Annotated in this window: 119 protein-coding genes, 1 tRNA gene and 1 pseudogene (1 of these 121 only partly in view); 50 read left to right on the top strand and 71 right to left on the bottom strand. The window is 61.4% G+C overall.

Annotated elements, in window-relative coordinates:
• Positions 1-245 precede the first annotated feature (245 nt).
• Positions 246-833: a cell wall hydrolase gene (locus tag QRN36_RS15230; RefSeq protein WP_371265946.1), complete on the bottom strand. Its 588-nt coding sequence runs from the start codon at positions 831-833 to the stop codon at positions 246-248.
• Positions 834-1,159: 326 nt separating this feature from the next.
• On the opposite strand from QRN36_RS15230, the gene QRN36_RS15235 reads away from it, so the two are divergent.
• Positions 1,160-1,840, top strand: a complete 681-nt coding sequence (locus tag QRN36_RS15235; RefSeq protein ID WP_285424819.1) for a murein L,D-transpeptidase catalytic domain family protein — start codon at positions 1,160-1,162, stop codon at positions 1,838-1,840.
• On the opposite strand, the gene QRN36_RS15240 is transcribed toward QRN36_RS15235, so the two are convergent.
• Entirely contained in the window at positions 1,831-3,171 is a 1,341-nt protein-coding gene (locus QRN36_RS15240; RefSeq protein ID WP_285424820.1) for a dicarboxylate/amino acid:cation symporter, read from the bottom strand. The genes QRN36_RS15235 and QRN36_RS15240 overlap by 10 nt on opposite strands.
• A 128-nt stretch (positions 3,172-3,299) precedes the next feature.
• On the bottom strand, positions 3,300-4,355 hold the full coding sequence (locus QRN36_RS15245; RefSeq protein WP_285424821.1) for a tartrate dehydrogenase: 1,056 nt from the start codon (positions 4,353-4,355) through the stop codon (positions 3,300-3,302).
• Between the two features lie 136 nt (positions 4,356-4,491).
• On the opposite strand from QRN36_RS15245, the gene QRN36_RS15250 reads away from it, so the two are divergent.
• The 3 genes from QRN36_RS15250 (at position 4,492) to QRN36_RS15260 (ending at position 7,428) form a co-directional block, all read left to right on the top strand.
• Positions 4,492-5,415 (top strand): LysR family transcriptional regulator, encoded by a 924-nt coding sequence (locus tag QRN36_RS15250; RefSeq protein WP_285424822.1) that lies wholly within the window; start codon positions 4,492-4,494, stop codon positions 5,413-5,415.
• A gap of 93 nt (positions 5,416-5,508) precedes the next feature.
• Positions 5,509-5,934, top strand: coding sequence for a DUF305 domain-containing protein (locus QRN36_RS15255; RefSeq protein ID WP_285424823.1), 426 nt, complete (start codon positions 5,509-5,511; stop codon positions 5,932-5,934).
• Positions 5,935-5,970: 36 nt separating this feature from the next.
• Positions 5,971-7,428, top strand: a complete 1,458-nt coding sequence (locus tag QRN36_RS15260; protein ID WP_285424824.1) for a YncE family protein — start codon at positions 5,971-5,973, stop codon at positions 7,426-7,428.
• Positions 7,429-7,458: 30 nt separating this feature from the next.
• Here the strand turns inward: QRN36_RS15260 and QRN36_RS15265 are convergent, their stop codons facing one another.
• Positions 7,459-8,613: an ABC transporter ATP-binding protein gene (locus QRN36_RS15265; RefSeq protein WP_285424825.1), complete on the bottom strand. Its 1,155-nt coding sequence runs from the start codon at positions 8,611-8,613 to the stop codon at positions 7,459-7,461.
• A gap of 223 nt (positions 8,614-8,836) precedes the next feature.
• Between QRN36_RS15265 and QRN36_RS15270 the strand changes: the two genes are divergently transcribed.
• The 6 genes from QRN36_RS15270 to QRN36_RS15295 all read left to right on the top strand — a co-directional run bounded on the left by QRN36_RS15270 (position 8,837) and on the right by QRN36_RS15295 (position 14,944).
• Entirely contained in the window at positions 8,837-9,868 is a 1,032-nt protein-coding gene (locus tag QRN36_RS15270) for a zinc-binding dehydrogenase (RefSeq protein WP_285424826.1), read from the top strand.
• An 83-nt stretch (positions 9,869-9,951) separates the two neighbouring features.
• Entirely contained in the window at positions 9,952-11,286 is a 1,335-nt protein-coding gene (locus tag QRN36_RS15275; RefSeq protein WP_285424827.1) for a sugar ABC transporter substrate-binding protein, read from the top strand.
• Positions 11,287-11,413: 127 nt separating this feature from the next.
• A complete protein-coding gene (locus QRN36_RS15280) occupies positions 11,414-12,319 on the top strand; it encodes a carbohydrate ABC transporter permease (RefSeq protein WP_285424828.1) in 906 nt (301 codons plus the stop codon).
• A 1-nt stretch (position 12,320) separates the two neighbouring features.
• Positions 12,321-13,196 carry a carbohydrate ABC transporter permease gene (locus QRN36_RS15285; protein ID WP_218147167.1) on the top strand — a complete coding sequence of 292 codons (876 nt, stop codon included), beginning with the start codon at positions 12,321-12,323 and terminating at the stop codon, positions 13,194-13,196.
• A gap of 36 nt (positions 13,197-13,232) precedes the next feature.
• Positions 13,233-14,213: a sugar-binding transcriptional regulator gene (locus QRN36_RS15290; RefSeq protein WP_285424829.1), complete on the top strand. Its 981-nt coding sequence runs from the start codon at positions 13,233-13,235 to the stop codon at positions 14,211-14,213.
• An 11-nt stretch (positions 14,214-14,224) separates the two neighbouring features.
• Complete coding sequence (locus tag QRN36_RS15295) at positions 14,225-14,944, top strand: SDR family oxidoreductase (RefSeq protein WP_285424830.1); 720 nt, start codon at positions 14,225-14,227, stop codon at positions 14,942-14,944.
• Here QRN36_RS15295 and QRN36_RS15300 read toward each other — a convergent pair.
• Positions 14,931-16,451 carry an FGGY-family carbohydrate kinase gene (locus QRN36_RS15300; protein WP_285424831.1) on the bottom strand — a complete coding sequence of 507 codons (1,521 nt, stop codon included), beginning with the start codon at positions 16,449-16,451 and terminating at the stop codon, positions 14,931-14,933. The two genes, QRN36_RS15295 and QRN36_RS15300, sit on opposite strands and share 14 nt — an antisense overlap.
• A gap of 206 nt (positions 16,452-16,657) precedes the next feature.
• On the opposite strand from QRN36_RS15300, the gene QRN36_RS15305 reads away from it, so the two are divergent.
• Together QRN36_RS15305 and sodC are read left to right on the top strand one after the other, a co-directional pair.
• On the top strand, positions 16,658-17,071 hold the full coding sequence (locus QRN36_RS15305) for a PaaI family thioesterase (protein WP_285424832.1): 414 nt from the start codon (positions 16,658-16,660) through the stop codon (positions 17,069-17,071).
• Between the two features lie 117 nt (positions 17,072-17,188).
• Positions 17,189-17,707: a superoxide dismutase [Cu-Zn] SodC gene (sodC, locus tag QRN36_RS15310; RefSeq protein WP_285424833.1), complete on the top strand. Its 519-nt coding sequence runs from the start codon at positions 17,189-17,191 to the stop codon at positions 17,705-17,707.
• A gap of 60 nt (positions 17,708-17,767) precedes the next feature.
• On the opposite strand, the gene QRN36_RS15315 is transcribed toward sodC, so the two are convergent.
• From QRN36_RS15315 to QRN36_RS15340, 6 genes are all read right to left on the bottom strand, one after another.
• On the bottom strand, positions 17,768-20,218 hold the full coding sequence (locus QRN36_RS15315) for a TonB-dependent receptor (protein WP_285424834.1): 2,451 nt from the start codon (positions 20,216-20,218) through the stop codon (positions 17,768-17,770).
• Between the two features lie 104 nt (positions 20,219-20,322).
• Positions 20,323-21,285 (bottom strand): FecR domain-containing protein, encoded by a 963-nt coding sequence (locus QRN36_RS15320; protein ID WP_285424835.1) that lies wholly within the window; start codon positions 21,283-21,285, stop codon positions 20,323-20,325.
• Positions 21,282-21,818 (bottom strand): sigma-70 family RNA polymerase sigma factor, encoded by a 537-nt coding sequence (locus tag QRN36_RS15325; RefSeq protein ID WP_285424836.1) that lies wholly within the window; start codon positions 21,816-21,818, stop codon positions 21,282-21,284. Before QRN36_RS15325 ends, QRN36_RS15320 begins: the two co-directional genes overlap by 4 nt.
• A gap of 287 nt (positions 21,819-22,105) precedes the next feature.
• Positions 22,106-22,792, bottom strand: a complete 687-nt coding sequence (locus QRN36_RS15330; RefSeq protein ID WP_285424966.1) for a dienelactone hydrolase family protein — start codon at positions 22,790-22,792, stop codon at positions 22,106-22,108.
• Between the two features lie 156 nt (positions 22,793-22,948).
• Entirely contained in the window at positions 22,949-23,737 is a 789-nt protein-coding gene (locus tag QRN36_RS15335; protein ID WP_285424837.1) for an SDR family oxidoreductase, read from the bottom strand.
• 95 nt (positions 23,738-23,832) lie between these two features.
• Positions 23,833-24,360 carry a beta-carotene hydroxylase gene (locus QRN36_RS15340; protein ID WP_285424967.1) on the bottom strand — a complete coding sequence of 176 codons (528 nt, stop codon included), beginning with the start codon at positions 24,358-24,360 and terminating at the stop codon, positions 23,833-23,835.
• 262 nt (positions 24,361-24,622) lie between these two features.
• Here QRN36_RS15340 and ppnN point away from each other — a divergent pair, with 262 nt between their 5' ends.
• From ppnN to QRN36_RS15365, 5 genes are all read left to right on the top strand, one after another.
• Positions 24,623-25,996, top strand: a complete 1,374-nt coding sequence (gene ppnN / locus QRN36_RS15345) for a nucleotide 5'-monophosphate nucleosidase PpnN (protein ID WP_093459011.1) — start codon at positions 24,623-24,625, stop codon at positions 25,994-25,996.
• 132 nt (positions 25,997-26,128) lie between these two features.
• Complete coding sequence (locus QRN36_RS15350) at positions 26,129-26,722, top strand: GNAT family N-acetyltransferase (RefSeq protein ID WP_285424838.1); 594 nt, start codon at positions 26,129-26,131, stop codon at positions 26,720-26,722.
• An 82-nt stretch (positions 26,723-26,804) separates the two neighbouring features.
• Positions 26,805-31,565, top strand: a complete 4,761-nt coding sequence (locus QRN36_RS15355) for an AvrE-family type 3 secretion system effector (RefSeq protein WP_285424839.1) — start codon at positions 26,805-26,807, stop codon at positions 31,563-31,565.
• A gap of 61 nt (positions 31,566-31,626) precedes the next feature.
• Complete coding sequence (locus QRN36_RS15360; protein ID WP_285424840.1) at positions 31,627-32,058, top strand: type III secretion system chaperone; 432 nt, start codon at positions 31,627-31,629, stop codon at positions 32,056-32,058.
• Between the two features lie 173 nt (positions 32,059-32,231).
• Positions 32,232-32,672 carry a CBS domain-containing protein gene (locus QRN36_RS15365; RefSeq protein ID WP_285424841.1) on the top strand — a complete coding sequence of 147 codons (441 nt, stop codon included), beginning with the start codon at positions 32,232-32,234 and terminating at the stop codon, positions 32,670-32,672.
• Positions 32,673-32,733: 61 nt separating this feature from the next.
• Here QRN36_RS15365 and QRN36_RS27600 read toward each other — a convergent pair whose 3' ends face one another.
• The 3 genes and pseudogenes from QRN36_RS27600 to QRN36_RS15375 all read right to left on the bottom strand — a co-directional run bounded on the left by QRN36_RS27600 (position 32,734) and on the right by QRN36_RS15375 (position 35,526).
• Complete coding sequence (locus tag QRN36_RS27600) at positions 32,734-33,579, bottom strand: methyl-accepting chemotaxis protein (RefSeq protein ID WP_373568758.1); 846 nt, start codon at positions 33,577-33,579, stop codon at positions 32,734-32,736.
• A gap of 27 nt (positions 33,580-33,606) precedes the next feature.
• Positions 33,607-34,827, bottom strand: a pseudogene (locus tag QRN36_RS27605) (cache domain-containing protein); the annotation flags it as partial.
• Between the two features lie 18 nt (positions 34,828-34,845).
• Positions 34,846-35,526, bottom strand: a complete 681-nt coding sequence (locus QRN36_RS15375; RefSeq protein WP_371265948.1) for a hypothetical protein — start codon at positions 35,524-35,526, stop codon at positions 34,846-34,848.
• Between the two features lie 270 nt (positions 35,527-35,796).
• Between QRN36_RS15375 and QRN36_RS15380 the strand changes: the two genes are divergently transcribed.
• Complete coding sequence (locus QRN36_RS15380; protein ID WP_285424969.1) at positions 35,797-36,954, top strand: murein transglycosylase A; 1,158 nt, start codon at positions 35,797-35,799, stop codon at positions 36,952-36,954.
• A gap of 4 nt (positions 36,955-36,958) precedes the next feature.
• Positions 36,959-37,564 carry a GNAT family N-acetyltransferase gene (locus QRN36_RS15385; RefSeq protein ID WP_285424843.1) on the top strand — a complete coding sequence of 202 codons (606 nt, stop codon included), beginning with the start codon at positions 36,959-36,961 and terminating at the stop codon, positions 37,562-37,564.
• Positions 37,565-37,593: 29 nt separating this feature from the next.
• Here QRN36_RS15385 and QRN36_RS15390 read toward each other — a convergent pair whose 3' ends face one another.
• The gene (locus QRN36_RS15390; RefSeq protein ID WP_093460054.1) at positions 37,594-37,794 is read right to left on the bottom strand and encodes a DUF2934 domain-containing protein; all 201 of its coding nucleotides are present in this window, start codon (positions 37,792-37,794) and stop codon (positions 37,594-37,596) included.
• A 207-nt stretch (positions 37,795-38,001) separates the two neighbouring features.
• Positions 38,002-38,331, bottom strand: a complete 330-nt coding sequence (locus QRN36_RS15395; protein ID WP_285424844.1) for a hypothetical protein — start codon at positions 38,329-38,331, stop codon at positions 38,002-38,004.
• Positions 38,332-38,504: 173 nt separating this feature from the next.
• Between QRN36_RS15395 and pseH the strand changes: the two genes are divergently transcribed.
• Complete coding sequence (gene pseH / locus QRN36_RS15400; RefSeq protein WP_285424845.1) at positions 38,505-39,065, top strand: UDP-4-amino-4,6-dideoxy-N-acetyl-beta-L-altrosamine N-acetyltransferase; 561 nt, start codon at positions 38,505-38,507, stop codon at positions 39,063-39,065.
• A 90-nt stretch (positions 39,066-39,155) separates the two neighbouring features.
• Here the strand turns inward: pseH and QRN36_RS15405 are convergent, their stop codons facing one another.
• The 6 genes from QRN36_RS15405 to QRN36_RS15430 all read right to left on the bottom strand — a co-directional run bounded on the left by QRN36_RS15405 (position 39,156) and on the right by QRN36_RS15430 (position 42,508).
• The gene (locus tag QRN36_RS15405) at positions 39,156-39,374 is read right to left on the bottom strand and encodes a hypothetical protein (RefSeq protein ID WP_093459021.1); all 219 of its coding nucleotides are present in this window, start codon (positions 39,372-39,374) and stop codon (positions 39,156-39,158) included.
• 138 nt (positions 39,375-39,512) lie between these two features.
• On the bottom strand, positions 39,513-39,731 hold the full coding sequence (locus QRN36_RS15410) for a hypothetical protein (protein ID WP_285424846.1): 219 nt from the start codon (positions 39,729-39,731) through the stop codon (positions 39,513-39,515).
• Positions 39,732-39,863: 132 nt separating this feature from the next.
• Positions 39,864-40,298, bottom strand: coding sequence for a hypothetical protein (locus tag QRN36_RS15415; protein WP_285424847.1), 435 nt, complete (start codon positions 40,296-40,298; stop codon positions 39,864-39,866).
• Between the two features lie 210 nt (positions 40,299-40,508).
• Positions 40,509-41,096 carry a DUF308 domain-containing protein gene (locus tag QRN36_RS15420; protein WP_285424848.1) on the bottom strand — a complete coding sequence of 196 codons (588 nt, stop codon included), beginning with the start codon at positions 41,094-41,096 and terminating at the stop codon, positions 40,509-40,511.
• Positions 41,097-41,154: 58 nt separating this feature from the next.
• Positions 41,155-41,793 carry a flagellar hook assembly protein FlgD gene (locus QRN36_RS15425; RefSeq protein ID WP_285424849.1) on the bottom strand — a complete coding sequence of 213 codons (639 nt, stop codon included), beginning with the start codon at positions 41,791-41,793 and terminating at the stop codon, positions 41,155-41,157.
• A gap of 133 nt (positions 41,794-41,926) precedes the next feature.
• Positions 41,927-42,508, bottom strand: a complete 582-nt coding sequence (locus tag QRN36_RS15430; protein ID WP_285424850.1) for a TetR/AcrR family transcriptional regulator — start codon at positions 42,506-42,508, stop codon at positions 41,927-41,929.
• A gap of 250 nt (positions 42,509-42,758) precedes the next feature.
• Between QRN36_RS15430 and QRN36_RS15435 the strand changes: the two genes are divergently transcribed.
• Positions 42,759-43,382, top strand: a complete 624-nt coding sequence (locus tag QRN36_RS15435) for a chorismate mutase (protein WP_285424851.1) — start codon at positions 42,759-42,761, stop codon at positions 43,380-43,382.
• A 104-nt stretch (positions 43,383-43,486) separates the two neighbouring features.
• On the opposite strand, the gene QRN36_RS15440 is transcribed toward QRN36_RS15435, so the two are convergent.
• From QRN36_RS15440 to thrS, 11 genes are all read right to left on the bottom strand, one after another.
• Positions 43,487-44,014 carry a GAF domain-containing protein gene (locus tag QRN36_RS15440; RefSeq protein WP_285424852.1) on the bottom strand — a complete coding sequence of 176 codons (528 nt, stop codon included), beginning with the start codon at positions 44,012-44,014 and terminating at the stop codon, positions 43,487-43,489.
• 166 nt (positions 44,015-44,180) lie between these two features.
• Positions 44,181-44,357 (bottom strand): hypothetical protein, encoded by a 177-nt coding sequence (locus QRN36_RS15445; protein ID WP_285424853.1) that lies wholly within the window; start codon positions 44,355-44,357, stop codon positions 44,181-44,183.
• A gap of 191 nt (positions 44,358-44,548) precedes the next feature.
• Positions 44,549-44,625 (bottom strand) — tRNA-Pro (locus QRN36_RS15450).
• A 90-nt stretch (positions 44,626-44,715) separates the two neighbouring features.
• A complete protein-coding gene (locus QRN36_RS15455) occupies positions 44,716-45,072 on the bottom strand; it encodes a MerR family transcriptional regulator (RefSeq protein WP_093459042.1) in 357 nt (118 codons plus the stop codon).
• Positions 45,053-45,355 (bottom strand): integration host factor subunit alpha, encoded by a 303-nt coding sequence (ihfA, locus tag QRN36_RS15460; protein ID WP_002553164.1) that lies wholly within the window; start codon positions 45,353-45,355, stop codon positions 45,053-45,055. Before ihfA ends, QRN36_RS15455 begins: the two co-directional genes overlap by 20 nt.
• Before the next feature lie 3 nt (positions 45,356-45,358).
• Entirely contained in the window at positions 45,359-47,737 is a 2,379-nt protein-coding gene (pheT, locus tag QRN36_RS15465; RefSeq protein ID WP_285424854.1) for a phenylalanine--tRNA ligase subunit beta, read from the bottom strand.
• Positions 47,738-47,769: 32 nt separating this feature from the next.
• Complete coding sequence (gene pheS, locus QRN36_RS15470) at positions 47,770-48,786, bottom strand: phenylalanine--tRNA ligase subunit alpha (protein ID WP_285424855.1); 1,017 nt, start codon at positions 48,784-48,786, stop codon at positions 47,770-47,772.
• Positions 48,787-48,890: 104 nt separating this feature from the next.
• Positions 48,891-49,247 carry a 50S ribosomal protein L20 gene (gene rplT, locus QRN36_RS15475; protein WP_007905879.1) on the bottom strand — a complete coding sequence of 119 codons (357 nt, stop codon included), beginning with the start codon at positions 49,245-49,247 and terminating at the stop codon, positions 48,891-48,893.
• A 28-nt stretch (positions 49,248-49,275) separates the two neighbouring features.
• Positions 49,276-49,470, bottom strand: a complete 195-nt coding sequence (gene rpmI / locus QRN36_RS15480; protein ID WP_002553160.1) for a 50S ribosomal protein L35 — start codon at positions 49,468-49,470, stop codon at positions 49,276-49,278.
• A 60-nt stretch (positions 49,471-49,530) separates the two neighbouring features.
• Positions 49,531-50,082 (bottom strand): translation initiation factor IF-3, encoded by a 552-nt coding sequence (gene infC / locus QRN36_RS15485; RefSeq protein WP_177182079.1) that lies wholly within the window; start codon positions 50,080-50,082, stop codon positions 49,531-49,533.
• A complete protein-coding gene (gene thrS, locus QRN36_RS15490) occupies positions 50,082-52,004 on the bottom strand; it encodes a threonine--tRNA ligase (protein ID WP_093459046.1) in 1,923 nt (640 codons plus the stop codon). The genes infC and thrS overlap by 1 nt, the downstream gene beginning before the upstream one ends.
• Positions 52,005-52,400: 396 nt before the next feature.
• On the opposite strand from thrS, the gene QRN36_RS15495 reads away from it, so the two are divergent.
• A complete protein-coding gene (locus QRN36_RS15495) occupies positions 52,401-52,715 on the top strand; it encodes a hypothetical protein (protein WP_285424856.1) in 315 nt (104 codons plus the stop codon).
• A gap of 297 nt (positions 52,716-53,012) precedes the next feature.
• Positions 53,013-53,225: a cold-shock protein gene (locus tag QRN36_RS15500; RefSeq protein ID WP_003179963.1), complete on the top strand. Its 213-nt coding sequence runs from the start codon at positions 53,013-53,015 to the stop codon at positions 53,223-53,225.
• A gap of 59 nt (positions 53,226-53,284) precedes the next feature.
• Here the strand turns inward: QRN36_RS15500 and QRN36_RS15505 are convergent, their stop codons facing one another.
• Together QRN36_RS15505 and QRN36_RS15510 are read right to left on the bottom strand one after the other, a co-directional pair.
• On the bottom strand, positions 53,285-53,611 hold the full coding sequence (locus tag QRN36_RS15505) for an I78 family peptidase inhibitor (RefSeq protein WP_285424857.1): 327 nt from the start codon (positions 53,609-53,611) through the stop codon (positions 53,285-53,287).
• Between the two features lie 183 nt (positions 53,612-53,794).
• Positions 53,795-54,100, bottom strand: a complete 306-nt coding sequence (locus tag QRN36_RS15510) for a hypothetical protein (RefSeq protein WP_285424858.1) — start codon at positions 54,098-54,100, stop codon at positions 53,795-53,797.
• 165 nt (positions 54,101-54,265) lie between these two features.
• Here QRN36_RS15510 and QRN36_RS15515 point away from each other — a divergent pair, with 165 nt between their 5' ends.
• Positions 54,266-54,463, top strand: coding sequence for a hypothetical protein (locus QRN36_RS15515; protein WP_285424859.1), 198 nt, complete (start codon positions 54,266-54,268; stop codon positions 54,461-54,463).
• 6 nt (positions 54,464-54,469) lie between these two features.
• On the opposite strand, the gene QRN36_RS15520 is transcribed toward QRN36_RS15515, so the two are convergent.
• The 8 genes from QRN36_RS15520 to QRN36_RS15555 all read right to left on the bottom strand — a co-directional run bounded on the left by QRN36_RS15520 (position 54,470) and on the right by QRN36_RS15555 (position 62,531).
• A complete protein-coding gene (locus QRN36_RS15520; RefSeq protein ID WP_285424860.1) occupies positions 54,470-55,498 on the bottom strand; it encodes a nucleoside hydrolase in 1,029 nt (342 codons plus the stop codon).
• Positions 55,499-55,533: 35 nt separating this feature from the next.
• On the bottom strand, positions 55,534-55,938 hold the full coding sequence (gene rbsD, locus QRN36_RS15525; protein ID WP_285424861.1) for a D-ribose pyranase: 405 nt from the start codon (positions 55,936-55,938) through the stop codon (positions 55,534-55,536).
• Positions 55,939-55,949: 11 nt separating this feature from the next.
• Complete coding sequence (rbsK, locus tag QRN36_RS15530; protein ID WP_285424862.1) at positions 55,950-56,867, bottom strand: ribokinase; 918 nt, start codon at positions 56,865-56,867, stop codon at positions 55,950-55,952.
• A gap of 36 nt (positions 56,868-56,903) precedes the next feature.
• A complete protein-coding gene (locus QRN36_RS15535; protein ID WP_285424863.1) occupies positions 56,904-57,926 on the bottom strand; it encodes a LacI family DNA-binding transcriptional regulator in 1,023 nt (340 codons plus the stop codon).
• 1 nt (position 57,927) lies between these two features.
• Entirely contained in the window at positions 57,928-58,923 is a 996-nt protein-coding gene (locus QRN36_RS15540; protein ID WP_285424864.1) for an ABC transporter permease, read from the bottom strand.
• Positions 58,923-60,473: a sugar ABC transporter ATP-binding protein gene (locus QRN36_RS15545; RefSeq protein ID WP_285424865.1), complete on the bottom strand. Its 1,551-nt coding sequence runs from the start codon at positions 60,471-60,473 to the stop codon at positions 58,923-58,925. Before QRN36_RS15545 ends, QRN36_RS15540 begins: the two co-directional genes overlap by 1 nt.
• A 65-nt stretch (positions 60,474-60,538) precedes the next feature.
• Positions 60,539-61,498, bottom strand: coding sequence for a sugar ABC transporter substrate-binding protein (locus tag QRN36_RS15550; RefSeq protein WP_285424866.1), 960 nt, complete (start codon positions 61,496-61,498; stop codon positions 60,539-60,541).
• Between the two features lie 304 nt (positions 61,499-61,802).
• Positions 61,803-62,531: an SDR family oxidoreductase gene (locus QRN36_RS15555; RefSeq protein ID WP_285424867.1), complete on the bottom strand. Its 729-nt coding sequence runs from the start codon at positions 62,529-62,531 to the stop codon at positions 61,803-61,805.
• 112 nt (positions 62,532-62,643) lie between these two features.
• Between QRN36_RS15555 and QRN36_RS15560 the strand changes: the two genes are divergently transcribed.
• Positions 62,644-63,543: a LysR family transcriptional regulator gene (locus QRN36_RS15560; protein ID WP_285424868.1), complete on the top strand. Its 900-nt coding sequence runs from the start codon at positions 62,644-62,646 to the stop codon at positions 63,541-63,543.
• On the opposite strand, the gene QRN36_RS15565 is transcribed toward QRN36_RS15560, so the two are convergent.
• On the bottom strand, positions 63,538-63,825 hold the full coding sequence (locus QRN36_RS15565) for a DUF6388 family protein (protein WP_285424869.1): 288 nt from the start codon (positions 63,823-63,825) through the stop codon (positions 63,538-63,540). The two genes, QRN36_RS15560 and QRN36_RS15565, sit on opposite strands and share 6 nt — an antisense overlap.
• 200 nt (positions 63,826-64,025) lie before the next feature.
• Here QRN36_RS15565 and QRN36_RS15570 point away from each other — a divergent pair, with 200 nt between their 5' ends.
• The 3 genes from QRN36_RS15570 (at position 64,026) to QRN36_RS15580 (ending at position 65,994) form a co-directional block, all read left to right on the top strand.
• Positions 64,026-64,451 (top strand): Rrf2 family transcriptional regulator, encoded by a 426-nt coding sequence (locus QRN36_RS15570; protein WP_285424870.1) that lies wholly within the window; start codon positions 64,026-64,028, stop codon positions 64,449-64,451.
• A 62-nt stretch (positions 64,452-64,513) separates the two neighbouring features.
• Entirely contained in the window at positions 64,514-65,260 is a 747-nt protein-coding gene (locus QRN36_RS15575) for a glucose 1-dehydrogenase (protein WP_285424871.1), read from the top strand.
• 71 nt (positions 65,261-65,331) lie between these two features.
• Positions 65,332-65,994, top strand: coding sequence for a glutathione S-transferase family protein (locus QRN36_RS15580; protein ID WP_285424872.1), 663 nt, complete (start codon positions 65,332-65,334; stop codon positions 65,992-65,994).
• A 42-nt stretch (positions 65,995-66,036) separates the two neighbouring features.
• On the opposite strand, the gene QRN36_RS15585 is transcribed toward QRN36_RS15580, so the two are convergent.
• The 3 genes from QRN36_RS15585 to QRN36_RS15595 all read right to left on the bottom strand — a co-directional run bounded on the left by QRN36_RS15585 (position 66,037) and on the right by QRN36_RS15595 (position 70,661).
• The gene (locus QRN36_RS15585; RefSeq protein ID WP_285424873.1) at positions 66,037-68,388 is read right to left on the bottom strand and encodes an FdhF/YdeP family oxidoreductase; all 2,352 of its coding nucleotides are present in this window, start codon (positions 68,386-68,388) and stop codon (positions 66,037-66,039) included.
• Positions 68,389-68,431: 43 nt separating this feature from the next.
• Entirely contained in the window at positions 68,432-69,532 is a 1,101-nt protein-coding gene (locus tag QRN36_RS15590; protein WP_285424874.1) for a catalase family protein, read from the bottom strand.
• 271 nt (positions 69,533-69,803) lie between these two features.
• Positions 69,804-70,661, bottom strand: a complete 858-nt coding sequence (locus QRN36_RS15595) for an SDR family oxidoreductase (RefSeq protein ID WP_285424875.1) — start codon at positions 70,659-70,661, stop codon at positions 69,804-69,806.
• A 280-nt stretch (positions 70,662-70,941) separates the two neighbouring features.
• Here QRN36_RS15595 and QRN36_RS15600 point away from each other — a divergent pair, with 280 nt between their 5' ends.
• Together QRN36_RS15600 and QRN36_RS15605 are read left to right on the top strand one after the other, a co-directional pair.
• A complete protein-coding gene (locus tag QRN36_RS15600) occupies positions 70,942-71,757 on the top strand; it encodes an alpha/beta fold hydrolase (protein WP_285424876.1) in 816 nt (271 codons plus the stop codon).
• Positions 71,747-72,916: a PAS domain-containing sensor histidine kinase gene (locus QRN36_RS15605; protein ID WP_285424877.1), complete on the top strand. Its 1,170-nt coding sequence runs from the start codon at positions 71,747-71,749 to the stop codon at positions 72,914-72,916. Before QRN36_RS15600 ends, QRN36_RS15605 begins: the two co-directional genes overlap by 11 nt.
• Positions 72,917-72,943: 27 nt before the next feature.
• On the opposite strand, the gene QRN36_RS15610 is transcribed toward QRN36_RS15605, so the two are convergent.
• The 7 genes from QRN36_RS15610 to QRN36_RS15640 form a co-directional block, all read right to left on the bottom strand.
• The gene (locus QRN36_RS15610; protein WP_285424878.1) at positions 72,944-73,204 is read right to left on the bottom strand and encodes a DUF1652 domain-containing protein; all 261 of its coding nucleotides are present in this window, start codon (positions 73,202-73,204) and stop codon (positions 72,944-72,946) included.
• 90 nt (positions 73,205-73,294) lie between these two features.
• Positions 73,295-74,077 (bottom strand): precorrin-6A synthase (deacetylating), encoded by a 783-nt coding sequence (cobF, locus tag QRN36_RS15615; protein WP_285424879.1) that lies wholly within the window; start codon positions 74,075-74,077, stop codon positions 73,295-73,297.
• 130 nt (positions 74,078-74,207) lie between these two features.
• On the bottom strand, positions 74,208-76,496 hold the full coding sequence (metE, locus tag QRN36_RS15620; protein ID WP_285424880.1) for a 5-methyltetrahydropteroyltriglutamate--homocysteine S-methyltransferase: 2,289 nt from the start codon (positions 76,494-76,496) through the stop codon (positions 74,208-74,210).
• Positions 76,497-76,620: 124 nt separating this feature from the next.
• Positions 76,621-77,118 (bottom strand): GNAT family N-acetyltransferase, encoded by a 498-nt coding sequence (locus tag QRN36_RS15625; protein ID WP_285424881.1) that lies wholly within the window; start codon positions 77,116-77,118, stop codon positions 76,621-76,623.
• 121 nt (positions 77,119-77,239) lie between these two features.
• Positions 77,240-79,447, bottom strand: a complete 2,208-nt coding sequence (locus QRN36_RS15630; RefSeq protein WP_285424882.1) for an OsmC domain/YcaO domain-containing protein — start codon at positions 79,445-79,447, stop codon at positions 77,240-77,242.
• Between the two features lie 129 nt (positions 79,448-79,576).
• On the bottom strand, positions 79,577-82,153 hold the full coding sequence (locus QRN36_RS15635; protein ID WP_285424883.1) for a PAS domain-containing protein: 2,577 nt from the start codon (positions 82,151-82,153) through the stop codon (positions 79,577-79,579).
• Positions 82,154-82,340: 187 nt separating this feature from the next.
• On the bottom strand, positions 82,341-82,565 hold the full coding sequence (locus QRN36_RS15640; RefSeq protein WP_093459074.1) for a YgdI/YgdR family lipoprotein: 225 nt from the start codon (positions 82,563-82,565) through the stop codon (positions 82,341-82,343).
• 247 nt (positions 82,566-82,812) lie between these two features.
• On the opposite strand from QRN36_RS15640, the gene QRN36_RS15645 reads away from it, so the two are divergent.
• Positions 82,813-83,013, top strand: coding sequence for a DUF1654 domain-containing protein (locus QRN36_RS15645; protein WP_093459075.1), 201 nt, complete (start codon positions 82,813-82,815; stop codon positions 83,011-83,013).
• 87 nt (positions 83,014-83,100) lie between these two features.
• Positions 83,101-84,171 (top strand): endonuclease/exonuclease/phosphatase family protein, encoded by a 1,071-nt coding sequence (locus tag QRN36_RS15650; protein ID WP_285424884.1) that lies wholly within the window; start codon positions 83,101-83,103, stop codon positions 84,169-84,171.
• Between the two features lie 75 nt (positions 84,172-84,246).
• Here QRN36_RS15650 and QRN36_RS15655 read toward each other — a convergent pair whose 3' ends face one another.
• Complete coding sequence (locus QRN36_RS15655; protein ID WP_285424885.1) at positions 84,247-84,576, bottom strand: hypothetical protein; 330 nt, start codon at positions 84,574-84,576, stop codon at positions 84,247-84,249.
• A 479-nt stretch (positions 84,577-85,055) separates the two neighbouring features.
• Here QRN36_RS15655 and QRN36_RS15660 point away from each other — a divergent pair, with 479 nt between their 5' ends.
• Together QRN36_RS15660 and QRN36_RS15665 are read left to right on the top strand one after the other, a co-directional pair.
• The gene (locus tag QRN36_RS15660; protein ID WP_285424886.1) at positions 85,056-85,280 is read left to right on the top strand and encodes a DUF6555 family protein; all 225 of its coding nucleotides are present in this window, start codon (positions 85,056-85,058) and stop codon (positions 85,278-85,280) included.
• Positions 85,281-85,363: 83 nt separating this feature from the next.
• The gene (locus QRN36_RS15665; protein ID WP_285424887.1) at positions 85,364-85,618 is read left to right on the top strand and encodes a hypothetical protein; all 255 of its coding nucleotides are present in this window, start codon (positions 85,364-85,366) and stop codon (positions 85,616-85,618) included.
• Between the two features lie 201 nt (positions 85,619-85,819).
• Here QRN36_RS15665 and map read toward each other — a convergent pair whose 3' ends face one another.
• The 3 genes from map to QRN36_RS15680 form a co-directional block, all read right to left on the bottom strand.
• Positions 85,820-86,605, bottom strand: a complete 786-nt coding sequence (gene map / locus QRN36_RS15670; protein ID WP_373568755.1) for a type I methionyl aminopeptidase — start codon at positions 86,603-86,605, stop codon at positions 85,820-85,822.
• Positions 86,602-86,856 (bottom strand): ParD-like family protein, encoded by a 255-nt coding sequence (locus tag QRN36_RS15675; protein ID WP_285424971.1) that lies wholly within the window; start codon positions 86,854-86,856, stop codon positions 86,602-86,604. The genes map and QRN36_RS15675 overlap by 4 nt, the downstream gene beginning before the upstream one ends.
• Positions 86,857-86,929: 73 nt before the next feature.
• On the bottom strand, positions 86,930-87,280 hold the full coding sequence (locus tag QRN36_RS15680; protein ID WP_285424888.1) for a helix-turn-helix domain-containing protein: 351 nt from the start codon (positions 87,278-87,280) through the stop codon (positions 86,930-86,932).
• Positions 87,281-87,471: 191 nt separating this feature from the next.
• Here QRN36_RS15680 and QRN36_RS15685 point away from each other — a divergent pair, with 191 nt between their 5' ends.
• Positions 87,472-87,624: a hypothetical protein gene (locus QRN36_RS15685; protein ID WP_285424889.1), complete on the top strand. Its 153-nt coding sequence runs from the start codon at positions 87,472-87,474 to the stop codon at positions 87,622-87,624.
• A 49-nt stretch (positions 87,625-87,673) separates the two neighbouring features.
• Here QRN36_RS15685 and QRN36_RS15690 read toward each other — a convergent pair whose 3' ends face one another.
• On the bottom strand, positions 87,674-87,886 hold the full coding sequence (locus QRN36_RS15690; RefSeq protein ID WP_285424890.1) for a hypothetical protein: 213 nt from the start codon (positions 87,884-87,886) through the stop codon (positions 87,674-87,676).
• Between the two features lie 229 nt (positions 87,887-88,115).
• Between QRN36_RS15690 and QRN36_RS15695 the strand changes: the two genes are divergently transcribed.
• Positions 88,116-88,313, top strand: coding sequence for a hypothetical protein (locus tag QRN36_RS15695; protein WP_285424891.1), 198 nt, complete (start codon positions 88,116-88,118; stop codon positions 88,311-88,313).
• Here the strand turns inward: QRN36_RS15695 and QRN36_RS15700 are convergent.
• The 4 genes from QRN36_RS15700 to QRN36_RS15715 all read right to left on the bottom strand — a co-directional run bounded on the left by QRN36_RS15700 (position 88,310) and on the right by QRN36_RS15715 (position 90,724).
• Positions 88,310-89,341, bottom strand: a complete 1,032-nt coding sequence (locus QRN36_RS15700; protein ID WP_285424892.1) for an Ldh family oxidoreductase — start codon at positions 89,339-89,341, stop codon at positions 88,310-88,312. The genes QRN36_RS15695 and QRN36_RS15700 overlap by 4 nt on opposite strands.
• Before the next feature lie 243 nt (positions 89,342-89,584).
• Positions 89,585-90,013, bottom strand: a complete 429-nt coding sequence (locus QRN36_RS15705; protein ID WP_285424893.1) for a GNAT family N-acetyltransferase — start codon at positions 90,011-90,013, stop codon at positions 89,585-89,587.
• Between the two features lie 116 nt (positions 90,014-90,129).
• Positions 90,130-90,396, bottom strand: a complete 267-nt coding sequence (locus QRN36_RS15710) for a PepSY domain-containing protein (protein ID WP_285424894.1) — start codon at positions 90,394-90,396, stop codon at positions 90,130-90,132.
• A 139-nt stretch (positions 90,397-90,535) separates the two neighbouring features.
• Positions 90,536-90,724 (bottom strand): hypothetical protein, encoded by a 189-nt coding sequence (locus QRN36_RS15715; RefSeq protein WP_093459087.1) that lies wholly within the window; start codon positions 90,722-90,724, stop codon positions 90,536-90,538.
• Positions 90,725-90,979: 255 nt separating this feature from the next.
• Between QRN36_RS15715 and QRN36_RS15720 the strand changes: the two genes are divergently transcribed.
• A complete protein-coding gene (locus tag QRN36_RS15720; protein WP_285424896.1) occupies positions 90,980-92,797 on the top strand; it encodes a monovalent cation:proton antiporter-2 (CPA2) family protein in 1,818 nt (605 codons plus the stop codon).
• Between the two features lie 14 nt (positions 92,798-92,811).
• Here QRN36_RS15720 and QRN36_RS15725 read toward each other — a convergent pair whose 3' ends face one another.
• A complete protein-coding gene (locus QRN36_RS15725) occupies positions 92,812-93,717 on the bottom strand; it encodes a LysR family transcriptional regulator (protein WP_285424897.1) in 906 nt (301 codons plus the stop codon).
• Between the two features lie 112 nt (positions 93,718-93,829).
• Between QRN36_RS15725 and QRN36_RS15730 the strand changes: the two genes are divergently transcribed.
• On the top strand, positions 93,830-94,696 hold the full coding sequence (locus QRN36_RS15730; protein ID WP_285424898.1) for an NmrA family NAD(P)-binding protein: 867 nt from the start codon (positions 93,830-93,832) through the stop codon (positions 94,694-94,696).
• Positions 94,697-94,702: 6 nt separating this feature from the next.
• Here the strand turns inward: QRN36_RS15730 and QRN36_RS15735 are convergent, their stop codons facing one another.
• From QRN36_RS15735 to moaB, 3 genes are all read right to left on the bottom strand, one after another.
• A complete protein-coding gene (locus tag QRN36_RS15735; protein ID WP_285424899.1) occupies positions 94,703-95,629 on the bottom strand; it encodes a glycosyltransferase family 2 protein in 927 nt (308 codons plus the stop codon).
• Positions 95,630-95,720: 91 nt separating this feature from the next.
• Complete coding sequence (glp, locus tag QRN36_RS15740) at positions 95,721-96,935, bottom strand: gephyrin-like molybdotransferase Glp (RefSeq protein WP_285424900.1); 1,215 nt, start codon at positions 96,933-96,935, stop codon at positions 95,721-95,723.
• A 6-nt stretch (positions 96,936-96,941) separates the two neighbouring features.
• Positions 96,942-97,481, bottom strand: a complete 540-nt coding sequence (gene moaB / locus QRN36_RS15745) for a molybdenum cofactor biosynthesis protein B (RefSeq protein WP_093459092.1) — start codon at positions 97,479-97,481, stop codon at positions 96,942-96,944.
• Positions 97,482-97,559: 78 nt separating this feature from the next.
• On the opposite strand from moaB, the gene mobA reads away from it, so the two are divergent.
• Entirely contained in the window at positions 97,560-98,153 is a 594-nt protein-coding gene (gene mobA / locus QRN36_RS15750) for a molybdenum cofactor guanylyltransferase MobA (protein WP_285424901.1), read from the top strand.
• Between the two features lie 89 nt (positions 98,154-98,242).
• Positions 98,243-98,467 (top strand): YgdI/YgdR family lipoprotein, encoded by a 225-nt coding sequence (locus QRN36_RS15755; protein ID WP_093459094.1) that lies wholly within the window; start codon positions 98,243-98,245, stop codon positions 98,465-98,467.
• Between the two features lie 62 nt (positions 98,468-98,529).
• Here QRN36_RS15755 and QRN36_RS15760 read toward each other — a convergent pair whose 3' ends face one another.
• Entirely contained in the window at positions 98,530-99,420 is an 891-nt protein-coding gene (locus tag QRN36_RS15760; protein ID WP_285424902.1) for a pseudouridine synthase, read from the bottom strand.
• Here QRN36_RS15760 and QRN36_RS15765 point away from each other — a divergent pair.
• Positions 99,419-99,628, top strand: a complete 210-nt coding sequence (locus QRN36_RS15765; protein WP_285424903.1) for a hypothetical protein — start codon at positions 99,419-99,421, stop codon at positions 99,626-99,628. The genes QRN36_RS15760 and QRN36_RS15765 overlap by 2 nt on opposite strands.
• A gap of 256 nt (positions 99,629-99,884) precedes the next feature.
• Complete coding sequence (locus tag QRN36_RS15770) at positions 99,885-100,151, top strand: hypothetical protein (RefSeq protein WP_093459096.1); 267 nt, start codon at positions 99,885-99,887, stop codon at positions 100,149-100,151.
• A gap of 39 nt (positions 100,152-100,190) precedes the next feature.
• On the opposite strand, the gene QRN36_RS15775 is transcribed toward QRN36_RS15770, so the two are convergent.
• From QRN36_RS15775 to QRN36_RS15785, 3 genes are all read right to left on the bottom strand, one after another.
• On the bottom strand, positions 100,191-100,433 hold the full coding sequence (locus QRN36_RS15775; RefSeq protein ID WP_285424904.1) for a glutaredoxin family protein: 243 nt from the start codon (positions 100,431-100,433) through the stop codon (positions 100,191-100,193).
• A 45-nt stretch (positions 100,434-100,478) separates the two neighbouring features.
• The gene (locus QRN36_RS15780) at positions 100,479-101,564 is read right to left on the bottom strand and encodes an acyltransferase (RefSeq protein ID WP_285424905.1); all 1,086 of its coding nucleotides are present in this window, start codon (positions 101,562-101,564) and stop codon (positions 100,479-100,481) included.
• Between the two features lie 146 nt (positions 101,565-101,710).
• Positions 101,711-102,919, bottom strand: a complete 1,209-nt coding sequence (locus QRN36_RS15785; RefSeq protein WP_285424906.1) for an ammonium transporter — start codon at positions 102,917-102,919, stop codon at positions 101,711-101,713.
• 355 nt (positions 102,920-103,274) lie between these two features.
• On the opposite strand from QRN36_RS15785, the gene QRN36_RS15790 reads away from it, so the two are divergent.
• The 8 genes from QRN36_RS15790 to QRN36_RS15825 all read left to right on the top strand — a co-directional run.
• Positions 103,275-103,589: a YqjD family protein gene (locus QRN36_RS15790; protein WP_093459100.1), complete on the top strand. Its 315-nt coding sequence runs from the start codon at positions 103,275-103,277 to the stop codon at positions 103,587-103,589.
• 5 nt (positions 103,590-103,594) lie between these two features.
• A complete protein-coding gene (locus QRN36_RS15795) occupies positions 103,595-103,981 on the top strand; it encodes a phage holin family protein (RefSeq protein ID WP_285424907.1) in 387 nt (128 codons plus the stop codon).
• Complete coding sequence (locus QRN36_RS15800; RefSeq protein ID WP_285424908.1) at positions 103,978-104,319, top strand: hypothetical protein; 342 nt, start codon at positions 103,978-103,980, stop codon at positions 104,317-104,319. The genes QRN36_RS15795 and QRN36_RS15800 overlap by 4 nt, the downstream gene beginning before the upstream one ends.
• Before the next feature lie 122 nt (positions 104,320-104,441).
• Positions 104,442-105,605 carry an EAL domain-containing protein gene (locus QRN36_RS15805; protein WP_285424910.1) on the top strand — a complete coding sequence of 388 codons (1,164 nt, stop codon included), beginning with the start codon at positions 104,442-104,444 and terminating at the stop codon, positions 105,603-105,605.
• Between the two features lie 86 nt (positions 105,606-105,691).
• Positions 105,692-107,023, top strand: coding sequence for a deoxyguanosinetriphosphate triphosphohydrolase (locus QRN36_RS15810; protein WP_093459104.1), 1,332 nt, complete (start codon positions 105,692-105,694; stop codon positions 107,021-107,023).
• 282 nt (positions 107,024-107,305) lie between these two features.
• A complete protein-coding gene (locus QRN36_RS15815) occupies positions 107,306-107,704 on the top strand; it encodes a response regulator (RefSeq protein ID WP_285424911.1) in 399 nt (132 codons plus the stop codon).
• Positions 107,705-108,019: 315 nt separating this feature from the next.
• Positions 108,020-108,646, top strand: a complete 627-nt coding sequence (locus QRN36_RS15820; protein WP_093459106.1) for a response regulator transcription factor — start codon at positions 108,020-108,022, stop codon at positions 108,644-108,646.
• An 8-nt stretch (positions 108,647-108,654) separates the two neighbouring features.
• Positions 108,655-110,472 carry the 5' end (the start) of a transporter substrate-binding domain-containing protein gene (locus tag QRN36_RS15825; RefSeq protein WP_373568756.1) on the top strand. Its footprint extends 1,854 nt past the window's final position, so 1,818 of the gene's 3,672 nt are visible here — the first part of the coding sequence; the start codon lies at positions 108,655-108,657; its stop codon lies off the right edge, out of view.

Raw genomic sequence — 110,472 nt, forward strand, 5'->3', positions numbered from 1 at the left:
GCCGCGATACCCGTCCGCGCCGCACAACCGTTGTAGGAGTGTGGCTTGCCCGCGATCGGCTGCGCAGCAGTCGTAAGACCAGTCACCTCGGTAAACCAGACACACCGCATGCACCGGACTTGCTGCCGGTTCCCGACAGATCGTCCGAGTGCGGCCCAGGGCAAGCTCACTCCTAAAGGCCTTGCTCCCGTTCGAACCAGCCCAGAGACAAGCTCACGCCTACAGCCTCGTGGCCCGCCTGACCGTCACTTGGCCTTGCCATCTCTGGGTTTGTAGAACTGGAACTTGCCGGTTTCGGCGGTCTTGATGTACTCGGACGCCCACGCCGGTTTGACGTTGCGGTCGTGAAAATACATCGCGCCGCGGGTCCGGTCGGTGAGTTGCTGATTGAGCGCCTTGCGGGCGATTTCTTTCGACGCGGCGTAGCGGTCGTCTTCCTGCACCTGATCGGAACGCCCATCGCACCACCATGAAAACTGGCAGGCCTTTTTCTCCACGCCCTGCTTCACCACGCCGCACACGGTGTCGGGATAGCCCTCATGGCCCAGGCGATTGAGGACCACGTTGGCGACCGCTTCCATGTCTGCATCGCTGCCGCCCTTGGCCTCCCAGTAAATGGTCCGCGACAGACACGTGAGGGCGTCATCCACGGACGCCACGCCGGCCGGATCGACGGCCTGAGCTTCGGATTTGGTGATGATCTGGCTTTGCGGCACCGCCGGCGTCGGGCCGTCCTTTTCGGCGGCTTTTTCTTCCAGCACCTGTGCTTTGCTGACCACCGCTTCTGGCGCAGGCGCTGCGTCGTCGGCGAGTGTCCCGGCCGCGAACAGCATCGCGATCAGGCCTGTAGAAAGGGAAATGAGGCGCATCGTCGAACCTTCTGCATGAGGCCGATCGATCCTGCACCCGGGTCACGTCTGTGCGGCCACGGAGGGCGCGCAGCCAGCGGTGAATCGGAACATCGCAAGCTGTCGTCGACACGATTGTTATGGGGACCATTCGCAAGCGCATGTCACATCGGATGCGCTCGCCGACAGCAGCATAGTGGCGTTTTGGTTTTATGCAATCCCCTCCGCGCTCACGACCAAAAGCACTTGCCAGGCCGCCTTGCCGTTGCCGATATTGGCGACCAACCTGCGTCCCCCACATGAGATCATCGATGCCGATCACGCGTCTGTCATCACTGGCCCTGCTGTTCGCGAGCGCCTTTTGCCGCGCCGACGATGCGCCATCCCTGCACGCCGCGCTGGCCCATGCGGCGCCCACGGCCAATCCCCAAGTGATCGAGCTGGCGCTGCAGGCCACGCGGTGTCATCAGACGCAGACCGGTACGCACCCCACGCGCCTGGCGGTGATCGATTATTCGTTGCCCTCCACCGAAGAGCGCTTGTGGGTCTTCGATCTGGCGCAGCGTCGTTTGCTGTTTCACGAACGGGTTGCACACGGGCGCAACAGCGGCGAGAACATGGCCACGCGTTTTTCCAACGAACCCTCGAGTCTGGCGTCGAGCATCGGCCTGTACAGCACACGCGAACCCTACGTCGGCCGCAATGGCTACTCGTTGCGCATGGACGGCCTGGAAGCGGGTTTCAATGATCGGGCGTTCGAGCGCGACGTGGTGATCCACGGGGCGGACTACGTGAGCACTGCGTTCGCCCGCGAAAACGGGCGAATCGGCAGGAGCCATGGTTGCCCTGCCGTTCCGAACAGCGTTGCCCGTCCTCTGATCGACGTCATGAAGGACGGTCAACTGGTGTTCATCTACTATCCCGACGCGCAGTGGCTGAAGACATCGACACTGCTCCACTGCGCGCCCGGCCGGGCGACCGCTCAGCCCTGAGACACCCGCGTCAGGGACGGCACGATCTGCGCCTTGGTCGGCGACTCGGGGTTTTTTAACGCCGGTTCAATGCTCGGTTCAGGATCGCCGTTGAGCGCCCGGTGCATCTTCTCGGTGTCCAGCGCCCCGACCCACCGGGCGATCGCCATGGTCCCGACGCCGTTACCGATCGTGTTGGTGATCGCCCGTGCCTCGGACATGAAGCGGTCCACGCCCAGCAGCAGAACCATGCCCGCAACCGGAATGGTGCCCAGCGATGCCAGCGTCGCCGCAAGGATGATGAACCCCGATCCCGTTACACCCGCCGAGCCTTTGGAGGTGAACATCAGCACCGCCAACACGATCAACTGATCGGTCAGGGTCAGCGGTGTGTTGGTCGCCTGGGCAATGAAGATCGCCGCAATGGTGTAGTAAATCGCCTGGCCGTCCGGGTTGAAGGTCAGGCCCGAGGGAATGATCATTCCGGCCACCGGCTTGGACACGCCGGCTTTTTCCATCTTGGAAATCATCTGCGGCAGCACCGATTCAGACGAGCTGGTGCCGAGCACGGTGAACAGCTCCTCCTTGATGAAGCGCAGGAATTTCCACAGGCTGAAGCCGCTGTAGCGACAGATCGGCCCGAGCACGACGATCACGAACAACGCGCAGGTCAAGTACACGCACGCCATCAGCTTGCCCAGCGAAAACAGCGAGCCGAACCCGTATTTGCCGATGGTGAAGGCGATGGCGCCGAAGGCCCCGATGGGGGCCAGGCGCATGACCATGTTGACGATGCGAAACATCCCCTGCATGAGGCTGTCCAGCGCGTCGACGAAGACTTTGCCGCGCGGACCGACCTGCGCCAGCGCCACACCGAGCAGGATTGAAAACAACAGGATCTGCAGCACGTTGCCCTTGGCGAAGGCATCGACGATGGTGTCGGGAATGATGTTCATGATGAAGTCCATGAACGAGCTGTGCTTGGCCGCCGTGGTGTAAGTGGCCAGGCTGGAAGTGTCGAGCGTCGCGGCATCGATGTTCATGCCGGCACCGGGTTTGAAGACATCGACCACCACCAGCCCCACGACCAGTGCCAGGGTCGACACCACCTCGAAATACAGCAGCGCGCGCAGCCCCACGCGCCCCAGTTCCTTCATGTTTTCCATACGCGCGATGCCCGACACCACGGTGAGGAAAATCACTGGTGCGAGGAGCATTTTGATCAGCTTGATGAACGCATCGCCCAGCGGTTTAAGGGCAGTTGCGGTGTCCGGCACGAACACCCCGACGATGGCGCCGAGAATGACCGCGATGAGGACTTGAACGTAGAGCTTGGACAGGATGCTTTTCATGACAGGGCCCTGATTTCTTATTGTTGTCAGGAGGTGCCGCAGGGTCGGGATCGCGTACACACGCCCGCCCGCGGCGATTTGCCGTGCTGTAACGGTTGGCGGCCCGAGACGCTCAGGCCGCCGGGCACTCAGCGATTGATCAGCGCCAGCACCGCATCGGTGATCTGCCGCGTGGTCGCCGTGCCGCCCAGATCGGGCGTATGCACGCCGCTTTCGGTGACGGCCTCGATCGCCGACATCAGTTGCTTGGCTGCGGCAGGCTGACCCAGATGTTCGAGCATCAGTGCAGCGGTCCAGAACGTCGCAACCGGGTTGGCGACGCCTTTGCCGGTGATGTCGAATGCGGAGCCGTGGATGGGCTCGAACATCGACGGAAATGTGCGCGATGGATTGAGATTGGCGGTCGGTGCAATGCCCAGGCTGCCAGACAACGCGGCGGCCAGGTCGGACAGGATGTCGGCATGCAGGTTGGTGGCGACGATCACATCCAGCGTGCCGGGTTTGAGCACCATGCGCGTGGTCACGGCGTCCACCAGTTCCTTGTCGATTTTCACGTCCGGAAAGTCCTTGGCGACTTCGTAGAAAATCTCGTCCCACAGCACCATGCCGTGGCGCTGGGCATTGGATTTGGTCACCATGGTCAGGTGTTTGCGCGGGCGGCTCTGCGCCAGCTCGAAGGCAAAACGATGGATGCGTTCGACGCCGGCACGGGTGAACACCGACACCTCGGTGGCCACCTCTTCAGGCAGGCCTCGGTGCACGCGGCCGCCGTTGCCGGAATATTCGCCTTCGGAGTTTTCGCGCACCACCACCCAATCTATCTGCTCACCGTTGTGCAGCGGGCTCTTCACACCCGGCAGCACGCGCGCCGGACGCACATTGGCGTACTGGTCGAAGCCCTGACAGATCGGCAGGCGCAGGCCCCACAGGGAAATATGGTCCGGCACGTTCAACGCGCCCACCGCGCCGAAGAAAATCGCGTCGAAACGCTTCAGTTCTTCCAGGCCGCCTTCGGGAATGTAATAGCCGTTTTTCAGGTAGTTGTCGGAGTTCCAGTCGAAGTGTTTGAAGTCCAGCTCGAAGCCGGACTTCTTCGACAGGGCTTGCAGCACTTCTACACCGGCGGCTATAACTTCCACGCCAATGCCGTCACCGGGAATCGCTGCGATTTTGTATGCGGTCATGATCCACTCCACTCTCAAACGTTTTTGTTATGCCGCCTGAACCGGGCTGTTCAAACGGGGTGTGAGCGGAGTATATGTAGTGAAACCAACGCAGTGAGTGACTCAGAATCACTACATCCATAACTTTGAGTTACGAATGAATCAGACCCTGGATCTGCAGTTTTTCTACCTTCTCGCCAAGCAGGGCAGCCTGGCCGCGACGGCGCGGGAACTGGGCGTGACGCCGCCAGCGGTGAGCAAGCGTCTGAGTGCGCTGGAAGCCCGACTGGGCATCCGCCTGGTCAACCGCACCACGCGCTCGATGAGCCTGACGGCCGAAGGCGAGCTGTATTTTTCCCATGCCGCGCGCATCCTCACGCAGATCGAAGAGGTCGAGCAGCTGGTCAGCAGCAGCCGCGCCACACCCAAGGGGCTGATTCGAGTCAACGCTTCGCTGGGCTTCGGGCGGCGCTACATCGGACCGGCGCTGGCGGCGTTCTTTGCGCGCTATCCGGAGGTCGAGATTCAGCTGGAAATCAGCGATCACCCGCTGGACCTGAGCGCCCACGGTTTCGACTTGGGCATTCGCTTCGGCACGCTGCCGGATGCGGCCTTTCATGCGCGCAAGATCGCCTCCAACCGTCGCTTGCTGTGTGCTTCTCCGCTGTACCTGGAAAAACACGGCGTGCCCACGCGCCTGGCCGATCTGCAGGACCACAACTGCATTTTCCTGCGTCAGAACGAAACCCCGTACGGGGTGTGGAGCTTCACCAATGGCGGCAAGACCCACAACGTCAAGGTGCGCGGCGCGCTGGGCTGCAATGACGGCGAAGTGGCGCTCAACTGGGCACTGGAAGGATTCGGCATTCTGCTGCGCGCTGAATGGGACATTGCCCGTTACGTGCGCAGCGGCCGCCTGCGCCTGGTGCTGGAGGACCAGACACCGACCCGCGCCGATGTCTATGCGGTCTATCCGCAGCAGCTTCATCTGTCGGCAAGGGTGCGCAGCCTGATCGATTTTCTGGTGGAACGCTTCAAACACATCGACCACTTGGGAGAAGCCGCTTCGGAGATCGACTGAAGCATCATCAAGAGCGTTCCTTCAACTCCCATGGAATAAACCCCCGCCCCCGTCGTCTCCCCTGTGAACGCTTTCAGCCAGGAGGAAACGCACATGCCACGTACCACTCGCCATTCGCTGCGCTGCGGGCTCGCCCTGCTGTTCATGGGCGCGATGTCTGTCGCCATGGCTCACGATGGCCACGAACACGCGGATGCCGCAGATCCGCTCAGCGCCGAGGCGCCCTTCGTCAGCGAAAACAATGCCGCCATGGACAGGATGATGGCGGGCATGGACGTCAAGCCCAGCGGCGACATCGACCACGACTTCGTCGCAATGATGACCGCTCACCATCAGGGCGCCATCGACATGGCCCTGACCATGCTCAAGTACGGCCACAACGAACAGCTCAAGCGCATCGCCCAGGAAATCATCGTCGATCAGCAGCAGGAGATCGCCGCGATGGCCCTGGCCGTCGGCCAGCCCCTGCCCGCTTCGGTGGCCTCCCCGACCCAGTCGCCCGCCGCCACCCAACCCTGATCATTCATCCCGGACTTCAAAAAGAAGGAATACCCCATGAGTCTTCCACGCTTGCCCCTGGCACTGCTGACCTGTGCCCTGTTGACTGCTTCGATGTCCAGCTTCGCCGGGCAGATTCCCGGCAAGGCCTCGGCCAAAGACATTCCGGTCTCTCACAGCGACCGCGTCTACGCCGCCGAGCAATTCTCCAACACGGTATCGGTGACCGACCCGGTCGATAACAGGCTGTTGGGCGTGATCAGTCTGGGCGACCCGCAGCCCGGCAACCTCAGCCCGCTGTACAAAGGCGAGGTGCTGGTGCATGGATTGGGCTTCTCGCCAGACCACAAGACCCTGGCGGTGGTGTCGATCGGAACCAACTCAGTGTCCTTCATCGACACCGAAACCAATACCGTCAAGCACAAGACCTACGTCGGCCGAGCGCCCCACGAAGCGTTTTTCACGCCAGACGGCAAAGAGGTGTGGGTGACGGTGCGCGGTGAAGACTACGTGTCAGTGATCGATGCCAAGACCTTCGAGGAAAAAACCCGCATCAAGACACCCGCTGGTCCCGGCATGCAGATCTTCTCGCCGGACGGCAAATACGGCTATGTCTGCTCCTCGTTCAACCCGGAGACCGTCGTGGTGTCGGTCGCCGACCACAAGATTGTCGGGCATGTACAGCAGGTCAGCCCGTTCTGCCCGAACATTGCGGCATCCGCCGATGGCAAGCAGGTCTGGTTCACCCTCAAGGACGTCGGCAAGGCGCAGGTCTTCGACGCCACGCCACCGTTCAAGCTGATCAAGACACTGGACATCGGCCCGATCGCCAACCACGTCAACCTGGTCAACAACGCCAACGGCTCGTTCGCCTACATCACCGTGGGCGGGCTGAATGAAGTGCAGGTGTACCGCACCGACACCTTCGAGGAGGTCGCGACGATTCCAGTGGGCAATCTGCCTCACGGCGTATGGCCCTCCGGCGATGGCAGCCGCGTTTACGTCGGGCTGGAAAACGCCGATGCGTTTGCGGTCATCGACACCCTGAGCAACAAGGTCATCGCCACCATCCCGATCGGGCAGGCGCCGCAGGCGATCGCCTACGTGCCCAACGCCGTGGAGAAAGGGCCCGGCACCGACAACCTCAAGCCATTGGGCGTGGCCGGGCAAGCGGTGCATCTGAGCCTGAATGCCGTCAACAAAACCGCGGACAAGGCGCCTACCAGCGTCACGCTGTTCAATCAGGGCCTGACCCAAGTGCTGCAGGCGGCAGTGACCGGGCTTGAACCCAAACAGCCTTACACCCTGGCGCTGGCTGACAAGGCCGACGGCAGCGGCACGCTGGAGCCGTTGTCGGCCTTCATGACCAACCCGGCAGGTTCGGCCATCGTCAACGCTATTGGTCCGATCCGTCAGATCGTACAGAGCGATGCTCAGGATCAGCGCCGCTACCTGGTCGTCGTGGGGGGCAAACCGGATCAGCTCGGCACGCTGGTACAGGTTCAGGGGCAGTAATCGGCCTTGTCGCCACCGCCCCGAATCGGTTCAACGGGCGGCGGCGACCGGTCCGGGCAGGGGCGGCTGTTCTTCCGCAGGCCGGGCGGTGTAATGCAATTGATGAGGCAGCGCCTGGCCTTGGGCATCGAACAGATGGCAGCGAACGCCCGAGACCCCGATCGCCAGTGACTGCCCGGCCTTGACCGAAGACATGCCCGCGCCCTTGACCATCAGGTCACTGCCGTCGGCCGTCTGGGCATGAGTGAAGGTTTCCCCGCCCAGATGCTCGACCACCAGCGCTTTGACCGGAATCTGCGCATCGCCCAGCCCGCGCTCCGACAGATGTTCGGGGCGCAGGCCCAGGGTCAGCGCATCGCCCGCCTTGACCCCTTCGCCCTGCACCGGCACGCGCAACTGCGCGCCACCGGGCAGCACCACCTCGACGCCATCTGCACTGACCGCCGTCGCCGACACCTGCAGGAAACTCATCTGCGGCGAGCCAATGAAGCCTGCGACGAACAGGTTGCGTGGATGGTGGTACAACTCCAGCGGCGAGCCGACCTGCTCGATGCAGCCCTTGTTGAGCACGACAATCTTGTCCGCCAGCGTCATCGCTTCGACCTGATCGTGGGTCACGTACACCATGGTCGCCTGCAGGTCGGCGTGCAGCCGGGCGATCTCGATGCGCATCTGCACCCGCAGTGACGCGTCGAGGTTGGACAGCGGCTCGTCGAACAGAAAGACTTCCGGCTCGTGAACGATGGCACGCCCGATGGCGACGCGCTGGCGCTGTCCGCCCGACAGCGCCTTGGGCTTGCGCTCGAGCAAGGGATCGAGCTGCAGGATGCGCGCGGCGTTGCGCACCTTGGCCTCGATCTGGTCCTTGGGGGTTTTCTGCATCTTCAGGCCGAAGGCGATGTTGTCGTAGACCGACATGTGCGGATAGAGCGCATAAGACTGGAAGACCATCGCCACGCCCCGGTCGGCAGGCTCGAGAAAGGTCACGTCTCGCGCACCGATCCGGATCTGCCCCTGCGTGATGCTTTCAAGACCGGCAATGCACCGCAGCAAAGTCGATTTGCCACACCCCGAAGGCCCGACGAAGACCACGAATTCGCGGCTTTCGATGCTCAGGTGGATGTCATGCAACACCTTGATGTCGCCGTAGGCTTTCTCGACGCCACTTAAACTGAGCTCAGTCAAAATCGTGTCCTCTGAAATTATTGTTGTTGTTTCAGACCTGCAACGTGCTGCGATGTGTAGGAGCGCGCTTGCCCGCGAAAGCGGCAGACCCGATGCATTCGTGTGTGGCGACCCGGGCAAGCGCGCCCCTGCGGGAATGTCTCGTGTACACACTTGACAGCGAAATATTTCGTCCTACGATCATTTGTAATTCTAAAAATACAAATGTCAAGGAGCGCACCGAATGCGGGCTGCATACATCCATGGCATCCGCGACATCCGCATCGGCGACAAGCCGGTGCCGGTGCCGGCTGGCGACGAAGTGTTGCTGCGGGTCAGCGCTGTCGGGGTCTGCGGCAGTGATCTGCATTACTACAAGGAAGGCGCCATCGGTCATGCGCGCATCACCGAGCCTTTCATCGCCGGGCACGAATTTGCCGCCCATGTGGTCGAGGACCATCCCGGTCTGCAGCTCAAGGCCGGGCAACTGGTGGCCGTGGACCCGGCCAGGCCGTGCGGTCAGTGCGAGTGGTGCCAGCGCGGTCACGTGAATCTCTGCCCCCACGTGCAGTTCCTCGGTTCGCCGCCTCACACCCACGGCGCCATGACCGAATACATCGTGGTCTCGCCCAGTCAGATCTACCCCGTTCCCGATCACTTCACGCCGGTGCAGGCGGTCATGCTCGAACCCCTCGGCGTGGCGATTCATGCGATGGACCTTGCCGGCACGAAGAAGCTGTTCGAAACGGTGGCGATCATCGGCTGCGGCCCGATCGGCCTGTGCCTGCTGCAACTGGCGAAGATGATGTGCAAAAAGGCCGTCTACGCCATCGACCCGATCAACTACCGCACCGAGAAAGCCCGCCAGCTGGGCGCCGACGAGGTCGCCTCCGACCACGCCGCGATTGCCGAATGGACCCATGGCCGAGGCGTGGATCTGGTGCTGGAAGCGACCAACTCCCCCGAAGGTTTTCAGATCGCGGCGCAGTCTGCGCGCATCGGCGGCCGAGTGGTGCTGGTGGGCATTCCCGATGGCGATCAGTACGCGCCATTGAGCGCATCGCTGCTGCGCCGCAAAGGCTTGGACATTCGCCTGTCGCGGCGCATGGGCCACGTCTACGACCGGGCCATCGCCCTGGTCGCGCAGGGTCAGGTGGACGTCGACTGTCTGGTGACTCATCGCTTCGACCTGCAACAGGCGACTGACGCCTTTCGTTATCCGTCCGCTTTTCTCGACGGCGCGCTGAAGACCATCATCCTGCCCAACCCGGAATGAAACACCGCAATCGCTGAGCAATCGCTGACGCGCGTGAGCGCAGACAACGTCATCCTCACCAACAACAATAAAGAGGTCGCGTAATGAAGAAGCTGGTATGGAATGCCCTCGCCCTGTCGGTCGCACTGGGTGCAGGCGCGGCTCAGGCCTGGACCCTGGAAGAGGCCGCCGCGCCCTACAAGGGCACCGAGATCAAGGCGATTTTCCTCGACCGCCCCGGTTATGCCGCGGCGATCAAGCTGCTGCCGGAGTTCGAGAAGAAGACCGGCATCAAGGTTGCCTACGAAACCGTCCCCTACGAGAACAGCCGCGAGCGCCAGGTGCTGAGTTTCACCTCCGGTGAACAGCTCGACGTGGTCCTGACGGACGTGGTGTGGATCGGCGAGTTCGCCGGTAACGGCTGGCTGGAACCGGTCACCACGTTCACCAAGGATGCCAGGCTGGCGGACCCGGAGCTGAAGCTCGACGGCTTCTTCCCGATCCTGCTGGAGTCATTCGGCAGTTGGGACAAGCAGACCTACGGGCTGCCGTTCGATAACTACTCAGGCCTGCTGTTCTACAACAAGTGCATGCTCAAGGACGCCGGGTTCGACAAACCGCCGGCGACCTGGGACGAGTTGCTGAAGGTCTACGCGCCCAAACTCACCGACAAGTCCAAGGACCGCTACGCCTATGCCCTGCAGTCCAGGCGGGGCGAGACTCAGTCGGCGGACAGCTTCATGCGCTTCCTCTGGCCGTTCGGCGGCTCGCTGCTGGATGCCGGTTTCAAATCGAACCTCAACTCCAAGGCGTCTCAGCAAGGGCTGCAGTTCCGTCAGGACCTGATGAAGTTCATGCCACCGGGCATCGTCGATTATGACCACAACGAAGCGGTCAACGCCCTGGCTCAGGGCAAGGTGGCGATGATCACCGAGTGGTCGGCGTTCTACAGCACGCTGGCCGATCCCGGAAAATCCAAGATCACCGACTGCCTGGCGGTGGCGACAGAGCCCAAAGGGCCGGCGGGCCTCAAGCCTGCACTGGGCGGGTTCTCCCTCGGCGTCAACGCGCACTCCGACGACAAACAGAAAGCGGCGGCGTGGCTGTTCATTCAGTGGGTCACCTCCGAGGCAATGGCCAGGCCTTACCTGGATGCAGGCGGCGTCAGTGGCCGGATGTCGGTGTACAAGGACGCGGACGTGCAGAAGAAATACCCGTTCGTGCAGCCGATGGTGACCTCCTGGGAAGGCGGCGTTCCGGACTACCGCCCACGCTTCCCGCAATGGCCTGAAATCTCCGAAGTGGTCGGCGAGAACGGCACGGCGATCATGCTTGGCAAAACCAGTGTTCAGGACGGGGCCAAGGCCATCGGCACGAAAATGGAGGACATCCTGAAGAAAGCGGGCTACTACGACGGCAAGGCGAAACTGCTGAAATAACCGACACGACGCGCTCCTGATTCTGGCCGCAGGCCGCGGGAGCTTCCGGGGTGGCGCGAGACAAGGTGCAGCGCCATCCCGGCAGCTGCAACGCCTTCGGCAGAAACAGGCCTTCTGAGAATGTGCTATGTCCAATAACAAAAAACCGGTGTTCCCGACGCTCTGGAACAACACTCGCGCCGCCTTCTCGTTTTTGGCGCCCGCGACCGTCGCGCTGGCGTTGATCGGGATTTTTCCGACCGTGTTCGCGCTGGTCAATTCGTTTCGCCAGTACAACCTGGCCCGTCCCAAAGACGCCACGCCCTTCATCGGCTTCGACAATTACCTCAGCGTGCTCAACGATGCCTCGTTCTGGGCCGCGCTGGGTCGCACCGGTCTGTTTCTGTTGACCGTGGTGCCGATTCAAATGGCGCTCGGCCTGATCATCGCTTTGATGCTGCACAAGCCGGGGCTGTCAGGCTTCAAGCTGTTGGCGCGGATGAGCCTGGTGATCCCGCTGGCGACCGCGCCTGCGGTGGCCGGTCTGATCGGCCGGCTGATCTTCAACCGCGACTTCGGGGTGGCCAACGCGTTGCTCGCGATGCTCAACGCCGGACCCGTGGAATGGCTGGGCGACACCACCAATGCGTTCATCGCAGTGGCGCTGATGGACATCTGGCAATGGACACCGTTCTGCGCGCTGGTGCTGCTGGCCGGCCTGACCATGGTGCCCAACGAAATCGAAGAGGCCGCGCGCCTCGAAACCCGCAGTCGCTGGCAGATCGTGCGTTACGTGCAACTGCCCTTCCTGCTGCCCAGCGCCACGGTCATCCTGATCCTGCGCACCGCCGACATCCTGAAAATGTTCGACACCGTGTTCACCATGACCCGCGGCGGCCCGGGCGCGGCGACCGAGCTGGTCAGCGTGTACATCCAGCGCATCGGCTTTCGGGTGTTCGATCAGGGCGTGGCCTCGGCGCAGGCGATCCTGCTGCTGATTCTGACCATTGTGCTGGCGCGCCTCTACATCAAATTCGTCTACCGGGAGATCTGAGATGGCCACCGTTCCCGCTGCCAAAATTCCGCTCGCGGCGAGTGCGCCGAGCCACGTGCGACCCCGCATGAAGGTCAACGCCTGGCACCTGGTCGGGCTGCTGGCGATCTTCCTGTTCGCGGTGTTTCCGTTCTACTGGATGGTCGCCACCAGCCTCAAGACCCAGGCTGAGGCACTCGCTTCGCCGCCGATCTGGGCCTTCACGCCGCATCTGGATAACTACGTAAAAGTGTTGTTCGAGCGCGACGTGCTGCACAGCCTTGGTAATTCGCTGATCGTCGCGGTCTGCACCACCGTGCTTGCAGTGGGCCTCGGCACACCGGCCGCCTACGCGCTGGCGCGGTTCGAATTCAGGGGCAAGGAAGATCTGTGGTTCTGGTTCATCACCAACCGTATGCTCAGCCCGATCGTGGTCGCACTGCCGATCTTTCTCATGGCGCGCAATCTGGGTCTGATCGACACGCATCTGGTGCTGATCCTGATTTACCTCACCTTCAACCTGCCGATCGTGGTGTGGATCTGCACCGATCAGTTTCGCGGCGTGCCGAAGGATCTGGACGAGGCCGCGCGATTGTCCGGGGCGTCACGTTTCACCATTTTCTGGCGCATCGCCCTGCCCCTGGCGATGCCGGGCGTTGCGGTGTCAGCGATTTTCTCGTTCATCTTCTCCTGGAACGAACTGCTCTACGCGCTGGTGCTCACGCGCAATGTCGCACGCACCGCACCGGTCACGGCGACCAGCTTCATGAGCGGCTACGACTTGCCGTGGGGCGAGATCATGGCCACCGGTACGCTCATCGTGTTCCCGGTGATCATTTTCGCGTTGATGGTTTCCAGGCATCTGGTACAAGGTCTGACCATGGGCGCCGTGAAATAAGCGCCCCGCTTCCCAGGCCATGCCAAGGACACTGCCGTGCAGAATCGCTCTCCGGAATTGACCGCCGACACCGAAACGGTGAACGCGGAAGATCAACTGAACATTCGTATCGCCTGGTACTACTACGTCAACAACATGACCCAGCAACAGATCGCCGACCGCATGGGCATCACACGGGTGCGGGTGAACAAGGCGCTGGCGACCTGCCGTGAAACCGGCGTGGTGCAGATCCGTATCAATTCACCGCTGGCCTCATGCGTCGAACTTGAGGAGCGGATTCAGGAACGATTCGGCCTGCAGCGGGTGACGGTGGTGCCGTCGCCAGACGATCCGTCGAACATCTTCCGCGTGCTGGGCGTCGGGGTTGCACCGACGCTGGAGACGTACCTGGTTGACGGTTGCATCATCGCCGTCGGCTGGGGTCGCACGCTGCGGCAGGCCGTGCGCGAGCTGCAAGGTCGGTCGCTGCCGAACATGACGGTGCTGTCCTTGCTTGGCGGCCTGCATTACGGCTCGGCGAACAACACCGTCGAGATCGCCTCCAGCCTCGCCGGCCTGTTCGGCGGCTCCTATTACTACCTCGCCGCGCCGGTGTTCGCGCCTTCCGAGCAATACCGCAACATGATCCTCGAAGAGGCCTCGGTGCAGGACGTGCTGGGCAAGGCGCGCCAGGCTGACCTGGCGTTGCTCACCGTCGGGGATCTGAGCGAGCGCTCGCTGATGCTGGAGCTCGGACTGGTCAATCCTGAAGACGCCCGTTCACTGCGCGCGGCGGGTGCGGTGGGTGATCTGCTCGGGCGCTGGCTCGACCGTGACGGCATTGAGGTCAACCATCCGCTCAATCGGCGGGCCATCTCGCTGGACCTGGAAGACCTGCGCAAAGTGCGCAAGGTCGTGCTGGTGTCCGGAGGCCCCTACAAGGCCGAGATCATTCGTGCGGTGCTGCTGCGCAATGTCGTCCATGAGCTGGTGATCGATGAAAGCGCCGCCCGGCAACTGCTTGAACAGGACAACTGACCCGGAGCACCATGGCCATCCACGACTTCAGCGGCAAACGCATTCTGGTGACCGGCGCCGGCAAAGGCATCGGCCGTGAAACCGTGCAATGGCTCAGCCGCTGCGGCGCCGAGGTGATTGCACTGGGTCGCAACGCGGCGGACCTTGCCTATTGCGATCAGACCCTGGTGGTGGACCTGGCCGACGTCGCGGCGACCCGGGCCGCCGTGACCGGCGCGCTGCCCATCGATCTGCTGGTCAACTGTGCCGGCGTGGTCGAGCTTGAGTCGTTTCTCGAGACGTCCGTGCAGACGTTCGATCACCTGATGGCCGTGAACACGCGTGCGCCGATGGTGGTGGCGCAAGTGGTCGCGCGGGACTTGATCGGCCGTGGCGTGCCCGGCGCCATCGTCAACGTCTCGAGCCTCGCTGCCGCCGTGGGTACGCGTGATCATCTGGCGTACTGCGCCTCCAAGGCGGCGCTGGATGCGATGACCCGGGTGATGGCCGTAGAGCTGGGGCCCCATGGGATTCGGGTCAACAGCATCAATCCGGTGGTGACGCTCACGCCGATGGCCGACAAGGCCTGGAGCGATCCGGCCAAGGCGGCGTCGATGCTGTCGCGCATCCCGCTGGGCCGTTTCGTTCAACCCGGCGAGATCGCCGCGACCATCGCCTTCTTGCTCAGCGACGATGCCGGGATGATCAACGGCGTGACCTTGACGGTCGACGGCGGTTTCAGCGCCGGTTGAGCCTGGCCAGACGCGGATACAGATCGCGCAGCCGAGGATAGAGTTCGCTGTACAGCGCCAGCAGTTCCTGATGAAACCCGCGCAGCGCAGGATTGGGCAGAAACTGCTCGCCGTGCTGGGTCATCACCTGCGCCGCGCTGGCGAAGTCCGCGTACCAACCGGCGCCCACCGCGGCGGCAATCCCGGCGCCCAGGCTGGACGCTTCCTGGGTCGCGGCACGCAACACCGGTCGGTCCGTGATGTCGGCCATGATCTGGCACCACAGACGGCTTGCCGCGCCGCCGCCGATGGCGACAAACGTGTTCACCGGCTGGCCCGTGGCCTGAACCATCTGCCGGGTCGCCACGGCCTGTTCCAGCGCGATGCCTTCCAGCACTGCCCGATAGATCTGCGCCCGGCCGTGATCCGGCGACAGGCCCAACAGACACCCGCGTGCATCCTGATCCCAATAGGGGTTCATCACACCGTTCCAGTACGGCAACAGAATCAGTCCCTCACTCCCCGGCGCCACGCGCGACGCCTCGATTTCCAGCCGGATCAGGCTGTCCGGGTGCGCCACCACGTCGATTTCGAAGAACTGCTGGAGCAGGCTGTTGATCAGCAGCGTGCCCGAGCGCAGCGACGTTTCCAGCACGTAGCCCTGCCGATCGATGGCGCACAGGGTGCGAAAGGCTGCGTCGACCATCGGCGTCTCTGCGTACACGCCGGAAACGATGGCCGTGCCCAGATTCAGGTACGCCGTACCGGGGCTGACGACGCCGATCCCCAGGCCGCCGGCCTGCCCGTCACCGCCACCGGCCACCACCCTTGTGCCGACGGGCAGACCGGTCAGCGCCGCTGCCTGCGCAGTGACCTCACCCAGCACCGAGCCTGGCGCCGACGCCTTGGGAAAACACTCGCTGCTCAACGGCATCGGCAGCGCCTGAAGCACGTCGTCAGCCCACGCGTGCCGGTGAATGTCGAAGGCACCGAAGGGGTCGGCGCTGGCCCAACTGGTGACGAATTGCCCGGTGAGCTTGCGCACCAGCCAGGCATGGGGCTCGTACACGTGACGAATGCGGCTGAACAGCTCGGGTTCGGCATCGGCCATCCACGCCAGGCTGTAAATCGCCGGCGCCCAGTCATGGGGCTTGCCGGTGATCGCATGCAGCCGCTCATGGCCGACACGCTCGCAAAGTGCCGCGACTTCATCTTTGCGGCGCTCATCGAGCCAGAGAATCGCGGGCCGTAACAGCCTGTCGTCGGCATCGGTGACCGCCACGGTCTCGCGTTGATTGACCACCGAAACCGCTGAAATCACCTTGCCCTCGAGCATCGGCATCAAGGCGTTCAAGGCCTGCTGCATCGCCCGCCACCACACTTCGGGGTCCTGTTCATAGGCGTTCGGCGCAGGCCGCGACAGGCACAACGGCGCCCGCGCCTGCGCCACCAACAGCCCGCGCACGTCCCAGGCAATGGCCTTGCACGTGGTCGTACTCAGATCGATTCCGATCACCAGCTTCTGCATGTGCACCCCGCTCCCTCGCCCGCTGCCCCCGCGGATCGAAGGGCAAGACTAGCTGAGGAATGATCGTCATGTCGCCGCGACACCCATGATCGCCGGTTGACAGTCGCTGCAGTCCGGATGGCATCCTGCGAAGACCGAGCAATGCGCCGGATTGACAAGCGGGGCTGTGCTCGCCGAGTCTGTCGGACCCGTTGCAGGAGAGCACGATGGCGAGCAAAGAAGAAATCGCGGCGTTCATCGCCCGGGAGTTTCCGCAAACCCGGATTGTCGTGGACAAGGTCGGCGATCAGCGGGCCACGGTGTCGCAGACGGTGGGTGAAGCGGATCTGCGTCCCGGCGGCACGGTGTCCGGGCCGACCCTGATGGCCGTGGCGGATGTCGCGCTGTACGTGGCGGTGCTGGGCGTGATCGGCATCGTGCCGCTGACCGTCACCACCAGCCTGACGATCAATTTTCTGCGCAAGCCGCAGGCGGGTCGGCGGATCATTGCTGAATGCCAGTTGATGAAAGTCGGTAAAACCCTGGCCATCGGCGAGGTCTCGCTGTACTCCGAAGGCCTGCCGGACGCGGTCGCGCATGTCGTCGGCACCTACGCCATTCCGCCCCTGCACGTGCGCTGAAGCGCACCCGCCGCGAACCTCCGGCGCAGTGGGCACTCAAAACCCACGCAGCCTCCGAACGCTGCGGGCCGTCCAGCCTGGCTGGACACCGACACCCACACCTTCGATGGAACGCTTATGAAACGCTATCTCTGGCTCGGCCTTCTGGGCACACTTTCTCTGGGCGCGCAGGCGGCCACTCTCGATGTCCCGATCAATCTGGTGAGCGCTGACGGCGCGCCTCAGCCGATCGGTCAGATCACCATCAGTGAAACGGCGTACGGTCTGGAATTCACGCCGAAACTCACCTCGCTGCCTGCGGGCGTGCACGGTTTCCATGTTCACGAAAACGGCAGCTGCGACGCTGGCACCAAAGACGGCAAGAAAGGCGCGGCGCTGGCGGCAGGCGGGCATTTCGATCCGGCCAAGACCGGCAAGCATCTGGGCCCTTACGCCAACGGCCACCTGGGCGACCTGCCCGCTGTCTACGTCACGGCTGACGGCAATGCGACTTACCCGGTGCTCGCGCCGCGCCTGAAGAAGATCTCCGAGATCAAGGGCCACGCGCTGATGATCCACGCAGGCGGCGACAACCACTCCGACATGCCCATGCCTTTGGGCGGTGGCGGTGATCGGGTCGCCTGCGGCGTGATCTGATCCTTGTCGGTTGCACCAGACCGGTCATGCCCGCCAGGTACGACCGGTTTTTTTTTTGCGTCAGAACGTCCAGCGGGCGTTGACGACTGCGTTGCGCGGCTCGCCATAACTGCCGGAATTGAATGTGCCCAGACCGTCGTAATACTTCTTGTCGAACAGGTTGTTGACGTTCAGCCCCACGCTCAGGTGTTCGTCCACCTTGTAATTCGCCAACAGGCCCACCACGCCGTAGGGCCGCTGATGGGCCTTGGTGTTGAAGTCTTCGTTGACCGCGTAGATATCGCTCTGCCAGGTCATGTTGCCGCCCACCGTGAGTTTGCTCAGCTCGCCCGGCAACCGATAGGCGGTGCCCAGCTTGAACAGGTTCATCGGCTGGTTGGTTTCCACCCGGTTGTCGTCCTTGTCATGGGACTCGCGGTAGGTGTAGCCGCCAATGACGTTCCAGCCTGGCAGAATCTCACCGGAAATCTCGGTCTCGATGCCGCGCGTGGTGGTGCCACTGATGGCCCGGTAGATTTCCTGTGCGCCGCTGTCGTCCACCAGTTGCGGGGTGTTTTTCTGTTTCACTTCGAACAGCGCGACGCTGGCGTTGAGCGCGCCATCGAAGAATTCGCCTTTGAGGCCGATCTCGTAGTTATCGCCTTCGAGCGGCTCGAGCGATGTACCGCTGGCCGTTTTATAGAAGGTCTGCGGCAGGAAGATGTTGGTGTAACTGGCGTAGACCGAGTAAGTGTCGTTGAGGTCGTAGATCACACCGGCGTAGGGCGTCACGACACCGGTCTTTTTGGTGCGATCGCGAGCGGTGGCTTGGCCGGTGAAATCGTCGCTGCTGTCGTCGCGCTCGTTCCAGTTGCTGACCCGGGTACCCAGAATGATCGACAGCGAGTCGGTGGGTTTCAGACGCAGTGCGCCGTAAACGCCGTTCTGGCTCAGGCGCGTGAGGTTTTCCTCGATCTTGCGCAACTGCGGCTTGCCACCGGGGTTGCCGTCGTACTCGTAGATGTTGTCGACCGAAGGCGTGGCACGCTCGTAGGTCGGGTAGTTGAGGTGGGTGTAGGCCACGTTGCCGCCGAACACCAGCTCATGTTCACGCCCGCCCAGCTGGAACGGCCCGGTGACGTAGAGATCGGCATTGTCCTGGGTCTGATAGCTGTCCAGCCGGTTGACGAACATCGACACGCCTGCACCGGTTTCGAAATCCGGCGCGCCGGAACTGGCCGAGCCGACCACGCCATGGCGGTAAGCGTACTGATGACTGTACGCGGCCTTGAGGGTCCAGTCGTTGGCCAGCTTGTGCTCGAGCACCGTGCTGAAATTGTAGTGGGTGTTGTCCAGGTAACTCCACTTCGCGCCGGGGTTGAACGAGCGGGAGAAATGGGTCGCCGTACCATTGCTGTTGAACAGCGGAATGTGGCCAAAGCTGACGCCGTCCGAGTCGTTGTTCTGATAGTCCAGGCTGAACCGCAGCAGGGTGTCCTCGCTCAGGTCCACATCGACCGCGCCGTACATCACGCGTTTTTCCGTGCTGTACCAGTCGACAAACGAGCGAGACGTTTCGTAGGCGCTGACCAGTCGCCCGCGAATGTTGCCGCTGTTGGTCAAGGGCCCGGACACATCCGCCTCGGCGCGGTACTTGTCCCACGCACCCGCCTCACCGTACACATACCCCTGGAAATCTTCGGTCGGGCGTTTGCGCACCAGGTTCAGCGTGGCCGAAGGCGTGCCTGCGCCACTGAGCAATCCGGTGGCGCCACGCACCACTTCGACGCGGTCGTAGATCGCCATATCGGCCAGGGTGCTGGTGAACTGCTGGGATTCGTTGGCGGTCTGGGAAGGAATACCGTCGTATTCGAAGTTCTGGATCTGGAAGCCGCGGGAATAAAAGGTGTAGCGATCGCTGTCGCGATGGTTGCTGGACAGCCCCGGGGTGAACTTGACGACATCGTCCAGCGACGCCAGGTGGTGATCGGTCATGACCTGACGCGGGATAACGGTGACCGACTGCGGCGTCTCGCGCAGCGACAGACCCATTTTGGTCGCGGTGCTGGTCTGGCGAGGCGTGTAGGTACCGCTGTATTCGGTGGTCTCGTCGACGCCAGTGCTGACCACACTCGTGGCGCCCAACTGCATGACCGACGACGTGTCAGCGCGGTACAGCACGTAAACGCCCTGCGCGCCGGGCGCAGCGACCAGGCCCGAGCCCGCGAGCAGCGTGGCGAACCCCTGGTCGACGCTGTAGTTGCCGTTGAGCCCGGCGCTTTGCTTGCCATCGGTCAGCCCCGCCTGAAACGACAGCACGATGCCGGACTCGTTGGCGAAACGGCCGAGCACCGCACCCAAGGGCCCCGGCGCGATGACGTAGTTCTTCTGCACGCTGGCGGCCTGCGCATACGCCCCGCCGAGAAACACTGGTTCCAGCCAGGCCAGCGAAGCCCCGAGCAAAGCAAGTTTCAGCGTGTTTTGCGGCTTGAATGCACCCAGTGGGCCGTTCGGTTTGTTCGGGGTACGCATGCGCTCTCCTGAGGCCCCGGTCGGGGGCGTTGTAAGGGTTTCTCACAAGGAGTCGCGTGAGCAGGCGCAAATCGACAATGCCACTGCGAAAAAAACGAAAAAATTTACGCCGGGGCGTTTTCCGCAATCAGACGCGTCCAGAACCCGGTGTAGCGCTCGGCCTTCACCGGCAGCGAACGGGTCACCGCGGACAGCGCCAGGTCGATGTTGTCCAGCGGAAAACTGCCGGATATCCGCAAGTGGGCCACGTCAGGCGCGCAGCCCAGATAGCCGCTGCGATACCGCTGCAACTCGCCGATCAAACGGTCCAGGCGCCAGCCGTCGATCACAAGTCGACCATTGATCCAGGCATCGGCGGAGGGGTCGAGCGGGCGCGAATCGAACAGCGCCAGCGTGTTGAAACTGACGGCCTGCCCGCTGTCGATGACGCGCTGCTCGCTGCCGGCCGCCTGCGGCCGGACCGCAACGGCGTGCTCGAATACGCTTAATTGAGTGAAGCCTTCCATTTGCCTGACGCTGAACCGGGTGCCCAGCGCCTGCATCGCGCCCTGTGCGCTGCGGACGATGAAGGGCCGAGCATCCTTGGCGGTCGACACGAAGATCTCCCCTTCCCGCACAACGATCAACCGCGTCTGAGCGGTGTAGGCGATGTCCACGGCGCTGGCGGTGTTGAGCACCAGGGTGCTGCCGTCGTCGAGTTGCCAGGTCAATCGCTCGCCGGTGCCTGTTCGCAGATCGGCAAGCAACACCGGCGCCTGACGATAGCCCGCCCAGCCCAGCGCGCCGATGCCTGCGCCCAGCATCAGGCTCTTGAGCAACGCCCGGCGCCCGGTGCCGGCCACGCTGCGTCCTGCTCGATCCAGCACTTGATAACCCAACGCGCCCTTGGCATTGCCCAACTGGCTCTGCAACAGCCCCACACGCTGCCACGCCCATTGATGCAGCGGATGCTCGTCGTGCCAGGCCTGCCACTGCCGTTGTAAGGTTGCGTCCCCTGGAGTTGCGCCCAGCCTGGCGAACCAGTGGGCAGCCAGACTCAGCGCCTCGTGTTCAGGGGACCGGCTCACTGTTCGTGCGCCAGCGCAAACAACAGGCAATGCTCGGTGGCGCGGGCGATGTATTTGGTGACCGAACTGACAGAAACGCCCATCTGCGCGGCGATCTCCTTGTAGCCCAACCCCTGCAATTGCGACAGCAGAAAAGCCTCTTTCACCCGAGGGCCAAGACCTTCGAGCATGGCGTCCAGGGCATGCAGGGTTTCCAGCAGGATCAATCGCTCTTCCGGGGAAATCGCGTAGCGCTCAGGCTGCTCGGCCAGCACCTGCAAGTAGGCTTGCTCCACGGACGTGCGACGGAAGCTGTCGACCATCACCCGCTTGGCGATGGTCACCAGAAAGTGACGCGGCTCGATCAGATCGCAAGCAACCGGCGCCTTGCGCTCGGCCACTAGCACGCGCATGAAGGTGTCCTGCGCCATGTCCGCCGCCTGATGCGAGCAGCCCAGACGGCCACGCAACCAGTTGACCAGCCAGCCGTGATGTGCACCGTACAACGCAGCGACGCCATGCGAGTCGTTGGAGCAAGAGAGAGGGACGGCCATGATGAGAATCGCGAACAAATGATAATGGTTCGCAATATAGTGTAATCGGATACATTCGGCAACGAACAGATCAGCGGTGCCTGCAGAACGGTGGGAGCGACCGGAGTGGCGCTCCTGTCACCTCCGACCAGTGTCCAGACGACACAAGCGCAGCGCCTGGGCAGCTATTTCGCGAACGCATTTCCGCCGACAGAAGCACGCGGCGACAGCGCACTCGACCCAATGTGGGCGCGAATCCGTTCGCGCAAAGCCGTCCCGTCGACGCAGATGCCGGAGAGCCCGATGGCTCAGCCCCAGAGGGTACGTCCGAAGAACGTCAGCGCTCGATCCCACGCCAGCTGCGCCCAGACTGGATCGTACTGGGTACCGGGAATACGACCGGGGCCCACGGCGGTTTCATTGGCGAAGGCATGATGCGCCAGGTAGCGATGGAACTCGATGTCCACCCCACCGTCGCTGAGTTTCTCCTCCAGTTTGTCGACGTTTTCCGCCGGGAAGAACTCATCCTGAGTGGCCCAATGCGCCTGAACCGGCACCTTGATGGCCTTGGGATCGAGGTATTCGAGCGGCGGCATGCCGTAGAACACGACGCCAGCGGTCAGTTCCGGAATGAAATTCAGCGCCAGCAGCGTCAGCGCGCCGCCCATGCAGAACCCGGTGACGCCGACGTTCTGCGAGTGCCCTTTCAGGTATTGCACCGCGCCCCGAATGTCCTGGCTTGCGGCATCGCCGAAGTCCAGATTGCTCATCAAGTGATGGGCCTCTTCCTCTTCGACGGTCATCTCGCCGCGGTACAGATCAGGCACCAGCGCCAGATAACCCGAGGCCGCGAGGCGATCGGCCACACCGCGGATCTGATCGTTCAGCCCCCACCACTCCTGAATCACCACCACCGCCGGGGCGCCCTGGGTTTTTGCCGGGCTGGCCAGGTAACCGCTGACCTCCTTCCCGTCCGGACGCTGGTAAGTGATCATCTTGCCTGCTGCCTGTGTCGTTGCCTGAGTCACGGTGCTCTCCCGAAAAGAATAATGGAATTTGTGCAGCGGCCGGAAAGCCGCTTGGGTGATCTGTTCTACTTCACTTGATGGAAGATGAAAAGCTCACTCCGGACAATTTCATGATGACCGCCATCAAAACGTGCCCGGATACCCGCCACCGTCCAGTAACAGGTTCTGGCCGGTCATGAAGCCGGCGTGGGCGCTGCAAAGAAACGCGCAAAACGCCCCGAACTCCTCTGCCGTGCCGAAGCGTTGAGCGGGCACGGCGCCCCGACGCTGTTCGAGCACCGCATCCACGCTGACGCCTTTTTTGTCAGCGGCCAGGCTGATGTTTTTCTGCAGCCGCTCGGTGTCGAAAGGCCCCGGCAGCAGATTGTTGATGGTCACGTTGTTGCCGGCCAGTTGGGGCTGCCGCGCAAGCCCCGCGATGAAACCGGTCAGGCCACTGCGCGCACCGTTGGACAGCCCCAGCGTGTCGATGGGCGCCTTCACCGCGCCGGAGGTGATGTTGATCACCCGGCCAAACCCGCGCGAGGCCATGCCGTCGACGCAGGCCTTGATCAGTTCGATGGGCGTGAGCATGTTGGCGTCCAGCGCCCTGATCCAGTCGTCGCGCTGCCAGTCACGGAAATCGCCGGGCGGCGGCCCGCCGGCATTGTTGACCAGTATGTCGACCTGCGGACACGCCGCCAGCACCTGCTCGCGAACTTGCGGCTGGCTGATATCGCCGGTGACCGTGCGCACCTCGATGCCCGGCGCCAGCCTCCGCAGTTCAGCAGCCGCGGCCTGCAGCGCCTCATCGCCGCGCGCATTGATCACCAGATTGACGCCCTCTCTGGCCAGCGCCTTGGCGCATCCCAGCCCCAGCCCTTTGCTCGCCGCGCACACGATGGCCCAACGGCCTGACAATCCAAGATCCATGAAAGACTCCCGTTCACTCGAAGTTGAAAGCACAGGGGTCAAACTTAGCATCTACGGGAACGGCCCCAGCAAGGCACCGGCGAAAAACCGCGGGATCAGCCGTTTTGCAGGTCTGACAGGATCGCTGCAGCGTGACGGTCCTGGCCGGCGGTCTGCTGCTCGGCATCGCGCATCGCGCGCAATTGCTTCTTGAGGGTGTGCATCGAGGGGGCGTAGAGAAAGCCGAACGACACGCTGTTGCGACGGCCTTTGATCGCGTGATGCATGAGGTGGGCGTGATAGAGCCGCTTGAGGTAGCGGTTGCGCGGGCGTGGACGAACGGGCCAGTGACGGTGCATGACGCCGTCATGAAACAGCACGTAAATCACACCGAAGGCCGCCACGCCCGCCCCCACCCATTGCAGGGGATCGTGGCCGCTATTGCCGAGGACGATCAGGCCGACCGCAACCAGTCCAAGCACCAGCAGGTAGATATCGTTGGTCTCGAAGGCGCCCAGATGCGCTTCATGGTGGGAGCGATGCAGACACCAGCCCCAGCCGTGCATGACGTACTTGTGCGCAAGAAAACCCACACCTTCCATGGCAATCAGGGTGCAGAGAAATACCGTGAAGTTGAAAATCATAGGGTCGCGGGGCCGGCGGGTCGGGTCGTCGACGTGCAGCATACCGGGGCGCGCCGCAAAATCAAAAGCGGCCGACCAAACGGGCCACGTCTGCCAGGCATCGGGCGCAGCACAGCTGCCCGGACGAAGATTTCTCTCAGGACGTTTGCTTTCCTGACCAACCGATGTAAAAAATGGCCCATGCGTGAACGTCCCTGGCGCTCACTGTACTAATGCCAGCGGCCGCTAACGGCCCGTCGGCATCGCTTTCAAGGAATTCAGAATGGCTCCAAGACAAGTAATCAATGCTTCGGTCAGCCCAAAAGGCAGCCTGGAGACTTTGTCGCAACGTGAAGTACAACAGCTCAGCGCCGCCGGTTCAGGCAGCACCTACAACCTTTTCCGCCAGTGCGCCCTGGCCATCCTCAACACTGGCGCCCACGTCGATAACGCAAAAACCATCCTGGAAGCCTATCAGGACTTCGAAGTGCGCATTCATCAGCAGGATCGCGGCGTGCGCCTGGAATTGCTGAACGCGCCGGCGGACGCCTTCGTCGACGGCGAAATGATCGCCAGCACCCGGGAGATGCTGTTCAGCGCCCTGCGCGACATCGTCTACACCGAGAGCGAACTGGACAGCCAGCGCATCGACCTGAGCAGCTCGCAAGGCATCACCGACTACGTCTTTCACTTGCTGCGCAACGCCCGCACCCTGCGCCCCGGCGTCGAACCGAAAATGGTCGTCTGCTGGGGCGGTCACTCGATCAATACCGAAGAATACAAATACACCAAGAAAGTCGGCCACGAACTGGGCCTGCGCAAGCTGGACATCTGCACCGGCTGCGGCCCGGGCGTGATGAAAGGCCCGATGAAAGGCGCCACCATTGCCCACGCCAAGCAGCGCATCACTGCCGGCCGCTATCTGGGCCTGACCGAGCCGGGCATCATCGCCGCCGAAGCGCCGAACCCGATCGTCAACGAACTGGTGATCCTGCCGGACATCGAGAAGCGTCTCGAAGCGTTCGTTCGCGTCGGCCACGGCATCATCATCTTCCCCGGCGGCGCGGGCACCGCCGAAGAGTTCCTGTATCTGCTGGGTATCCTGATGCACCCGGACAATCAGGGCCTGCCATTCCCGGTCATCCTCACCGGGCCCAAGAGCACCGCGCCGTATCTGGAGCAGCTGCACGCCTTTGTCAGCGCGACGCTGGGCGAAGCGGCCCACAAGCACTACACCATCATCATCGACGACCCAGCCGAAGTCGCGCGTCAGATGACCGAAGGCCTGACCGCCGTGCGCCAGTTCCGTCGCGAGCGTGCCGATGCCTTCCACTTCAACTGGCTGCTGAAGATCGAAGAAAGCTTCCAGCGCCCGTTCGACCCGACCCACGCCAACATGTCCGCCCTGCAACTGCGCCGCGGTCTGCCGCCGCACGAGCTGGCGGCCAACCTGCGTCGGGCGTTTTCCGGGATTGTCGCCGGCAACGTCAAGGACAAGGGCATCCGCCTGATCGAAGAACACGGCCCGTATGAAATCCACGGCGATGCCGAAATCATGCAGCCGCTGGACAAGCTGCTGCAGGCCTTCGTCGAGCAGCACCGGATGAAGCTGCCAGGCGGCGCGGCGTACGTGCCGTGTTACCGCGTGGTGTCGTAACGGCTGCTCCCTGAACAGGCGCGCGCCTGCCCGCGAGGACGGTCCATCAGCTGAAACAAAGGTGGCTGGTGGATTGCAATCGCGGGCAAGCGCGCCCCTACCGCTTCGCTTCCCACTGGACGATGGTGCTCCATGATTCACATTCGCCCCATGACCGCCGAGGACTTCGAGCGCTTCTGGCCGACTTTCCAGGCGGTGATCCAGGCGCAGGAAACCTACGCCTACGACCCCGACCTCACCCCTGAACAAGCCCTGCACCTGTGGCTGGAATATCCGCTGCACACGCTGATCGCCGAGGAAGATAGCGTGCTGCTCGGCAGCTATTACCTCAAGGCCAACGCTGCAGGCCCGGGCAGCCACGTGTGCAACTGCGGCTACATGGTCACCCCCGCCGCGCGCGGCCGGGGGGTGGCGCGCCTGATGTGCGAACACTCGCAACGCCTGGCACTGGACAGCGGCTTCAGCGCCATGCAGTTCAACTCGGTGGTTGCCACCAACGAGGTTGCCGTGGCGCTGTGGCAAAAGCTGGGTTTCGAGGTGGTCGGCCGCCTGCCCCGGGCTTATCGTCACGCAAAGCTCGGGCTGGTCGATTGCCTGGTGATGTACAAATGGCTCGCACCCATGCCCGAGTCGCGCAAGGCCAAGAGTCCGCTGCTGATCGGCCGCAAGAACATCGAGTCCGTGGTGTCTCGCCCTCGACGCAAGCCCTCCGACGGACCTGCCTGATCCGTTGCAGAAAATCGGGAACCACACGCCCACCTGACGCCACTCACCCTGCAAAGCACTCACTTGCAGGGATGGCGTCAGCATGGCTTTACCCCCGGTGTCCTCCGCTCGGACCTCGAACGTCAGCAGCACCTCAGTGAATCAGTCGGCCACGGAATCGGCCGGGCCGAGGCAGCGCAAAAACGTGCTGGCGCGCATGGCGAGTGCCAGCCGCTCGACGCTGCAGAAAACCCACAACTTCGCAGGCGGCCTGTTCAAGGCCAAACCCGGAGACGCCTCATCGATCCCCCGCAGCGCGTCCCCTGTCCCCACACCCACCTCGGCAGCGGCGGCAGGCAGCCTCGCACCTGCCGCGCCCTCAGGCGCGCCTGTGGCCAGTTCGTCGGAGGTTGCGCCCGAATCCCTTGAGATGACGCCTCGCCTGACCATGGCCCTGGAGAACCGCAAGCTGGTCTTCGGCGCCGCCGGCCAGAGCAATCGCACCGAGCAACTGCTCGAGGGCATTCTCAACAAACGCGACCAACGCTATCAGGGCCTCGCTCAGCTCAATCAAAGCCCGGAGCAAACCGAATACCTGCTGGTGGATGCCCAGGATCGACTGGTCCACGCCCATGCCAGCGACATTGCGCTCTCGCTGTTCAAAACCAGTGAGAACCGGGCCAACAACGCCTTCAGCGTGACCATGCCGGGCGACGCCCATCGCGCGCAGATCACCGGCGTGCACAAGGACCGGCAGAACACGGCCTGGCGGATTCACGAGGACAAGCTGTACCAACTGCGACAAGGTGAATGGCACGAAAACCCGAAAGGGGCAACGCTGAAAAGCCTGCACAACAGCGGCGACGGCAGCCTGTTCGGACTCAATGACGAGGGACGGGTGTTCGCCCTCGGTGATTTGAACAACGCGCTGAATTTCGCTCACACCGTGACGTCTCTCGGCCGTTCGCCGCAGGGACAGCTGATGGCCCTCAGCGAGGACACCCACGGCCGGCAGTTACTCGAGCTGCGCGACACATTCGGGCCGGGTCTGCACGACATGCATCACCTGATCGTGCCCACTGGCACGGGCAACGATGAGGCCATGAAGCCCAAATCGGTAGCCATCGCCGGGAACCGTGTGCTGGCGACCACCGCCTCCGGCACGTTGCTGCAGGCCGACATGCCGTCGATGGACGAGCGCCAGCAGACGATGTTCGTGGCCGGCGAACTCAGGCTCACGCCAGCGCCGCCGTCGCCTGCACTCCAGGCTGCCTTCGGCAACCACACCGTCAGTGATTTCTTCCACGACGAGAAAAACGTCCTGCACGCCAGGATCAAGGATCAGCAAGGGCTGGAGCACAGTGCGGCGTGGGACGACACGAAAGGCGACTTCGTCCCCGGCTGGAGCATGACGCCGCTGATCATGGATCGCCAGCGCGGCTTGCCGGCCCTGGCGCCTGCCGCCGACGCACAGATCCAGCTGCCGCGCGGCAAGATCGCCCGGCATGAGGGCAACCTGCTGGTGCAAGACCCGCGCACCCGGGAATGGAAGAAAACCACCGAGAAAGAAATCAAGGCACTGCAGGCCGGTCAGGATGGGTTCGCCTACCTGATCGACAAGGACGGCAAGCTCAAGCAGTTGAAAGTGGTGCCCCAGGCCGCCGCCCATGACATGGGCCGCGGGATCGATCTGGCCCTGCCGGGACGCGGCACCGAAGCCAAGGGCACGGTCATGCGCGGTGCCGAGCACCTGACGGCGGACAAACTCGCCGTGCAGAACGACCAGAATTTCATGACGCTGAGCGGCGGCGAGCTGCGCCTGCACGACCAGAATGGCGAACGCACGCTACTGCCGCAGCCACCCGGCGAGCGAGACATTCAGGCCATCAGCACCGGCGGCAAGCACTGGTTCGCCCTGCGCGACGGCGTGCTGTTCCAGCTGGACGGCGACCGCGCCAGTGCCCGAAAAATGCGGCCGGAGGGCGCCTGGCAAGCCGTCGCAGGGCCAGACACGACGCCGGCGGCGACCCTAGAGGATCTGCGGCCTCATCACGACGGACGCCTGCTGGCGAGCACCCCGCAGGGCGAGTTCGTCAAAACCGAGGATGGATGGGAAGCCGCTACACCTGCGCCTGAGACACACCACGTCCCTCACGCAGACTTCGATCGACTGGCCGCCGCGGAGCCGGAAACCGTTCGCAAAGGTGCGCGCAAGTTGACCGTCAACGTGATGGGCAGCAACAACGTCGAGAGCATGCAAGTCCGCCAGTACGCGCCTGCTTCCCTCACCCAGAACTACCTGACCTCGCATCTTTCCCTGACCGGCGCGGCCAAGGTGCCGGGCGACAGCCTCCAGCACGCCTGGAAAGGCCGCGAGGGCCTGGCGCCGATCTATGCGGAAGAAACCGCGTTGCTGCAAGACCTCAACGCCCGTGCCGCAGCCGCAACAGGCGCGCCAGCCCAGCCGATGGCCGAGCGCATCGACGCCCTGGCGCCGCGCCTGATGTCGCCCGAATCCAGCGAGCTCGCCGAGTTGTTTGGCTGGTTTCAAACCAGCGTCACGGACGACCTGCACCGCACCCTTCGCGAACTGGCCGAGGATCAGCAGGCCTTGCTGAAAAACGGCGAGATCAATCCGACGTTCCAGGGCAAGCCGCGGGAAAACGACATGATGGCGCAAGTGGCCAGCGTGTTGCGCCACAGCGGCATCGATGACGAGCAACCGTTGGGGCAATTGCTGACCTCGCTGGAGAACGCGCATTTCACGCTGGAGCGGCGCAACACCGAAACCGCTCTGGATAATTCTCGCAAGCGAGGCGACAGTCAGGCGCTGCTGCGCGCCCGCCTGGCGCTGGACGTCAAGGTGTTGAGTGAGATCAGCGCGGCGCTCGACGGTTTCGCCGACGAACTCAAGCGGCCAGGCGAGAACAATCTCGACACCCTCGCCACCGCGCTGGCCACGCTGCACAACGATGTCTACGAAGGCAGCTCGGTCAAGCGCTACACCGACGCCGGCTTTCGCGACCATGCTTCGCTGGAAGCCAGCTATGACGCCACCAAAAACCTGCTCAAACACCTGCGCAAGGAGAACCACCCGATCAAGCGCGGCGTGCTGCAAGGGCTGCAGTCCCCTGCCGGGCCCGACAACGCCGACATCACCAGGAAGCTGACTCAGGCGCTGCGCGATCTCGAGCCACGGGAAAGCCTCAAGCTGAACCGCAACTATGGTGGCGGCATCACCAGTGGCGTCTCCGGCCCGGCCGGCGCGGCCTTTCTCGGGTTGCGCGGCAACATCGACCCGGAGCGCACTTACGGCCTGACCTTCACCCGCTTCGACCGCGGATTGAAAGTGGCCCTGAGCCGGGAAGGCGCGATCAGCGGCACCGGCAGCTTCGGCTTTGGCGGCGGCAAGAGCGACACCGAGACCACGCCCGGTGACAGCCACGCCAATATTCAGTCCAACGCCGGCTGGTTCGCCGGCAGCCTAGACGGCAAATACAAGTACGCCAACAGCACGGCGCTGAGCTTCTTCGTTCGCGACGACGAACTCGAGGCGTTCATGGCCGACCTGATGCAGACGCCGCTCGCGAGCAGCAAGCGCGAGGTCCCGGGCAGCCTCAAGCCCATGGCGCTGATGGATCGCGGCGTTGAAAAGGAGGTGCGCACCACCGGTAAACACACGTTCGATCTCGATCTGGGCTTCAACATCGAATCGCGCACCAACAAAGGCCAGACCGACGCCGAGCCGGTCGCAGGCTTCATGCGCTTCGGTGCCGGCCTGCTCGGCAGCCTGTCATTGCTCAGCGCGGAGAAGGAAAGAACCACGGGGCGCGGCAGCGACGGGCTGAAAACCGACATCTACAGCAGCAACCGCGCGCGATTCCTCGAAAAGGGTTCGCTGACGGGCTACGCGCGGATGTTCAGCACGGTCTTTTCGTCGCGTCCCAACGACCTCTTCATCTCTGCCGGCGCGCCGCTGGGGGTCAGCGCGACGCTGGCGTTCGACAACAAGACCGGCAAGACCTACGACGTGCGCTTCAAGCAGGCTTTGCCGGTGCAGACCGCCGATGTGAAGGCCGTGAGCGAGGCGCTGGAAAAAGCCTTTCCGGCGCTGAGCAAGAACCCGGCCCCAGAGGGCAAGCGCCCTGAACAGGTCTTGCAGGACCTCAAGCAGAAATACCACACCGGCCTGACCGATGAGAACGACGCTCAATATGCCGCGCGCATGAGCCTGCGCCAGCTCGACCGGCAGAACACCGCCGCCAGCCAGGGCTCCAGCCTGATGACGTTGATGGACATGGTGGTCAAGCACAACAACGTCAACCGGGTCGATCAGGTGGCGCTGGCCAAACGCGGTATCGACAGCGTCAAGCGGATGCTGAGCCTGGACTGCAATGAAGGCAACGCCCAGCGCATTCACGAGATGATGAGCGCCGAGCCTCAGCTCAAAAGCCTGCTCGACGCGATGAAGGACACCAAAGGCACCACGCGCGCGGAGATCAAACTCGAGGTCCGCGACGACATCAAGCAGCTCATCGAAGAACGCGCCCTGAACGGAACGCTCAGCGACGACATGCTCAAAGGCCTGCTCAGCGACAAGAACAATCTGCGTATCAAAAGCATCGCGATCTTCAAGACTGCGGCCAAGGAAGACTCGTTCGGCACGCCGTTTCCATTCGTCAGCTACAAGAGCGGCAGCACCCTGAGCATCGAGCGCCTGATGGGCGAAGTCACCTTCGACTACGGCAAGCACCCCACCCAGCCGAAGAAAGCCACCGCAGACGGTGAGATCGCCGACCGTGGCGACCCCAGGCCCGCGCAGGAACTGGGTCAGACCGACAACGGCACCTTCAGGGCGCGCTGATGCATGACGGGCGCCGGCGATCGGCGCCCTTTCGACTTCAAATCCGGCAAGGACACTGCACATGACGACACCGAACCCACAGGCCGACGCCTTGATTCGCGCGCTGGGAAAACAACTGGGCACGGCCCTGCAACTGGACAACGGCGTCTGCGCCCTGTTCGACGACGGCCGCGAGGTGGTCATCATCGAGATCCCAGGCGCTGGCGACGTCGCGATCCTGCACTGCAAACTGGCGCTGCGACCTGATCCCGGGCTGTACGAGCGGCTGATGAGGCTCAACTTCGACAGCGGCGCAATGAGCGGCTGCTGGCTGGCGCTGGACGAGCAGCTGTCAGTGCGCCTGTGCACGCAGTTGCCCCTCAGGACGCTGGATGAAACGACCTTCGTGCAATGGGTGCAGGGCTTCGTCCTGCAGACGCGCGAGGTGCCCGGCCTGCTGCGCCCGCGCTCGGCGCCTGTTGGGCAAGCCGGCCTGGCGCGGCGAATCGGCTGAAGCGCAGTCCTGGAATCATGTGCCTGGCGCGAGAAACCGACGCCTTGGAAGAGCGCTGACGTTTTTGGCCCGCTGCATGGCGTTTTCAAACTTGCCGGAATGCGTTCTCTCTACGATTCTCTACACACGGCCAGACTGGGCCGTTTGACAAAAAACGCGCCGGAGAGGCCAGCATGAAGACCGTTGCCGAGTTACTGAAGCTCAAAGTCACGCACGAGGTCCACACCGTCCGTCCTGATCAGATGGTCATCGATGCGATCAAGTTGATGGCCGAGAAAAACATCGGCGCCGTCCCGGTGGTGCGCGATGGCAAAGTCGTGGGGATCGTCAGTGAGCGAGACTACGCGCGCAAGATGGAACTCAAGGGCCGCGCCTCGGTGGGCACGCCGATCAGCGACATCATGACCCACGATGTGGAAACCGTGGACTCGCACTACACGCTCGATCAATGCATGAGCATTATGACCGAACGCCGTTTGCGCCACTTGCCGGTGGTGGACGAGGGCCAGTTGACCGGCCTGCTGTCGATCGGTGACCTGGTCAAGGAGGCCATCGCCGAACAGGCCAGTCTGATCGAGACGATGCAGGAGTACATTCGCGGCGAAACTTACTGAATGAACGCCGGAGCCCAAAGGCTCCGGTGCCTGTTTCGCTGCTTCTGCCTCACGTCTGCGCTCAACGCACCTTGAAGCGGTCGATCATCGCCACCAGCCGTTCGTTGGACGCCACCAGCGCGTCCACGCTGGTGTCGGTCTGTTGGCCGCAGCCCACCAGTTCGCCCACCATGTGCCGAATCGCAATCATGTTCTGATTGATTTCTTCGGTGACCGCGCTCTGCTGCTCGGCCGCCGTGGCGATGTGGGCGCTGAGGTCATGGATGCGCAGCACCGAGCCGGCCATGCCGTCCAGCCCCTCGTTGACCCGCGAGGTGCGGTCGGCCGTTGACTGGCAACTGACCTTGGTCTTCTCCATCGCGCCGACGGCGGTGCTCACGCCCTGCTCCAGCCGCGACAGCATTTCGTTGATCTCCGAAGTGCTCTGCTGAGTGCGACCCGCCAGTGCCCGGACCTCATCGGCCACCACCGCGAAGCCACGGCCCTGCTCGCCTGCGCGTGCCGCCTCGATCGCGGCGTTGAGGGCCAATAGGTTGGTTTGCTGAGCGATTCCGCCGATCACGCCGAGCACGTCAGTGATGCGCTTGGCGTCGACCTGCATTTCCTGCACGTATTGGGTCGCGTCTTCAACCTCGGCCACCAGGGCCAGCACGCTGACCGAGGCCTGATCCACGACGTCCCGCGAGCGTTGTGCGGCGTCGTTTGCCGACTGGGTAAAGCTGGCCGTCTGCGTCGCGCTTTCTGCCACGCTGTCGGCGGTGGCGCTCATCTCATTGATCGCCGTCACCGCCTGATCGGTCTCGGAGGCATGACGATTAAGAATCTGGTTGATGTTGCGCGACTGCTCCTGCAATTGCGCCAGACCGGCGGAAATCTGCTCGGTGCCGCTGCGCACTTCGACGATCATCGTTTGCTGGAACGCGATGAATTTGTTGACCGAATGACCGACGGCATCCAGCTCGTCTTCGCCTTTGATCGGGATGCGCCGGGTCAGATCCGCCTCACCCGACGACAACGCGTCGATGTTGGTGCGCAACACGGTCAGGCGCGCCAGCAGGCGATTGAAGGCGAAGCCCAGCACCGCGAGCAAGAGAATCACCAGCGGAATCTGCAGCCAGCCCAGGGTTTTCAACACCTCGCTGCTGCTGGCCGTCAGCATTGCCGTCGGCAACGAGGTTGCGATCAGCCATGGCGTGCCCACCACCGGGCGCAGGAAGAAGGTCAGATCGCCCAGTTGCGGGTCCTGATATTCCCGGGAATACACCGCGTCGCCGGACACTTGCGTGAGGCCGTCCTGAATGGCTTTGGCAAACATCGACTGACCGGTGAAGGCAGAAATGTTCTTGAGGATGATTTCGCCGGGAATGCTGCCCTGATTGGTCAGGACCTTGCCATCGCGCTCGACGATCATCACCTGGCCCTGGATTTCTTTTTCCTTCTCCTGAATCAGGCCGTTAAAGAAGCCGAGGGTCACGTCGATGGTCGAGACGCCGTACAGCGAGCCGTCCTTGTAGATGCCCATCGCACAGTTGGTGCGCGGCTGCGGACTGGCTTCGTCCTGATACGCGGCCGCCCAGGCGCATTTGCCCTTGGGCGCGTTCTGGCCGGCACGGTGCCACGGCTGCTCCCAATAGTTGGGCGCAGGGTCGGAGTTCCAGAACGTGCTGACCACCAGTTGGCCGCTGCCGTCACGGTGATAGAACGTGCTGTGCTTGTTGCGGCCGGGCGTGCGTTTGTCGGGCATTGGCCAGACACCGCCGCCGAATACTTTGGCATCGCCGTACTGGTCGACCATGCCCGGCAACACCTTGTCGATGGCATCGCTGTCCAGCAGCGGCACCGCCTGGGTGATGCCACGGGACTGCGCCTCGACGCGCGCAAGGTCCGAGAGAATCCGCGTGCCGATCTGGTCGACCTGGCTGAGCACGACCTTTTCCTGAGACGCCCGCACTTTGGGCGTGACGAAGTGTTCGATGCCCTGCTCGGTAATGACCGCGATCACCAGGATCAAGGCGACGAAGATGACCGTATAGCGCGCCTGCACTGTTTTAAACATCGTTGACTCCATGGCCTGAAATTTGTTGTTGTTTTGCACAACGCCAAAAGAGGTATCGACCGCAGCGCAGGAACGATGAGGCGCGCCGATGAAAGGCATCGGCGCGGCAGGGAATGCTTACTGAACGGGCAGGAAATTGAGGAACAGCAGGCTCTGGGCGTAGTTCAGGCCAATGCGCCGGTAACGTTCGTCCAGCATCTGGGTGAGCAGATCCAGACGCGCGACGATCTTGCCGAACTCGGTGGCGAAACTGAGGTTGCTGCCCTCCTCCGAGATCTCGTTGGAGAACAGCATCAGCTCGCCGTTGGCGTTCTGCCGCTGGCTCAGCAGCCACGTCGCCTTCTCGATATTGCGCGCCGCGTTGCTCACGAACGTCGGGTTGATCTGGTCGGTCATGAAGAATTCGAGCCGCCCGCCGTGGGCCGTCACCAGCATGCTGCCGATGGCGTAGATGAAGGCGCCGACCCGGTCGCCGAGAAACTCCGGGCTCAGTGCATAGCTCAAGGCCGCCAGATCCCGGCGTTTGCCCAGTTGACCGAGAGGCTTCTGCTGCTCGATGGCTTCGCGCACATTGCGCTCGGCCGAACGAGCGTCGACGAAGCCTGACTTGCGCCACTCCGCCGGATTGCGCAGGTACAGCTTGTTCATCAGCAGGTACAGGCTTTCGAGGTTGTCATGCATGGCCAGTGTGGCCATGCGATCGACGCTGGTCTGAAAGAATTCCTGAGGGCGCGCTTCCTGGAACTGGGTGGCGACGTCACGGCCGTCCTGACGGGTGCAGCCACCGATGCAGAGCATCAGCAGGCATGACGCAAGCAGCGCACGAGCAGCGCGTCGCGCAAGGAAATATCGGGAAACACAGACCATGTATCGCAAGCTTCAACTCTCTGGACGTCGCGTGGATCGCTGCGTCCCGGCCATGCATAGAGCCGCAAACCGGAAAAAAGTGCGACACGGGCCTGAAATGTCCTGCAACGGCTGCGGTCGGAGGACAGTTACACATTTGACGCAGCCCTCGGCTTTCACCAAGCTAGCCCTCTTCACTTGCTCTCAGGAACACCCCGCGTGATGACCACAAGCCTGCACTGGCGCCGCTTTCTGTTTTGCCTCGCTCCGCTGATCGCTCTGCTCGCTGCCTGCGATGGCGGCGCGCCCAAAACCAGACCGTCCGAAGTCACCACGTATGTCAGCGTCGAGTGGGACAAGCTGCCACCGGTCAATGATGTAGACCTGATGGCGGGCTACAACAGCTGGTTCTCGGCGTGCAAGCGGCTGGCCAAGGATCCGGTCTGGGGCAGCACCTGTGCGCTGGCCGGGCAAGTGCCGCAGAACCCGGCCGCGGTGCGCGAGTTCCTCAAGAATCAGTTGCAGGTCTACAGCCTGCGCTCCTCGGAACATGGCGCCAACGGCTTGATCACCGGCTATTACGAGCCCATCTACAAGGGCAGCGAGCAGCGCAACGATCAGCACCCGGTCGCCATCTATGGCGTGCCCGATGACCTGATCATCGTCAATCTGGACAGCATTTATCCCGAGCTCAAGGGCAAGCGTCTGCGTGGCCGTCTCGACGGACGCATCCTGCGCCCTTATGACGACGCCGCAACGATCGGCGAAAAAGGCGTGAACGCCCCCGTGCTGGCCTGGCTGGAAAACCCCATTGACCTGCAGTTCCTGCAAATCCAGGGCTCCGGCCGGGTACAGCTTGAAAACGGCCGGCAACTGCGCATCGCCTACGCCGATCAGAATGGTCATCCGTACAAGCCTGTCGGCCGCTGGCTGGTCGAACAGGGCCAACTGACCAAGGACGAGGTGTCCATGGGGCGCATTCGCGACTGGGCGATTGCCCATCCCGAGCGCGTGCATGAACTGCTGGGCAGCAATCCCAGCTACGTGTTCTTCACCCAGCGTCCGGACAGCACCGAAGGCCCGCGCGGCTCGCTCAATGTGCCGCTGACGGCCGGCTACAGTGTCGCCATCGACCGCAAGGTCATTCCGCTGGGCAGCCTGCTGTGGTTGTCGTCCACCCGTCCCGATGGCTCGCCACTGGTACGTCCCGTGGCCGCGCAGGATACCGGCGGCGCGATTGCCGGCGAGGTGCGCGCGGACATGTTCTGGGGCACCGGCGATGCGGCCGGCGAACTGGCTGGCAACATGAAACAGCAAGGGCAGATCTGGATGCTCTGGCCCAAAGGCGCGCCGCTGCCCAACGCCAAAGCAAAGGAATGAGGTCATGAGCGCAGAGAGAGTCACCACCGGGCCAGTAGTGCCGAGCGGCAAACGCGTCGAGCTGCTGCCGTTACGGGCAGAGCACGCCCCGCAGTTGCTGCAGGCCGCAGAAGATGGCGAGCTGTGGAACATGAAGGTGACGGTGATTCCCGGCCCGTCGACCGTTAAACAGTACATCGCCACCGCGTTGGCGGGGCGCGACGCTGGCACGGTCATGCCGTTCGCCATCGTGCACCGTGAAACGGGCCGTATCGTCGGCAGCACGCGCTTCTGGAAGATCGACCGTCAGCATCGCAAGCTGGAGATCGGCCACACCTGGCTGAGCCAGTCGATGCAGCGTTCGGGGTTGAACACCGAGATGAAGTTTCTGCTGCTGCGCCATGCGTTCGAGGAAATGAACTGCGTGCGCGTGCAATTCACCACCGACGAGCTCAACGAGAAGTCCCGTGCCGCCATCTTGCGAATCGGCGCCCGGCAAGAAGGCATCGTGCGCCACGAGCGGATCATGCCGGACGGGCGCAAGCGCAATTCGGTGCGGTTCAGCATCATCGACGATGAATGGCCGCAGGTTAAGGCGATGCTGCTGGAGAAGATGAGTCGCGCCAGCTGACTGAAGCAATCAAGCGTGCCGCTGTCGCCCTACTCGTCCTTGCCGTCATGGGGCGCCGGGAACAGCGTTTCCACCTTGTGCTTGCCGGGCGCACGGGTCGGCGCCATGGCGGCGGACTCTGCCAGGCGCGTGGCCATTTCCCAGTGACGCGCTTCCTGCCCCTCGGGCTTGCCCTCGGTCTCCCAGATCATTTGGGCCAACTGACGAACCGTTTCTTCGTCGACATTCATGCGAATCCCCCATTTTTGCTTGCGCAGGACTTGGGCCGGCGCCAAGGCAGCACCGAAGCCACAGTCTGAAACAGTGCCCGCCAGGAACAGTACAAGCCGGTAACGAGGGTATATGACGGGCGTAAACAGGCCGGAGAACGCGAGCCGGCCGTTGAAGGATCGCATCGGATCCATCGGTGAGCGACGGCGAACCACGACAACCTCCTTTTAACCGCTGTTACGTTTGAGCAGCAGGCTGACCACCAGCCCGATTCCGGCCGCAGCACCGACGGCAGCCCATGGATGAGTCTGGACATACGCCTTGCCCTGGTTGAGCACGCGCGTCACCACCGGGGTCTGGGTGTCATCGTAATCCACTGCCGTAGAGGTTGCGTTGGCCAGGAAGTCGGTCAATCGCTGGCGCGCCTGTGCGGTGCGGTCCTCGTGCAAGGCGTCGCCGGCGGCCAGTAATTCATTGGTTTCGTTCAGAAAGGTGTTGAGCTGCTTTCGGGTCTTTTCGTAAAGATCTTCGCGCAGGGTTTCAGTGATATCGGTCATGGTGCGTACCCGCTCAAGGTTATCGAAACCGGTTGACCGGGACGCGAAACGATTCGTTCCGGCTATTTTGAAAAAACCCTCCGCAACGTGATGACAAAGCTGCCAACAGCCCCGATCATTTCGATTCAGTTGTCCGAATACCGGTTTTCAATCTTCCCCAAACAAGGACCTGCATGGAATTCGTGCCCATTCTCGACTTGCCCGCCACCCGGCAGGCGCAGGTTCGGCATCTGCGCAATCAGCCCGAGGTGCGCAGGTTCATGTACACCTCTCACGAAATCAGCGAAGCCGAACATGCCCGCTGGCTCGATCAGTTAAAGTCCAATTCGAGGCAGGCGGTGTTCGGGGTGATCAGCGGTGACCAGCTGATAGGTGTGGTGTCGCTCAGTGAGATCAACGCCTTGCAGCGCACTGCCAACTGGGCGTTGTATCTGGACGCGAGGGTGCAAGGCAAAGGTATTGGCAGTCAGGTCGAGTTCTGGCTGCTCGACTACGCATTTGGCCCTGCGCAGTTGGAAAAGCTCAACTGTGAGGTGCTCGAAGTCAATTCCGCGGTGATCAAAATGCACCAGCGATTCGGCTTCGTGCTCGAAGGTGTCAGGCGCCAGAACGCGATACATGAAGGCAAGCGTGTCGACGTGGTATTGCTGGGCATCACTCAGGAAGAATGGCGCCAGCAGCGACCTAACCTCGTGCCTGTCATCGAGCGACTAGCGGGTAAAGGCAATCAGTGAAGGCAACGCCCTGCGCATAATGTGCGGATAACGGGAAGCGGCTCACGGCCTCGCTTCCCGATGTTTCATCACTGCACCGCGATAAAGGCGTCAGGCAATGTTAAGCAGTCGCGCAGGCGGTTTTTCGTCAGCTTTGCAGTAGAGGTAATCACGCCAGCTGCGGAACGCCTTCTGTTGCCTGTCGAACGCTTCCTGCCATTGCGGGCCGCCAACCAATTCAACCGAGATAGACATCATCTGCTCGGTGGCCTGGTCGAGTTCTTTCATGAGATCAAGGGCGTTGGGTGAATCAAAAATTTTAGCTCGCATAGAGTCCACTTCCTTTGGCTATCCCATTGAGTGGCCAACGTGCTGATAGTGCTCAGGTTCCGACGAGCGGTCGCTCGATATCAGGCGAGGGGAATAATGCGAGCAAAGCCGCGCCGTAGACACCGCGCCGCGCCTGCTTCAGTGCAGGCGGTCGGTCTGCATGAGTGTCACGGCGTCCGGTTGTCCGAGGTGCAAGTGCAGCTCGGCAAACGAAGCTTGCTGCACGATCACGGCAGACTTCCAGGCGGCACTTCCCATGCAGGAAATCGACACCATCTTCATCAGATCGATGGTCGAAGCGTCCAGTGCCAACAGGAGTTTGTGAGCGGTGTAGCGAAAATCATCTGCGTTCTGCATACGGAAAACCTTAGCTCAAAGCAATCGGTTATCGATTCCATCTATCTGTGAGCAGGGCTTGATCAGTTAATTCAAACGGACCGGATCGACGGTACCTCGCCCGGTCCTGCTTGCGCTTGAAGTCGCTGGGTGTCACTCCATGACCACGGACAACACGTAGCTCTGCTTGTTGACGACCGTTCGGGTCAGCGTTGCACGTCCGCTGCCCACGTCCAGATTGAGCGGCGAAGCCTTGATGATGGCCTCATCGAACGCATGCGGAATGGACCGTCCCAACGCCCTGACCGCCAGCCGCTTGGTCGCCCTGATCAATTCCCGTTTGGCCGCAGTGTCATCCGACGGCAGCATGACTTGCAGCGTCAGCTTGACCCGACGTGCAACACCCTCGCCGCCTTCGGCCGAATAGGAAATCCTGTTGTTATCGCCGGCGTCGGGTTTCACCGGCCGCTGTCCGCTTTTGCAGCCTTCCCCGCCGTCGTCGTAGCGAGTCCACTCGCCGGCTCGCAGCTGAGTGTCGTTGAGCACCGTGCACAGTTGCTCCAACGATTGCGGTTGCAGGGCGGCCATGCAGTTAATCGAACAACACAGTGCGACACATCCTGAAAGTAAACGAACCATCCTGATTCCCTCATTTGATTGTTGTTCTACAAAGCGATTGCCCGACTTGTGACTGCGAAGCCCGCGACCCCCATAGGAAACTACCTTCTAGTAGGGTTGGCGTCAATGTACATCATGAGGCCTTCGCCCGTCGTCAGGTGCAAACGCAGCGCCAATGCCTCAGGCGCGCAGACGCCGGGCCGCCGAGACATACAGCCAGATGGCTGAAATCAGGAAATAGAACGCACCGAACGCTGCATACGGGGCGACTTCGAGGAGGCTGTGCACGGCCGGTATTGAAGACTGCTTGATGAAAAATGCGCCTGCCAGTGCTGACTGAGCGCCGCTGAGAATCATCAGCCACTGCGCGCCGTAGACCTTCCAGCGACGCACCGCTGTCGCCAGTTGAAGCAGGCCGGACACGATGGCCCACACGCCAAAAACCCCCAGCACCGCGTTCATGCTGCTCGACAGGGCCAGGGCGATGGAGATCGTGGTGACCAGGCTGAGCAATGCATTGATCGCCTGGGTCGGGTTACGCCTCAAGCCGCCGTTACGGTGGGCGTCCAGCACGTTGGCCGCAGCATCCCAGGTGGGATAGAAGATCAACAGCATCGCGGCGATCAAGGGTATTGCCGCGCCGAGGGTGAAAGCAGCGCCCACCCAGACGAACGAGACCGCCGCCCGGATGAAGTAATAGGTCATCAGCCACTGGCTGCTGATGTCAGGGGTGTTTACGTGGGTCGTTCCAAGGGTCTGATTGTGCATCTTCGTTTACCGAATGAAGGTTTATTGTCGTGAGCCCGCAGGCGCCTGCCGGATCGTGCTATTTGAGGTCGATGACCACGTCGGGGGTGAATGAGCCAAGCGGGGTTTCGACCAGCGCGCCCAATTCGCCGGGGCCGCGAACGCTGGTTACGGTGGTCCACACGCCAACGCTGGCGGGCATGCCGCCGTGGGACGCGACGCTGATCGTCAGTGGCCCTTTCACCGCCTCGCCGTTGCCACGCCCCTCCCAGTTGAAACTGATCGCCCCCTTGGCGGCGCTCACGTGATGTTCGGTGTGAACCACGACGCCGTTGGCATCGGTGAAGGTGATATCCAGCTCGGTCGGGCCATCGACCAGCACCTCGCCGGCATAGCTGCCATCTTCGCGGGGCAAGGCTTTGCTCGAGGGCACCAGCGCCGATCGACCGAGCCACGCAGCCGGGTCGTAGGCCGAACCCTTCCCGAGTAGCTGCCTTAACAGCCCGCTGATCTCCTGAAGCGAAGACACCTGCGTCAATGCAGCCAGCTGTTGCACGGTTTCGCCGGGATCGGCCGGCGACAGCGGATCCTGATGCTGCAACTGAGTCACCAGTAATTTCAGAAACGCCTGACTGTCCAAGGGCGGCAGCCCCGCGCTGGCTGCGGGCAGAGCGCTGGACGGGCTCACAGGGCTCTGCAAAACATTGGGCTGGAGCATCGACGCAATCCTCATCGTTTAGTGATGACCTTTCGGAACACGAAGGCCGAATGGACTCAAACAAAACTACTACCTACTAGAAGGTAGTTTTTCAGGTCAAAAAAAACGGCCGCGCAGCGACCGCTTTCCTTGTTCAGGCAATCATGAGTTTTTCGATCATCGGCTGGGTGATCACACCGAACATTTCAGGATCACCATAGGCCCGTGCGGACAGCATCGCGCCATGTACCGTCGCCATGAAGCGCTCCGCTTCGCTACGGGCATCGCCGGACAACGCCATGCTGCCTTGAGCCTGTCCGCGCTCGAACACAGAGGTGAGCCAAGCGGACAGCGCGCGGAAGTGCGCCCTGACTTCGACGACGATTTCCTGGGGCAGTACCGGGATCTGGGTTGCCAGCAACGCGCAGACGCAATAGCCTTTCGCAGCATCCGCGATGCATCCCTGCCAGTAGCCCGTGTAGGCCCGAAGCTGATCCGCCGGCCCTGCGCTGACACGCTCGATATGGGCGATGCCGGCTTCTGCTTCTTGCCGATACTGGCTGACCAGCGACCGCACAAGGTCGACCTTGGTAGGAAAGTGATGATGAATGCTGGCTTTGCGGATGCCCACGGTTTCAGCGATGTCTGCATAGCTGAAGCCGCTATATCCGCCCGCAATGATCAGCGAGCGAGCACAATTGAGAATTTCGTAAAAGGTGTTCGAGTGATTAGCCATGGGGTCAACCTACCTTTCAGTAGGTTTTGAGTCAAGCCCTGTGGCTGTGAAGATTGTCTTAACAGCTGGCGCCCAGCTCGTACGTCCGGCGCAGTTCCCTTGAAGGCCGGGTCCCTTCCCGCATGTCGCTCGGAACTAGCGGTCGATATAACGCGTTATTTGCAGGTTGCATGATAGCCTACCTTCTAGTAGGTTTACTTCCATTTATTGTTCGACTTCCCAGACATCAGCCTGTCCACCGAGATCCTCCATGAACATTCCCGCCATCACCCACCCTTTCAAACCCTGGTTACCTTATGCGCTGGCGGGCCTGGCGCTCACTGTCTTCAACGCCTCTGCCGCATCGACGGTACCGGGTGCAGATGGTCCCGGCCATGAAGCATTGAAGCCGCTGCTTGCGGCTATCAACGAGCGAATCGAAATCGCCGATCAAGTGGCGCTGACCAAATGGGACAGCGCGCAACCCGTCCAGGACGCGCAGAGAGAAGCCAAGGTGATCGCCGATGCCCGACAGCAGGCCGGCGGTTACAAGCTCGCAGCAGACGAAGCAGCCCAGCTACTCGCCGCCCAGATCGAGGCGAACAAGCTGGTCCAGTACGGATTGCTGGCGGCATGGCACACCGCGGGGAAAGCCCCGGAAACGCCACGTCCGGATCTGAAGAACGATATTCGGCCGCAGCTGGATACACTTCAGAACCGCCTGCTTCGGTCCTACGCGACATTCAGCCCGTTCAGAACCAGCGAGGCCTGCCCTGGCTGGCTGAGCCAGACGCTGCCTGGGCTGGCCAAGGATGAACTGCATAAACTGGCGCTGATCCGCGCGACGGGCGAGCTGTGCATCCGGCACGCCTCTCTGGCCGCTCCGCAGTCCTGACAGCTCACCTGTGGTTCTGAGGATCAGTGCGCGGCGTGTTGGTGCGCGGGTCTGCTTCATTGCCGGGCTGTCGGTCAACGTCGAGCGCGCTGCACGTTGTGCCGTTAAACCGCCACGCTCGTTTGCGGGAATTGGGCCTGACGACAATGATCGTAGTGCCATTGGAAAATGCTGCCGACCAGCTTGGCGAAAATGACCAGGACGTCGATCGCTTCCTGCTCTTCCAGCCGATCGGCATCGGGATCAAGCACACAGAGCGACCCGAACAGACTGTTGTCGCGCAGAAAAATAGGAATGGAGATCGAGCTTTCAAAGCCGAACCGCTGTGAGGCGACGTTGCCCCGATGAACCGGACTCTGGCTCACGCAACCCACAACGAGATTGGAAGGCTCGGTCAGCAGATTGCTGCACATCGAGTGCTCAAGAGGAAATCGCTCACCGTCCTTGATGCCCAGGCATATCTCGTCATTGACGCTGCAGGCCACCCACTCCTTTTCGCAGAACTTGACGATGGCCGCAAAGCGCATGCCTGTGAGCCGCACGATGAGTTTCAGAATATTGGTGGTCGCCTCGATTTCGGCGATAGCATTGAGCTCCTCGACCGACAGCTGAGCATGTTGCTTTTTATCCACGGTGAGGACCTCGATCCATGACGCTGTCTCGGTTTCTTGACAGCTACCGACCGGGTATACCAGAAGCCAAATCGGGTAGCAATGCGCTATCAGATGAGCGTGCGCTGCCCCACTGCGTTACCGGGTAACAGAGGGCAGTGGCTCGACTGTCACGATCGCACGGCCTTCATTTATTGCGCTGCATCCACCCGATCAGCATGAAGATCAGGCCAGGGATCAACAGGCCCGGCGCCATGTAGGCGAACGTCTTCTCGATGAACAGGCCGCTGATGCCGAAACAGAATCCGCAAATCGCCAGCGGTATGCCGGTCACAAACAGCGGTTGCTTGAATGCCTTTTCCATACTTTCACCTGTTGAATCTGGCGTGTGATCTGGGTGGTTACAGTACTGATGCGATGATCAATACCGCGGCCGCCAGATCCACGGACGGCTTGAGGATCCAGAAATAATGCATGAAAAACCACGAGTCCTGCAAAAGTCACGCGCATGAAAAAGCCCAATCTGAAGAGATTGGGCTAAGTCATTGAATAATATGGTCGGGACGGAGTGATTCGAACACTCGACCCCTAGCACCCCATGCTAGTGCGCTACCGGACTGCGCTACGCCCCGACTAGGCGTGAATCTGTTGCGGCTTCTTGCGAAAGCGTCGAGGAATATACCCTAAGCTTTTGAATGATGGAAGTATTTTGGTGAACAACGTCAGTGACGCAGCACGACCAGTACATCTTCCAGCTCCGCAATCATCTGTTTGATGAGTTGCTTGTACTGCAGGGAATCGTCCTTGACCTCATCGCTGGACATGCGCAGACGCGCGCCGCCGATGGTGAAGCCCTGATCGTAAAGCAGCGCGCGGATCTGCCGGATCATCAGCACGTCCTGGCGCTGATAATACCGGCGATTCCCGCGACGCTTGACCGGGTTCAGCTGAGGAAATTCCTGCTCCCAATAACGCAGAACGTGCGGTTTTACCGCGCAGAGCTCGCTGACTTCACCGATGGTGAAGTAGCGTTTGCCGGGAATGGGCGGTAGCTCGTCGTTATGACTTGGTTCCAGCATAAGCCTCAACTCGGGCCTTCAGTTTCTGCCCTGGGCGAAAGGTGACCACACGGCGAGCCGTAATCGGAATTTCTTCCCCTGTCTTGGGATTTCGACCCGGTCGCTGGCGTTTATCTCGCAGGTCGAAATTGCCGAAACCGGACAATTTGACCTGCTCGTTATCTTCCAGAGCGTGCCTGATTTCCTCAAAGAACAGCTCAACCAGTTCCTTGGCTTCTCGTTTATTCAGGCCTAGCTCTTCGTACAGACGTTCGGCCATCTCAGCTTTCGTCAGAGCCCCCATACGCTACTTCCTTAACGTGGCGTTTAACCTTTCCTCAAGCGAGGTGAGAATTTGCTGCGTCGAAGCGTTTACCTCATCGTCAGTAAGAGTGCGCGATGGATGTTGCCAGGTCAAGCCAACTGCAAGGCTTTTTCTATGCGGATCAATGCCTTTACCCTGATAAACATCAAATAGCCTGAGGTCTGTCAGCCATTCCCCTGCATTTTCACGGATAACGTCCAGAACGGCGGTCGCCGCCACGTCACGATCGGCCAGCAAGGCCAGGTCGCGGCGCACTTCCGGGAAGCGCGACAGCTCACGGAATTTCGGCAGACGCCCTTCCGCTACTTCCGCCAGCACCAGTTCGAAAACGAACACCGGGCGATCCAGCCCGAGGGTTTTCGCCAGTTCCGGGTGCAACGCGCCGAGGTAACCGACTTCACGACCGTCGCGTTCGATACGCGCGGTCTGACCTGGATGCAGCGCTGGATGCTTGCCCGGTACGAAACGGAAATCATCCAGTGCGCCCGCGAAGCCGAGAACGGCTTCGACATCGGCCTTGACGTCGAAGAAATCGACTGCATCACGACCCTGCGCCCAACCTTCCGGCAGACGACTGCCGCAAATCACACCAGCCAGCATAGGCTCTTGTTGCAAACCTTCCAGCTGGCCGACGAAACGCAGGCCACTCTCGAACAGGCGTACGCGATCCTGCTGACGATTGAGGTTGTGCTGCAAGGCTTTGACCAGCCCTGGCCACAGCGAAGAACGCATCGCCGCCATGTCGGCGGAAATCGGATTGGCAAGCAGCAATGGCTCGACACCCGGATTGAACAGCTCGAACCATTTCTGATCGATGAAGCTGTAAGTGATCGCTTCCTGATAGCCACGGGCAACCAGCAGACGACGCAGCGCAGGCAGATCGCCCTTCGCTTCGGTACGTGGCTGCGGAGCCAGACGTGCCTGTGGATAGCGGACCGGCAGGCGGTTGTAGCCGTAGAGGCGCGCCAGCTCTTCGATCAGGTCGACTTCCAGAGTGATGTCGAAACGATGACTAGGTACGTCGACACGCCATTGACCGCCCGCCTCGGCGGTCACAGTCAGACCCAGCGCGGTGAGCAGACGCTCGACCTCGGCAGTGTCCATTTTCATGCCGAGCATCTGCTCGATGCGATCGGCGCGCAGTATCACCGGCGCGACAGACGGCAGATGCTGCTCGCTGACCGCTTCAATGACCGGCCCCGCTTCGCCACCGGTGATTTCCAGCAACAGACCCGTGGCCCGCTCCATCGCTTCACGAGCCAGTTGCCAGTCAACGCCGCGCTCGTAACGATGCGATGCGTCAGTGTGCAGACCGTAGGAACGCGCCTTGCCGGCAACCGCGATGGTGTCGAAAAATGCGCTTTCAAGGAAAATGTCGCGAGTGCTGGCAGAAACGCCACTGTGCTCGCCACCCATGACCCCGGCGATTGCCAGCGCACGCTGATGGTCAGCGATCACCAGTGTATCGGCGCGCAGGCTGACCTCCTGCCCATCGAGCAGTACCAGCTTCTCACCCTCTTGCGCCAGACGCACGCGGATGCCGCCGTTGATTTCGGCGAGATCGAAGGCGTGCAGCGGCTGCCCCAGCTCGAGCATCACGTAGTTGGTGATGTCGACGATGGCATCGATGCTGCGCACTTCCGAACGACGCAGGCGCTCGACCATCCACAGCGGCGTTGGCTTGCTCACGTCGACGTTACGGATCACACGACCCAGGTAACGCGGACAGGCATCCGGCGCCAGTACCTCGACCGGACGCACTTCGTCGTGAGTCGCAGGAACGGTGGCCACCTGAGGACGCGTGACTTCAGCGTCGTACAGAGCGCCGACTTCGCGGGCCAGACCGGCAACCGACAGGCAGTCGCCGCGGTTAGGCGTAAGGTCAACCTCGATGCTGGCATCGTCCAGTTGCAGGAATTCACGGAAATCCTTGCCCACCGGCGCGTCAGCGGGCAGCTCCATCAAGCCGTCGTTGCCTTCGCCAACCTGCAGCTCGGCCTGGGAGCACAACATGCCGTTGGACTCGACGCCGCGCAGTTTGGCCTTCTTGATCTTGAAGTCGCCGGGCAGTTGCGCGCCAATCATCGCGAACGGAATCTTCAGGCCAGGACGCACATTGGGTGCGCCACAGACCACCTGATAAGTTTCGGCGCCATTGCTCACCTGACACACGCGCAGCTTGTCGGCGTCGGGGTGCTGCTCGGTGCTCAGCACTTCGCCCACGATCACACCGCTGAATTCACCGGCAGCCGGGGTCACACTGTCGACTTCCAGACCGGCCATTGACAGACGGGCCACCAGATCGTCGCGGGAGACTTGCGGGCTTACCCAGCCACGCAGCCATTGTTCACTGAATTTCATCCTGCTCTCCTAATAAGTTCGTTACGGGCGACCTAGCGAAATTGCGCGAGGAACCGCAAGTCGTTGTCGAAGAACAGGCGCAAGTCATTGACGCCGTAACGCAGCATGGCCAGACGCTCTGCGCCCATGCCGAAAGCGAAGCCCTGATACTCTTCCGGGTCGATGCCGGACATCCGAAGCACGTTCGGGTGAACCATGCCGCAACCCATCACTTCCAGCCAGCCGGTCTGCTTGCAGACACGGCAGCCTTTACCGCTGCACATCACGCATTCCATGTCGACTTCGGCGGATGGCTCGGTGAACGGGAAGTAGGAAGGACGGAAACGCACTGCCAGTTCTTTTTCAAAGAACACGCGCAGGAACTCTTCGATGGTGCCTTTCAGATCCGCGAAGTTGATATCGCGGTCCACCAGCAGGCCTTCGACCTGATGGAACATCGGAGAGTGAGTGATATCGGAGTCGCTGCGATACACGCGTCCAGGACAGACAATGCGGATCGGCGGCGTGTTCGCTTCCATGGTGCGGACCTGAACCGGCGAGGTGTGGGTGCGCAGCAGCATGTTGGCGTTGAAATAGAAGGTGTCGTGCATCGACCGGGCCGGGTGATGGCCTGGGATGTTGAGCGCCTCGAAGTTGTGATAGTCGTCCTCGACCTCAGGGCCTTCGGCAATGCCGTAGCCGATGTGGGTGAAGAACTGCTCGATTCGTTCCAGAGTCCGGGTGACCGGATGCAGGCCACCGGTAGTCTGGCCGCGGCCAGGCAGGGTGACGTCAATCGACTCGGCGGCGAGCTTGGCGGCGAGATCCGCCTGCTCGAACGACGCCTTGCGCGCGTTGAGAACCTCTGTGACACGCTCCTTGGCAACGTTGATCAGCGCACCGACTTGCGGACGCTCTTCAGCGGGCAGATTCCCCAGGGTCTTCATCACCTGAGTCAATTCACCCTTCTTGCCGAGGTAGTGAACCCGGATTTGCTCCAGGGCGTTGATATCTTCGGCGCTTTGCACAGCCTCAAGTGCTTGAGAGACCAGCGCGTCCAGGTTTTCCATGTACAGACTCCAGATACGAAATAGGGGAAGAGCTTACAAGGCTCTTCCCCTATCTATGACGTTTAACACCGAACCCCGTGCGGGGTCCGGTGATTGCCGGGGACTTAGGCCAGAGTGGCTTTAGCTTTCTCGACAATCGCAGCAAACGCCGCTTTTTCGTTCACTGCCAGATCAGCCAGAACCTTACGGTCGATTTCGATCGACGCTTTTTTCAGGCCAGCGATGAAACGGCTGTAGGACAGACCGTTGATACGCGCACCAGCGTTGATACGAGCGATCCACAGAGCGCGGAACTGACGTTTTTTCTGACGACGGTCACGGTAGGCGTATTGGCCTGCCTTGATTACCGCTTGCTTGGCAACACGGAACACGCGTGAACGCGCGCCGTAGTAGCCTTTAGCAAGTTTCAGAATTTTTTTGTGACGCTTACGGGCAATGACGCCACGCTTTACACGAGCCATGAGTTACTTCCTCTATTCTTGATCAAAATTAACGAAGGCGCAGCATGCGCTCGACTTTTGCCACGTCGGACGGATGCAGCAGGCTGCTTCCGCGCAGTTGACGCTTACGCTTGGTCGACATTTTGGTCAGGATGTGGCTCTTGAAAGCGTGCTTGTGCTTGATGCCATTCGCGGTTTTCAGAAACCGCTTAGCTGCACCACTTTTAGTCTTCATCTTTGGCATGTTCGGATACTCCGCATTCAGTTGATAAACATAACCGCAAGGCCTGCCGTGCCCTGGTGGTTATTTCTTCTTTTTCGGGGCGATGACCATGATCAGCTGGCGTCCTTCCATCTTAGGATGCTGTTCGACCGAACCGTATTCGAGCAGGTCAGCTTCAACCCGCTTCAACAGCTCCATCCCCAGCTCCTGGTGGGCCATCTCACGACCGCGAAATCTCAAGGAAATCTTGGCCCTGTCCCCGTCACTCAGGAAACGTACCAGGTTGCGTAGTTTTACCTGGTAATCCCCTTCCTCCGTCCCTGGACGAAACTTGATTTCTTTAATCTGTACTTGCTTCTGGTTTTTCTTCGCCGCAGCTACCTGCTTCTTCTTCTCGAAGATGTGCTTGCCGTAGTCCATGACGCGACAGACAGGTGGTACTGCGTCGGCAGAAATTTCCACCAAATCGAGTTTGGCTTCTTCAGCGATACGAAGCGCTTCATCAATCGAGACGATGCCAATCTGCTCGCCGTCAGCGCCAATTAACCGAACCTCGCGTGCCGAGATATTCTCGTTGATCGGGGCTTTCGGTGCAGCTCGTTTATCTTGTCTCATTTCACGCTTAATAATAATTACTCCGAATCTTGGCGACCACGCCGGGAAACCGCTTGTGCGAGGAACTCCGAGAATTGGGCGACCGGCATGGAGCCGAGGTCTGCGCCTTCACGGGTACGCACAGCGACAGTTTGCGTTTCAACCTCCCGATCTCCGATGACGAGGAGATAAGGAACCTTGAGCAAAGTATGCTCGCGGATTTTAAAGCCGATCTTTTCATTTCTCAAGTCGGACTTGGCACGAAATCCGCTTTCGGCCAGTGTTTTTTCCACCTCAAGGGCAAAATCTGCCTGTTTATCAGTGATATTCATGATCACTGCCTGAGTCGGAGCCAGCCACGCAGGGAAAGCACCTTCGTAGTGCTCGATCAGAATTCCGATGAAACGCTCGAAGGAACCCAGGATCGCGCGGTGCAGCATGACCGGATGCTTGCGTCCGTTGTCTTCCGAAACGAATTCGGCGCCCAGACGGATCGGCAGGTTGAAATCGAGCTGCAATGTACCGCATTGCCAGACACGACCCAAGCAATCCTTGAGGGAGAATTCGATTTTCGGACCGTAGAACGCACCCTCGCCCGGCTGCAGATCATAAGGCAGGCCGGCGCTGTCGAGCGCTGCCGCCAGGGCCGCTTCGGCGCGATCCCACAGATCGTCCGAGCCAACGCGTTTTTCAGGACGAGTCGAGAGCTTCATTTCGATGTCGTGGAAACCGAAATCCGCGTAGACATCCATGGTCAGCTTGATGAACGCTGCCGACTCCGCCTGCATCTGCTCTTCGGTGCAGAAAATGTGCGCGTCGTCCTGGGTGAATGCGCGTACGCGCATGATGCCGTGCAGCGCACCCGATGGCTCATTGCGGTGGCATGCGCCGAATTCAGCCAGACGCATCGGCAGCTCGCGGTAGCTTTTCAGGCCTTGGTTGAACACCTGCACGTGGCACGGGCAGTTCATCGGCTTGATCGCGTAGTCGCGGCTTTCCGATTCGGTGGTGAACATGTTCTCGGCGTAGTTGGCCCAGTGCCCGGACTTTTCCCACAGGGAGCGGTCGACGACCTGTGGAGTCTTGATCTCCAGATAGCCGTTTTCGCGCTGAGTCTTGCGCATGTACTGCTCGAGAACCTGATAGAGGGTCCAGCCGTTGGGGTGCCAGAACACCATGCCAGGCGCTTCTTCCTGGGTGTGGAACAGGCCCAGGCGCTTGCCGATCTTGCGATGGTCGCGTTTCTCGGCTTCTTCGATGCGCTGGATGTACGCGGCCAGCTGCTTCTTGTCAGCCCAGGCGGTGCCATAGACACGCTGCAGTTGCTCATTCTTTGCGTCGCCGCGCCAGTACGCGCCGGACAGCTTGGTCAGTTTGAACGACTTGAGGAAACGCGTGTTCGGCACGTGCGGGCCGCGGCACATGTCGACGTATTCTTCGTGGTAATAAAGGCCCATGGCCTTCTCGTTCGGCATGTCTTCGACCAGACGCAGCTTGTAGTCTTCGCCGCGGGCCTTGAACACTTCGATCACTTCCGCGCGCGGGGTGACCTTCTTGATGACGTCGTAATCCTTTTCGATCAGCTGCTGCATGCGCTGCTCGATCGCCGCCATGTCATCAGGCGTGAACGGGCGCTCGTAGGCAATATCGTAATAGAAGCCGTCATCGATGACCGGGCCGATGACCATCTTGGCCGTCGGGTACAACTGTTTGACCGCGTGACCGACCAGGTGCGCGCAGGAGTGACGAATGATCTCCAGGCCTTCCTGATCTTTCGGGGTGATGATCTGCAGGCTCGCGTCGGCATCAATGATGTCGCTGGCATCGACCAGTTGGCCGTTGACCTTGCCGGCAACGGTGGCCTTTGCCAGACCTGCGCCGATGGAAGCCGCGACTTCCGCTACGGAAACCGGGTGATCGAAAGAACGTTGACTGCCGTCGGGAAGAGTAATAGTTGGCATGGCGCCTCCTCTCCTAGTGGTGACCCCTACCAAAGGTCACGTGGGTTGGGATAGAGCCAGTACGCGATTCGGTGGTGTACCTGCCTCACAGTGGCAGGAGCCCCAAGGGCCAACCTTTGACCGAACCAGAGTGACTGGAATTTAACGAAATCGACAGAACCAGCAGCATGAAAAAACTGCACTGCGAGCCGCGAGCGAATCGGCAGGACGCGCATCCTAGCACAGCCGCGCCGCGCGAGGTCAGATAAACGGTATCCGATGGCAGTGAAAGCCGCCAACCCGTCGCGTGGGAAATGTCCGCGCACTGAACTGGCGTGGATCGGTGCCGTCAGATGAACCGAGGCCCGGCTCAAGGCCTGCCAAATTTGAAGGTCCATCGACAAAAAGGAACAAGCCATGAAGCTTCTACGTGTTGCCGCCCTCCTCGCGCCGCTGGCGTTGACCCTCCCGATCAGCGCTCACGCCGCCATGGACGCAAAAACCAAAACCACCTATATGAACGAGTGCACTGCCGCAGCCACCCAGAACAACCCGGGTCTGGACGCCAGTGCCGTGAAAGCGCATTGCGAATGTGGGGCGCAGCAGATCAACAAGAACTTCTCGGACAAGGAAATCGCGTCGCTGAATGACAAAACGACGCCTCCGAGTACCGAAATGACCTCTCGCCTGCAGAAAGCCGTGGGTGAAAATTGCCTGAAGGGCAAAAAATAAAAAATTTACATTTCGTCATGGTGGCCGTTTGAGCACCTGCCACAAGTGCCATCAATCGGTCGCTGAAGCCCACGTATTTCGTGGGCTTCAGCCAGACCCGCCATCTCGGCAATACGAGAAAGCCGCCATCGAAGTGAGCTCATGACAAATCATTTCGGCGTATATATTCAGTGCTGCGCCGCAAAGTTCTAATCGAAAAAGTCCAGCATTCACACAATTCGACTATGATAGCCCTCGTGTGCCCAGTTGGCCTGAGCAGCACAGCACTACTGAAAATTATGTTTCTGGAGATACACCATGTCTAATCGCCAAACCGGCACCGTAAAATGGTTCAACGATGAAAAAGGCTTCGGCTTTATCACTCCACAAGGTGGCGGTGACGACCTGTTCGTACACTTCAAGGCCATTGAGTCCGACGGTTTCAAAAGCCTGAAAGAAGGCCAGACTGTCTCCTTCGTGGCTGAGAAAGGCCAAAAGGGCATGCAAGCCGCTCAGGTTCGTCCGGAGTAATCCGAGCGTGCTGAAAAAACCCCGTCACTGACGGGGTTTTTTTATGCCTGTAACAACGCTCAACCGCAGTTGACCCGGTTGACGGTGCCTGCCTGATCGGTGTTCAGATTCAGGCGTTCGGAACGGTATTCCAGCGTGACCATATCGTTGGGACCCAGCACGCGGGCCATTTGAGCACCCGCCTTGACTCGGGCCTGATCCAGCAAGGCCGGGGATGCCGGTTTACCGACCGCGAACTGAGCGGCGGCTGCATCACAACGGGAATCACTGGCCGCGGCAGCGGTCGAGCCTTCGGCAGGCTGCGACGACGAATCGGATGTAGTGCTGCAACCTGCCAGCAACGCCGCCATTAGTACCAGACCCGATGATGCGTATTTCCAGGGCATACAGCCTCCTTTAGTAAACGTGAACCAGCCTCTCTGCGACAGCGACCTGCCAGCTTTGTTTCGCCGACGTCGGCCAAAAGGGCGGCGCGGCTCAAGGTTCAGGAGTCTGCCCCAGGCATCCTCGGATCGGGGCAAACAAATCGTCACAAAACGTTTGCTGCCTCACGCTGCGCGACGACCGCGTCAGTAGATGTCCACGTAATCGGAAACCGGGTTGGCCCAATTGTCGCGCAACGCGTTGTATATCTGCGCGACCCACACCGCGTCGCTTGCGGCGACCGGCCCTACGCACCCGGACCCCGCCGCCCAGGTTTCCAGGCGAAATAGCAGCCCGTCGAGGTCGGCTCCGCCCACGGCCTGCGAGGACATCCAGGCCAGCCCCCCGCGACTGACGCGCAGTTGGTTGTGCACGCGGTCGTCAGCAGCGGCGATCATGTTGCGAACGGCGTCATGGGTAAACGCCTGGGGGTTGGTCAGATCGATGGACACGGGAATTTTCCTGGCTTGATGACGGACAATTCTGTCACGCGCCGTTCCCTCATGCCTAAGTAGCAGTGCGCAATGGGCGATGAAATGCTCTACTGCATCGCCTGTGCGAGACCGCTGAACAGGCTTCGCAGTCAGGTTTCGATATTTTCAGAGTGAACCAACGACATGGCCATCGTCTCCATCGATGCTGACATCAAGGCCAAATGGCCGCAGGGGCATTGCGCCCACAGCCCGGGCAGTGCGGAAGAGCTGGCGATCATCGCGATCGATCTGCTGGTCAAGGAACTGGGCACCGACGGTGCCCAGGGATTCATGAATCAGGTGTTTCTGCGCCACACGGTCGACGCCCTGAGCGACGCCTGATGCCGATTACTTGAGCCGCCCCAGGCGCTGGGTCAGCAGGTCGAAGAAACCCTGTGCATCGCCGTTGCCGACCCAGAACACATTTTTGTTCTGACCCAGCGTGTCGTACCAGTCAGCGATGGTCTGGCCGAAACCCGGGCCCTCACGGCTGTCGATCACCAGGTTAACCGACCTGCCGCTGAAGAGCTCCGGCTTGAGCAACCAGGCGATGACGCTGGCGTCGTGCACCGGTCCACCGGGCAGCCCGTAATGGATCATGTCGGCCTTCACGTACTCGTTGAGGATGCTGCTCACCAGCTTGCCAGCCTGATTGTTCAACCCTTCAAGCTGGCGAATGCGCGGTTCGCTGGTGAGGATCTTGTGCGTCACGTCGAGCGGCACGTAGGTGAGCTTGACGCCACTGGCCAGCACGACCTTGGCCGCATCCGGATCGGCGTAAATGTTGAATTCGGCCACTGGCGTGATGTTGCCGCCGTTGAAGTGCGCGCCGCCCATCACCACCACTTCTTTGATCCCTTGCGTGATTTCCGGAGCCTGAACCAACGCCAGCGCCAGGTTGGTCTGCGGTCCGAGCATCGCGATCGTGATGCTATGGGGCGCCGCTTTGCTCAGCGTATCGACCAGGTATTGCACGGCGTTGCCTTTGGCCAGCGGTTTAGCCGGCTCGTGCACGTCGACGCCGGGCAAGCCTTCCTTGCCGTGAATGTTTTCCGCGTAAATCGGCGAGCGCACCAGCGGTCTGCCCGCGCCTGCGTAAACCGGTACGTCTTCGCGCCCCGCCCACTCTCGCGCCAGCCGCGCATTGCGCGAGGTCTTGTCGATGCGCACGTTGCCCGCCACCGTGGTGATGGCGAGCACGTTCAATTCCTGCGGCGACGCCAGTGCCAGCAGCAGCGCCACCACGTCGTCGGCACCCGGATCGGTGTCGATGATCAGGTCGCGCTTTTCAGCCGCGTGCAGCGCTCCGGCAGATAAAAGGGTCAATAGTGCGGCACTCCTGAGCAATCCAGAAAAATAACGACGGCATGTGTGCATAGGAAACTCCCTGTTTCTCGTTTGAATCCGGTCGGTCAAAACACCACGCCGGCCACCAGCGCGATGTTGGTGTAGGGCTGGCATTCGCCCGTGCGAACGATTGCGCGAGCGTTGCGGCTGAGCTGTTTGAGCGCATCGTGGCTGAGCAGACGGCGCTCGCCGAGCTGGCCCGACGCAGTCAGCGCGTCCACCGACGCCAGCGCGGGCGGCTGCCTGACCAGCATTTCATCGGCGAGCACATGGTGTTCGACCTGCATCTCCGTCAGCACCGTGTCGAGCACGCTGAGGAAATCCGGGACGCCATGGGTCAGCGCGAGGTCGATCAGCTCCACGCCCGGCGGCACAGGCATGCCAGCGTCGACGATCATCAGGATGTCGCCATGCCCCAGTGACGCGACGACGCGAGACAGGGCGATATTGAGCAAGGGTGTCTTTTTCATAACGGCTGGCCTTATGGCGTGTAGGCGTGGACTTCGGATGCTGCTGGAATTGAAGGCTGCGCCCCCGAACGGGTGACAGACAACGCCGCAGCGATCTGTCCGAAGCGGATGGCTTCGGATTCGGATTTGCCTTCGGCCAGCGCCGCCGCAAAGCCGCCCACGAACGTGTCGCCGGCAGCCGTCGTGTCGACAGGCTTGACCTTCGGCGCCGGGAAGTGCTCGGAGCGCGCGCTGGTCGCAAACAACGCGCCCTGCTCGCCCAGTGTCACGATGACTTTGCTCACACCGGCGGCCAGCAGGGCCGAGGCGGCGGGGTCTGCCGTCGCGACGCTGTCCACCGCAAGCCCCGTGAGCGCGGCAGCCTCGCTCTCGTTGGGAATCAGGTAATCGATCCAGGCATACCATTCGGCCGGCAACGGACCACTGGCCGGTGCAGGATTGAGGATCACGGTCTTGCCCAGTTCCCTGCCCCGCTTGAGGACGTGTCCTACCGTTTCCATCGGCACTTCCAACTGACAGACGATCACTTGGGCCTGATCCAGCAACGCGTCGAAGCTGTCGACGACCGAGGGCGTCACGTGCCCGTTGCCGCCCGCGACGATCACGATTGCGTTCTGACTGCTGTCATCGACAACGATCAGGGCCACACCGGTGGACTCACCGTCGACAGGGGTCACGGCCTGGCAGTCGATGCCCTCGCGGATCAACGCTTCGCGCAGTTGCTCGCCATAGGCGTCGTCGCCCACGCAGCCGATCATGGCGACGCTGGCGCCCAGCCTCGCGGCCGCCACGGCCTGATTCGCGCCCTTGCCACCGGGCACGGTCACGAACGACTGACCGGCGAGGGTCTCCCCTGCGCGCGGCAGACGTGGCGCGCGGGTGACCAGATCCATGTTCAGACTGCCTACTATCACTACTTTTGCTTGCATGACGTCTTTACTCTTCAATCCGGACCAGCGCCCGGCTCAACGAAATTCGGTGAATGCATTGATGGGTGGCGCGGTGGACTCACGCAACACGATGCTCGGCGCGACGATTACCTGTTCGACCGGCGAGGAGCCCGGCGTCGAGATGCGCCTGAGCAGCAGTTCGGCCGCACGCTCGCCCAGTTGCAGAATCGACTGCCCGACGGTGGTCAGCGCCGGGTACACGTACTGGCTCATCTGAATATCGTCGAAACCGATCACTGACAGATCGGCCGGTACGCGGACATTTCGCTCGGCAGCCGCACGCAACACACCGATGCCGACCATGTCGTTGGCCGCGAAGATCGCCGTAGGTCGGTCGTCCGACAGCAGTTTGCCTGCCGCCTGATAGCCGCTCGGCCCGGTGAAATCGCTTTCCACGATCCAGCGTTCAGGCACCTCGATCCCCGCTTCCTGCATGGCCCGCCGATAGCCTGCCAGACGCATCCGCGCCACGCTGGTCTCGGCCGGACCGCAGATGCAGGCGACATGCCGATGGCCCAGCGACAGCAGGTGCGATGTCGCCAGATACGCGCCCAGCTCATGATCGATGCGCACCAGATCCGCGGTGACGTTCTCCAGATCGCGGTCGACGATGACCATCGGCGTTCGGACCATTGACAGCCCTTCGACCAGACTGTCGCCGCCGCCCACCGATGACACGATCAGGCCATCCACGCGTTTTTCCAGCAAAACCCGCAGGTAATTGCGCTGCTTGTCGGGGTTATCGTCGGAGTTACAGAGGATCACGCAGAAGCCGTTGCGCTCGCAGTAATCCTCGATCCCCCGCGCCAGTTCGGCAAAATACGGGTTGATACCGTTGGGAATCAGCAGCCCGATGGTCGCCGTCGCCTTGGCCTTGAGCGAACGGGCAACGGCGCTGGGGACGTAATTCAGCTGTTCGATGGCCGCTTCGACTTTCTTGCGCACCTCGTCACTTACTGGCCGGGTTCTGTTCAGAACATGGGACACCGTGGTGTAGGAAATGCCGGCAATGGCCGCTACATCCTTGATGGTGGCCATATCAGCCGCGCCGCCGCGCGCGGTTGCTGCGGTAGGTGTCGAGCACGACCGCGACGACGATCACTGCACCTGTGATGATGCGTTTGGTTGGCTCGGTGGCGCCAATCTGTGCGAGCCCCGCGGCCAGCACCGAGATGATCAGGACCCCGAAGAACGTGCTGATCACCGAACCGCGCCCGCCCATCAGGCTGGTGCCGCCGATGACCACCGCCGCAATGACTTGCAGCTCCAGCCCGGAACCTGCGTTGGGATCGGCCGCCTCCAGTCGGGATATCTGGAACAGCGCGGCAACACCGGCCAGCAGACCCATCAGGGAAAAGACCAGAATTTTGTAAGGCTTGGGATTGATGCCTGCCAGACGCACGGCTTCTTCGTTGGTGCCGATGCCGATCAGGTAGCGACCGAACACCGTGCGCGTCAGTACGGCCTGAGCCGCGAAGATGACGATCAGCGCAATCACGAACGACGGCGAGATGCCGAACGCGAACGGGTTGGACAGCCAGGCAAACGAGTCGCCGATGTACGCGGTGCGCGAGTCGGTCAGCTGATACGCCACGCCGCGAGCCATTTCCAGCACGCCGAGCGAGACGATGAATGAAGGAATCCGCCAGGCAACCGTGATCGAGCCGGTCAAGGTGCCCGCCGCAGTAGCGCAGGCCATGCCCAGCAATGCCGAGGGCAGCACGCCCCAGCCCCAGCCGAGCATCGCAACGCTGACCGCCGATGCAGCCAAAGCCAGCACCGACCCCACCGACAGGTCGATGCCGCCGATGATCAGGATAAAGGTCATGCCCACCGCCAGGACCATCAGATCGGGAATCTGGTTGGCCAGCGTGCTGAAGGTTTCGTAGGACAGAAAGTGATCGCTGAGCAACGAGAACAGCACGATCATCGCCAGCAGTGCGCCCGCCAGACCCAGGTAGGTGCCCAGGCCGAAATAGTTACCGCTGCGCTTGCCTGGCGATGGCAATGCGGCTGAAGGAGTGGAGGTTTTCATCAGTCGATCCTGGGCGCGGCTTCGGAGAGCAGCGCATCACGTTTTTGATAGCCCGCGAAGGCAGCGGCAAGCAATTCGTCCTGCGTCCAGCTGTCGCGTTCGAAGGTGTCGATCAGGCGCCCGGCGGACAACACGCCTATGCGGTCGCAGATCAGCATCAGTTCGCGCAGGTCGCTGGACACCACGACCAGCGCCCGGCCCTGACGGGTCAGTTCGCCGAGCAAGGCGTAGATGTCGAATTTGGCGCCGACGTCGATGCCGCGGGTCGGCTCATCGAACAGCATCACCTGGCAGTCCCGCTCCAGCCAGCGGCCGATGACCACCTTCTGCTGATTGCCGCCCGACAATTCAGACACCAGCTGCGTCGGACTCGAACTGCGGATGCGCATCGCGTCCACCTGACGTCTGGCCAGCGCCATTTCGGCACCGCCATTGACCAGGCCTGCGCTCGAAATCGCCTCCATGTTGCCCAGCGCGATGTTGGCGCTGATCGATTGCGAGAGCAGCAGCCCTTCGCCCTTGCGGTCCTCAGTGATCAAGGCGATGCCATGGCTGACGGCGTCGACCGGGGAATTGACGCGCACGCGGCGCAGCGGGCTGCCGACTTCGATGGAGCCGCTGTCGGCTGTATCGGCGCCGTAGATCAGCCGCAGCAACTCGGTCCGACCCGCGCCGATCAGGCCGGAGATGCCGAAGATCTCCCCGGCGCGCACCTGGAACGACACGTCCCGGACCTTGTCGGCCCGGCTCAGCCCCTTCACCGACAGGGCGACCTGGCCGATGGTGCGCTGGCCCAGATCGATGTGCTCGCCAAGCTCGCGCCCCACCATCAGCGTCACCAACTGCTCGCTGTTGTAATGGGCCATTGCGTCGACGCACACCAGCTTGCCGTCACGCAGCACAGCAATGCGCTGCGCCACGCGGGCGAGTTCTTCCAGTCGATGGGAGATATAAATGATGGACACGCCACGTGCCTGCAGGCGAGTGATCTGCTCGAAGAGCATCTCCACCTCGCGTGCGGTCAGCATGGCGGTCGGCTCGTCGAGAATCAGGACGTGACAATCACCGATAAGGTTGCGGGCGATTTCGACCATTTGCTGATGACCGATCCCCAACTCGCCCACCAGGGTGTCAGGGTCGATGGCTTCCAGGCCGACCTGGGCCATGGCCTTGATCGAATCCTCACGCAATTGACGACGATTGATGAACCCGGCGCGACTGGGCAGGTTATCGAGAAACAGGTTCTCGGCGACCGACAGCGTCGGCAGCAGATTCAATTCCTGCATGACCATGCGCACCCCGAGCTTTTCTGCCTGGGTGCGACTGGCGGGCTGATACGGCTGCCCTTGAAACTGCATCTGGCCGGTGGTCGGCGTGACCAGACCGCCGATGATTTTGGACAGGGTACTTTTGCCTGCGCCGTTCTCGCCGGTCAGGGCCAACACTTCCCCGCGCATCAGCGTCAGGTCGATGTCACCAAGCACAGGCTGGGCGTAGGTTTTGCCGATACCACTGACAGAGAGAACAGCGGCCTGAGCAGACGCTGACATAACGATCTCCACGCGCCTGCCCTCGCGGACAGGCGGTATTTACGGATAGATGAAGCCAGCCTGACTTACTGAGGCTTGGTAACCAGTTCGACCGGAGTTTCGATCACGCCGTCCTTGATGTCGAGCTTGTCGCCCTTGATCATCTTCAGCGCCGTATCGATGCCGAATACCGCCTGACGCGCAGCGAACTGATCGGCCGTTGCCAGCACCCGTCCATCCTTGAGCATCGGTTTGATGGCATTGATGTTGTCGTAGCCTACGACCTGCACCTTGCCAGCCTTGCCGGCGGCGCGAACGGCCGAGACCGCACCCAGCGCCATGCTGTCGTTACCGGCCAGCAGCGCTTTGAGGTTCGGGTATTCGTTGAGCATGGCGGAGGCCACCGCATTGCCCTTGTCGATTTCCCAGTTACCCGACTGCGTGGAGACGATCTTCATCTGCGCGGCGTCCATCGCATCCTTGAAACCGGCGGTGCGTTGCTGCGCATTGGTGGTGGTCGGCACGCCTTCGATGATGCCCACCTGATCGCCCGCGGTCAGCTGCTTGGCCAGGTAATCGCCCACCAACTTCGCGCCCTTGCGGTTGTTCGGGCCTACGAACGGCACTTCGATGTTCTTGCTTTTCAGCACGTCGGCGTCGAGCTGGTTGTCGATGTTGACGACCTTGATGCCGGCGTCCATCGCCTTCTTGATCACCGATGCCAGCGCCTTGGAATCGGCGGGCGCGATGACCAGTGCATCGACTTTCTTGACGATCATCTGGTTGACGATGTCGATCTGCGCGGCAGTGTCGGACTCGTTCTTGATGCCGTTGGAGATCAGATCGAAATCAGCGGAATGGTCTTTCTGATAGGCCTTGGCGCCGTCTTCCATGGTCAGGAAGAATTCGTTGGCCAACGATTTCATCACCAGCGCGACGGTCGGCTTTTTCGCGTCGTCAGCATAGGCGGATGAGAGCGGCAGGGTTACAGCGGAAGCGGTGAGCATGGCAACAGCAAGAAGACGTGCAGCGAATGGCAGCTTCATGGAATCACTCCGACATTATGATTATTGTATCGGCAGCGAATGCGCGTCGAGCAGACCGGAGTCGACTCAATCGCAAACGTTTGCGTGAGTGAAACTATGAGAATCGTTGCAACGTTTGTCAACTGGGTCACGACGTTTTGTTGCGCTTTCAGAAACGTACTACATAACTGCGAGCCAGGCCGAATGTGCGCAGTCCCTGAAGCTTCGCTCAGAGCGTGGCCAGTTGGCCCCGCTCTGCAGACCTGTGCCCTGCCCGCCCCCGAGGCATCGGCTTGGTGATCGTGAATGTGTGTGTGCCCATGCATCAATGAGCCGCGCGTGTCGGGCGTACGACGATTTCATTCACGTCGACGTCTTCCGGCTGCTCGAGGGCGTAGCGCACCGCACGTCCGATCGCGTCCGGCTGCAACGCGATGGCCCGGTAACTGGCCATGGCCGAGCTCGCCGTGGCATCGGTAATGGTCGAGGCCAATTCGCTCTCGACCACTCCCGGATGAATGCACGTGACACGGATGTCCGGGCGTTCCTGACGCAGACCATCGGAAATGGCCCGCACGGCGAACTTGGTCGCACAGTAAACGGCCGCCGTGGGTGAAACGGCCAGCGCGCCGATCGAGGCGATGTTGATCACATGCCCGGCGCCGCGCTCGACGAATTCGGGCAGCACCGCGGCAATGCCGTGCAGCACACCCTTTATGTTCACGTCGACCATGCTGTTCCACTCATCGGTTTTCATCGACGCCATGGGCGACAGCGGCATGATCCCGGCGTTGTTGATGATCACATCCACGCGGCCCCAACGCTCGCGCGCGGCGTCGGCAAACGCGGCCACATCGGCCTGGTCGGTCACGTCCAGACGGCGCCACTGGGCGTTTCCGCCAGCGGCGTTGATCTGTTCGGCGATGACTTCCAGGCGCTCGGTCCGGCGCGCACCCAGCATCAGGGTGGCGCCCGCCGTGCCGAGTTCGCGGGCAATGCCCTCGCCGATGCCGCTGGACGCTCCGGTGATCAGAATGACTTTATCAATGCTCATGTTCAGTACTCGTGCAGTGGACTTGACTGACACGTTAACCGCGGGGCATTGTCGCGATAAGACCCTTGAAACTGACTGAATTGGTTAGCAAGACTTACCAGTGAGACCTGCGATGGACATCGACCTCAACCTGCTGAAAGTATTCGAAGCCGTGGCCCAGCTGCATAATTTTCGTGCGGCCGCCGACCGTCTGGATGTCAGCCGCTCAGCCGTCAGTCAGAGCATTCGCAGGCTGGAGGACACGCTGGGCGTCTCCCTCGTCCAGCGCTCAACGCGCAATGTGCGGCTGACCGAAGCCGGAGAACAGCTGTATCGACAGACCGCTCAGGCGTTGGCTGCTCTGACCGGCGCACTGGACACGGCGGCGATCAAGGGCCCGCCGAGAGGTCTGCTGCGCATTGCCGTGACCTCGATCGCCGAGCGTTTTCTGGACGGCCCGCTGATCGCAGGTTTCGTGGAGGCATACCCCGGCGTGACCCTGGATGTCACGGTGACCGATGAAGCATTCGATATCGTCGAGCGCGGCTTCGATGCGGGCGTGCGACTGGGAGAGGTGATCGAGCAAGACATGATCGCCGTGCCGGTGACCGATGAGCAGCGGGAGGTGGCGGTTGCGACGCCGGATTATCTGGCGCGCCATGGCACGCCGGTGCATCCCCGCGACCTGACCGGGCATCGCTGCATCGGCTGGCGCCCTGCCCCGGGAGTTGCGCCGTATCGCTGGGAGTTCAGTGAGCAAGGCCGCGCATTCGATGTCGCCGTGGCGCCGCAAATCACCACCAACGATATGTTGTTGATGGTGCGCACCGCGCTCGCGGGCGGCGGAATCACTTTCGGCATCGAAGACACCTTCCGGCCCTACATCGAGCGCGGCGAGTTGGTCACGGTGCTGGATGATTACCTGGCACCGTTCCCCGGTTTCTTCCTGTATTACCCCAACCGCCACAATCTGGCGCCGAAACTGCGCGCGCTGATCGACCACGTCCGGGAATACAGAAACGCTCGTTTATGACGCTGCGGCCTGCAGGGCGTGAAGTTCCTGACGGCGTTCCTGGCGCATCGCTTCAAGCTCCTTTGGCGTTTTGGCAAGGAAGCGCAGGGCGAAATCGTAAGGATTGGTGCCCTGCTCATCGACGGCGCGCAGGTACGCCGATTGCGCATGCTGAACGCGGCGCTCTTCGACGAACAGACCGCCAGGATGACGGCTGAGGCTGGCCAGTTCCCGCTGCAGCTGGGCGTTGCGATTGATGAAGATCTCGAGCGCCTTGGCTACGCGGTGATCCGTGAACGGCATGGTGTCACTCCTTGAAAATGGCAATCTGGATCCATTATCGGCAGACTTCGCCATAAGTGAGGTGCAGTTCGTCGGCAAATAGCGGTACAGCGCGGCCATCGTCCAGACATCGGCGTCTTTGTCTCTCACTTTTCCCCGCTGTTCATTGCCTGCGGCTGAAATGAGTTGACAGACTTTATTATGCTAATTACCGTCACATTATGTCTCAGACCAATGTTCAGTTCTCCGTCGCGCTGCATGCGATGACCTCCCTCGGTGTGCTTTACGGCAAATCGATACGGTCAAGCGATCTTGCGGGCAGCATCAATGCTGACCCCAGTTTCGTGCGCCGCGTGATTTCCAAGCTGGCCAAGGCCGGTCTGGTGAGTACGACACGGGGCAAGTCCGGCGCGTGCACGCTTGCCCGCCTGCCGGCAGAGATCACCTTGCTCGACATCTACAACGCGAGCGAGGCGCCTAAAGCGTTCACGGTGCATTGCTACCCGGTCACCGAAGGCTGTCATGTCAGCAGGAACATCAAAGGGTGCCTGGGCACCGTGCTGCAACGCGCGCAGGACGCGTTCGAGTTGGGTTTGAAGCAGCAGACGCTGGCGAATGTGATCGATGCGGTAGAAAACGTGACGTGATTTTTTTTGCGCTAAATTGTTGTTTTTGAAAACACATTAATCAACGCTTAACGAGGTGGATCATGGCAAAGCTCGAAGGAAAAGTAGCACTCGTCACCGGCGCGTCCAAAGGCATCGGTGCAGCCATCGCCAAGGCACTCGCCGCCGAAGGCGCCGCAGTGGTGGTCACGTATGCCAGCAGCCAATCGGCGGCGGAACAGGTGGTCGCCGCCATCAGGCAGGCCGGTGGCCGGGCCGCGCTGGTGGGCGGTGACGTCACCAAAGCGGCTGACGCCGAAAAGTTCGCCCAGACCGCCATCGATGAGTTCGGCCGGCTGGACATTCTGGTCAATAACTCCGGCGTGTATGCCTTCGGCGCCATCGAAGAGATCGCCGAAGAGGAGTTCCACCGTCAGTTCAACACCAACGTGCTGGGCCTGTTGCTGGTCACACAAGCGGCGTCCAGGCATCTGAGCGATGGCGCGAGCGTGATCAACATCAGTTCGAGCATCACCACGCTTCTGCCGCCGGCGACGGCGATTTACAGCGGCACCAAAGGCGCAGTGGACGCCATCACCGGGGTACTGGCCAAAGAACTGGCGCCGAGAAAGATCCGGGTCAATGCAATCAAACCGGGCTATACCGAAACCGAAGGCACTCACAGCGGCGGCATCACCGGATCGGACATGGAGAAAAACCTGGTGGCCATGACGCCGCTGGGACGCGCCGGTCAGCCGGATGACATCGCCGACGTGGCGGTCTTCCTGGCGTCCGATGATTCGCGCTGGATCACCGGCGAGCACCTGACAGTCTCCGGCGGCCTGAGCTGAGGTCTGCGTAACCGTGCGGGCCAGGCAGCCCCGCCTGACCCGTCAACTTCCTTTCTTTCGACTGGACACTTATGGCACACGAATTCTACTGGATCAGCGGCAGCCCGAACGCGTGGCGGGCCAAGCTTGCGATGGACTACAAAGGCGTCGATTACGTCTCCAGACGTCTCGATTCCGGCAAGCAGGAAAACAAGACGCCAGCGTTCCTGGCGCTGAATCCGCGCGGCAAGGTGCCGGTGCTCAAGAGCGGTGATGTGGTGATTCAGGAGTCCATCGCGATCATGGCGTTCATCGAGCGCGAGCACCCGACTCCACCCTTGTTCGGCACGACCGCTGCAGAGACCGGGCTGATCTGGCAACGCATCTTCGAGTTCGTGAACTACACCCGCGACAGCATCGACGGGCTCGCCCGGGCGATCTTCAGCGGACAGGCTGGCAGCGCCCCTGACGCGGTTCGTGAGTCGGCGAAAAACACTCACGGCTCACTGGCGTGGATGGAGTCGGCGCTTGCGCAGACGGATTATCTGGCGGGTAACGCCGTCAGCGCGGCAGATATCGCCGCACTGCCGAATCTGGAGTTGCTGGCACGCATTGGCAAGCGGGAAGAAGCCACCACGCTGGCGCTGGGTTTCGATGATCTAAACGGCACGTTCCCCGCCATCGCGGCATGGCTGACGCGCCTGCGTGGCATTCCCGGTTATGACGCTGCCTACCCGCCGCACTGGCGCACATGAGCCGCGACGCCGGGCGTCCTTCGCCCGGCGATCGCAGCGTCACTAACGCACCTGATCGGACTCGGGCAACGCGCGTTTGAGCGCCTGCGCATCGGGTTGCGCGCGACTCAGCCTGATAGGCACCGATTTCGCCGCTGGCACCTTGCTCCGCTCGGCATGGTGCCAGAGCGGCACCAGCGGATTGCACTCGGGATAATAGGCCGCCGCACAGCCTTGCGGAATGTCATAGGCAATGATCTGCATGGGACCCGCTTCGCGACGGACTTCGGGCTCTATCGCCGTGCGCAACGTGACCCAGTCGCCTGCAGCAAAACCCAGCCGCACGATGTCATTGCGGTTCATGAACACCACGCTGCGCGTGCCCTGCACGCCACGGAAGCGGTCGTCATAGCCATACACGGTCGTGTTGAATTGATCGTTGCTGCGCAGGGTCATCAACTGAAGCACGTCACGCGCGCCCCGCAGAGAGACATCGTCGTCCTCGTCCAGACTGCGCGGCGAGATAAACCGCGCCCTGCCCGTTTCGGTCTTCCATTGGCGCTGATTGACGGGAAGCGGCCGGTGAAATCCTCCCGGCGCCCACATGCGCGATTCCATGTCATGGAAAATCTCGGGGTACACCTGGCTGATCGCCAGCCGGATCTTCGCGTAGTCCCGTCGCCAGTCCTCCCATGGGATCCGCTCGTTGCCGGACAGCGTCGCCTGGGCGATTCCCGCGATGATCGCGACTTCGGCACGCAGCTGCTCGCCGGCCGGTTCGCTTCTGCCCTGCCAGGCATGCACGCAACCGGTGCTGTCTTCGGTGCTGTAAACCTGCGTGACGCCGTCCTGCACATCCTGCTCGATACGCCCCAGGCATGGCAGCAGCCAGGCGTGTTGACCGGGCAACAGGTGGCTGCGGTTGAGCTTGGTCGCGACCTGTACGTTCAGCGTCAATTGCGACCAGGCCGGCTCGATGCGATCGGTATCAGGCACGGCGCGCAGAAAATTGCCACCCAGCCCGATGAAGCCTTTCACGCTGCCGTCCAGAATGCCCTCGCAGGTGTCCACGGTCGCTCGGCCCTTGTGCTGCGGTACCTTGAAGTTGAACAGCGATTCGATCTTTTCCACCGGCACTTTCGCCGGGTCTTCCGTGATGCCCACCGTGCGTTGGCCCTGCACGTTGGAATGGCCGCGCACCGGGCAGATCCCGGCACCGGTCTTGCCCATGTTGCCGCGCATGAGCAGGAAATTGACCAGCATCTGCACGTTCTCCACGCCATGTCGATGCTGGGTCATGCCCATCCCGTAGATGACCATGACCCGCTCGTGCCGCGCGTACACCGTTGCGGCGGCTTCCAGCGCGCCACGACTGAGCCCCGAACGCGCTTCGAGTTCAGGCCAGCCGTGGCGATCGACCTCGGCGACGAACGCTGCGAAACCATCGGTGTGTTCGTTGATGAACCCATGATCGAGCAGCGAAGCTTGCCCGTTGGCCAGCGCCGTCCGGTCCATTTCCAGCAGTGCCTTGGCCATGCCCGTGATTGCCGCCGTGTCGCCGCCGATGGCGACCTGGTGGTACTGAGTACTGATGACGGTGGACTCAGGCCCCAGCATTTCCCGCACTGACTGCGGGTTGACGAAGCGCTCCAACCCGCGTTCGCGAATCGGATTGAAGGTGATGATCGGCACCTGGCGCTTGCGCGCCTCCTGCAAAGGATGAAGCATGCGCGGGCTGTTGCTGCCCACGTTCTGGCCGAAGAAAAAGATGCAGTCGGTGTGCTCGAAATCGGCCAGCGTGACCGTGCCCACCGGTACGCCAATGCTCTCCTGCAGGCCCACCGAGGTGCTCTCGTGGCACATGTTCGAACTGTCCGGCAGGTTATTGGTGCCGTAGGCGCGGGCGAACAACTGGTACATGAACGACGCTTCCAGCGAGGCCCGCCCGGACGCGTAGAACACCACTTCATCCGGCGTCAGCGCGCACAACTGCTCGCCGATTTCGGCCCAGGCCTGCTCCCAGCTGGTGGTGCGATAGCGATCGGTGTCCGGGTCGTAGCGCAGCGGATGGGTCAGGCGACCATGCTGCTCCAGATCGTAATCACTCCACTGGCGTAATTCGCTGAGCGAATGCTGCTCGAAGAAGCCCGGCCCGGTGCGCAGCGAGGTCAGCTCCCAGGCCGTGGCTTTGGCGCCGTTCTCACAGAACTCCAGCGCATGGGGGTTGCCGGGCTTGGCCCAGGCGCAGCTGACGCAGGCGAAGCCTTTGGGTTTGTTCTGCCGGACCAGCGCCAGCGGTGTCTTGAACAACGCCTGTTCGCGCCAGAGGATGTTCATCACCGAGAACGCCGAACCCCAGCCCCCGGAGGCTGAGGTATAAGGCCGATAATGGGCAGCTGGATGAATGAGCGGCATCAGACGACCTCACCGGAATAACGCCGGCCGAACGCGGCCGGGCTCATGAACGCGGCTCGTGAAGGGGGCAACCGTTGTGCGTCTGGCGAAACCCCGCGGACATCTCGTAAGAAGGTTTGCGCACACGCATGACACCGCCCAGCGGACGATGCGCCTCCAGGCCGTGCCAGGGGCTGAAGGCCATGCCTTCATCGATATCACGCACGTTCTGCGCACTGAACGAGGGCTGCGGATCGACCTCGATGCGCGCCACGGTCACATAGGGGCTGAGCGCCTCGGGCCAGACCACCGAAGCATCTTCGATGGGCATTTTCTCAAGGTCGGTGGCGAGCTGGACACGCACCTCCCATGTGCCGCCGTGGGCCTGGAAATAGTCGTGCACCGCCGCACGCAGGCCGTCAAGGTTATCCCCGAAATCCACGTGCTGATCGGTCAGCGCGGTCAGTGCAGGCGAGACCGGCACCACCGCCAGCTTGGCGAAATACGGGCCATACAGAAACGGCACGACGCTGTAGAACGACTCGCCGAGAATGTGGGTCTGCGGATGGCCGCCCAGGCTTTTCAACGTGCCGCTCTCGCCGCCCATGGATTCGATGGTCGACTCCACACCCCGCAACAACGCCGACAATGCCTTCTTCAGGCCAGGCGCCTTGTCGGTGGTTTTCGCGAGCAGTTTCAGCGATTTCAGAAACGCCTTGGGCGTCGCGGACGTGAAGGCCTTGGCGTTGATCATCACGAAATCCTGCGTGACCTCGCCCTCGGCGCCCGGCAAACGGGGCCCTTCGACGCCCACGATCTTGATCGCCAGACCTCTGGGGGTCGAGACCTTGTCATCGAGTATGTCGCCGGGATTGGTGGAAAAACGCAAGACGACGGGCATCGTCACAGGCTTGGCAAACGCGCCCTGAGCCAGCTCCGGCGCCAGATCGTCAAGCACGGTGATGCGCCCGCGCAGCAGGCCATGGGCCTTGGCATGCACGCTGCGAATAGCGTGGCCGCCGTCCTTGAAAGTGGTTTCCAGAATGCCGTGAAGGGTTTCGGCCAGCTCTCTGCTGGTTTCGGCTTCGTCGTCGGGAATCTGTTCGAATGAGGGTTGAAAACGCAGCGGCACGACAGCCGTACCAGGCACGGGCAGGTCACTCATTGGGGGCATCTCCACATGGGCATGTCACATCACGGATGGTGTCGGACCCACTTTGCGGCGCTGAACGCTCTGATCGGTGGTGTCATTCAGCTGACTGCTGGCACTTCGCAGTCGTTCAAGTGCCCGCCCGGATCCGACGACAGACGGCTTGGCGCCACGCGGTCTGCCCCCACGGATGCTGTTCGCCTCGAAACGCCCACGGCATGCGACTGGATATGAAAACGGCGATCACCCGGTGGCTGGGTGATCGCCGTTGTTGCGGCAACCGGGCTCAGAGAATCGGTTTGCCGCCTGTCACGCCATAGCGCGAGCCGGATATGTAACTGGCTTCGTCAGAGGCCAGCAGCACGTAGATCGGGGCGACTTCGACGGGTTGGCCCGGTCTGCCGAGCGGCGTCTGCTTGCCGAATTCCTTGACCTGATCATCCGGCATGGTCGACACAATCAACGGCGTCCAGATCGGACCGGGCGCAACGCTGTTCACCCGAATGCCGCGCTCGGCCACCATCTGCGCAAGACCCGCCGTGAAGTTGGCAATCGCGCCCTTGGTGGCCGCGTAGGGCACCAGCGTGGCGTTAGGCATGTCCGAATTGACCGAGCTGGTGTTGATGATCGAACCGCCGGGCTTCATGTGCGGGAGCGCCGCCTTGCAGATCCTGAACATCGCGTGGACATTGACATCAAACGTTTTCACCCACTCCTCGTCGGAGATTTCCTCGAGGGTCTTGTGGGTCATCTGGAACGCCGCGTTGTTGACCAGCACGTCAATGCGACCGAACTTGCTGACCGTGTCGCTGACAATGGCCGAACACTGTTCCTTCTGCGCCAGATCCCCGGGCAGCAGGATGCATTGCCGCCCGGCCTCTTCCACCCAGCGCGCGGTTTCCTTGGCGTCTTCGTGCTCGTCCAGGTAGGAAATCGCGACATCGGCACCCTCCCGCGCGAACGCAATGGCCACGGCGCGGCCAATGCCACTGTCAGCGCCGGTGATCAACGCGATTTTGTTGGCCAGCCTGCCCGAGCCCTTATAGCTGCTCTCACCGCAATCGGGGTACGGCTCCATCTTGCTCTGATCGCCAGGCACAGTTTGCTGCTGAGCTGCAAAAGGCGGTTTTGGATAATCGGTCATGTCTGTCTTCCTGTCTCGTCGTGGGTTGAAGAGACGAATTTCGTCCACTCACGGTATGTGTCAGGAAGAACGAGGCGGACGTTCAACGAAATGTCCGGTTCGACGGATAGGCGGTGCGCGGCGTCGGGCCGAATACGCCCCCGCTGTTCCACGGGATGAAGGCGTCCGCAGCCGACAAATAGCGGCAATTAACGCGGTGCAGGCTTGCCCTTCGCGGCACGCGGCGGCAGTATCTTCGCCACCGCAGCCAGACTGGCTCTGGCTCACCGGAGAGATCGTTTTGGATCTTCAGCAGCGCAACAACGTCAACGTTCTCGGCCAGGGCCCCTCGACGCTGATTTTTTCTCACGGCTTTGGTTGCGATCAGAGCATGTGGGGCTACCTCTACGGGCGCTTCACCTCACGATTCCGAGTGGTGATCTACGACCTGGTGGGCGCGGGAAAGTCTGATCTGGGCGCCTATGACCGAGACAAGTACGACTCGCTCGCCGGATACGCTCAGGACCTCAACGAAATCATCGACCAGTACGCCGTGGGCCCGGTCATCATCGTCGCCCATTCGGTCAGCGCCATGATCGCCGCGCTGGCCGATCGCTTGCGTCCGGGCCGTATCGCCGCGCACGTGATGGTCGGGCCGTCACCCTGCTACATCGATTCGGGCGACTACGTCGGCGGTTTCCGGCGCGAGGACATCCATTCGCTGCTCGACACGCTGGACAGTAATTACCTGGGCTGGTCCAGCGCGATGGCGCCCGTGATCATGGGCGCGCCCGGCCAACCGGCGCTCAGCGAAGAGCTGACCAACAGTTTCTGCCGCACCGAACCGGACATCGCCCGGCAGTTCGCCCGCGTCACGTTCATGTCGGACAACCGCGACGACGTTGCCGGCCTCGCCACGCCGACGCTGATTCTGCAATCGACCGAAGACCTCATCGCGCCGGTGGCGGTCGGCGAATACTTGCACGCGACGCTGACCGACAGCACGCTTTGCCTGGTCGCCAACGTCGGCCATTGCCCGCACATGAGCGCACCCGCTGCCTGCGCCGCGGCAATGGACAGTTTCCTGAAGCCGTGGGCTGGCGAACATGTCGACTGATCAGGTGCCCCTGCCGGACACCGCCGTCCTGTTCGACGGCGCCGCGTGCGGTCTGGTCGTGACCGCCGCAGACGGCCGCATTCTGCGCGCCAACCAGACCTTCTGCAGCTGGGTCGGCATGACCCCGGCAGCGCTCGACGGGCGTCGTTTTCAGAGCCTGCTGACCATGGGCGGCAAGATGTTTCACCAGACACACTGGGCCCCGCTGATGCAGATGCAGGGTTCGGTCGCCGAGGTGAAGCTCGAGCTGCTGCATCAGCAGGGCCATACCGTCACCATGCTGCTCAACGGCGTCAGGCGCGAACATGCCGGCAGCGTGTTTCATGAGCTGGCGCTGTTTGTCACGGCCGACCGCGATCAGTTCGAGCGCGAGCTGATCGCCGCGCGCAAGCGTGCTGAAGAATTGCTGTGGGAGAAGACGGCCGCCGAAGCGGCGTTGCAGCAGGCCAAGGTGGAATTGAGCGTCGCCTACGAGCAATCGCAGCGCAGGGCATTGTTTGCAGAACAGATGGTCGCCATCGCCAGCCATGACCTGAAGAACCCGCTGACCGCGATAAAAATGGCTGCCGATCTGCTCGCGCGAGGTGAGCGTGACGCCCGCGGGGTCCGCTTGCTGGGGCATATCAGCCAGTCCTCCGAGCGCGCCCAGCGCATGATTGCCGACCTGCTCGACTTCGCGCTGGTCAGGGTCGGCCATGGCATCGGCATTCAGCGACGGCCGCTGGACCTGCATCGGGTGATCGGCAACAGCGTGAATGAACTGCGCGTGGCCTTCCCACAAGCCAGCCTTGTGCACCATCGCCAAGGCATGGGCGACGCGGATTTCGATGCGGATCGGATCACACAGATCGTTGGCAATCTGATCGCCAACAGCGTGGCCTATGGCGATCTGGACCAGCCAGTAGTGATCGCTTCACGGGTAGAGGATGGCGTGGCTTCGGTGTCGGTACACAACCGTGGCACGAGCATCTCGCCCGCTTCGATGGCCAGCCTGTTCGAGCCGATGACCCGAGGCAGCGAGCGCGATGACGACGTACGCAGCGTCGGCCTGGGCCTGTTCATCGTCAAAGAAATCGCCAGGGCCCATGGCGGGGACGTCAGCGCGCAGTCCAGTGACGCTGACGGCACCACCTTTTGCGTGAGTTTCCCCGCGCGCTGATGGCTTTGCAGCCCGGCGCTGTGACCACTAAGCCAGCTTTTGAGTCACCACGTTGCGACCGACCGGATGCAGCCTCAACTCGTCTTTGAGGGACGCAATAAGCGTGGCGATGGCGCGGCTGGAACCCAGCGTGCTGGTGGGAATGCCAGACGCCAGCAAATCTGCATGACCGCGATCGCGGTCGAAGATCTGAATCATCATCTGATCGTTCGCGTCGATGGTGCATTTGCATTTGGCAGGCAGAAAGCCGGATTCAACGATATGGCAGAGTTCAAGGGCAGAGATCATGGCAACATCCTTATTGATTTATGTTCTGTCGATTCCGCGTTGCGTGATCAATTCAACGAATTTCACCGGCAAGGGACGAATGGTGACCGGTTAGTCACCCTCGCCCTCCTCTGATTCGACGACCCGCCTGAGCAGATACGTGTCCATGATCCAGCCATTGGTCTGGCGGGCTTGGGCGCGAACCCGATCGATCTGGTCGGCGACATCCTTGAGGCGCCCCGCGATGAGGATCTCCTCCGGCGTTCCGACGTACGCGCCCCAGAAGATATCGAGGTTCTGATCGAGCAGTGTGTGGTAAGCGTTGCCGGCGTCGAGCATGACCACCACGCTGTCGACATCCTTCGGAAAACCTTCAGCCAGACGCCGCCCGGTGGTAATGGCGATCGACCCGCCGATGCTGTTCAGCGTCACCTTGTGCTGCGCCGCCAGTGCCTGGACGCTGGTGATGCCGGGAATGATCCGGTATTCAATCGGCTGCCGCCCGCCTTTAACGATGGCGTCGAGAATCCGCAGGGTGCTGTCGTACAGCGACGGGTCGCCCCACACCAGCAGCGCTCCGCACTGGCCCTCCTCCAGCTCATCGGCGATCAGCCGCTCGAAGGTCCGCTGCTTGTCGGCATTGAGCGCATCGACGGCCGCCCGGTAATCGCTCCCCTCGCGCTGGCGCTCCGGATTCACCGCCTCGACCACGCGATAACGTCGCTGAGTGATGTAACGCTCGCATAGGTCACGGCGCAGGCGATTCAGCGATTCCTTGTCGGGGCCTTTGTCCATCAGGAAGAACACGTCGACGCGGTTCAGCGCGTTCACCGCCTCGAGGGTGAGGTGTTCCGGATTTCCGGCGCCGATGCCGATGACGAGGATCTGTTTCATGAGCGGGTCCGCCCCGTGAGATGGGTGTCAGGTACGACCGTCAGCGTAGGCCGTCCCGACTCGGACGGACAGCGGCGCAGAAAGCCGGAGCGCGGCTGGCGTGCTCCGGCCGGGGTGTCGCCGCGCGCCGTCAGGCCAGTTCGCGGCGCAACGTGCGCGCCGCCGCAACCATGTGCACCAGCGCCGCTTCGGTTTCTGCCCAGCCGCGGGTTTTCAGGCCGCAGTCCGGGTTGACCCACAAGCGTTCGGCCGGAATCCGGCGGGCGGCCTTGCGCAGCAGAGTGATCATCTCAGACGCATCGGGAACCCGTGGCGAGTGGATGTCATAGACACCCGGACCGATCTCGTTGGGGTACGCGAAGGCTTCGAACGCGTCCAGCAGCTCCATGTCCGAGCGCGACGTCTCGATGGTAATCACGTCCGCGTCCATGGCGGCGATGGACTCGATCACGTCGTTGAATTCGCTGTAGCACATGTGCGTGTGGATCTGGGTGTGATCGCCGACACCGGACGCGCACAGGCGAAACACCTCGGTGGCCCAGTCCAGATAGGGTTGCCATTGCGCCTTGCGCAGCGGCAGGCCTTCACGGAACGCCGCTTCATCGATCTGCACGATCCGGATGCCGGCCGCTTCCAGATCCACCACTTCATCGCGGATCGCCAACGCCAGTTGCCGCGCCTGCGTTTCGCGGCTCACGTCTTCACGCGGGAAGGACCACATCAGCATGGTCACCGGGCCGGTGAGCATGCCCTTCATCACCTTGTCGGTGAGGCCCTGCGCATAGCGAATCCATTCCACGGTCATGGCCTGCGGACGGCTGAGATCGCCGACGATCACCGCCGGCTTCACGCAGCGCGAGCCATAGCTCTGCACCCAGCCAAAACGGGTAAAAGCATAGCCGTCGAGCTGCTCGGCGAAATACTCGACCATGTCGTTGCGCTCAGCCTCGCCGTGCACCAGCACATCCAGCCCCAGACGCTCCTGCACCTGGACGGCATGGCGAATTTCACTGTGCATCGCTTCGGTGTACTCGGCGTCAGTCAGCTTGCCCTGCTTCCAGGACTGCCGAGCGAGGCGAATGGCCGGCGTCTGCGGGAAAGAGCCGATGGTGGTGGTGGGAAATGCCGGCAATGCCAGCCGCGCGCGCTGCTGTTCGATCCGTCGAGCGAAAGGTGATTGACGCTGGCTGTCGCGGGCACCGATGGCCGCCACCCGGTCTTGCACTGCGGGTTTGTGAATGCGCGGCGAGACGGCGCGAGCGGCCTGTATCGCGCGGCTCTGTGCAAGTGCCGTGCTGACGCCGGGCGCGTCAGGGTCATTGAGGGCCTCGGTCAGCACCGCCACTTCCTCGCATTTCTGGACAGCGAAGGCCAGCCAGCTTTTCAGCTCCGCGTCGAGCCCGTCCTCACGCTCCACATCCACCGGACTGTGCAACAGCGAGCACGAGGGCGCGATCCACAGGCGATCGCCGAGGCGTTCATGGGCGTGGCGCAGTGTGAGCAGTATCTGTTCGAGATCGGCGCGCCAGACGTTGCGCCCGTTGACCACGCCCAGCGACAGCACCTTGTATGCCGGCAGACGGTCGAGAATGGTCGGGTATTGTTCGGGCGCTCGCACCAGATCGATGTGCAGACCGTCCACCGGTAACGTGGCGGCCAGGCCAAGGTTCTCTTCCAGACCACCGAAATAGGTGGCGATGAGTTTTTTCAGCGGGTCGCGCTGGATGATGTTGTAGGCACGCTCGAACGCATTCTTCCAGTCCTGCGGCAAGTCGAGCACCAGGATCGGCTCATCGATCTGCACCCAGTCCACGCCCAGCTCAGCCAGCCGCTGGAAGATCTGCCCGTAAACCGGCAGCAGACGCTCCAGCAGGTCGAGCTTGTCGAAATCGCCGCCCTTGGCCTTGCCCAGCCACAGATAAGTGAGCGGACCCAGAATCACCGGTTTGACGGTATGGCCCAAGGCGCGCGCTTCGGCGACCTCTTCGAACAACTGGTGCCAGCCCAACTGGAACGACTGATCGGCACTGAATTCAGGTACCAGATAGTGATAGTTGGTGTCGAACCACTTGGTCATTTCCTGCGCATGAGCCCCGCCGCAGCAACTGTCGCTGACGCCGCGCGCCATGGCGAACAGCGTCTGCAGGGTGGCCGCCCCCTGCTCTGGGCGGAAGCGCTCGGGAACCACGCCGACCATCAGCGAGTGCGTCAGCACCTGGTCGTACCAGGCAAAGTCGCCTACCGGCAACAGTTCGATACCCGCCTGCTTCTGGATCTCCCAGTGCGTCTCGCGCAACGCACGGCCGACTTCGCGAAGCCCGGCTTCGTCCAGCTCGCCTTTCCAGAATGCTTCTTGCGCTTTCTTCAGTTCGCGATCGCGACCGATGCGGGGGAACCCCAGGGAATGGGCCAAGGCCATGACAGACAACTCCAATGCGTTTGAATGGCGCCATTGTCGATACCTGCCAATGCTGAGACAAACTCATTCTGATCGTGATGACCACGAAAATTATTCATGATCATCACGTCGAGCGTCTTGCGTTTCAGCCCTCGAGTGTCATGACCATCTCGTGCCAGGCCATGCCGCCGTGGTCCGAAGGCGATGGCTTGACGTACTGATAGCCCATTCGCTGGTACAGCGGAACGTGTCGCTCCTTGCACATCAGATGAATGCTGCTCTTGCCCAGCGCGTTCATGCGCGACACGAATTCGCGCATCAGCAGCGTTGCGAAACCCTTGCCCTGCTGAGCAGGATCGACCACCACCGACATGATCACCACGTTCGGCGCGTCGGCTGAATGACCGATCAATTCTTTGAAGTCTTCGTCGGACATCACCACATCGTGGGCGCAGCCGCTGTTGATGAAACCGACGATTGCGCCCGCGTCTTCCAGGATCAGGAAGCCCTGCGGGTATTGGGCGATCCGGGTCTGGATCTTCGCCAGCGTGGCCGCTTCGTCGCCTTCGTAGGCAGTGGATTCGATCTGATAGCAACGCGCTGCGTCAGACGCTACGGCGTCGCGAAAAGTGAGGGTGGACATGGATCTGTGAACCTTGTGAAGGGGCAGGACCGCCGGGGCGCGGCGGCGCCAGGGAATCCGCCTCGTGAAAAAAAGCCAGGCAGCGCCTGGCTTCGTCGATGCAGCGCCTGTGACGCTCGCCTCAACTGGCCGAACGTGCGGCCGCACTGGCGCGCGCACTGTGCAGCTTCTTGTAGCTGTCGATCAGGCGCAGATGACGATCAAGTCCCTCCAGCTTCATGCTGGTCGGCGTCAGGCCGTAGAAGCGGACGCTGCCGTCCACCGAGCCAAGCACCGCGTCCACGCGGGCATCCCCGAACATGCGGCGCAGGTTGACCTGGTAGTCGTCCAGTTCCAGCTCATCGTCCAGTTGGATCTCAAGCACCACATTCAGCGCCTGATAAAACAGCCCGCGCTCGACCGTGTTGTCGTTGTACTGCAAGAACATCTCCACCAGTTCCTTGGCGTCGTCGAAGCGTTTCAACGCCAGGTGGATCAGCAGCTTGAGCTCCAGGATCGTCAATTGACCCCACGCCGTGTTGTCGTCGAACTCGATGCCGATCAGCGTGGTGATGTCGGTGTAATCATCCAGCTCGCTGTCTTCCAGACGCTTGCCCAGCGCTCTGAGGGCGCGATTATCCAGGCTGTGCAGGTTGAGAATGTCGGCGCGGAATGCCAGCGCCTTGTTGGTGTTATCCCAGATCAGGTCTTCGACCGGGTAGATCTCGGAATAATCAGGCACCAGAATCCGGCAGGCCGTGGCGCCCAAGTCCTCGTAGACGGCCATGTACGCCTCTTTGCCCATGTCTTCGAGAATGCCGAACAGCGTCGCCGCTTCCTCCTCGTTGGAGTTCTCGCCCTGCCCGGAGAAGTCCCACTCGACGAATTCGTAATCGCCTTTGGCGCTGAAAAAGCGCCACGACACGACGCCGCTGGAATCGATGAAATGCTCGACGAAGTTGTTCGGCTCGGTCACCGCATGGCTCTCGAACGTCGGCTGCGGCAGGTCGTTGAGGCCCTCGAAGCTGCGGCCCTGCAACAGCTCGGTCAGGCTGCGCTCCAGCGCCACTTCAAGGCTTGGGTGCGCGCCGAACGAGGCAAATACGCCGCCGGTGCGCGGGTTCATCAGGGTCACGCACATGACCGGAAACTCGCCGCCCAGCGACGCATCCTTCACCAGCACCGGGAAGCCCTGCTCCTCAAGCCCCTGAATGCCGGCGAGAATGCCCGGGTATTTAGCCAGCACGTCCTGCGGCACATCCGGCAACGCGAGCTCGCCCTCGAGAATCTCACGCTTGACCGCCCGCTCGAAGATTTCCGACAGGCACTGCACCTGCGCTTCGGCCAGCGTGTTACCGGCGCTCATGCCGTTGCTCAGGAACAGGTTTTCGATCAGGTTGGACGGAAAGTAAACCGTTTCGCCGTCCGACTGACGCACGAACGGCAGCGCACAGATGCCGCGTTCGGTGTTGCCGGAGTTGGTGTCGTACAGATGCGAGCCGCGCAGTTCGCCGTCGGGGTTGTAAATCCCCAGGCAATAGTCATCGAGAAGGTCGGCGGGCAGTTCGTCCTTGCGGCCAGGCTTGAACCAGCGCTCGTTCGGGTAATGCACGAACGCCGCCTGCGCGATGTCCTCGCCCCAGAACTGATCGTTGTAGAAGAAGTTGCAATTGAGCCGCTCGATGAACTCGCCCAGCGCCGAGGCCAGCGCGCCTTCCTTGGTCGCGCCCTTGCCGTTGGTGAAACACATCGGCGAGTGCGCGTCACGGATGTGCAGCGACCATACGTTGGGCACGATATTGCGCCACGACGCGATCTCGATCTTCATGCCCAGGCGCGCAAGAATCCCCGACATGTCGGCAATGGTCTGCTCCAGCGGCAGGTCCTTGCCGGCAATGTAGGTGCGGGTCTGCGCGTCGGAATCGAGCATCAGCAAGGCCTGGGCGTCGGCGTCCAGGTTGTCCACTTCTTCGATGACGAACTCGGGACCTGTCTGCACCACTTTCTTGACCGTGCAACGGTCGATGGAGCGCAGGATGCCCTGACGGTCTTTCGCGGAAATATCAGCGGGCAGCTCGACCTGAATCTTGAAGATCTGGTTGTAGCGATTTTCCGGATCGACAATGTTGTTTTGCGACAGGCGAATATTGTCGGTGGGAATATTGCGGGTCTCGCAGTACAGCTTCACGAAGTAAGCGGCGCACAACGCGGAAGACGCGAGGAAATAGTCGAACGGACCCGGTGCGGAGCCATCGCCCTTGTAACGGATCGGCTGATCGGCGATGACGGTGAAATCATCGAACTTGGCTTCAAGTCGAAGATTGTCGAGAAAGTTAACTTTGATTTCCATGCGGAACTACCATAAGAGCGAGCGAAACGATGGCCGCCATTATCCTGTTTTTCCGCCGGAAGTCTTGCTCGCCGGGCAAATGGTCCGAATTTGCCCCGGCCTTCGCGCGGGCAACTGCGACGCCGTTCGTTACGAAGCCGGTTCTCTGCACCGAATGGCCTGAGCGACCCTGGCGGCGATGTCTGCGCGACTGAACGGCTTGGCCAGGACCTCGAATCCATGCAGCTGCGCCGCCGTCTGCTGGGTGTAACCGGTGATGATCAGCACCGGCAACTCGGGAAGGCGGGTGCGCAACGTCATTGCCAGCTGCGCACCGTTCTGTTCGGCCATCAACTGGTCGGTCACCAGGATGTCGGGCCTGAGCCCCGCCTCGACCATGCGCAGCGCCACCGACGCCGAGCCTGCCTCGGTCACCTGATACCCCAGGTCGCGCAGCTGCAGCGCAGTGGTGTAGCGGACCAGTTCTTCATCGTCGACAAGCAGAACGTGAAAAGGCTGAGCGGCGACCGGGACCGGCTCGGCCTCGCAGGACCGTCCATCCTCCGAGCCGGCCTTCGACACCGGCAACCACACATCGACCTGAGTGCCGCTGCCCGGAGCCGATTGAATACTGAACCCGCCGCCCGATTGCAGCGCCAGCCCCTGCACCATCGACAATCCGAGACCGGTGCCTTTGCCGACGCCCTTGGTCGAATAAAACGGCTCCACGCAGCGGCGCAGCACGGCTTCGCTCATCCCGCAGCCGTCATCGGCGACGCTCAGTCGCACATAGCTTCCCGCCGCCAGGCCGTGCGCCGAAGGCTCGGCGAACGCCTGGGCGCAGGCATTGATCCGCAGGCAGCCTTGTTCGTCGATGGCATCGCGCGCATTGACCGCCAGATTGAGGATGCCCAACTCGAGCTGATGAGGATCGATGAAGACCTTAGGCAGCGCTGGCGGGATGTCCACCATGACGCGGATCATCGGCCCCAGCGAACGCTGGATCAGCTCGCGCATGTCGTTGACCAGCAGGTCCAGGGCCACGGCTTGCGGCTTCAGCGTCTGCCGGCGGGCAAAGGTAAGCAGCCTGCCGACCAGAATTCGCGCACGATCAGCCGCCTGCAACGCAGCACCGATCAACCGGCTCGAACGCTCATTGGCTTCCGGCTGGCGCCGCAGCAGTTCGAGCGAAGTCATGATGGGCGTCAGCAGGTTATTGAAGTCATGGGCGATGCCGCCGCCAAGCTGCCCGACCATCTCGGTCTTGCGCGACTCGTGCAGCAATGACAGCGCCGCCTCGCGCTCAGCGACAATCGTCGCCACCCGCTGCTCCAGACTCTCGTTGAGCTCCATCAACTGCAACTCGGCGCGCATCCGCGCACTGATGTCGACACAGACAAACAGCAGACCGCCGAGGTTACGCTGATCATCAAGCAGCGGCGTGACGTGGGTCTGCACCCAGACCGCCGAGCCATTGGCGCGTACATGATGCTGGGTGAGCTCGAACGGGACCTGTGATTTCAGAAACTCGTCCTGAAACAGAGCGCCGGTCTGCAGGGCGCTGCGGTTCTGGATATCGACGATCGAGCAGCCGAGCATGGCCTCGCGCGCCACGCCGACGATGTCGCAATAGCGATCGTTGACCTGCTGGAAAACGCCCCGATGATCGCAAAGGGCAATCCCCGCGCCCGCCTGTTCGAAGATGGCGCCCAACTGCGCGGAACTGGCGTGCAGTGCGGCCTCGGAACGCGCGTGGTTGATCCACAGCCAGCCCAGTTTGGCCGCTTCCTCGACCAGATGAATGTACGGCTCGCTCAAGATCCTGCCGCCCTCGAACTGGACGATGAATACCGCCGCCAGCCCGCCATGCCGAATCAGCGGAACGAAGATGGCCGTGTCGCCGCCCTGTTCTTCTTCGGCGTGGTTGGCGCGCGTCGATGCCCGGGCATCGTTTTCAGCCAGCACGGTCTCGCCTTGTTGCAGCAATCGAAGGGCGTCAGCAGTCAGCGTGTGTTGCCGCGACACCACGCTGACTGCGCCTCGACGAAATTCGCGGCGGATGTCGAGTACGCCCGGTTCATCGCTGACCTCACCGAAACACACGGTCGAAGCGCTGAGTTCGCGGCCCAGCCGGGTGACCAGATCGGCCTCGATCCGCTGAGGCTCACGAATCGAAGGCAGCTCGCGGCCGAGTTCGACCAGCAACGCCTGACGTCGCTCGAACAGGACCCGCTCGGTGGTCTCGGTCACCACGCACAACACGCCGCCGACCGGACTGTCTTCGTCCTCATAGACGGCAGAATAGGAAACATCGAAATACACGGTCTCACCGCGACCGTGCCGCTCGATATAGAACGGTCGGTCCTTCGCGGAAAACGTCTGACCGGTGTCCCGCACGCCGCGCAGCAGCGGCTCCAGATCATCCCAAAGCTCGCGCCAGTTCTCGACTGCAGGCCGGCCGAGCGCACGCGGGTGCTTGTCGCCGATGCTCGGCGCATACGCGTCGTTGTACAGCGCGACGAACTCCGGCCCCCAGAACAGAACGATCTGCGCCTGAACAGGAAGAATCGTGCCCATCAACGATTTCAGGCTGGCCGACCATTCCTGCGGAGCGCCCAGAGGCGAACCGTCCATCTGGCCTGACTGAAGCAATGCGCCGACGTTTCCGCCGTTGGAGAGAAACCGCAGAGGGGCTGCGCTGAGCGCGGTCGTCGGTGGGTATTCCATGGTGCAAGCCTGACAAAAAATGGATCCGGTTTTTTCGCTGCCAAGTTAGAGCAACGTCCATGCGCGGATGTTCCTTGCCTGAGATCACCTCGTCAGCGTCAGTCGTCCCCTCGCCCCGGCCAGTGCTCTGCCAAGTACGAGGACAAAAAAAGGGCCTGACCGGTAATGCCTGATCAGGCCGCGTGCATCACTCTTCTTCTTTCACCGTGGCCACTTCGTCGGCACGTACCTTCACGGTTTTGCCGCTGATGTCCTCGAATTCGTAAAAGCCATCCTTGCTCTTAGTCTTCGGCGCATCCTTGGTCACATACTGCGTACCGTTCTGCAGCGTCACGACCGTTGCGGTCGAGCATCCCGCCAACAATGCACAGCAGACAAACGCCACCGGCAGTCCCACCCCTTTGATGTTCATGCGCACTCCTGAGTTTTCCGTTGATTGCGAACCGTTCCGCCAACAAGTGATCAGATCGGTCCGTCCGATAATGGTTCGCTGCACAGATAATGGTGGGACAAATCAACGACTTGGCTATCATCTGGTTTTTGTCTGATCCAGTGTTGCGAAACGTCCCACAGTGAAATACTGTATGCACATACAGCAACAATAAGGGATCACGCTCGTGTCAGACCATGCCGCTTCCACGCCTGACCATTACCAACGTATGGGCATCCGCATTCAGAAAATCATCAACTCTCCCACTGCGCAGAGAGCACGCTCTGCGCTGATCTTCCGATTGGCCGATGAGCTGGAGGACGACTGGAATCAGTTGCTGGAGGAAATCGACGAGAACGACAACGTCACCCTCGCGTGGCGAGATGACGGCGGTGTCCAGGTGTTCTGGACCGTACCGCGAGAAGACTGAATACACCTGCGCTGATCGGCCGCTGATAGGAAGGCCGGCCTTCAGCGCAGCGCCTGCCTCTAACCCGATCTCCGTAGTTGGAAAACAATGCTCAGATTTTTCGTTTCGATCCTGCTTGCCCTTTCTTTCCTGCAAAACGCCTGCGCCGACGTCACCATCGGCACCTGGAATCTGGAACACCTCAGCGTACGACCCAACAAGGATTTCCAAAGCATCGCCAAAGTGGCGCAGAAGGCCGACTTCCTCGCCGTTCAGGAATTGATGAGCGAAGAGGCACTGCAGGCCCTTGCCAAAGAGCTGGGCAAACAAACCGGGAAACACTGGAGCGCGATGGCGTCCCACGCGGTCGGTCGATCTTCCTACAAGGAGATGTATGGATTCGTCTGGCGAGACGATGTCGTAGCTTATGAAGACGGCGCCGTCACCTACCTGGACCGCAACGACACCTTCGAGCGCGAGCCCTACTCGGCGCGGTTCAGATCGCTCAAGGATGGCAGTACTTTCGTGGTAGCGACCGTGCACATCCTGTACGGCAAGAGTCAGTCCGATCGGGCATCGGAAATCATTGCCCTGTCCAGCTACTGGAACTGGCTCAAGGAGACCTATGCCGGCAACTCGCAGATCATGTTGATGGGTGACTTCAATACGCCGCCCAACGCGCCTGCATGGAACAACCTCGACGCCAGCGCCCGGCCGCTGGTGCTCGAAGGCGCCAGCACGCTGTCGGCGACCGACGGAAAATTCGCCAATCTCTACGACAACATCTTCGTCAGCAAAACCACGGCGATCCGCGTCAACAGCGTGAAAGTGTTCGATTATCCGCAGTTCCTGGGCCTCACCCATGCCAAGGGTCGCGACAGCGTATCGGACCACGCGCCGATTTTCCTCAGCGCACACTTGGGCGGTGGCAGCGGCGCGGCAGCTGCATCGACCGTGGCGACACAAGCCCGGCCCGGCGTGGCGAACCCGATGAAACCGGCAGCCTCGACCGAAGCCACCCACCTGGCTTCGGCCATCCGCGGCAACCGCAAGACCCTGGTTTATCACCGACCTGACTGCCCGTCGTACAACGCCGTGGCCGAGAAGAACCGGGTTGAGTTCAACAGCGCAGCCGCCGCCGAGGCTCAGCACTATCGGCTGGCCGGAAATTGCCATTGAGAGCGGCCTGACGCGCTCTGCTCGTCACCCTAAGAGGCGGCTGCGAGACAGCCGCCGTTGCGTGAACAGGCCCGACTATTTACGGGCCAGATCGTGCTGGATGCAGCCGTCGTAGTAGGTCTGCTTGACGGCAGCCGGCTTGAGCCTGGACGGGCTCTTATACGTCTGTTCAGTGATGCCCACCGCCATCTTGCGCATCCAGGGCTGGGAGAACTTTCGCGTCTGCAGCTTTTTACGTGCGCTGTTCAGCGTGGTCCCGGACAATTTGGATTGCTGCGCCGCCCCTGCCATTCCCGCGCCCCATTTACACACCTGCAGGTCGTTCTTGCTGATGTCTCTGGCCTGAGCAGGCATCGCCAACGCTGCAAGCAACGATGCTGTCAGGATCACACCCACTCTACGCATACACCCTCGTCCCAAAATCGCTTGAAAAAAGACAGGATTTTTCCAGAAATCGTCATGCAGGCGGGCCATCAATTTGCCTTTTTTTCCACTTACGGCTGTACATTTCAAACCACTGCCATGATCGCGACAAATCCAGCGTTTAAACACCCAAAAGGGTGACCTGTCAGGTCGAAATAAAAATCCGCGAAGCGCTCTCCATCCAAACAGATACAGGTTAACACCGCCCATCGGCAGGGGATTCAAAATGCCATCTAAGGTGTGTAATTCTCCCCCGGTCAGTCGCTTTGCAGCCCTCGCAGACGACTTTTCTCAGGCAGAGAACGTTTCTCGATCCGAGGCCTTGAAGTATCGCCAAGCCTGTATCGATCTCGAAATGAAGTGACAGCAGCGCCGATGCATGCGGCGATCAGGCTGTCAGGTACATAAAGGAAGTACTCAATTTCAGAGCGGCGCTCAGCACGCCACACGGGCCTACGACGATGAATGACTCTAAGGATTTTGAAATTCATTACCAGTTTCAAGGCGAACCGCGACATTTCTCGCATCAGGCCAGCCATCTCTGTGAAAGCCAGGCCCTGCATTTCGCGACATTGCACGCGGGCGTGGGCACGCTGGACGGGAACATCTGTGCAGGGCCCGTAAGGCTTGCGATGTTGTATGCCGAAGGCCTTGGCGTGACCAAGGTGCAATGGAAACGCACCTGAGCGGACGAAAGACCAAACAAACCGCATATCGAGTGGTCGGAATTTACAAGCAGCGCTCATCAAACCAGCAAAGCGAGGAAACCATGACCATAGATAACGCGCTCAAAAAGGAAGTCCTGACCCGATTGCTGCATGCCCACCCGACAGGTCTGGGCAAAGAGGTATTGGATAACTACCGAGGGGAAAACGCCGTTGCCGACACGCTTGAGCATTTGCAACAGGCCGGTCTGATTCATGACGGCAGCGTTGACAGCCCCGCCAAAGGCGAGCGCCTCTTGAAGTATCCGATCAAGCTGAGCTCTGCCGGCGTCGAGGCGGCCAAACAGCTCCAGTCCTGAATTCCATCCACAAAAAAACCGGCCCAGGCCGGTTTTTTAATGTCTTCAGCAATGTGCTGGTGTTCTCCCCAAGTGCTGCTGATCTGATCATCCTTGAGCCGGTCAGGTAGCAGCACTACAGGGGAACGGGAAGAAGACTACAAGCTAAGCGGAACCTTCGTCATCTCGACAATTGTGACTTAATTAGTCCGCGTACCGATGCTACACCGCCGGGTAATCGCCCGTGCCATCCGGCCAGGGCGTGAGCAGCTCGAAGCCGCTGTCGGTCACCGCAACCATGTGCTCCCACTGCGCCGACAGCGACTGATCGCGCGTCAGAACAGTCCAGCCATCTTCCAGCACGTGGGTGCCCGGTTTGCCAGCGTTGATCATCGGCTCGATGGTGAACACCATACCGGTCTTGAGCCTCAGGCCTTTGCCAGCGGCGCCGTAGTGCAGCACTTGCGGCTCCTCGTGATACTTGCGGCCGATGCCATGCCCACAGTACTCGCGCACGACGCTGAAGCCTTCGCGGTAGGCGACGGTCTGAATGGCGTTGCCGATATCCCCCAACGTAGCGCCAGGCTTGACAGCGTGAATGCCTGCCAGCGTTGCTTCGTAGGTGGTTTCCACCAGGCGCCGGGCCAGCGGGCTGACCTCTCCCACGTAATACATGCGGCTGGTGTCGCCGTACCAGCCATCCTTGATGACCGCCACATCGATATTGACGATGTCGCCTTCCTTGAGGATGTCGTCAGGCGACGGAATACCATGGCACACCACGGTGTTCGGCGAAATGCAGGTGGTCTTGGTGAATCCGTGATAACCGACGTTGGCCGGGATGACCTTGAGCTCATTGACGATGTAGTCATTGCAAATGTCATCCAGCGCCTCGGTACTGATGCCGGGCTTGACGTGGGGTGCGATCATCGCCAGAACGTCGGCCGCCAGCCGCCCCGCTATCCGCAGCCCGACCAGATCGGCTTCACTCTTTATGCTGATGCTCATTGGCAGACCGCTCCGACTTGAGACTCGACCGGGACCAGGTCGCTGGACTGCAGACTCAGGACCGCGCCGCCTGACGTCTCGGCCCGGATCAGTAACTGACAGATTTCGCTGTAGTTCAACCCGGGGTTCAGCTCGGCGAGCATGCCGACTCGCATCCAGTGCTCCGCTTGAGCGTTGATGGAGCGGCTGAGCGCAGCGCTGGCGCAGCGAATGTTTGCGTGCATCTGTTCTGAAATTTTCACCAGTCCCATGTGCAGACCTCTCGATTGATATACGAATCATATATGTTTCGTATATTCAATCGCAAGCGTCGGTGGGATCGCCCTACGCGGCCGGCCGGCCACCGAATTCGGTCGCACATTCCGACAATGAAGCGGCCAACTGCGATATCGCGTCACGGTCGTTTTCGCTCAGCGCACGGTAGTGAGTGATGATCGCGCGCTCGGCATCGTTCAACGTGTCCGTCGAAATGGGTGTTCGCTTTCCCGAAAGAACATACAGGACATCGACGCCCTTCTTGCCCAGAGCAGCCAGGTAATCGGAACGCGGAATGCGTTCCCCACTCTCGTACTTGCCTTGCGCGTTGGCTTCCACGCCACCGATAGCGCCAAACTCCTGTTGCGACAGCCCGAGGCTCTTACGCTCTTCCTTCAAGCGTGAACCGAGATCTTTCATAAACGTGCGCCTCGACGTTGACTATGTCTAAAGCAAGACCCCATTGGTCTGAGGGAGTTGCGCTGAACTCGACGTTTGTTCAAGCTTCCGGTTTCTCGGCCTCAGGAAATGCGGCATACGGCCGATGGATTCGGATGGAGAGCGTGCCATTTCAAATGGCACCCCGATTTCTGCAGTTCGGAGAACCAGACGTGATGACATTCTTGATGGGTTGGTGCGCCTTATCGGCAGTGGGCACCTTGATTGCGCTCAGCCTGATCCGCGCCGGCAAACGGCGTCAGCCTGAAGCCGATCAGATCGCGCAGCCCCAGGTCGTCGTTGCAACGACGCGATACAAGCGCTGAATCACCCTCGTTTACCCACCATAGGCCTGCAGCAGAGAAATGACAGGATTCATTTCCCCGCCAGATGCGCGTGGTCGGCCGATTGACCGACTGGATCCGGAACAAACGCCATGTCGTGTGCAAAAGCATTGAACTGACGCAGGCCGGCGGCCAGGGCGAGAAAATCCTCGCGTTGCATCTCGTTACCCCAGACGCTGCTGAAAGTCGGCTCGGCCGAAGGCGTGGAAAATGCGGTGGCGCTAGTGGCTTGATGAATAGACATGTTCGATCCTCGTTCGCTGAATACTGTTTAAACATACAGTATTTTCAACGCTCTCCAAACGCAAGCCTCGATTCGACGAGTGGTCGTGTCCGCCTGACGCCGTCGCACCCTCGTGCAGCATCAGGCAAGAAGCGAACAGTATCCGAATAACGCCTCCCACTAGCGCGGACTTAGTCTGCAACGGTCGATCGAGCGCCTCGTTGCGCTCCCTTCAAGGAGAGGCACGACCATGAAAACCATTATCGCGTTGTTCATTACCCTGATGCTGGCCGCCGTGAGCGCAACCGCGCTGGCAATGCCCTGCGGCCAGGTCACCCGATCTTCTACCGAAGCGCTGGACAGCCAGCACCTGATGCGCCTTCACGTTGCCGAGCAAACGCCCGGCGCGCTCAAGCGGCCTGGGAAACTCCACACGTTCGACAGTTAGGCGCTGGCCAGCTCGCGCAAACGGCTCAGGTCATCAGTCTTCAAGACGATGCCCTGTGCAAGCGACTGCTCGCGCTGACGGTATCGACGATCGCCCGGCAAGCGCTGCTGCCCTGCGTCGTGCATCTGCCGGATCAATGCTTCACTGCGCGCGGCGAAGGCCTGGCCACTGCCCTTGTCCGGGTCAATCACGATGATGGTCTGCCCGGTCCAGGGGGTCTGCGCCCCAGGCTTGCTGGACATGTCGAATTCATAAGAAAAGTTGCCGCCGGTCAGTGCCGCGCAGAGCAGCTCGACCATCATTGACAGCGCCGAGCCCTTGTAACCGCCGAAGGGCAACAGCGCGCCCCCGTCGAGAATGGCCTTGGGATCCTGGGTCGGCTGGCCGGCCCGGTCCACGCCCATTCCGGGTGGCAGCATGTGCCCCTCTCTGGCGGCGATTTGTACGTCGCCGTGGGCGATGGCGCTGGTTGCCATGTCGAACACGATCGGCTCGCCCTGCGCACGGGGCGCCGCGAAGGCGATCGGGTTGGTGCCGAAAAGAGGTTTTTGCGCGTCGTGAGGGACGACGCAAGTCATGCTGTTCACCACGCTCAACGCCACCAGTCCTTGCTGCGCGAAAGGCTCCACATCGGGCCACAGTGCCGCGAAGTGGTGCGAGTTGCGAATCGCCAGAATGGCAATCCCGGCGCTGCGGGCCTTCTCGATCAGCAGCGCCTTGGCCGCCTGCATGGCGGGCTGAGCAAAGCCCCCGGCTGCATCGACCCGCACGAACCCGGCGCCGACATCTTCGACGATCGGCACCGCCTGGCCGTCGACCCAGCCAGCGGCCAGCGACGACAGGTAACCCTTGATGCGGAAGATCCCGTGGCTGTGCGAGCCGTCACGCTCGGCACTGGCGCAGTTCTCGGCAAGCACCGCCGCCACTTCGGCGCGAGTGCCGTGGCGCAGGAAAATCTGCGTCAGCAGCTCGGTCAGCGCGGCGAAGGAAATCGTCTGCGTGTCGTGGTTATCGTGCGGTGAAGACATCTGAAGCTCCGGTGTGATTATTGGAAGTGGAAGCCGAACAGAACGTGAACAAAGCGTCGGGAGAGTACTGCGCACGGCCGGGCAGGTAAACTGCGCGGCGGGTTCGCAATGACGGGGTTAGCAGCAGGTCGATCGTCTGTCGGGCTCGCACACGCCTGCACCTGCAAGCGGCAGGCCAGCATCTGGTCCGGCCCGCGCTCGAGGCGTCACTGCGCCGTCACCGGGAAGCAGCGAGGGCGCCGCCTACGGCACCAGACGTTTCTGAAAGAACAGGCGCTGATGGCCCGGCGGATAATCGTTCAATTGGCCGAACGCCTGATAACCGAGCTTGCGGTAGAACGCCGGGGCCTGAAAATCGAAGGTGTCCAGCCAGACGCCGATGCAATCGCGTTCCCGCGCGAAGTTTTCCGCCAGTTCCATCAGTTCGCTGCCCGTGCGCTGCCCGCGTGCCTGTTCCGGCACCACCAGCAGCTCGATGAACAGCCAGCGGTAGAGAATGCGCCCGTGCAGCCCGCCAATCACGGCATCGGTGTGTTCATCGCGGACGAAGAACGCGAACTTTTCCGACTTGCCGTCGCCGGCCTTGGCCGCGTTATAGGCCCTGAGCGGCTCGAGGATTTCCAGACGTTCGTCTTCGCTTGGGTTGCTTTTGAATTCGATCCGCACACTCATGTGCTGCTTCCTGCTGCAGTGGGTTGGCCGGCAAGCGTGTCGGATAAGAACGGGGGAGTAAAGCGGGGGAAAAGCAGTACGGGAGCACCGGACGGCGCTCCCGCAGAGGGGCGTGATCAGTCTTTCTGGTCACGCAGGACGTTGCCAGAGGTGCCATCGATGCGGAACTCGTAAGTCACACTGTCAGCCTTGCGCCCTTCGCCTTCCCAATAGCCATTGTCGTCGGCTTCGATTTTGTAGATTTCGGTGTAACCCGCCGCCTTGGCTTTTTCGATCGCTTTTTCGATGGTGATCCAGCCTGCGCCAGGCTTGTCCGCCAAAGCGAACTGGGCAGTGGTCAGAGCGGCAGTGGCGAGGACGGCAGCGGTAAGTTTCTTGATCATTTTTGAACTCCATTTCCCGTTAAGGGCTTTCTTGAATGCGACGTTTTGGAGTTCGGCCGGCAAAAAATAGTTCAGACCCGCTTGTGTAACCGGGTACGTCGCTGCGCAGGTTTCACCGCACCTCGGCACCCGGGGGGCCTCAGTGCTTGACCTTGCGGCGCAGCACTCCATTGAGCACCACGACGATCACGGCCACGAAGATGGCGATGTACTGAAAAGTCTTTTCGCTCAGCACGCCGATGGTCTGCAGATGCGACAGGCCGAGCATGATGACCAGCACGCTCAGGGCGATGATGATCGAATAAACGAGACGCTGTTTGTTGGTCATGGCGAAGTTCCTGAATCCGGTCGAGATCATTTGCGCGTTACAAATGCGGCCCTATGTTACGCGCTCCTGCAGCGACTGGCACGCCGCTGCATCGTCACGGCCTGCGGCGAAGCGTCTCGGTCGCTGATTCCTGTCACTTCGACGTGGTTTAATACGCGCACTTAATCAATAGCATGTGTGTGATCAGGTCTGTAGGACGCATCCGTTTAACGTGCGGGTTTTGTCTGCAGCGCCTCACCCAGAAAGGAGTCCCCAATGCCCCATGAAGGCAGCCTGTTACAGGCCGCAGTCGTGTTTCTGCTCGCCGCCGTCATCACCGTCCCCCTCGCCAAACGCCTGCAACTGGGGGCCGTGATCGGTTACCTGATTGCAGGCGTGGTCATCGGTCCGTCCGGCCTCGGTTTGATCGGTAACCCGGAAAGTGTCGCGCACATCTCTGAATTGGGCGTGGTGTTGCTGCTGTTCATCATCGGCCTGGAGCTGTCGCCCAAACGTCTGTGGGTCATGCGCAAATCGGTCTTCGGTGTCGGCCTTGCGCAAGTGCTGCTGACCGGCGTCGTGATCGGCGCGGTCGCCCTGCTCGCCTTCCATCAACCGCTGAACAGCGCCGTGGTGCTGGGCCTGGGTCTGGCGCTGTCATCGACCGCGTTCGGCCTGCAAAGTCTGGCCGAGCGCAAAGAGCTGAACGCACCTCACGGCCGCCTGGCGTTCGCCATTCTGCTGTTCCAGGACATCGCTGCCATCCCGCTGATTGCGCTGGTGCCGATGCTGGCAGGCGGCGCTCACGATGCCAACTCCGGTGATTCGTTGCGTCATGGCCTGCAAGTGCTCGGCGGCATTGCAGTGGTCGTGGTGGGCGGACGTTACCTGCTGCGTCCGGTGTTCCGCATCGTTGCCAAGACCAAGTTGCAGGAAGTGTCGACCGCGACGGCCTTGCTGGTGGTGATCGGCACGGCCTGGCTGATGGATCTGGTCGGTGTGTCCATGGCGCTGGGGGCGTTTCTCGCCGGGCTGCTATTGGCTGATTCGGAATACCGGCATGAACTGGAATCGCAGATCGAACCGTTCAAGGGCCTGCTGCTCGGGCTGTTCTTCATCAGCGTCGGCATGGGCGCCAATGTTGGTTTGCTGATCAGCTCGCCGATCACCGTACTGGGCCTGACCGTGATGCTGATCGCGCTGAAATTTCCGCTGTTGTACCTGGTCGGGCGCGCCGCCGGCGGCCTCACCGGCCAGAGCGCGTTGCGCCTGGGCCTGGTCTTGGCGGCGGGCGGTGAGTTCGCGTTCGTGGTGTTCAATATCGGCCGCGATCAGGGACTGTTCGACGCCAGCCTGTACGACACGCTGGTGCTGACGATCACATTGTCGATGGCGCTCACGCCGCTGCTGTTGTTGGTGCTCTCGCGCTGGCTGAAGCCTAAGCCAGTGGTCAAGGAAGTGCCCGAGGAATACCGCGAGATCGACTCTGACAACCCTCGCGTGGTGATCGCCGGCATGGGCCGGATGGGTCAGATCGTTGCGCGTATCCTGCGGGCGCAGAAGATTCCCTTCATCGCACTGGACACGTCGGTGGAAACCATCGAGTTCACGCGCAGCTTCGGCAACGTGCCAGTGTTCTACGGTGACCCGCTGCGCCCGGAAATCCTGCGTGCCGCCAAAGTCGATCAGGCCGAATATTTCGTCATCGCCACAGACGATCCGGACATCAACATCAAGACCGCCGAGTTGGTACGCAAGCTGTATCCGCACCTGAAGATCATCGCCCGGGCGCGTAACCGCCAGCACGTTCACCGGCTGCTGGATCTGGACGCTCAGGCGGTGCGGGAAACCTTCTATTCCAGCCTTGAGATGACTCGCCGCACGCTGATCGGCCTGGGCCTGACCGAGGCGCAGGCGGCCGCGCGGATCGAGCGCTTCAAGCGTCATGACGAACAGGTGCTCAACCGTCAGCACCTGATCTACGACGATGCGGCCAAGGTGATGCAAAGTGCGCTGGAGGCTCGCACCGAACTGGCCGAACTGTTCGAATCCGACCGCATGGACGAGCAGGCCGAAGAAGCCGCACGGAGCTGATCGGCGCCCTGCCCTCAGCGGCTGAGGGCGACGACGAACTCCAGAAACGCCCGCACCTTGGCGGGCGGCAAGTGCCGCGACGGGTACAGCGCATACAGCGCGAAGTGCTCGTCCGGCCAGTCGGGGAACAGCTCGATCAGGCGCCCTTCGGCGATCGCCGATTCCACCCCCAACGCCAACACCTGCGCCACCGCCTGCCCTTGCTCGCAGACGCGGTGCAGGGTGGCGACGTCGTTGACCATCAGACGCCCACGCCTGTTCAGAATCAATCGCTCCTTGGCGCGGTGGAATTCCCACACGAACGGTCGCCCGGTCTGTGGATCACGAAAATCCACGCACACATGGGCCGGGCTTTCGAGATCGGTGGGATGACCGGGCCGGCCGTGCTTTTTCAGGTATGTCGGAGATGCCACAGTCAGCACGCGGGTTTTGAGCAACTGTCGGCCGATCAGCGACGAGGACGGCGGCTCGCCAAAGCGCACGGCAAGGTCCACGCCGTCGGCCACCAGGTCACCCAGTTGCTCGCGGGTGATCAGGTCCAGCTCCAGCTCCGGGTAGGTGGCCATGAAATCACCCAGCGCGGGCGCCAGAATGAGCCGTGAAAAATAAGGGTCGACGTTCACCCGCAAGCGTCCGCGCACTGCGCTGGCGCTGCCAGACGCCAATGAGGCCGCCTCCTCCAGCCCGGCCAGCAACGGCGCGATCTCTTCGTAGAGTCGACGGCCCTCATCGGTCAGCTTGACCGAGCGCGTCGTGCGGTCGAACAGGCGGATACCGAGCCGTCCCTCCAGCCTCGCAATCGCCCGACTGACACCGGATTGAGTCATGTCCAGCACCTCGGCGGCCTTGACGAAGCTGCCGGTATCGACCACTGCCGAGAGCACACCCATGCCGCTGGCCAAACGTCCGTCAAATCCCATTGATGACTCCAGATCATTTATTCAATGCCGTCCATGCTATCGGAGAATCGGCCAGACAAGTGCACGCTGTGTGCCACGGCGACGCAAGGTCGCCCTCGCAGAGGAAACAGTCATGTACACCATCATGGGCGTCACAGGGCAAGTGGGCAGCGAAGTTGCGCGGCAATTGCTGAGCGCGGGCCAACCCGTTCGCGCCGTGGTCCGCAGCGCTGAAAAGGCCCGGCAGTGGGCGGACATGGGTTGCGACATCGCGATCGCCGACGTGGACGACGTCTCGTCCTTGACCGATGCCTTCCAGAACAGCGCAGCGGCGTTCGTGCTGCTGCCGCCCAATTTCTCGCCGTCGGAGGGGTTTGCGGAAACGCGGCGGATGATTGCCAACCTTCATGCAGCGCTGAGCGTCTCGCGGCCTGGCCAGATCGTGTGCATCTCAACCATAGGTGCCCAGGCCACGCAACCCAATCTGCTCAATCAATTGCAGCTGCTGGAGCAGAGCCTGAGCACGCTGTCGCTGCCGGTAACCTTCCTGCGTCCGGGCTGGTTCATGGAAAACTGCCTGTGGGACATCGAACCTGCCGTGCGCACTGGCGTGATCCCCAGCTTTCTGCAACCACTGGACAGGGCCGTGCCGATGATTGCTACGGCGGACGTAGGCCATGTCGCTGCGCAGTTGCTGCAAGAACACTGGGTGGGCAAACGCATCGTCGAGCTCGAAAGCCAGACGCCTGTGTCACCTGACCAGATCGCCGCGACTTTCACCGAGTTGCTCGGCAAACCGGTGACGACGCAAGCCGTGCCGCGAGACCAATGGCAGGCGCTGTTCGTGTCTCAGGGCATGAGTAACCCGCTGCCGCGCATGCAGATGCTGGACGGTTTCAATGAAGGCTGGATTCGCTTTGAAGGCGTGCCGCGCAAGGGCCGCGTAGGGCTGAAAAGCGTGCTCCAGGCACTGCTGGCGCGGCAGGACCTGGATCGGTGAATGCAGTCAAGCGTGTTCGCTGTCCCAGAAGCGCTTGTACATGCCCAGCTTGCGCTTCAGGGGTCGTGACAGGCGGGCCTCCTCCTTGCCCAGCTTGAAGGCCAGCAACTTGAGGCCGTTGCGCAGGAATGACGACGGCCACAGGTACCAGCGCCGCGCGCCGAGAAAATCCAGCTCCGACTTCACGTAACGAAAGCCCTCGCCTCTCGCACCGCCGAAATGGGCGTGAATCCAGGATTCGCGGGCCTGAAAAACACCGATGTCGAAATACCGACGAAACTCTTCGCGCAGCGTGTAATTGTGCGAATGGCGACAGACCGCCGAACCCTGATACGCCACCTTCCAGTGCGACAGCAGCATCTTGGCCGCCACGTACATGTCTTCGGAGAGGATAACGTGGGGCGGAAACCCGCCCACCGCACGCAATGCATCGCGCCGATAGGCCGCGAAGGAGTTGGACATGAAGGGTGTCTTGATACCCAGCTCCGGGACATCGGCCAGGGTTTTGACGCGCGACACCGGCGGGTAGTTGAACCAGCGCGCATGACTGGCCAGAACCGTGGCGTCCAGATGCGGCAGTTGCCGGCCGCACGCCGCGCCCACCAGCGGATCGTCGAATGGCTCGACGATGTTCTCGATGGCGCGCGGGTCTTCCAGATAAGCGTCCTGGGTCAGGTAGACGAAGACGTCATAGCGAGGATGCGTCTCGGCCATCATTTGCCGGGTGCCGCCGTGATTGAACTGCTTGCCGTCGATGCGAATGACATCGGCACAGCGCGCCTGGGCGAGTTCAAAGGTGCCATCCGATGAGCTGGAGTCCACGATGAGCGTGTCGAACTCGGCGGTCTGCACCGCCAGGGAATCGAGCAGACGCTCGAGTTCGCGGCGGCCGTTATAAGTGGGAATCACACAGGCAATGCGCAAGGACTGCATAACAATACTCCGGGGCAGATGCTCGACGCCCATTTGTCACGACACGCGTTTGAGGGTAGTTCACATTGGCACAGTTGGATCCAGCCGCTTGTCAGCCAAGCACCTCACTCAAAGGAATGAAATTGAGCAGGTCGCCCTGCGCAACCGTCGTGCCCTCGACGACCTCAATGAACCCGTCCGCCCACGCAGCACTGCGCAGGACGCCGGAACTCTGATTGCGATAAGCGACCAGTCGACCCTGTTCCAGGCGCCCGCGCAGATATTCACGGCGATTGCCCGGCTTGTCCCAGGCGAAACCGGCCGGCACCTTGAATTGCAGCGGTTTGACCTGGCGCACGCCCAACCGGCGCAGCAGGTAAGGCCGCGCCAGCAGCGCGAAGGTCACCAGCGTCGAAGCCGGATTACCGGGCAGGCCGATCACCGGAACGCCCTGGAAATGGCCGAATGTCAGCGGCTTGCCCGGCTTGATCGCCAGTTTCCAGAGGGAGATTTCGCCTTCTTCGCGTAACGCATGACCCAGGAAATCCGCCTCTCCGACCGAAACGCCTCCGGTGGAGAGAATCAGGTCGACAGCGTTCAGTGCGCCCAGCGCCGCGCGAGTCTTGCCCAGTTCGTCGGGAAGAATGCCCGCATCCACCACCTCGCAGCCCAGACGTTCAAGCCAGCTGCACAGCAACACCCGATTGCTGTTGTAGATCTGCCCCGGGCCCAGAGGCTGGCCGGGCTCGATCAACTCATCGCCGGTGGAGAGCACCGCGACGCGTGCGCGGCGCACCACCTGCAATTGGCCGAAACCCATCGTCGCGGCAAGGCCCAGTTCGATCGGACCCAGCAGGGTGCCTGCTTCCAGAACCTTGTCGCCGACGGTTGTTTCCTGCCCCTTGGGGCGAATGTTCTGACCGACATTCAGCGGCTCGATAAAACGCACGCGATCATCGCTCTGCACCTCGGCGTTTTCTTGCATCTCCACGCAGTCAGCGCCGTCGGGCACTGGCGCGCCGGTAAAAATCCTGGCGCACGTGCCCGGCAGCAGAGGCTCGGGCGCCTGTCCGGCGAAAATCCGCTGGCTGACCGGCAGCGGCTCGCCGGTCCAGTCCGCCGCGCGCAAGGCATACCCATCCATCGCGCTGTTCGGCCACGGCGGCAGATCGAGGGTCGAGATCAGATCATCAGCGAGAATCCGGCCCTGCGCCTGGGCCAGCGAGACGCTTTCACGCTCGCGGATCGGCGCCCCTTCGGCCAGGCGCATCAGCCGCTCCATGGCCTCTTCAACCGGCATCAGGCCGGGCATGTCAGGTTTGGTCATCGAGCATCACCCACGGGTCGCGCACGGCTCGGCTTTCTTCAGATGCGGCACGAAATTGCAGGGGCGGAAACTGTTGTTCAACTGGTCGGCCAGAATGCCATCCCAACCGGTCCGCACCGCATTGGTCGAGCCCGGCAGGCAGCAGACCAGCGTGCCATTGGCAAGGCCCGCCAGCGCGCGAGACTGGATGGTGGAGCTGCCGATGTCCGGCACGGAAATCTGCCGGAACAGCTCGCCAAAACCGTCCACTTGCTTGTCCAGCAGGCAGGCCACGGCTTCTGGCGTGCTGTCACGGCCGGTAAAGCCGGTGCCGCCGGTGATCAACACGACCTGAACCTGATCGTCGGCAATCCAGGTCGCGACCTGAGCGCGAATCTTGTACAGGTCGTCCTTGAGCAGCACGCGCTCGATCAACCCGTGACCGGCAGCGGTCAGGCGGTCGACGAACATCTGCCCGGACGTATCGGTTTCGAACGTGCGGGTATCGCTGACCGTCAAAACGGCAATATTCAAAGGTACGAAAGGTGTGTCTGCCTTGGCGTTCATCGGCTAGGTCCGGTTGTAGAGGAAACAGTGCGGTGTTATATCACAGCACCCCTTTTTTTCGCGCTGACCGAGTTCGTCATGACCCCTTTCGATGCCCTTGCTCCCTGTTCGATACTGCTGCTGGCCGGAGGTCAGGGACAACGCATGGGCGGGCTCGACAAGGGACTGATTCAGTGGCGCGGGGCGCCATTGATCGAGCACCTGCATCGCCTGGTGCGGCCGTTGACCGACGACCTGATCATCTCCTGCAATCGCAATCGCGAGCAGTACGCGGCGTTTGCCGATCAACTGGTGCAGGACGATGAGGCCGGTTTTCCGGGGCCGTATGCGGGCATTCGTGCAGGGCTTGCCGCTGCCCGTCATGCCTTTCTGCTGGTCATGCCGTGCGACACGCCGATGCTCGACCGTGCGCTGTTGGAAGGGTTGCTGCGTACAGCCATCGCCCACCCGACAAAACCGGTGATGGTGCGTCAGGGCGAGCAATGGGAGCCGCTGCTGTGCTGCATCCCGGTCAGTCACGTGGAGGTGTTCGAACGTCACTGGCAACAAGGCCAGCGCAGCCCGAGGCGGACCATGGCTGAACTGGGCGCGGTGGCGCTGCAGTGCGACGCCGGGGACCCTCGACTGGCGAACCTCAACACGCCGCAATTACTGACACAGATCACACCCTGACCGGCTCGGGCATGTTTCATGGAACTTTGCTGACGCGGCTTACGTCAGAAACATCACTACACAAAGAATCATCTCTTGGAGACACAGTAATGAAACAACGGACTATTCCTGCCGCCTTCCTGCTCGCATTGAGCCTCGCCGGTCTTGCTGGCTGCTCGTCGCCCACTGTGATCACCTTGAACGATGGCCGTGAAATTCAGGCGACCGACGCGCCTAAATACGATGAAGAATCCGGCTTCTATGAGTTCAAGCAACTGGACGGTAAAGAAACCCGTATCAACAAGGATCAGGTTCGTACCGTCAAAGAGCTGTGATTCCAGCTTGAAAAAAGACCCGCCATCGTGCGGGTCTTTTTTTGCCTGCGTTCCGAGCCGTGTCACCAGTCAAGGGTGATCCGGCTCTCGAAAACCCGCGCCTCGCCATTTACCGGATCGACGAAGCGCAACCCTTGGGCCAGCAGTTTGAGGGGGTTTGCGTAATCATCCACGGCGTCCTTGATCACGTCCGGGTAGAACGGGTCGTTGCAGATCCCTGCCCCCAACGCTGCCATGTGCACGCGCAACTGATGCTTTTTCCCGGTGACCGGAAACAGGCTGTAGCGCCACAGATCGCCATTGCGCTCGGCGACCTCGACGCGAGTTTCGGTGTTGCTCTGGCCTTGCCCTTCCTGCATGCGAAAAAACGGCTCGCCCTCCACCAGCCGGCTTTTGTGCACCCGAGGGAATGTCAGGTGCGGCAACGCTTTTGCGATCGCCTCGTAGCGCTTTTCAATCTGGCGCGTGGGAAACAGCGACTGATACGCCGAGCGGGTCTGCTTGTTGGCGGAAAACAACACCAGCCCTGCGGTGTGCCGGTCAATGCGGTGCAAAGGAACCAGATCGGGGTTGTCCAGCGTGCGGATCAATCGCCGCAGCAGGGTCTGTTCGACGTATTCGCCAGCGGGCGTCACCGGCAGAAAATGCGGTTTGTCCGCCACCACCAGATGCTCATCGGCGTAGAGAATCGTCTCCTGCACAGGGATGGCTGTCTCGTTGGGCACTTCGCGAAAATAGTGGATGCGCAAGCCTTCCCGGTAGGCCAGCTCCGCCGAAATCGGCTGACCATCGCCGTCCAGCACCCTGCCCCGCGCAATACGGTCCTGCCACTGCGCACGGCTGATGGCGCTGAAACGCTCGCACAGGCAATCGAGGACGGTTTGCCAAGGCCCAGGCGGCAAGTACAACGTGCTGGCCTGGCTGTTGGCGGCGTTGAAAACGGGTTCGGACATGGAAGGCTCGAGCAAAAAGGCGGACGTGACGAAGCCGGCATTATCGCTCGACCGGGTCTTGATGCGCGAGCGGCCATGCTTTCGCCCAAGGCCGAAGGCTCTGTTGCAGGGCTTTGCGCGCCGCGCGACGTTATGTCGCAGCAAGAAACAGCACCAGTCATCAGACAACTACATGACAGCAGTGGATGGGCAAAATGATTTGTTCTAAAATGTTGCTAAATCGGCAAGCAGGCGCGAAACCGAGCGAGTCACGGCGATGATCGTGATCGAAACCGAAAACGCCTGCCAGACCTGAAATCATAAAAAGAAAGCCCGTCCTAGACGGGCTTTTTTCGTTTTCAGCGTTTGTTCGGCGCAGTCACTGCGCGAACGCCGGAGTTCATACGTCGGCACTGAAGGCTCGCCACCGCACCGGTCTTCCACTGCCCACGACAGATTTTGTATTTCAACTTTGAGGTTACGCCATGCTGGTTCAACTGTTTCAATGGATCAAACGTCTCTCCACCGGCACCCCTGCCGAAAATGACGAAAACTACTCCCAATCGTTCTCCAACGAAGACAGCGATGTCGGTCGCTGGACCTTCATGTCGGTGTTCATCATCTTCACCCTGAGCCTGTATATCGTGGCCGGCCTTGGCTACTACGCCAAAGTGCACGTCTGGGACGGCATGAGCGATGCACAGAAAGAAGCGGTGGCCAAGGCAATGGTCGTCGACACTCAGTACCTCTGAGCCCCGTTTCACGTCTCGCTTTTCACTCGCCCGCAGGCTTCAGCTCCGGGCGAGAAACACCACCACCTGCCCGGCGTCGAATGGCCAGTCCAGCTCGGCGCCGGTGTCGGTGCGCCGCAACACCGGAATTCGCAGCCCGTATGTTTCGTTGAGCGACTCACTCTCGGCGATGTCGACCAGTTCCACCAACAGGCCGTGCTCTACCAGCGGCATCAATTCGGCTTCGGCCACTTCACACAAATGACAACCCAGGGTTCCGAACAGTTGGCATTCCGGCGGCATGGCGTGACCCTCTGAGCGCAGAGTTTCAAGGGATGGACCGCCATTTTAGGCCCGCCCCGAAATACCGTCGAGCCTGAAGCGCCGTCTGGAAAAGTCGTTGGAGCGGTCCAGCACCGGTTTCTCGAAGCAGCGATAGCCGACCCATCCGTAACACAGCACCGCGACCATCATCACGGAGGCGAACAAGGCATTGTCAAGCAGGCTGTCGGGCCTGACGCCGATGAGCAGCCAGACCCGCCCGATGACCCCGAGCACCAGTAAGTGCGACAGGTAAACGGTGTAGGACATGTCCCCCACCGCAACCAGAAACGCGGGTATCCGCACGTGCCGCCTGCGCTCGAGCAACGCCAGCGAGAATACCAATGTCCCGAACACCAGGCTGACCGCGAACATGCGCAGCATCCCCTGGTCGTCGAACAGCCGGTAATAGCCGATCAAGCCGATCCCGGGCAGCAGGGCGACGGCCAGCGCGGCGCTGACGGCGGAGGTGGGAATGCGTGCACTGTGAGGGCCGTAGAACAGCAACGCCAAGGCGACGCCGGCAATGAACTCCAGCGCATAGGGATGCAGCATGATTTTCAGCGCGGAATTGTAGTCCTGCCAGTTTTCGACGCTGTTGAACGCCACCAGGATCAGCGCCCACGCGCTCAAAAACAGCGGCAACCAGCGCTCGCGAAAGCCCATCAGCACCGTGAACACCAGATAGAACCACAGCTCGAACAGCAACGACCACGCGACGATCACCAGCAGCACTTTGTCATTGGGCAGCAACAGGAACGACATCAGCACATTGGAAGCGCCGTGGCTGCTGTTGACCATTCCCGGCATCGCCAAAGCCGCCGCGAGGGTGATGAAGAAGTACAGCCAGTACGTGGGATAAATCCGCGAGACACGATTGAAAAGAAACCGTTTGGACTCGGACAGCTTCTGAAAGCGCCCGCGACTGACGATGACCATCACGAAACCGCTGATGATGAAGAACAGGTCGACGCCCAGTTGAAAGAAATCCAGCAGCGGCGGCAACAGAATGTCACCGCCGGAATATTTGTGCTCCACCGCCGTCATGTGGAACAGCACGACACCCAATACCGCCACGCCCCTCAAGCCCTGCAGGGAATAAATGCGCTCCATCGACCGCTCCTACTGCTGACCGACGCCCGATGGGCTCGACAAAATCAAGGATGATGCCCGCGTCGTCGGTCTGGCTGCCGAAAACACCCGGGCCAGACTCACCGCCCGCACGCGGGGTAAGCATAGCCAAGCACGGGCGCTGCGTCTCAGTCGTGACTGACCGCGCCGATTTTGTGGATCGACAGGTCCGCGCCGTAATATTCCTGCTCCTGCGTCAGACGCAGACCCAAGCACCGCTTGATGACGCCGTATACCAGAAAACCGCCAGCCAGCGCGATCACCACGCCCAGAGCGCTGCCGATCAACTGGCTGGCAAGGCTCACGCCGCCGATGCCGCCCAGTGCGGACTGACCAAAAATGCCACAGGCGATCCCGCCCCACACACCGCACAGCCCGTGCAATGGCCACACGCCCAGGACGTCGTCGAGTTTCCAGCGCACCTGCGCCGCTGTGAAGCTCCATACAAACAGCGCGCCGGCAATGATCCCCGTCGCCAGTGCGCCCACCGGATGCATGAGGTCAGACCCGGCGCACACTGCGACCAGCCCGGCCAGGGGCCCGTTGTGCAGGAAGCCTGGATCGTTGCGACCGACGATCAACGCCGCCACCGTGCCGCCCACCATCGCCAGCAACGAGTTGACCGCTACCAGCCCGCTGACGCCATCCAGTGTCTGGGCGCTCATCACGTTAAAGCCGAACCAGCCGACGATGAGAATCCACGATCCCAGCGCCAGAAACGGAATGCTCGACGGCGGATAGGCCACCAGCCTGCCGTCGCGATAACGACCGTGGCGCGCGCCCAGCAGCGTCACTGCGGCCAGCGCCAGCCAGCCGCCCATCGCGTGCACGACCACCGAACCGGCGAAGTCGTGGAAGCCAGCGCCGAAGTGCTCCTTGAGCCAGGCTTGCAGGCCAAAGTTGCCGTTCCAGACCATTCCCTCGAAGAACGGATACACGAACGCCACGATGAGCACGGTTGCGCACAGCTGCGGTGCGAAGCGGGCACGCTCGGCAATGCCGCCCGAGATAATGGCCGGGATCGCGGCGGCGAAGGTCAGCAGGAAGAAGAACTTCACCAGCCCGTAACCGTGGTCGTTTGCCAGCACCGCCGCGGGCTGCAGAAAACTGATGCCGTAGGAGATCCAGTAACCGATGAAGAAGTACGCCAGCGTCGACACGGCGAAATCACTGAGAATTTTCGACAGTGCATTGACCTGATTCTTTTGCCGCACGGTGCCGACTTCCAGGAAAGCGAAGCCAGCGTGCATGGCCAGTACCATGACTGCGCCGATCAAAATGAACAGGGTGTTGGAACCGTGGACCAGCGTGTCCACGGCGTTTTGCAAATTTTCCATCGAGGGGCAGGCCTGCAAATGAGGAAACGCTATCCCGACAGTGCCACTTAAGCGTCCTTCGCTCAATTGCACCAATTGAAGGCACAGGACAATCCTGACGACCCGAATTGGCGCGCGAATCAAGACCAAAAGCGTCATTGCCGGGCACTTTTCCCGGTTTTATAGAGTGAGATCCAGGTTTCGGCGCATTCGCCGTGATGTGCGCTCTGCGTTGGAGCGCGCGGCCTTCCTGGCGCACCACTTCAAAGCAAAAGCTGTACCAGTGCCGGCGCGGCAATGTTGAGGCGATTGGAATGAACCTTCAGGAATGAGCCATACTCGAAACCCCATATCGTCACCCCCAACGGAGAACACCATGGCTCGCCCAACAGCAGAAAAAGCCCAGGACATTTTGATGGCAGACTTCCAGACTCTGGTTACCGACACGGAAAAGCTGCTGGCGCACACCGCTTCTCTGGCCGGCGAACAGGCCGATGAACTGCGCGATCAGATCCAGGAAAGTCTGCTGCGCGCCCGCGAAACCCTGAAAGTGACGGAAGAAACCCTGCGCCTGCGCGGCAAGGAAGCGGTCGTCGCCACCGAAGAATATGTACAAAGCAACCCATGGCAGTCGGTCGGGATCGCCGCCGGCGTCGGCTTTCTGCTGGGTCTGCTGGCCACGCGGCGCTGACGGTCATGACGTCGCAGACAGGTCCATCCGGGACCGATAACACGTCATCGCCGCGTCGACTTGGCGCGGCTTTCCTGGGACTGCTGCACAGTCACATCGAACTGTTCGGCATCGAATTGCAGGAGCAAAAAGCCCGGACGGTGAGCTTGTTGCTGTTCGCCGGACTCGCGCTGGTGTTCGCGCTGTTGCTGCTCATCGGCCTGTCCGCGCTGCTATTGATTCTGGTGTGGGACAGCTATCGCCTGACCGGCATCATTGGTCTGTGCGCGTTCTATACGCTGGCGGCGCTGTTCTGCGCGCTGCGACTCAAAGCGGCCATATTCGATGAGTCTTCACCCTTCCACTCGACGCTGGAAGAACTGGCCAACGACCGCGAGCGACTGATGCCATGAGTGTGCCCGAACTGCCTCAGACCCATAACCGTCGCGAGTTGCGCAAGGCGCTGATCCGCCTGCGCATGGAAATGCATCGCCAGGAAATCCGTCACGAGTCGGCGCAGCTCATGCGCCCTCTGCACCGCATGCGCGGAATGGCCACCGATCTGCCCGGATCGCTGGGCATCAAGCACGCTCCGTTGTGGGGAGTCGGCGCGGTTTCACTGCTGGGTTTTCTCACCGGCAAAGGCGCGCGCAGCAAGCGGACGGGTAGCGTGACACGGCTGATCAAACTCAGCGCCAGCCTGTTGCCTATCATCAGAATGGTGGTGCAGGGATCCCAACGCCGTCCCTGAGATGGCCATCTGGCTGCATTCTTGCAACAAATCGTAACCGCGCTCGCTCCCAATGGTTCACATTGGGCCGGCGCGGTTTTTTCTGCCTGCACGATAATGCCAATTACCACTAAGGAGGCCATGTGATCGATGGGCAACCGCTAGCTTGCTTTCAGCCGTTCATCGACACCGCGACGGGCCGCATTGCCGGTATTGAAGCATTGGGACGCCTGCGTCAGGCGGACGGCAGCCTGCAATCAGTGGGTCCGCTGTTCGCAGATCCGCGGCGCGCCGCCGCCGAACTGCGACGGCTCGACCGCCTGCTGCGCGACAATGCGCTGAGCCGCCTGCATGAGGCGCCCAATGACTGGTTTCTGAGCCTGAACATTTCGCCGCGCTGGATCAGTCGACTGCGCCCCGGCCAGCCGCTGCCAAGCCTCAAGCAGCTGCAGAGCCACGGCATCGCCGCGCGAAGAATCGTTTTCGAGATCACTGAACTGGGTGGCGACAGCCAGCGACTCAGCGACGTCGTGGCGCGTTATCGGGACGCCGGCGCGCGTATCGCAATCGACGACTTTGGCGCCGGATACTCGCAGCTCGACCGCGTGCTGGCGCTGCAACCGGACATCCTCAAACTCGACATGCGTCTGTTCCAGGCCGCCGCCCGCGGTGGCCCGAGCAGCGACGTGGTCAAGGCACTGGCGCAGATGGCCGAAAAGACCGGGTGCTGGATCATTGCCGAGGGCGTCGAGACCGAAGCCGAGTTGCACTTCGCCCTCGAATGCGGCTCGCGCTACGTGCAAGGGTTTCTGTTCGCCCAGGCACAGCTGGATTTTTTTGCGGCGGACGCCTTCGTTCCTCGCTTCGCCGAACTGCGGGACCGCTACGTGCTGCAGAAGGTCGTCGAGCGCGAGCGGCTGATGCAGCTGCGCAAGCACTTGAGTCAGTTGATGGCACGTTTGCAGGGCTGGGCCGAGGGTGACGCGCCGCTGGCAGAATTGCCGCCCATGCAGGAATTTCCCTGGCTGCTGCGCTTCTATCAATGCGACCGCCATGGCACCCAGCTCACGCCGAATCTGGAATGGCGCAATGGCGCATGGGTCGCCGACAGCCGCTACATGGGCCACAACTGGTCGTGGCGTCCTTACTTCTACCACCTGCTCGCCGAAGGCTGGCATGAGCGACGCCTGACCTTGTCCAACACCTATCGCGACGCGACCAGCAACCAGTATTGCCTCACGGCCGGGCAATTCTTCGACAACGGCCAGCGCCTGCTGCTGATCGACGTCGACGCCGCGGGCCTCTGATCCTTCCGTCTCGCGCCATCTTGTGCTTGCAGCCGGATGGGCGAACCGGGAAGCTAGGCCGGTAATCACCCGACGGAGTACCGGCCTTGGATTGGCAAACCCTGCTCACCCGCGAGCGCCTAGGCAAAACCCTGCACAGCCCCGAAGAACTGGGGCGCAGCCCGTTCCACAAGGATCATGACCGGATCATCTTTTCCGGCGCCTTTCGCCGACTGGGCCGCAAGACCCAGGTCCATCCGGTGACCAGCAACGACCACATTCACACCCGCCTGACCCACTCACTGGAAGTGAGCTGCGTCGGTCGCTCGCTGGGCATGCGCGTCGGCGAAACCCTGCGCGGCGCCCTCCCCGACTGGTGCGACCCGAGCGATCTGGGCATGGTCGTGCAATCGGCCTGCCTGGCCCACGACATCGGCAATCCGCCGTTCGGCCACTCCGGGGAAGACGCCATCCGAAACTGGTTCAAGCAAGCGGCGGGCCGCGGCTGGCTGGACGCAATGAGCGACGTCGAGCGCGACGACTTCCTCAACTTTGAAGGCAACGCGCAAGGTTTCCGGGTACTGACGCAACTGGAATACCACCAGTTCGAAGGCGGCACACGCCTCACTTACGCCACCTTGGGAACGTATCTCAAGTACCCGTGGACCGCGCGTCACGCCGACTCGCTGGGCTATAAAAAGCACAAGTTCGGCTGCTACCAGAGCGAGCTGCCGATTCTTGAACAGATCGCGACCCGGCTGGGCCTGCCTCAACTGGAAGAACAGCGCTGGGCTCGCCACCCGCTGGTGTACCTGATGGAAGCGGCGGACGACATCTGTTACGCGCTGATCGACCTGGAAGACGGCCTGGAAATGGAGCTGCTCAACTACGCCGAGGTCGAATCCATTCTGCTCAGCCTGGTGGGCGACGATCTGCCGGAGACCTACCGTCAATTGGGTCCGGACGATTCGCGGCGGCGTAAACTCGCGATATTGCGCGGCAAGGCCATCGAACACCTGACCAACGCCGCCGCCCGCGCTTTCGTCGAGCAGCAGGACGCATTGCTGGCCGGCACGCTGCAAGGCGATCTGGTGGAGCACATGCACGGCCCGGCCAAGCGCTGCGTGCTCAGTGCCAAAGACATGGCGCGCAAGAAAATCTTTCAGGACAAGCGCAAGACGCTGCATGAAATCGGCGCTTACACGACGCTGGAGATCCTGCTCAATGCGTTTTGTGGCGCGGCGCTGGAGCAATTCGGCGGGCACACACCCTCGTTCAAGAGCCGGCGCATCCTCGATCTGCTGGGCAACAATGCGCCCGATCCGTCCTGGCCGCTGCACACCTCGTTTTTGCGAGTCATCGACTTCATTGCCGGGATGACCGACAGCTACGCCAGTGAGATGGCGCGGGAAATGACCGGACGTTCGAGCCCGGTCTGACGCACGAGCCGCTCTGGAAAAGCCCGATTCCCACCGAGGAATCGGGCTTTTTATTTCAGCCAATCAGGAAAAGAAAACCCAAACTTCGGAATCTTCCTACGGCGCCATCAGAAACACCCTATCGCCGCCTACAGACCTCTCCCGAATAATCCGCGCCAGCCCGTGCGCTGGAACACTCCTTCCATTACCTGCCCGAGGCATCGGTTCACGCCATAAGCCCCTGCCGGATGCACTCCATTCGCCAAGATCTCGACCCGCCTGCCGCCTCGCCTGGAACCGCCCATGTTCAGACCCAATCTTCGTATTCTGCTGGTAGAGGACCATCCGTTTCAGCTGATCGCTCTGCAGATCCTGCTCAACAATCATGGCCTGTACCTGCTGACGCCGGCCCTTACCGCGATGGAAGCCATGACAGCGCTGGAACGAAGTCCGCAGCCTTATGACTTGCTGCTGTGCGATCAACGCCTGCCTGATATGAGTGGCATGGAATTGATTCAGGCCGCCAGCCAGCGCGGCTTGATTCAGCAAGCGGTGTTGCTGAGCGGCCTTGAATCCACTCAGTTGAGCGCCTTGGAATGCGCTGCCAGGGAAAAAGGCCTGCCGCTGCTCGGATGCCTGAACAAGCCTTTGAACACGCTGGAATTACGCCGGCTGCTTGCACTGCCGGTTCAGGATGACTGAATCGCCCCGGGTCAATTCGCAGGACAGAAAAGCGCGATTCTAAAACGACGCGTTCAACGCCCACGTCAAACTTAGCCACAAATGTGGGACTATTCCCAAAGGAAATAAACAGGATTGAATTGATGCAGTTTTGTGACGTGTTTGATCTCGACTTTTCTAGCCGTTCGTGACCGTTTTAAGTATTGACGTACGCTAATACGCTAATTTTTGTAGGAACTTTCCTATATGGGGCGATCAGCATGATCTGTTCATGTGCGCTTTCAAACATCTGGGATAAGGTGCGCGCTTTCTTCGCCACTCGTTATGGATTGAATCATGAACTCGATTTTTATCATCGATGATCACCCGGTCATTCGGCTTGCCATCCGCATGCTGCTGGAGAATGAAAACTACGTGATCGTCGGTGAAACCGATAATGGCGTGGACGCCATGCAGATGGTCCGCGAATGCATGCCGGACCTGATCATCCTCGACATCAGCATTCCCAAGCTCGACGGGCTGGAGGTGCTGGCCCGCTTCAACGCCATGCACCTGCCCTCCAAGATTCTCGTGCTGACCGCTCAGGCGCCCAGCCTGTTCGCCATTCGCTGCATGCAATCCGGCGCGGCCGGGTATGTGTGCAAGCAGGAAGATTTGAGCGAACTTGTGAGTTCGGTCAAGGCGGTATTATCCGGCTACAATTACTTTCCAAGCCAGGCGCTTGCCGCGTCGCTCAAGAAAGATGGCGACCCCAACGAAATCGAACGTTTCAAACTGGTCAACGACCGCGAACTGATGGTATTGCAATTGTTTGCCCAGGGCCGTACGAACAAGGAAATAGCCAAAGGCATGTTCTTGAGTAACAAAACGGTGAGCACCTACAAAACCCGTTTGATGCAAAAACTGAAAGCCAAGACTCTGGTAGAACTTATCGAGATGGCAAAACGCAATTCGTTAGTGTGAGAGACAGGATGCCGAAGGCGATAAAGGACTATTGGATAGCGGCCGTACTTGTCTGCCTCTGCCTCGATACGCAGGCACAACAACCTGCCGCGGCTGAACGCTACACGTTGCTCAGCCGGTCCAATCCCGCGCACATGGACGTGACGCTGGACCGGGCCCAATGGCAATGGGTGCGTAATAAACGCGAACTGATTCTGGGCACCTCCGCGCCGGACTACCCGCCCTTCGACATGACCCTCACAGGCCACGACTATGAAGGTTTCACGGCCGATTACGCAGGGGTCCTCGGGCGCGTGCTCGACCTGCCGATCAAGGTTCTGCGGTTTGCCAGCCGGGACGAGGCGATGGATGCGCTGGTCAACGGCGACATCGATCTGCTGGGCAGCGCCAATGGCTATGAAGCGCGAGCGAAAGAAGTGAGGTTGTCCTCGCCCTATGCCGTGGATCAGCCGGTGCTGGTCACCCGCGCCGGGGAAGTCAGGCCGCTGAACGGCGACCTCAACGGCCTGCGTCTGAGCATGGTTTATCACTACCTGCCGCCCGACGAAATCGGCGCCCTGTATCCCAAAGCCCGTCTGCAGACCTTCCCCTCGTTCCAGAGCGCAATCAATGCCGTGGCGTTCAATCAGGCCGACGTCTTTCTGGGCGACACCATTTCCACCCATTACGTCATCAACAAGGGCTACCTGAACAACGTGCAGATGGCCAACTTCGGCAAGCACGAGGCAAACGGTTTCAGCTTTGCGGTTCAAGCGTCCAACACGATGCTGCTCGACATCGTCAATCTGGTGCTCAAGGGCATTCCGGTCGAAGAGCGGATTTCCATCTCCAAACGCTGGGGCGCCGGCAGCGACCTGATGCTGACCGATCAGAAGCTGCAGCTGAGCCAGCGCGAAGAACGCTGGATCGCCCAGCATCCGACGGTGCGCGTGGTGTTCAACGAGGCGTACGCGCCGCTGACGTTTTTCGATGCCAATGGCAACTTCAGTGGCGTGACGGCCGATCTGCTGGAGTTGATTCGCCTGCGCACCGGCCTGAACTTCAAGGTCACTCACGCCCAGGGCATGAGCGACATGGCCAATCAGTTGAGCCAGGGCCAGGCCGACCTGATCGGCGCCATGATTCCCAGCGACGAGCGCGAGAATCGCTTCAACTTCAGCCGGCCCTACATGGATAACGTCTTCGTGCTGGTCACGCGCAAAGAGCCGTCGGCGCCGTCCAACCTCGAGCAACTGGACGGCAAGCGCGTCGCGCTGGCGCTGAGCAGTCCGATCCTGCCCTACCTCGCCCGCAGCTACCCGGGCATCTATCCGGTGGAAGTCGACAACCCCGCTCAAGCGTTGGACATGCTGGCCCACGGCCGTGCGGAAGGCGCGGTCACCTCCCTGTTCAGCGCCAGTTACTTCCTCTCATCGCGGGCTCTGAACGACACACTGCAGATGCGCGTGACCGTGGGCCAGGAGCCTGCGCGCATCGCGATGGCCACGTCACGCAACGCGACCGAACTGAGTTCGATCATCGACAAGGCGCTCTCCAGCATCGCGCCCGAAGACCTTGCCGCGATCAACAACCGCTGGCGCACTTACTCGCCGCCCGGAAGCGGCGCGTGGCACGACTATCAGTTGCTCATCTACCAGATCATCGTCGGCGCCAGCCTGTTGCTGCTCGGGTCACTGGCCTGGAACGCGTGGATGCGGCGCCAGATAAAGCAACGCGAACGGGCCGAGCGCGCCCTGAATGACCAGTTCGAATTCATGAGTGCACTGGTCAACGGCACGCCCCACCCGATTTATGTGCGCGATCGCGACGGCCTGTTGAAAATCTGC

Origin of the sequence: Pseudomonas sp. efr-133-TYG-103a, assembly GCF_030209235.1 — a bacterium.
In the GTDB taxonomy this organism is placed as follows: Bacteria; Pseudomonadota; Gammaproteobacteria; order Pseudomonadales; family Pseudomonadaceae; genus Aquipseudomonas.

Bases quoted from the DNA above. Each gene is read 5' to 3' on its own strand.
- QRN36_RS15575 (WP_285424871.1), top strand. From the start codon at position 64,514: ATGGCAAAGCTCGAAGGAAAAGTAGCACTCGTCACCGGCGCGTCCAAA.
- QRN36_RS15300 (WP_285424831.1), bottom strand. From the start codon at position 16,451: ATGCAGAAGCTGGTGATCGGAATCGATCTGAGTACGACCACGTGCAAG.
- QRN36_RS15555 (WP_285424867.1), bottom strand. From the start codon at position 62,531: ATGAGCATTGATAAAGTCATTCTGATCACCGGAGCGTCCAGCGGCATC.
- thrS (WP_093459046.1), bottom strand. From the start codon at position 52,004: ATGCCAACTATTACTCTTCCCGACGGCAGTCAACGTTCTTTCGATCAC.
- QRN36_RS15815 (WP_285424911.1), top strand. From the start codon at position 107,306: ATGTTCAGACCCAATCTTCGTATTCTGCTGGTAGAGGACCATCCGTTT.
- QRN36_RS15800 (WP_285424908.1), top strand. From the start codon at position 103,978: ATGAGTGTGCCCGAACTGCCTCAGACCCATAACCGTCGCGAGTTGCGC.
- QRN36_RS15500 (WP_003179963.1), top strand. From the start codon at position 53,013: ATGTCTAATCGCCAAACCGGCACCGTAAAATGGTTCAACGATGAAAAA.
- rpmI (WP_002553160.1), bottom strand. From the start codon at position 49,470: ATGCCAAAGATGAAGACTAAAAGTGGTGCAGCTAAGCGGTTTCTGAAA.
- QRN36_RS15260 (WP_285424824.1), top strand. From the start codon at position 5,971: ATGAGTCTTCCACGCTTGCCCCTGGCACTGCTGACCTGTGCCCTGTTG.
- QRN36_RS15605 (WP_285424877.1), top strand. From the start codon at position 71,747: ATGTCGACTGATCAGGTGCCCCTGCCGGACACCGCCGTCCTGTTCGAC.
- rplT (WP_007905879.1), bottom strand. From the start codon at position 49,247: ATGGCTCGTGTAAAGCGTGGCGTCATTGCCCGTAAGCGTCACAAAAAA.
- glp (WP_285424900.1), bottom strand. From the start codon at position 96,935: ATGACCAAACCTGACATGCCCGGCCTGATGCCGGTTGAAGAGGCCATG.
- QRN36_RS15375 (WP_371265948.1), bottom strand. From the start codon at position 35,526: ATGCTCTGCATCGGTGGCTGCACCCGTCAGGACGGCCGTGACGTCGCC.
- QRN36_RS15250 (WP_285424822.1), top strand. From the start codon at position 4,492: ATGAATCAGACCCTGGATCTGCAGTTTTTCTACCTTCTCGCCAAGCAG.
- QRN36_RS15445 (WP_285424853.1), bottom strand. From the start codon at position 44,357: ATGGAAAAGGCATTCAAGCAACCGCTGTTTGTGACCGGCATACCGCTG.
- QRN36_RS15675 (WP_285424971.1), bottom strand. From the start codon at position 86,856: ATGGGACTGGTGAAAATTTCAGAACAGATGCACGCAAACATTCGCTGC.
- QRN36_RS15540 (WP_285424864.1), bottom strand. From the start codon at position 58,923: ATGAAAACCTCCACTCCTTCAGCCGCATTGCCATCGCCAGGCAAGCGC.
- QRN36_RS15735 (WP_285424899.1), bottom strand. From the start codon at position 95,629: ATGCAGTCCTTGCGCATTGCCTGTGTGATTCCCACTTATAACGGCCGC.
- QRN36_RS15270 (WP_285424826.1), top strand. From the start codon at position 8,837: ATGCGGGCTGCATACATCCATGGCATCCGCGACATCCGCATCGGCGAC.
- QRN36_RS15275 (WP_285424827.1), top strand. From the start codon at position 9,952: ATGAAGAAGCTGGTATGGAATGCCCTCGCCCTGTCGGTCGCACTGGGT.
- QRN36_RS15570 (WP_285424870.1), top strand. From the start codon at position 64,026: ATGTCTCAGACCAATGTTCAGTTCTCCGTCGCGCTGCATGCGATGACC.
- QRN36_RS15725 (WP_285424897.1), bottom strand. From the start codon at position 93,717: ATGGGATTTGACGGACGTTTGGCCAGCGGCATGGGTGTGCTCTCGGCA.
- QRN36_RS15655 (WP_285424885.1), bottom strand. From the start codon at position 84,576: ATGCGTAGAGTGGGTGTGATCCTGACAGCATCGTTGCTTGCAGCGTTG.
- QRN36_RS15775 (WP_285424904.1), bottom strand. From the start codon at position 100,433: ATGCCGCCGGAATGCCAACTGTTCGGAACCCTGGGTTGTCATTTGTGT.
- QRN36_RS15755 (WP_093459094.1), top strand. From the start codon at position 98,243: ATGAAACAACGGACTATTCCTGCCGCCTTCCTGCTCGCATTGAGCCTC.
- QRN36_RS15365 (WP_285424841.1), top strand. From the start codon at position 32,232: ATGAAGACCGTTGCCGAGTTACTGAAGCTCAAAGTCACGCACGAGGTC.
- QRN36_RS15795 (WP_285424907.1), top strand. From the start codon at position 103,595: ATGACGTCGCAGACAGGTCCATCCGGGACCGATAACACGTCATCGCCG.
- QRN36_RS15630 (WP_285424882.1), bottom strand. From the start codon at position 79,447: ATGGAAATCAAAGTTAACTTTCTCGACAATCTTCGACTTGAAGCCAAG.
- QRN36_RS15645 (WP_093459075.1), top strand. From the start codon at position 82,813: ATGGGCATCCGCATTCAGAAAATCATCAACTCTCCCACTGCGCAGAGA.
- QRN36_RS15730 (WP_285424898.1), top strand. From the start codon at position 93,830: ATGTACACCATCATGGGCGTCACAGGGCAAGTGGGCAGCGAAGTTGCG.
- QRN36_RS15790 (WP_093459100.1), top strand. From the start codon at position 103,275: ATGGCTCGCCCAACAGCAGAAAAAGCCCAGGACATTTTGATGGCAGAC.
- pheS (WP_285424855.1), bottom strand. From the start codon at position 48,786: ATGGAAAACCTGGACGCGCTGGTCTCTCAAGCACTTGAGGCTGTGCAA.
- QRN36_RS15335 (WP_285424837.1), bottom strand. From the start codon at position 23,737: ATGGATCTTGGATTGTCAGGCCGTTGGGCCATCGTGTGCGCGGCGAGC.
- QRN36_RS15535 (WP_285424863.1), bottom strand. From the start codon at position 57,926: ATGGCCACCATCAAGGATGTAGCGGCCATTGCCGGCATTTCCTACACC.
- QRN36_RS15640 (WP_093459074.1), bottom strand. From the start codon at position 82,565: ATGAACATCAAAGGGGTGGGACTGCCGGTGGCGTTTGTCTGCTGTGCA.
- QRN36_RS15355 (WP_285424839.1), top strand. From the start codon at position 26,805: ATGGCTTTACCCCCGGTGTCCTCCGCTCGGACCTCGAACGTCAGCAGC.
- moaB (WP_093459092.1), bottom strand. From the start codon at position 97,481: ATGAACGCCAAGGCAGACACACCTTTCGTACCTTTGAATATTGCCGTT.
- QRN36_RS15415 (WP_285424847.1), bottom strand. From the start codon at position 40,298: ATGGCCGCCCTGCAACCGCAATCGTTGGAGCAACTGTGCACGGTGCTC.
- QRN36_RS15690 (WP_285424890.1), bottom strand. From the start codon at position 87,886: ATGTCTATTCATCAAGCCACTAGCGCCACCGCATTTTCCACGCCTTCG.
- rbsK (WP_285424862.1), bottom strand. From the start codon at position 56,867: ATGCAAGCAAAAGTAGTGATAGTAGGCAGTCTGAACATGGATCTGGTC.
- QRN36_RS15560 (WP_285424868.1), top strand. From the start codon at position 62,644: ATGGACATCGACCTCAACCTGCTGAAAGTATTCGAAGCCGTGGCCCAG.
- QRN36_RS15760 (WP_285424902.1), bottom strand. From the start codon at position 99,420: ATGTCCGAACCCGTTTTCAACGCCGCCAACAGCCAGGCCAGCACGTTG.
- QRN36_RS15635 (WP_285424883.1), bottom strand. From the start codon at position 82,153: ATGGAATACCCACCGACGACCGCGCTCAGCGCAGCCCCTCTGCGGTTT.
- QRN36_RS15240 (WP_285424820.1), bottom strand. From the start codon at position 3,171: ATGAAAAGCATCCTGTCCAAGCTCTACGTTCAAGTCCTCATCGCGGTC.
- QRN36_RS15285 (WP_218147167.1), top strand. From the start codon at position 12,321: ATGGCCACCGTTCCCGCTGCCAAAATTCCGCTCGCGGCGAGTGCGCCG.
- QRN36_RS15660 (WP_285424886.1), top strand. From the start codon at position 85,056: ATGAATGACTCTAAGGATTTTGAAATTCATTACCAGTTTCAAGGCGAA.
- QRN36_RS15780 (WP_285424905.1), bottom strand. From the start codon at position 101,564: ATGGAGCGCATTTATTCCCTGCAGGGCTTGAGGGGCGTGGCGGTATTG.
- QRN36_RS15295 (WP_285424830.1), top strand. From the start codon at position 14,225: ATGGCCATCCACGACTTCAGCGGCAAACGCATTCTGGTGACCGGCGCC.
- QRN36_RS15280 (WP_285424828.1), top strand. From the start codon at position 11,414: ATGTCCAATAACAAAAAACCGGTGTTCCCGACGCTCTGGAACAACACT.
- QRN36_RS15230 (WP_371265946.1), bottom strand. From the start codon at position 833: ATGCTGTTCGCGGCCGGGACACTCGCCGACGACGCAGCGCCTGCGCCA.
- QRN36_RS15380 (WP_285424969.1), top strand. From the start codon at position 35,797: ATGACCACAAGCCTGCACTGGCGCCGCTTTCTGTTTTGCCTCGCTCCG.
- QRN36_RS15430 (WP_285424850.1), bottom strand. From the start codon at position 42,508: ATGGCTAATCACTCGAACACCTTTTACGAAATTCTCAATTGTGCTCGC.
- ihfA (WP_002553164.1), bottom strand. From the start codon at position 45,355: ATGGGGGCTCTGACGAAAGCTGAGATGGCCGAACGTCTGTACGAAGAG.
- QRN36_RS15405 (WP_093459021.1), bottom strand. From the start codon at position 39,374: ATGCGAGCTAAAATTTTTGATTCACCCAACGCCCTTGATCTCATGAAA.
- pheT (WP_285424854.1), bottom strand. From the start codon at position 47,737: ATGAAATTCAGTGAACAATGGCTGCGTGGCTGGGTAAGCCCGCAAGTC.
- metE (WP_285424880.1), bottom strand. From the start codon at position 76,496: ATGGCCTTGGCCCATTCCCTGGGGTTCCCCCGCATCGGTCGCGATCGC.
- QRN36_RS15695 (WP_285424891.1), top strand. From the start codon at position 88,116: ATGAAAACCATTATCGCGTTGTTCATTACCCTGATGCTGGCCGCCGTG.
- QRN36_RS15245 (WP_285424821.1), bottom strand. From the start codon at position 4,355: ATGACCGCATACAAAATCGCAGCGATTCCCGGTGACGGCATTGGCGTG.
- QRN36_RS15505 (WP_285424857.1), bottom strand. From the start codon at position 53,611: ATGCCCTGGAAATACGCATCATCGGGTCTGGTACTAATGGCGGCGTTG.
- QRN36_RS15340 (WP_285424967.1), bottom strand. From the start codon at position 24,360: ATGATTTTCAACTTCACGGTATTTCTCTGCACCCTGATTGCCATGGAA.
- QRN36_RS15590 (WP_285424874.1), bottom strand. From the start codon at position 69,532: ATGAGTGACCTGCCCGTGCCTGGTACGGCTGTCGTGCCGCTGCGTTTT.
- QRN36_RS15765 (WP_285424903.1), top strand. From the start codon at position 99,419: ATGGAAGGCTCGAGCAAAAAGGCGGACGTGACGAAGCCGGCATTATCG.
- QRN36_RS15425 (WP_285424849.1), bottom strand. From the start codon at position 41,793: ATGCTCCAGCCCAATGTTTTGCAGAGCCCTGTGAGCCCGTCCAGCGCT.
- QRN36_RS15545 (WP_285424865.1), bottom strand. From the start codon at position 60,473: ATGTCAGCGTCTGCTCAGGCCGCTGTTCTCTCTGTCAGTGGTATCGGC.
- cobF (WP_285424879.1), bottom strand. From the start codon at position 74,077: ATGAAACAGATCCTCGTCATCGGCATCGGCGCCGGAAATCCGGAACAC.
- QRN36_RS27600 (WP_373568758.1), bottom strand. From the start codon at position 33,579: ATGATCGTCGAAGTGCGCAGCGGCACCGAGCAGATTTCCGCCGGTCTG.
- QRN36_RS15665 (WP_285424887.1), top strand. From the start codon at position 85,364: ATGACCATAGATAACGCGCTCAAAAAGGAAGTCCTGACCCGATTGCTG.
- QRN36_RS15515 (WP_285424859.1), top strand. From the start codon at position 54,266: ATGGCCATCGTCTCCATCGATGCTGACATCAAGGCCAAATGGCCGCAG.
- map (WP_373568755.1), bottom strand. From the start codon at position 86,605: ATGAGCATCAGCATAAAGAGTGAAGCCGATCTGGTCGGGCTGCGGATA.
- QRN36_RS15325 (WP_285424836.1), bottom strand. From the start codon at position 21,818: ATGGCCGTCCCTCTCTCTTGCTCCAACGACTCGCATGGCGTCGCTGCG.
- mobA (WP_285424901.1), top strand. From the start codon at position 97,560: ATGACCCCTTTCGATGCCCTTGCTCCCTGTTCGATACTGCTGCTGGCC.
- QRN36_RS15385 (WP_285424843.1), top strand. From the start codon at position 36,959: ATGAGCGCAGAGAGAGTCACCACCGGGCCAGTAGTGCCGAGCGGCAAA.
- QRN36_RS15330 (WP_285424966.1), bottom strand. From the start codon at position 22,792: ATGATCACTTACCAGCGTCCGGACGGGAAGGAGGTCAGCGGTTACCTG.
- QRN36_RS15410 (WP_285424846.1), bottom strand. From the start codon at position 39,731: ATGCAGAACGCAGATGATTTTCGCTACACCGCTCACAAACTCCTGTTG.
- QRN36_RS15305 (WP_285424832.1), top strand. From the start codon at position 16,658: ATGGCGAGCAAAGAAGAAATCGCGGCGTTCATCGCCCGGGAGTTTCCG.
- pseH (WP_285424845.1), top strand. From the start codon at position 38,505: ATGGAATTCGTGCCCATTCTCGACTTGCCCGCCACCCGGCAGGCGCAG.
- rbsD (WP_285424861.1), bottom strand. From the start codon at position 55,938: ATGAAAAAGACACCCTTGCTCAATATCGCCCTGTCTCGCGTCGTCGCG.
- QRN36_RS15565 (WP_285424869.1), bottom strand. From the start codon at position 63,825: ATGCCGTTCACGGATCACCGCGTAGCCAAGGCGCTCGAGATCTTCATC.
- QRN36_RS15785 (WP_285424906.1), bottom strand. From the start codon at position 102,919: ATGGAAAATTTGCAAAACGCCGTGGACACGCTGGTCCACGGTTCCAAC.
- QRN36_RS15715 (WP_093459087.1), bottom strand. From the start codon at position 90,724: ATGACCAACAAACAGCGTCTCGTTTATTCGATCATCATCGCCCTGAGC.
- QRN36_RS15435 (WP_285424851.1), top strand. From the start codon at position 42,759: ATGAACATTCCCGCCATCACCCACCCTTTCAAACCCTGGTTACCTTAT.
- QRN36_RS15315 (WP_285424834.1), bottom strand. From the start codon at position 20,218: ATGCGTACCCCGAACAAACCGAACGGCCCACTGGGTGCATTCAAGCCG.
- QRN36_RS15705 (WP_285424893.1), bottom strand. From the start codon at position 90,013: ATGAGTGTGCGGATCGAATTCAAAAGCAACCCAAGCGAAGACGAACGT.
- QRN36_RS15595 (WP_285424875.1), bottom strand. From the start codon at position 70,661: ATGACCGATTATCCAAAACCGCCTTTTGCAGCTCAGCAGCAAACTGTG.
- QRN36_RS15550 (WP_285424866.1), bottom strand. From the start codon at position 61,498: ATGAAGCTGCCATTCGCTGCACGTCTTCTTGCTGTTGCCATGCTCACC.
- QRN36_RS15585 (WP_285424873.1), bottom strand. From the start codon at position 68,388: ATGCCGCTCATTCATCCAGCTGCCCATTATCGGCCTTATACCTCAGCC.
- QRN36_RS15255 (WP_285424823.1), top strand. From the start codon at position 5,509: ATGCCACGTACCACTCGCCATTCGCTGCGCTGCGGGCTCGCCCTGCTG.
- QRN36_RS15770 (WP_093459096.1), top strand. From the start codon at position 99,885: ATGCTGGTTCAACTGTTTCAATGGATCAAACGTCTCTCCACCGGCACC.
- QRN36_RS15420 (WP_285424848.1), bottom strand. From the start codon at position 41,096: ATGCACAATCAGACCCTTGGAACGACCCACGTAAACACCCCTGACATC.
- ppnN (WP_093459011.1), top strand. From the start codon at position 24,623: ATGGCTCCAAGACAAGTAATCAATGCTTCGGTCAGCCCAAAAGGCAGC.
- QRN36_RS15520 (WP_285424860.1), bottom strand. From the start codon at position 55,498: ATGCACACATGCCGTCGTTATTTTTCTGGATTGCTCAGGAGTGCCGCA.
- QRN36_RS15625 (WP_285424881.1), bottom strand. From the start codon at position 77,118: ATGTCCACCCTCACTTTTCGCGACGCCGTAGCGTCTGACGCAGCGCGT.
- QRN36_RS15720 (WP_285424896.1), top strand. From the start codon at position 90,980: ATGCCCCATGAAGGCAGCCTGTTACAGGCCGCAGTCGTGTTTCTGCTC.
- QRN36_RS15360 (WP_285424840.1), top strand. From the start codon at position 31,627: ATGACGACACCGAACCCACAGGCCGACGCCTTGATTCGCGCGCTGGGA.
- QRN36_RS15235 (WP_285424819.1), top strand. From the start codon at position 1,160: ATGCCGATCACGCGTCTGTCATCACTGGCCCTGCTGTTCGCGAGCGCC.
- QRN36_RS15820 (WP_093459106.1), top strand. From the start codon at position 108,020: ATGAACTCGATTTTTATCATCGATGATCACCCGGTCATTCGGCTTGCC.
- QRN36_RS15610 (WP_285424878.1), bottom strand. From the start codon at position 73,204: ATGATCTCTGCCCTTGAACTCTGCCATATCGTTGAATCCGGCTTTCTG.
- QRN36_RS15455 (WP_093459042.1), bottom strand. From the start codon at position 45,072: ATGCTGGAACCAAGTCATAACGACGAGCTACCGCCCATTCCCGGCAAA.
- QRN36_RS15680 (WP_285424888.1), bottom strand. From the start codon at position 87,280: ATGAAAGATCTCGGTTCACGCTTGAAGGAAGAGCGTAAGAGCCTCGGG.
- QRN36_RS15700 (WP_285424892.1), bottom strand. From the start codon at position 89,341: ATGTCTTCACCGCACGATAACCACGACACGCAGACGATTTCCTTCGCC.
- QRN36_RS15390 (WP_093460054.1), bottom strand. From the start codon at position 37,794: ATGAATGTCGACGAAGAAACGGTTCGTCAGTTGGCCCAAATGATCTGG.
- QRN36_RS15650 (WP_285424884.1), top strand. From the start codon at position 83,101: ATGCTCAGATTTTTCGTTTCGATCCTGCTTGCCCTTTCTTTCCTGCAA.
- QRN36_RS15350 (WP_285424838.1), top strand. From the start codon at position 26,129: ATGATTCACATTCGCCCCATGACCGCCGAGGACTTCGAGCGCTTCTGG.
- QRN36_RS15395 (WP_285424844.1), bottom strand. From the start codon at position 38,331: ATGACCGATATCACTGAAACCCTGCGCGAAGATCTTTACGAAAAGACC.
- QRN36_RS15580 (WP_285424872.1), top strand. From the start codon at position 65,332: ATGGCACACGAATTCTACTGGATCAGCGGCAGCCCGAACGCGTGGCGG.
- sodC (WP_285424833.1), top strand. From the start codon at position 17,189: ATGAAACGCTATCTCTGGCTCGGCCTTCTGGGCACACTTTCTCTGGGC.
- QRN36_RS15710 (WP_285424894.1), bottom strand. From the start codon at position 90,396: ATGATCAAGAAACTTACCGCTGCCGTCCTCGCCACTGCCGCTCTGACC.
- QRN36_RS15495 (WP_285424856.1), top strand. From the start codon at position 52,401: ATGAAGCTTCTACGTGTTGCCGCCCTCCTCGCGCCGCTGGCGTTGACC.